Annotated in this window: 99 protein-coding genes, 2 rRNA genes, 1 pseudogene and 1 riboswitch (2 of these 103 only partly in view); of the genes and pseudogenes, 64 read left to right on the forward strand and 38 right to left on the reverse strand. The window is 65.1% G+C overall.

Annotation, left to right across the window (positions count from 1 at the left end; translation table 11 throughout):
* Nucleotides 1-1578 (forward strand): 23S ribosomal RNA (locus CLU87_RS01000) (it extends 1301 nt beyond the left edge of the window).
* Nucleotides 1579-1719: 141 nt separating this feature from the next.
* Nucleotides 1720-1832: ribosomal RNA gene (gene rrf, locus CLU87_RS01005) — 5S ribosomal RNA — on the forward strand.
* A 195-nt stretch (nt 1833-2027) separates the two neighbouring features.
* Here rrf and CLU87_RS01010 read toward each other — a convergent pair.
* Nucleotides 2028-3107, reverse strand: a complete 1080-nt coding sequence (locus CLU87_RS01010; RefSeq protein ID WP_099731975.1) for an MBL fold metallo-hydrolase — start codon at nt 3105-3107, stop codon at nt 2028-2030.
* 125 nt (nt 3108-3232) lie between these two features.
* Between CLU87_RS01010 and CLU87_RS01015 the strand changes: the two genes are divergently transcribed.
* The 9 genes from CLU87_RS01015 to CLU87_RS01055 all read left to right on the forward strand — a co-directional run bounded on the left by CLU87_RS01015 (nt 3233) and on the right by CLU87_RS01055 (nt 12249).
* The gene (locus CLU87_RS01015; protein ID WP_056057775.1) at nt 3233-3628 is read left to right on the forward strand and encodes a MerR family DNA-binding transcriptional regulator; all 396 of its coding nucleotides are present in this window, start codon (nt 3233-3235) and stop codon (nt 3626-3628) included.
* A gap of 42 nt (nt 3629-3670) precedes the next feature.
* Nucleotides 3671-4132, forward strand: a complete 462-nt coding sequence (locus tag CLU87_RS01020) for a PaaI family thioesterase (protein WP_099729196.1) — start codon at nt 3671-3673, stop codon at nt 4130-4132.
* A 41-nt stretch (nt 4133-4173) separates the two neighbouring features.
* Nucleotides 4174-5364, forward strand: coding sequence for an isovaleryl-CoA dehydrogenase (locus CLU87_RS01025; RefSeq protein WP_099729197.1), 1191 nt, complete (start codon nt 4174-4176; stop codon nt 5362-5364).
* Between the two features lie 43 nt (nt 5365-5407).
* Nucleotides 5408-6067, forward strand: a complete 660-nt coding sequence (gene can / locus CLU87_RS01030; protein ID WP_056057784.1) for a carbonate dehydratase — start codon at nt 5408-5410, stop codon at nt 6065-6067.
* 55 nt (nt 6068-6122) lie between these two features.
* Nucleotides 6123-7928: a bifunctional isocitrate dehydrogenase kinase/phosphatase gene (gene aceK / locus CLU87_RS01035; RefSeq protein WP_099731976.1), complete on the forward strand. Its 1806-nt coding sequence runs from the start codon at nt 6123-6125 to the stop codon at nt 7926-7928.
* A gap of 66 nt (nt 7929-7994) precedes the next feature.
* Entirely contained in the window at nt 7995-9182 is a 1188-nt protein-coding gene (locus CLU87_RS01040; RefSeq protein ID WP_099729198.1) for an acetyl-CoA C-acyltransferase, read from the forward strand.
* A gap of 49 nt (nt 9183-9231) precedes the next feature.
* Nucleotides 9232-10311: a DUF695 domain-containing protein gene (locus tag CLU87_RS01045; protein ID WP_099729199.1), complete on the forward strand. Its 1080-nt coding sequence runs from the start codon at nt 9232-9234 to the stop codon at nt 10309-10311.
* An 84-nt stretch (nt 10312-10395) separates the two neighbouring features.
* Nucleotides 10396-11064, forward strand: coding sequence for an SDR family oxidoreductase (locus CLU87_RS01050; RefSeq protein WP_099729200.1), 669 nt, complete (start codon nt 10396-10398; stop codon nt 11062-11064).
* A gap of 54 nt (nt 11065-11118) precedes the next feature.
* The gene (locus CLU87_RS01055) at nt 11119-12249 is read left to right on the forward strand and encodes an acyl-CoA dehydrogenase family protein (RefSeq protein ID WP_099729201.1); all 1131 of its coding nucleotides are present in this window, start codon (nt 11119-11121) and stop codon (nt 12247-12249) included.
* A 226-nt stretch (nt 12250-12475) separates the two neighbouring features.
* Here the strand turns inward: CLU87_RS01055 and CLU87_RS01060 are convergent, their stop codons facing one another.
* From CLU87_RS01060 to CLU87_RS01070, 3 genes are all read right to left on the reverse strand, one after another.
* On the reverse strand, nt 12476-13663 hold the full coding sequence (locus CLU87_RS01060) for a hypothetical protein (protein ID WP_099729202.1): 1188 nt from the start codon (nt 13661-13663) through the stop codon (nt 12476-12478).
* 254 nt (nt 13664-13917) lie between these two features.
* On the reverse strand, nt 13918-16473 hold the full coding sequence (locus CLU87_RS01065; RefSeq protein ID WP_099729203.1) for an ATP-binding protein: 2556 nt from the start codon (nt 16471-16473) through the stop codon (nt 13918-13920).
* Nucleotides 16473-17123 carry a response regulator transcription factor gene (locus CLU87_RS01070; RefSeq protein WP_099729204.1) on the reverse strand — a complete coding sequence of 217 codons (651 nt, stop codon included), beginning with the start codon at nt 17121-17123 and terminating at the stop codon, nt 16473-16475. Before CLU87_RS01070 ends, CLU87_RS01065 begins: the two co-directional genes overlap by 1 nt.
* Nucleotides 17124-17303: 180 nt before the next feature.
* Between CLU87_RS01070 and CLU87_RS01075 the strand changes: the two genes are divergently transcribed.
* Nucleotides 17304-18380, forward strand: coding sequence for a hypothetical protein (locus CLU87_RS01075; protein WP_099729205.1), 1077 nt, complete (start codon nt 17304-17306; stop codon nt 18378-18380).
* Nucleotides 18381-18541: 161 nt separating this feature from the next.
* Here the strand turns inward: CLU87_RS01075 and CLU87_RS01080 are convergent, their stop codons facing one another.
* The 3 genes from CLU87_RS01080 to CLU87_RS01090 all read right to left on the reverse strand — a co-directional run bounded on the left by CLU87_RS01080 (nt 18542) and on the right by CLU87_RS01090 (nt 20740).
* Entirely contained in the window at nt 18542-19678 is a 1137-nt protein-coding gene (locus CLU87_RS01080) for a peptidoglycan-binding domain-containing protein (RefSeq protein WP_233193676.1), read from the reverse strand.
* Nucleotides 19679-19827: 149 nt separating this feature from the next.
* Nucleotides 19828-20196, reverse strand: a complete 369-nt coding sequence (locus CLU87_RS01085) for a DUF2237 family protein (RefSeq protein WP_056057809.1) — start codon at nt 20194-20196, stop codon at nt 19828-19830.
* 64 nt (nt 20197-20260) lie between these two features.
* Nucleotides 20261-20740 carry a DUF421 domain-containing protein gene (locus tag CLU87_RS01090; RefSeq protein WP_099729206.1) on the reverse strand — a complete coding sequence of 160 codons (480 nt, stop codon included), beginning with the start codon at nt 20738-20740 and terminating at the stop codon, nt 20261-20263.
* A 174-nt stretch (nt 20741-20914) separates the two neighbouring features.
* Between CLU87_RS01090 and CLU87_RS01095 the strand changes: the two genes are divergently transcribed.
* Genes CLU87_RS01095 through CLU87_RS01110 form a run of 4 tightly spaced genes read left to right on the forward strand, consistent with a single transcriptional unit; the run spans nt 20915 to nt 24227 of the window.
* Complete coding sequence (locus tag CLU87_RS01095) at nt 20915-21613, forward strand: DUF4197 domain-containing protein (RefSeq protein WP_099729207.1); 699 nt, start codon at nt 20915-20917, stop codon at nt 21611-21613.
* Nucleotides 21614-21624: 11 nt separating this feature from the next.
* Nucleotides 21625-22074: a YchJ family protein gene (locus CLU87_RS01100; protein ID WP_099729208.1), complete on the forward strand. Its 450-nt coding sequence runs from the start codon at nt 21625-21627 to the stop codon at nt 22072-22074.
* A 50-nt stretch (nt 22075-22124) separates the two neighbouring features.
* The gene (locus CLU87_RS01105) at nt 22125-22778 is read left to right on the forward strand and encodes an HAD family phosphatase (protein ID WP_099729209.1); all 654 of its coding nucleotides are present in this window, start codon (nt 22125-22127) and stop codon (nt 22776-22778) included.
* A 24-nt stretch (nt 22779-22802) separates the two neighbouring features.
* The gene (locus tag CLU87_RS01110; RefSeq protein WP_233193677.1) at nt 22803-24227 is read left to right on the forward strand and encodes a patatin-like phospholipase family protein; all 1425 of its coding nucleotides are present in this window, start codon (nt 22803-22805) and stop codon (nt 24225-24227) included.
* Nucleotides 24228-24257: 30 nt separating this feature from the next.
* On the opposite strand, the gene CLU87_RS01115 is transcribed toward CLU87_RS01110, so the two are convergent.
* Together CLU87_RS01115 and CLU87_RS01120 are read right to left on the reverse strand one after the other, a co-directional pair.
* Nucleotides 24258-24932 (reverse strand): glutathione S-transferase family protein, encoded by a 675-nt coding sequence (locus tag CLU87_RS01115; protein ID WP_099729211.1) that lies wholly within the window; start codon nt 24930-24932, stop codon nt 24258-24260.
* An 883-nt stretch (nt 24933-25815) separates the two neighbouring features.
* Nucleotides 25816-26946, reverse strand: coding sequence for an AraC family transcriptional regulator (locus CLU87_RS01120; RefSeq protein ID WP_199170772.1), 1131 nt, complete (start codon nt 26944-26946; stop codon nt 25816-25818).
* Nucleotides 26947-27059: 113 nt separating this feature from the next.
* Between CLU87_RS01120 and CLU87_RS01125 the strand changes: the two genes are divergently transcribed.
* The 10 genes from CLU87_RS01125 (at nt 27060) to CLU87_RS01170 (ending at nt 37910) form a co-directional block, all read left to right on the forward strand.
* A complete protein-coding gene (locus CLU87_RS01125) occupies nt 27060-28787 on the forward strand; it encodes an AMP-binding protein (RefSeq protein WP_099729212.1) in 1728 nt (575 codons plus the stop codon).
* Nucleotides 28788-28801: 14 nt separating this feature from the next.
* Entirely contained in the window at nt 28802-30409 is a 1608-nt protein-coding gene (locus CLU87_RS01130) for a carboxyl transferase domain-containing protein (RefSeq protein ID WP_099729213.1), read from the forward strand.
* An 18-nt stretch (nt 30410-30427) separates the two neighbouring features.
* Nucleotides 30428-31300 (forward strand): alpha/beta hydrolase family protein, encoded by an 873-nt coding sequence (locus tag CLU87_RS01135; RefSeq protein ID WP_369804282.1) that lies wholly within the window; start codon nt 30428-30430, stop codon nt 31298-31300.
* Nucleotides 31301-31310: 10 nt separating this feature from the next.
* Nucleotides 31311-32249 carry a dienelactone hydrolase family protein gene (locus CLU87_RS01140; protein WP_158236053.1) on the forward strand — a complete coding sequence of 313 codons (939 nt, stop codon included), beginning with the start codon at nt 31311-31313 and terminating at the stop codon, nt 32247-32249.
* Complete coding sequence (locus tag CLU87_RS01145) at nt 32246-32755, forward strand: DinB family protein (RefSeq protein WP_099729216.1); 510 nt, start codon at nt 32246-32248, stop codon at nt 32753-32755. Before CLU87_RS01140 ends, CLU87_RS01145 begins: the two co-directional genes overlap by 4 nt.
* Nucleotides 32752-33537, forward strand: a complete 786-nt coding sequence (locus CLU87_RS01150; RefSeq protein WP_099729217.1) for an enoyl-CoA hydratase/isomerase family protein — start codon at nt 32752-32754, stop codon at nt 33535-33537. The genes CLU87_RS01145 and CLU87_RS01150 overlap by 4 nt, the downstream gene beginning before the upstream one ends.
* 16 nt (nt 33538-33553) lie before the next feature.
* Nucleotides 33554-34273 carry a DUF4126 domain-containing protein gene (locus CLU87_RS01155; RefSeq protein WP_099729218.1) on the forward strand — a complete coding sequence of 240 codons (720 nt, stop codon included), beginning with the start codon at nt 33554-33556 and terminating at the stop codon, nt 34271-34273.
* Between the two features lie 117 nt (nt 34274-34390).
* Entirely contained in the window at nt 34391-36418 is a 2028-nt protein-coding gene (locus CLU87_RS01160; RefSeq protein ID WP_099729219.1) for an acetyl/propionyl/methylcrotonyl-CoA carboxylase subunit alpha, read from the forward strand.
* Between the two features lie 70 nt (nt 36419-36488).
* Nucleotides 36489-37409 (forward strand): glyoxylate/hydroxypyruvate reductase A, encoded by a 921-nt coding sequence (locus tag CLU87_RS01165; protein WP_099729220.1) that lies wholly within the window; start codon nt 36489-36491, stop codon nt 37407-37409.
* Between the two features lie 42 nt (nt 37410-37451).
* The gene (locus CLU87_RS01170) at nt 37452-37910 is read left to right on the forward strand and encodes a DUF3592 domain-containing protein (protein WP_099729221.1); all 459 of its coding nucleotides are present in this window, start codon (nt 37452-37454) and stop codon (nt 37908-37910) included.
* A 33-nt stretch (nt 37911-37943) separates the two neighbouring features.
* Here the strand turns inward: CLU87_RS01170 and CLU87_RS01175 are convergent, their stop codons facing one another.
* The 3 genes from CLU87_RS01175 to CLU87_RS01185 all read right to left on the reverse strand — a co-directional run bounded on the left by CLU87_RS01175 (nt 37944) and on the right by CLU87_RS01185 (nt 40907).
* On the reverse strand, nt 37944-38972 hold the full coding sequence (locus CLU87_RS01175; RefSeq protein ID WP_099729222.1) for a tripartite tricarboxylate transporter substrate binding protein: 1029 nt from the start codon (nt 38970-38972) through the stop codon (nt 37944-37946).
* 82 nt (nt 38973-39054) lie between these two features.
* The gene (locus CLU87_RS01180) at nt 39055-39912 is read right to left on the reverse strand and encodes a 3-keto-5-aminohexanoate cleavage protein (RefSeq protein WP_099729223.1); all 858 of its coding nucleotides are present in this window, start codon (nt 39910-39912) and stop codon (nt 39055-39057) included.
* Nucleotides 39909-40907 carry a 3-hydroxyacyl-CoA dehydrogenase family protein gene (locus CLU87_RS01185; protein ID WP_099729224.1) on the reverse strand — a complete coding sequence of 333 codons (999 nt, stop codon included), beginning with the start codon at nt 40905-40907 and terminating at the stop codon, nt 39909-39911. The genes CLU87_RS01180 and CLU87_RS01185 overlap by 4 nt, the downstream gene beginning before the upstream one ends.
* A 110-nt stretch (nt 40908-41017) precedes the next feature.
* Between CLU87_RS01185 and CLU87_RS01190 the strand changes: the two genes are divergently transcribed.
* Complete coding sequence (locus CLU87_RS01190; RefSeq protein WP_099729225.1) at nt 41018-41935, forward strand: LysR family transcriptional regulator; 918 nt, start codon at nt 41018-41020, stop codon at nt 41933-41935.
* A gap of 98 nt (nt 41936-42033) precedes the next feature.
* Nucleotides 42034-42942 (forward strand): hydroxymethylglutaryl-CoA lyase, encoded by a 909-nt coding sequence (locus CLU87_RS01195; protein WP_099729226.1) that lies wholly within the window; start codon nt 42034-42036, stop codon nt 42940-42942.
* 28 nt (nt 42943-42970) lie between these two features.
* On the opposite strand, the gene CLU87_RS01200 is transcribed toward CLU87_RS01195, so the two are convergent.
* The 3 genes from CLU87_RS01200 to CLU87_RS01210 are packed head-to-tail and all read right to left on the reverse strand — an operon-like array spanning nt 42971 to nt 48960.
* The gene (locus CLU87_RS01200; RefSeq protein ID WP_099729227.1) at nt 42971-44434 is read right to left on the reverse strand and encodes an efflux transporter outer membrane subunit; all 1464 of its coding nucleotides are present in this window, start codon (nt 44432-44434) and stop codon (nt 42971-42973) included.
* A complete protein-coding gene (locus CLU87_RS01205; RefSeq protein ID WP_099729228.1) occupies nt 44431-47619 on the reverse strand; it encodes an efflux RND transporter permease subunit in 3189 nt (1062 codons plus the stop codon). The genes CLU87_RS01200 and CLU87_RS01205 overlap by 4 nt, the downstream gene beginning before the upstream one ends.
* 18 nt (nt 47620-47637) lie before the next feature.
* A complete protein-coding gene (locus tag CLU87_RS01210) occupies nt 47638-48960 on the reverse strand; it encodes an efflux RND transporter periplasmic adaptor subunit (protein ID WP_233193678.1) in 1323 nt (440 codons plus the stop codon).
* Between the two features lie 207 nt (nt 48961-49167).
* On the opposite strand from CLU87_RS01210, the gene CLU87_RS01215 reads away from it, so the two are divergent.
* The 5 genes from CLU87_RS01215 to CLU87_RS01235 all read left to right on the forward strand — a co-directional run bounded on the left by CLU87_RS01215 (nt 49168) and on the right by CLU87_RS01235 (nt 52964).
* Complete coding sequence (locus CLU87_RS01215) at nt 49168-49701, forward strand: YbaK/EbsC family protein (RefSeq protein ID WP_099729229.1); 534 nt, start codon at nt 49168-49170, stop codon at nt 49699-49701.
* Entirely contained in the window at nt 49698-49964 is a 267-nt protein-coding gene (locus CLU87_RS01220) for a DUF1289 domain-containing protein (RefSeq protein ID WP_099729230.1), read from the forward strand. Before CLU87_RS01215 ends, CLU87_RS01220 begins: the two co-directional genes overlap by 4 nt.
* A complete protein-coding gene (locus CLU87_RS01225; protein WP_099729231.1) occupies nt 49961-50614 on the forward strand; it encodes a 2-hydroxychromene-2-carboxylate isomerase in 654 nt (217 codons plus the stop codon). The genes CLU87_RS01220 and CLU87_RS01225 overlap by 4 nt, the downstream gene beginning before the upstream one ends.
* 173 nt (nt 50615-50787) lie before the next feature.
* Nucleotides 50788-52449 (forward strand): MFS transporter, encoded by a 1662-nt coding sequence (locus CLU87_RS01230; RefSeq protein WP_056057882.1) that lies wholly within the window; start codon nt 50788-50790, stop codon nt 52447-52449.
* Between the two features lie 305 nt (nt 52450-52754).
* Nucleotides 52755-52964 carry a hypothetical protein gene (locus tag CLU87_RS01235; RefSeq protein ID WP_056057887.1) on the forward strand — a complete coding sequence of 70 codons (210 nt, stop codon included), beginning with the start codon at nt 52755-52757 and terminating at the stop codon, nt 52962-52964.
* Between the two features lie 90 nt (nt 52965-53054).
* Here the strand turns inward: CLU87_RS01235 and CLU87_RS01240 are convergent, their stop codons facing one another.
* Both CLU87_RS01240 and CLU87_RS01245 read right to left on the reverse strand, forming a co-directional pair.
* A complete protein-coding gene (locus tag CLU87_RS01240; protein WP_099729232.1) occupies nt 53055-54173 on the reverse strand; it encodes an ABC transporter substrate-binding protein in 1119 nt (372 codons plus the stop codon).
* 81 nt (nt 54174-54254) lie between these two features.
* Nucleotides 54255-55373, reverse strand: a complete 1119-nt coding sequence (locus CLU87_RS01245; protein ID WP_199170773.1) for an ABC transporter substrate-binding protein — start codon at nt 55371-55373, stop codon at nt 54255-54257.
* Between the two features lie 209 nt (nt 55374-55582).
* On the opposite strand from CLU87_RS01245, the gene uvrA reads away from it, so the two are divergent.
* From uvrA to CLU87_RS01260, 3 genes are all read left to right on the forward strand, one after another.
* A complete protein-coding gene (gene uvrA / locus CLU87_RS01250) occupies nt 55583-61456 on the forward strand; it encodes an excinuclease ABC subunit UvrA (RefSeq protein ID WP_099729233.1) in 5874 nt (1957 codons plus the stop codon).
* Between the two features lie 182 nt (nt 61457-61638).
* Complete coding sequence (locus tag CLU87_RS01255) at nt 61639-62145, forward strand: hypothetical protein (RefSeq protein WP_056057896.1); 507 nt, start codon at nt 61639-61641, stop codon at nt 62143-62145.
* 275 nt (nt 62146-62420) lie between these two features.
* Nucleotides 62421-62780 (forward strand): hypothetical protein, encoded by a 360-nt coding sequence (locus tag CLU87_RS01260; RefSeq protein WP_056057899.1) that lies wholly within the window; start codon nt 62421-62423, stop codon nt 62778-62780.
* A 67-nt stretch (nt 62781-62847) separates the two neighbouring features.
* Here the strand turns inward: CLU87_RS01260 and ctlX are convergent, their stop codons facing one another.
* On the reverse strand, nt 62848-63786 hold the full coding sequence (gene ctlX, locus CLU87_RS01265; RefSeq protein WP_199170774.1) for a citrulline utilization hydrolase CtlX: 939 nt from the start codon (nt 63784-63786) through the stop codon (nt 62848-62850).
* 128 nt (nt 63787-63914) lie between these two features.
* Here ctlX and CLU87_RS01270 point away from each other — a divergent pair, with 128 nt between their 5' ends.
* The 3 genes from CLU87_RS01270 (at nt 63915) to CLU87_RS01280 (ending at nt 67040) form a co-directional block, all read left to right on the forward strand.
* The gene (locus CLU87_RS01270; RefSeq protein ID WP_056057905.1) at nt 63915-64346 is read left to right on the forward strand and encodes an Lrp/AsnC family transcriptional regulator; all 432 of its coding nucleotides are present in this window, start codon (nt 63915-63917) and stop codon (nt 64344-64346) included.
* A 141-nt stretch (nt 64347-64487) separates the two neighbouring features.
* Nucleotides 64488-65450: a tripartite tricarboxylate transporter substrate binding protein gene (locus CLU87_RS01275; protein WP_099729235.1), complete on the forward strand. Its 963-nt coding sequence runs from the start codon at nt 64488-64490 to the stop codon at nt 65448-65450.
* Between the two features lie 72 nt (nt 65451-65522).
* On the forward strand, nt 65523-67040 hold the full coding sequence (locus CLU87_RS01280; RefSeq protein ID WP_099729236.1) for an NYN domain-containing protein: 1518 nt from the start codon (nt 65523-65525) through the stop codon (nt 67038-67040).
* 3 nt (nt 67041-67043) lie between these two features.
* Here the strand turns inward: CLU87_RS01280 and CLU87_RS01285 are convergent, their stop codons facing one another.
* The gene (locus CLU87_RS01285) at nt 67044-68102 is read right to left on the reverse strand and encodes a PfkB family carbohydrate kinase (RefSeq protein ID WP_099729237.1); all 1059 of its coding nucleotides are present in this window, start codon (nt 68100-68102) and stop codon (nt 67044-67046) included.
* Nucleotides 68103-68238: 136 nt separating this feature from the next.
* Here CLU87_RS01285 and CLU87_RS01290 point away from each other — a divergent pair, with 136 nt between their 5' ends.
* The 5 genes from CLU87_RS01290 (at nt 68239) to CLU87_RS01310 (ending at nt 72897) form a co-directional block, all read left to right on the forward strand.
* On the forward strand, nt 68239-69252 hold the full coding sequence (locus CLU87_RS01290) for a sugar ABC transporter substrate-binding protein (protein ID WP_057270396.1): 1014 nt from the start codon (nt 68239-68241) through the stop codon (nt 69250-69252).
* Nucleotides 69253-69417: 165 nt separating this feature from the next.
* Entirely contained in the window at nt 69418-70377 is a 960-nt protein-coding gene (locus CLU87_RS01295; RefSeq protein WP_055393070.1) for an ABC transporter permease, read from the forward strand.
* Nucleotides 70378-70379: 2 nt separating this feature from the next.
* Nucleotides 70380-71186: an ATP-binding cassette domain-containing protein gene (locus CLU87_RS01300; protein ID WP_099729238.1), complete on the forward strand. Its 807-nt coding sequence runs from the start codon at nt 70380-70382 to the stop codon at nt 71184-71186.
* A 3-nt stretch (nt 71187-71189) separates the two neighbouring features.
* On the forward strand, nt 71190-71642 hold the full coding sequence (locus tag CLU87_RS01305; protein WP_099729239.1) for an RbsD/FucU family protein: 453 nt from the start codon (nt 71190-71192) through the stop codon (nt 71640-71642).
* Between the two features lie 13 nt (nt 71643-71655).
* A complete protein-coding gene (locus CLU87_RS01310; protein ID WP_099729240.1) occupies nt 71656-72897 on the forward strand; it encodes an ROK family transcriptional regulator in 1242 nt (413 codons plus the stop codon).
* A 191-nt stretch (nt 72898-73088) separates the two neighbouring features.
* On the opposite strand, the gene CLU87_RS01315 is transcribed toward CLU87_RS01310, so the two are convergent.
* The 6 genes from CLU87_RS01315 to CLU87_RS01340 all read right to left on the reverse strand — a co-directional run bounded on the left by CLU87_RS01315 (nt 73089) and on the right by CLU87_RS01340 (nt 80862).
* On the reverse strand, nt 73089-73898 hold the full coding sequence (locus tag CLU87_RS01315; protein WP_099729241.1) for an HAD family hydrolase: 810 nt from the start codon (nt 73896-73898) through the stop codon (nt 73089-73091).
* Nucleotides 73899-73962: 64 nt separating this feature from the next.
* The gene (locus tag CLU87_RS01320) at nt 73963-75801 is read right to left on the reverse strand and encodes a beta-galactosidase (protein WP_143227225.1); all 1839 of its coding nucleotides are present in this window, start codon (nt 75799-75801) and stop codon (nt 73963-73965) included.
* 69 nt (nt 75802-75870) lie between these two features.
* Entirely contained in the window at nt 75871-76851 is a 981-nt protein-coding gene (locus tag CLU87_RS01325; protein ID WP_099729242.1) for a glycosyltransferase family 2 protein, read from the reverse strand.
* Between the two features lie 11 nt (nt 76852-76862).
* A complete protein-coding gene (locus CLU87_RS01330) occupies nt 76863-77210 on the reverse strand; it encodes a hypothetical protein (protein ID WP_099729243.1) in 348 nt (115 codons plus the stop codon).
* A gap of 46 nt (nt 77211-77256) precedes the next feature.
* Nucleotides 77257-79206, reverse strand: a complete 1950-nt coding sequence (locus tag CLU87_RS01335; protein WP_143227226.1) for a hypothetical protein — start codon at nt 79204-79206, stop codon at nt 77257-77259.
* 30 nt (nt 79207-79236) lie between these two features.
* Complete coding sequence (locus tag CLU87_RS01340) at nt 79237-80862, reverse strand: peptide chain release factor 3 (protein WP_056743833.1); 1626 nt, start codon at nt 80860-80862, stop codon at nt 79237-79239.
* 176 nt (nt 80863-81038) lie between these two features.
* Nucleotides 81039-81118: riboswitch (S-adenosyl-L-homocysteine riboswitch) on the forward strand.
* Between the two features lie 73 nt (nt 81119-81191).
* Here CLU87_RS01340 and ahcY point away from each other — a divergent pair.
* The 4 genes from ahcY to CLU87_RS01360 all read left to right on the forward strand — a co-directional run bounded on the left by ahcY (nt 81192) and on the right by CLU87_RS01360 (nt 85173).
* Complete coding sequence (gene ahcY, locus CLU87_RS01345) at nt 81192-82625, forward strand: adenosylhomocysteinase (protein WP_056058155.1); 1434 nt, start codon at nt 81192-81194, stop codon at nt 82623-82625.
* Nucleotides 82626-82775: 150 nt separating this feature from the next.
* Nucleotides 82776-83762: a TlyA family RNA methyltransferase gene (locus tag CLU87_RS01350; RefSeq protein WP_099731982.1), complete on the forward strand. Its 987-nt coding sequence runs from the start codon at nt 82776-82778 to the stop codon at nt 83760-83762.
* Nucleotides 83759-84610 carry a methylenetetrahydrofolate reductase [NAD(P)H] gene (gene metF / locus CLU87_RS01355; RefSeq protein ID WP_099729245.1) on the forward strand — a complete coding sequence of 284 codons (852 nt, stop codon included), beginning with the start codon at nt 83759-83761 and terminating at the stop codon, nt 84608-84610. Before CLU87_RS01350 ends, metF begins: the two co-directional genes overlap by 4 nt.
* A 176-nt stretch (nt 84611-84786) precedes the next feature.
* Nucleotides 84787-85173, forward strand: coding sequence for a septal ring lytic transglycosylase RlpA family protein (locus tag CLU87_RS01360; RefSeq protein WP_369804283.1), 387 nt, complete (start codon nt 84787-84789; stop codon nt 85171-85173).
* Between the two features lie 33 nt (nt 85174-85206).
* On the opposite strand, the gene CLU87_RS01365 is transcribed toward CLU87_RS01360, so the two are convergent.
* Nucleotides 85207-86094: a 23S rRNA (adenine(2030)-N(6))-methyltransferase RlmJ gene (locus CLU87_RS01365; RefSeq protein WP_099729247.1), complete on the reverse strand. Its 888-nt coding sequence runs from the start codon at nt 86092-86094 to the stop codon at nt 85207-85209.
* 252 nt (nt 86095-86346) lie between these two features.
* On the opposite strand from CLU87_RS01365, the gene CLU87_RS01370 reads away from it, so the two are divergent.
* From CLU87_RS01370 to mdtD, 7 genes are all read left to right on the forward strand, one after another.
* Entirely contained in the window at nt 86347-88314 is a 1968-nt protein-coding gene (locus CLU87_RS01370; protein WP_099729248.1) for a serine/threonine-protein kinase, read from the forward strand.
* A gap of 191 nt (nt 88315-88505) precedes the next feature.
* Nucleotides 88506-88937: a 50S ribosomal protein L13 gene (gene rplM / locus CLU87_RS01375; protein ID WP_015015720.1), complete on the forward strand. Its 432-nt coding sequence runs from the start codon at nt 88506-88508 to the stop codon at nt 88935-88937.
* An 11-nt stretch (nt 88938-88948) separates the two neighbouring features.
* Entirely contained in the window at nt 88949-89341 is a 393-nt protein-coding gene (gene rpsI, locus CLU87_RS01380; protein ID WP_005798582.1) for a 30S ribosomal protein S9, read from the forward strand.
* A gap of 157 nt (nt 89342-89498) precedes the next feature.
* On the forward strand, nt 89499-90209 hold the full coding sequence (locus CLU87_RS01385; protein WP_099729249.1) for a DUF6776 family protein: 711 nt from the start codon (nt 89499-89501) through the stop codon (nt 90207-90209).
* Between the two features lie 155 nt (nt 90210-90364).
* Nucleotides 90365-90763 (forward strand): polymer-forming cytoskeletal protein, encoded by a 399-nt coding sequence (locus CLU87_RS01390; RefSeq protein ID WP_056057955.1) that lies wholly within the window; start codon nt 90365-90367, stop codon nt 90761-90763.
* Between the two features lie 60 nt (nt 90764-90823).
* Nucleotides 90824-91189 (forward strand): iron-sulfur cluster insertion protein ErpA, encoded by a 366-nt coding sequence (erpA, locus tag CLU87_RS01395; RefSeq protein ID WP_008907234.1) that lies wholly within the window; start codon nt 90824-90826, stop codon nt 91187-91189.
* Nucleotides 91190-91292: 103 nt separating this feature from the next.
* Nucleotides 91293-92714: a multidrug transporter subunit MdtD gene (gene mdtD / locus CLU87_RS01400; RefSeq protein WP_099729250.1), complete on the forward strand. Its 1422-nt coding sequence runs from the start codon at nt 91293-91295 to the stop codon at nt 92712-92714.
* Between the two features lie 33 nt (nt 92715-92747).
* Here mdtD and CLU87_RS01405 read toward each other — a convergent pair whose 3' ends face one another.
* Together CLU87_RS01405 and CLU87_RS01410 are read right to left on the reverse strand one after the other, a co-directional pair.
* Complete coding sequence (locus CLU87_RS01405) at nt 92748-93857, reverse strand: anhydro-N-acetylmuramic acid kinase (RefSeq protein ID WP_099729251.1); 1110 nt, start codon at nt 93855-93857, stop codon at nt 92748-92750.
* Nucleotides 93858-93892: 35 nt separating this feature from the next.
* Nucleotides 93893-95263, reverse strand: a complete 1371-nt coding sequence (locus CLU87_RS01410; RefSeq protein WP_099729252.1) for a M23 family metallopeptidase — start codon at nt 95261-95263, stop codon at nt 93893-93895.
* Nucleotides 95264-95467: 204 nt separating this feature from the next.
* On the opposite strand from CLU87_RS01410, the gene tyrS reads away from it, so the two are divergent.
* Nucleotides 95468-96700 (forward strand): tyrosine--tRNA ligase, encoded by a 1233-nt coding sequence (tyrS, locus tag CLU87_RS01415; protein WP_056743852.1) that lies wholly within the window; start codon nt 95468-95470, stop codon nt 96698-96700.
* Nucleotides 96701-96791: 91 nt separating this feature from the next.
* On the opposite strand, the gene CLU87_RS01420 is transcribed toward tyrS, so the two are convergent.
* The gene (locus CLU87_RS01420) at nt 96792-97793 is read right to left on the reverse strand and encodes a LysR substrate-binding domain-containing protein (protein WP_056057969.1); all 1002 of its coding nucleotides are present in this window, start codon (nt 97791-97793) and stop codon (nt 96792-96794) included.
* Between the two features lie 131 nt (nt 97794-97924).
* On the opposite strand from CLU87_RS01420, the gene CLU87_RS01425 reads away from it, so the two are divergent.
* Together CLU87_RS01425 and CLU87_RS01435 are read left to right on the forward strand one after the other, a co-directional pair.
* On the forward strand, nt 97925-98464 hold the full coding sequence (locus tag CLU87_RS01425) for a DUF2917 domain-containing protein (protein WP_099729253.1): 540 nt from the start codon (nt 97925-97927) through the stop codon (nt 98462-98464).
* A gap of 370 nt (nt 98465-98834) precedes the next feature.
* Complete coding sequence (locus CLU87_RS01435; protein WP_099729255.1) at nt 98835-99212, forward strand: DUF2917 domain-containing protein; 378 nt, start codon at nt 98835-98837, stop codon at nt 99210-99212.
* Between the two features lie 88 nt (nt 99213-99300).
* Here the strand turns inward: CLU87_RS01435 and CLU87_RS01440 are convergent, their stop codons facing one another.
* On the reverse strand, nt 99301-99924 hold the full coding sequence (locus CLU87_RS01440) for a TetR/AcrR family transcriptional regulator (RefSeq protein ID WP_099729256.1): 624 nt from the start codon (nt 99922-99924) through the stop codon (nt 99301-99303).
* 159 nt (nt 99925-100083) lie between these two features.
* On the opposite strand from CLU87_RS01440, the gene fabF reads away from it, so the two are divergent.
* Nucleotides 100084-101358: a beta-ketoacyl-ACP synthase II gene (gene fabF, locus CLU87_RS01445; protein WP_099729257.1), complete on the forward strand. Its 1275-nt coding sequence runs from the start codon at nt 100084-100086 to the stop codon at nt 101356-101358.
* A 32-nt stretch (nt 101359-101390) separates the two neighbouring features.
* Here the strand turns inward: fabF and CLU87_RS01450 are convergent, their stop codons facing one another.
* Nucleotides 101391-101789 (reverse strand): BLUF domain-containing protein, encoded by a 399-nt coding sequence (locus CLU87_RS01450; RefSeq protein ID WP_056057981.1) that lies wholly within the window; start codon nt 101787-101789, stop codon nt 101391-101393.
* Nucleotides 101790-101927: 138 nt separating this feature from the next.
* Here CLU87_RS01450 and CLU87_RS01455 point away from each other — a divergent pair, with 138 nt between their 5' ends.
* From CLU87_RS01455 to CLU87_RS01465, 3 genes are all read left to right on the forward strand, one after another.
* Nucleotides 101928-102683: a Crp/Fnr family transcriptional regulator gene (locus CLU87_RS01455; protein ID WP_056057983.1), complete on the forward strand. Its 756-nt coding sequence runs from the start codon at nt 101928-101930 to the stop codon at nt 102681-102683.
* A 164-nt stretch (nt 102684-102847) separates the two neighbouring features.
* A complete protein-coding gene (gene glmU / locus CLU87_RS01460) occupies nt 102848-104266 on the forward strand; it encodes a bifunctional UDP-N-acetylglucosamine diphosphorylase/glucosamine-1-phosphate N-acetyltransferase GlmU (RefSeq protein ID WP_099731983.1) in 1419 nt (472 codons plus the stop codon).
* A 187-nt stretch (nt 104267-104453) separates the two neighbouring features.
* Nucleotides 104454-105239 (forward strand): ATP-binding protein, encoded by a 786-nt coding sequence (locus tag CLU87_RS01465; RefSeq protein ID WP_199170775.1) that lies wholly within the window; start codon nt 104454-104456, stop codon nt 105237-105239.
* A 21-nt stretch (nt 105240-105260) separates the two neighbouring features.
* Here the strand turns inward: CLU87_RS01465 and CLU87_RS01470 are convergent, their stop codons facing one another.
* Nucleotides 105261-106313, reverse strand: a complete 1053-nt coding sequence (locus tag CLU87_RS01470; RefSeq protein WP_099729259.1) for a sensor domain-containing diguanylate cyclase — start codon at nt 106311-106313, stop codon at nt 105261-105263.
* Nucleotides 106314-106579: 266 nt separating this feature from the next.
* Nucleotides 106580-107068: an Lrp/AsnC family transcriptional regulator gene (locus CLU87_RS01475; RefSeq protein WP_056743869.1), complete on the reverse strand. Its 489-nt coding sequence runs from the start codon at nt 107066-107068 to the stop codon at nt 106580-106582.
* A 139-nt stretch (nt 107069-107207) separates the two neighbouring features.
* On the opposite strand from CLU87_RS01475, the gene glmS reads away from it, so the two are divergent.
* Nucleotides 107208-109142, forward strand: coding sequence for a glutamine--fructose-6-phosphate transaminase (isomerizing) (gene glmS, locus CLU87_RS01480; RefSeq protein WP_099729260.1), 1935 nt, complete (start codon nt 107208-107210; stop codon nt 109140-109142).
* A 371-nt stretch (nt 109143-109513) separates the two neighbouring features.
* On the opposite strand, the pseudogene fadH reads toward glmS, so the two are convergent.
* The 5 genes and pseudogenes from fadH to CLU87_RS23635 all read right to left on the reverse strand — a co-directional run.
* A pseudogene (gene fadH, locus CLU87_RS23405) lies at nt 109514-109876 on the reverse strand (NADPH-dependent 2,4-dienoyl-CoA reductase); the annotation flags it as partial.
* Between the two features lie 34 nt (nt 109877-109910).
* Nucleotides 109911-110636 carry a bifunctional 2-polyprenyl-6-hydroxyphenol methylase/3-demethylubiquinol 3-O-methyltransferase UbiG gene (locus CLU87_RS01490; protein WP_099729261.1) on the reverse strand — a complete coding sequence of 242 codons (726 nt, stop codon included), beginning with the start codon at nt 110634-110636 and terminating at the stop codon, nt 109911-109913.
* 108 nt (nt 110637-110744) lie between these two features.
* Complete coding sequence (locus CLU87_RS23080; RefSeq protein ID WP_143227227.1) at nt 110745-111836, reverse strand: hypothetical protein; 1092 nt, start codon at nt 111834-111836, stop codon at nt 110745-110747.
* A 26-nt stretch (nt 111837-111862) separates the two neighbouring features.
* Nucleotides 111863-113221: a glycosyltransferase gene (locus CLU87_RS01500; RefSeq protein ID WP_143227228.1), complete on the reverse strand. Its 1359-nt coding sequence runs from the start codon at nt 113219-113221 to the stop codon at nt 111863-111865.
* A gap of 123 nt (nt 113222-113344) precedes the next feature.
* The gene (locus CLU87_RS23635; protein ID WP_199170777.1) at nt 113345-113719 is read right to left on the reverse strand and encodes a cupin domain-containing protein; all 375 of its coding nucleotides are present in this window, start codon (nt 113717-113719) and stop codon (nt 113345-113347) included.
* A gap of 48 nt (nt 113720-113767) precedes the next feature.
* Between CLU87_RS23635 and CLU87_RS01510 the strand changes: the two genes are divergently transcribed.
* On the forward strand, nt 113768-114051 hold the 5' portion of the coding sequence (locus CLU87_RS01510) for a MarR family winged helix-turn-helix transcriptional regulator (RefSeq protein WP_099729263.1). Its footprint extends 178 nt past the window's final position; only the first 284 of its 462 coding nucleotides appear in the window; its start codon is at nt 113768-113770; its stop codon lies off the right edge, out of view.

A 114051-nucleotide genomic window follows, 5' to 3' on the forward strand; every position in this document is an offset into this window, starting at 1 on the left:
TTTCTACGCAACGTTCATCGGCGTAGAGTGAGTCGGCCCCTAAGGCGAGGCAGAGATGCGTAGCTGATGGGAAACAGGTCAATATTCCTGTACCGATCAATAGTGCGATGTGGGGACGGAGAAGGTTAGCTCAGCCAACTGTTGGATATGTTGGTTCAAGCCTGTAGTCGTGCTCGGTAGGCAAATCCGCCGGGTTTAGATGAGGGGTGATAACGAGTCTGCTTGCAGACGAAGTGAGTGATACCCTGCTTCCAGGAAAAGCCACTAAGCTTCAGCTATTGACGACCGTACCGCAAACCGACACTGGTGCGCGAGATGAGTATTCTAAGGCGCTTGAGAGAACTCAGGAGAAGGAACTCGGCAAATTGATACCGTAACTTCGGGAGAAGGTATGCCCCAAGTAGGTGAACTCGTACAGAGGGAGCCCAACGGGGTTGCAAAAAATCGGTGGCTGCGACTGTTTAATAAAAACACAGCACTCTGCAAACACGAAAGTGGACGTATAGGGTGTGACGCCTGCCCGGTGCTGGAAGATTAAATGATGGGGTGCAAGCTCTTGATTGAAGTCCCAGTAAACGGCGGCCGTAACTATAACGGTCCTAAGGTAGCGAAATTCCTTGTCGGGTAAGTTCCGACCTGCACGAATGGCGTAACGATGGCCACACTGTCTCCTCCTGAGACTCAGCGAAGTTGAAATGTTTGTGATGATGCAATCTCCCCGCGGAAAGACGGAAAGACCCCATGAACCTTTACTGTAGCTTTGTATTGGACTTTGAACAGATCTGTGTAGGATAGGTGGGAGGCTTTGAAGTGAGGACGCTAGTTCTCATGGAGCCAACGTTGAAATACCACCCTGGTGTGTTTGAGGTTCTAACCTAGGTCCATTATCTGGATCGGGGACAGTGCATGGTAGGCAGTTTGACTGGGGCGGTCTCCTCCCAAAGCGTAACGGAGGAGTTCGAAGGTACGCTAGTTACGGTCGGACATCGTGACGATAGTGCAATGGCATAAGCGTGCTTAACTGCGAGACTGACAAGTCGAGCAGATGCGAAAGCAGGACATAGTGATCCGGTGGTTCTGTATGGAAGGGCCATCGCTCAACGGATAAAAGGTACTCTGGGGATAACAGGCTGATACCGCCCAAGAGTTCATATCGACGGCGGTGTTTGGCACCTCGATGTCGGCTCATCTCATCCTGGGGCTGTAGCCGGTCCCAAGGGTATGGCTGTTCGCCATTTAAAGAGGTACGTGAGCTGGGTTTAAAACGTCGTGAGACAGTTTGGTCCCTATCTTCCGTGGGCGCTGCAGATTTGAGGAAGCCTGCTCCTAGTACGAGAGGACCGGAGTGGACACACCTCTGGTGTATCGGTTGTCACGCCAGTGGCATTGCCGAGTAGCTAAGTGTGGAAGAGATAACCGCTGAAAGCATCTAAGCGGGAAACTCGTTTCAAGATGAGATCTGCCGGGGCCTTGAGCCCCCTAAAGAGTCGTTCAAGACCAGGACGTTGATAGGTCAGGTGTGGAAGCGCAGTAATGCGTTAAGCTAACTGATACTAATTGCTCGTGCGGCTTGACCCTATAACTTTGATAGCCAACACGCTCACAGCGTGAAGCTCAAAGTCTGTTATGCCAAGTTAGACGCAGTCAAAACAAAAATCTGATTCCAGACTCTATGAATTTGCCAGGCAGTTCACAAAAACTGCCCAGCACCAAGTTATGCCTGATGACCATAGCAAGTTGGTCCCACTCCTTCCCATCCCGAACAGGACAGTGAAACGACTTTGCGCCGATGATAGTGCGGGTTCCCGTGTGAAAGTAGGTCATCGTCAGGCTCTTACAGCCCAGAAAACCCCAGTCAGATATGACTGGGGTTTTTTGCTTTGGGGGCGCGCAAAATTATTTAGATCACCTAGGCGCCTATATCGGCTCACACGCCTTACCGGCATTGATTACCATCTATCAGTGCGGCTGAGTGTGCTATTTGATTGCTGCTCAATAAGCGCTGGCTGGCCACGCATTGAGTGCGTTTATCCACCGTTCGGTGCGCGAAATCTCTGAACCCCGACTTGGTCGAGAAAGCGCTCCAGCTTGCCATCCATCCACAGATGATGAAGATGTGCCAGCGCCTCACCCATAGCAAAAGTCATCTGGTGGGTGTCCAACTGGCGTTGAAACAGAATTGGCAAAGTATCCGCAGCGCTTAGTGCGCGGCTGTGCGCGGCTTCCAAAATCTCAGTGAGCCGCTCGCGGTGATGGTCTTGTAGCTGTGCAACGCGCGTACCCAGGCCTGTAAACGGCTTGCCATGCGATGGAAGCACCAAGGTGTCTTTTGGTAGATCCAGATACCGCAAGAGCGAAGTCAAGAACAGCTGTAGCGGGTTGGCCTCTGGCTCGCTAGCGTGGACACTGACATTGGTAGAGATGCGCGGCAACACCATGTCCCCGCTGATCAAGGTGGTCAGCTCAGCGCAAAACAATGCCATGTGCTCGGGCGCGTGGCCGTAGCCGCTGATGCAGCGCCAAGCGCGGCCCCCGATGTTCAGCGTGTCTCCATCCATGATTCGTCGGAAACGGGGTGGGAGAGCAGGGACCAGGGTCGGAAAATACGAAGCGCGTCCTCGCACATGGTCCAAAAAAGACGGTTCTTGTGCACCGTGCAGCGCATAGAAATCGGCCCCCGCTTCCCCGCCAAACCCCTGCGGGTCATAGACGGCGACACGCGCTACGTTGTAGTCCGTGGCACTGATCCACAAGCGCACATTCCAACGCTCGCACAGCCAATGCGCAAGCCCGATATGGTCTGGGTGCATGTGGGTCACGATGACGCGAAGAATGGGCAAGCCCTCCAGGCAGTTCGCAAATATCTGCTCCCACTGTGCGCGGCTTCCAGCGCTGTCGATGCAGCAATCCACCACGGTCCACCCGTCCACCAGCACACCACCAGCATCCGGCTGGCGATCGCGCAGCAGCCACAGATTGATGTGATCCAGGGCAAAGGGCAGGCCCATACGGATCCAATGCACTCCAGGCGCGACCTCCAAGGTGGCGCCCTCGACGGGCAGCGCATCGCCGAGCGGGTAGTGGATCTGGTGTTCAAGTGGATTCATGGAGGCGGTGTGATGGGTTAGCATTGACGTTAACGTAAACGTCATGCATTCGATGCATTGTAGGGAGCTGCAGCCACCCGGCTGTCTCCTGTGCGAAACCGATACTGCTGTGTGCAGCACCCACCATGGCCAATACCTACACCATCAGCGACCTTGCCAAAGAGTTCGATCTCACCACCCGGGCGATCCGTTTTTATGAAGACATGGGCTTGCTGCAGCCTGAACGCACCGGCGCCGCCGGTCGCAACCGGGTGTACAGCGCACGCGACCGCACGCGGCTGCGCCTGACGTTGCGGGCCAAGCGCCTGGGACTGTCTCTCACGGAAGCCAAGGAGATCATCGACCTCTATGACAGCCCCCGCGATACCGGCGTACAGCTCCGCAAGTTTCTGGACGTGCTGGTAGTCCATCGCAAGCAACTCGAAGAGCAAATGGCCGATCTGCAGGCCAACCTGGAAGAGGTGCGCGAGCACGAAGAAGAGGCGCGCACGCTACTGGCCAAGGTAGAAAAGCAAAATTGATCCATAATTGACGTTTACGTAAACGTAAATTAGGAGACTGCAGTGAGCACGCCCCCCTTTGAGCCGCGTTGCATTGACTTTGCCGACCGCGTGCGTGACAGCTTTGCGCGGCAAGGGGCCATGAAGACGCTTGGCGCGTCGCTGGGATTGGTGGCGCCAGGTGCTGTAGACATTGAACTCCCCTGGGCTGCCGCCCTGACCCAGCAGCATGGATTTCTCCATGCGGGCATGGTGTCCACCGCGCTGGATTCAGCGTGCGGATATGCCGGTTTCACCCTCATGGCGGCCGATGCCGCCGTGCTCACCATCGAATTCAAGATCAACTTGCTGGCCCCTGCCAAAGGCGAGCGATTCCGCATGGAAGGACGGGTGCTGAAGCCCGGCCGCACCATCACCGTCTGCGAAGGCCGAGCCTTCGCTATCGACGGCAACCAAGAAAAGCTGGTCGCCACCATGGGGTGCACTCTCATGGCGGTCACCGGGCGCGACAGCATCCAGGGCTGAGCCCTGCCCATTTCCCTACCTTCTACGAGGAGACAAACCCCATGAGCATTCCCGCCAACCTTCCCGGCCTCAACTTCCAGCTGGGCGAAGATATCGATGCCCTGCGCGATGCCGTGCGCGACTTCGCGCAGGCAGAGATCGCTCCTCGCGCGGCCGAGATTGACCGCAACGACCAATTCCCCATGGACCTGTGGCGGAAGATGGGTGATCTGGGCGTACTCGGCATCACGGTGCCCGAGCAATATGGCGGTGCCGCCATGGGCTACCTCGCCCACATGGTGGCGATGGAAGAAATCTCCCGCGCAAGTGCCTCGGTGGGCTTGTCCTATGGCGCCCACAGCAACCTGTGTGTGAACCAGATCAACCGCAACGGCAACGAGGCACAAAAGGCCAAGTACCTGCCCAAGCTCATCAGCGGCGAGCACGTGGGCGCGCTGGCCATGAGTGAACCCGGCGCGGGCTCCGACGTGATCAGCATGAAGCTCAAGGCCGAGGACAAGGGCGGCTACTACCTGCTCAACGGCAGCAAGATGTGGATCACCAACGGCCCCGATGCGGACACCCTGGTGGTGTATGCCAAGACCGAGCCTGAAATGGGCGCACGCGGTGTCACGGCTTTCCTGATCGAGAAGGGCATGAAGGGCTTCTCGATTGCGCAAAAGCTCGACAAGCTGGGCATGCGCGGCAGCCACACGGGCGAGCTGGTGTTCCAGGACGTCGAGGTGCCTGCAGAAAACGTGCTGGGCGGCGTGAACAACGGTGCCAAGGTGTTGATGAGTGGCCTGGACTACGAACGCGCGGTGCTGACCGGCGGCCCGCTGGGCATCATGCAGTCCGTGATGGACAACGTGATCCCTTACATTCACGACCGCAAGCAGTTCGGCCAGAGCATTGGCGAGTTTCAGCTCATCCAGGGCAAGGTGGCCGACATGTACACCGTGCTGCAGGCGGGCCGCTCGTTTGCCTACACTGTGGCCAAGAACCTCGACATGCTGGGCACCGACCACGTGCGCCAGGTCCGCAAGGACTGCGCCAGCGTGATTCTGTGGTGCGCCGAAAAGGCCACCTGGATGGCCGGCGAAGGCGTGCAGATCTATGGTGGCAATGGCTATATCAACGAGTACCCGCTGGGCCGCCTCTGGCGCGATGCCAAGCTGTACGAGATTGGTGCCGGCACCAGCGAGATCCGCCGCATGCTGATTGGCCGCGAGCTGTTTGCCGAGACCTGCTGACCTGCGACAACTGATCGACCAACCCTCACACACCAAGGACCCCATGCCTTCCTCCATCGACGACCTGTTTGTTCACAACCGCGCCTGGGCGGCCCAGATGGAGCGCGAGCGGCCCGGCTTTTTCACCAGCCTGCTGGCGCAGCAGAAGCCCAAGTACATGTGGATCGGCTGCTCCGACAGCCGGGTGCCCGCCAACCAGATCACCGGGCTGGAGCCTGGTGAGGTCTTCGTTCACCGCAATGTGGCGAATGTGGTGGTGCCGACCGATCTCAACTGCCTGTCGACCATCCAGTACGCGGTGGACCAGCTGCGCATCGAGCACCTGATGGTGGTGGGCCACTACGGTTGCGGTGGTGTGCTGGCCGCGCTGGAGGGCACGCGCGTGGGCCTGGCCGACAACTGGATTCGCCATGTGCAGGACGTGCGTGACCGCCACCGCGACCTGATCGCCGCCACCGCGCCTGAGTGGCGCCACGACGTGCTGTGCGAGCTCAACGCCATCGAGCAGGTGGTGAACATTGCACAGACCACCGTGATGCTGGACGCTTGGGGCCGGGGCCAGAAGGTTACGCTGCATGGCTGGTGCTATGGCCTCAAGGACGGGCTGATCAACAACCTGCACATGTCCGTGGACAGCACAGAAGGTCTGGAATCGCTGTACAAAGCAGCGATTGCTGGCGTGGCTGCTACCCGTCGGCAGTAAGCCGGGCGCCCCGCCCACGCATGCGACGGTTGCGCTGACAAGGATGCCCGACACCATGTTCCCGCAACGCCTTGATGCGCCCCAGGCCTACGGCATTGCCAAGGCCATGATGGACGGCTTCAACCGGCATTACCGGTTGTTCCGCACCGAGTCCGCGCGCGCCAAACACCGTTTTGAAACCGCTGACTGGCACGGCCAGCAGCGGGCACAGCGCGAACGCATCGAGTTCTATGACCTGCGGGTGAAGGAATGCGTGCGCCGCCTGGAGAAAGAGTTCGAGGCCGGCGCGCAGCCGATGGATGTCTGGCACCAGGTCAAGCTGCACTACATCGGGCTGCTGGTGAACCACCACCAGCCCGAGCTGGCCGAAACCTTCTTCAACTCGGTCACCACCAAGATCCTGCACCGCACGCATTTCCACAACGACTTCATCTTTGTGCGGCCTGCGGTCAGCACCGAATACATCGAGAACGACGAGCCTGCCGCGCGGCCCACCTACCGCGCCTACTACCCCACGCGCGACACGCTGGGCGACACCTTCCAGGCCATCGTCGAGAACTTCCAGCTGCAGCGCGAATTTGCCGACTTGCCACGTGACACCGCTTGTGTGGTGGGCGCCATGCGCAGCCGGCTCGACAAGGTGAGGCTGCGCACCAACTTCCAGATCCAGGTGCTCACCAGCCTGTTCTTTCGCAACAAGGGTGCGTATGTGGTGGGCAAGATCATCAACGGCTTCAACGAGGTGCCGTTTGCGCTGCCCATCCTGCACGACGACAGCGGCAAGCTGACCATCGACGCCGTACTGTTCGGCGAAGACGACATGCAGATGCTGTTCAGCTTTGCCCGCGCCTACTTCATGGTGGACATGGAGATCCCCAGCGCCTACGTGCAGTTTTTGCGCAGCCTCATGCCGCGCAAGCCGCGCGCCGAGATCTACAACGCCCTGGGCCTGGCCAAGCAAGGCAAGACGCTGTTCTACCGCGACTTCCTGTACCACCTGAAGCATTCCAGCGACCAGTTCCGCATCGCCCCCGGCATCAAGGGCATGGTGATGCTGGTGTTCGACCTGCCGAGCTTCCCGTTCGTGTTCAAGCTCATCAAGGACTACTTCCCGCACCAGAAGGAAACCACGCGCGAGCAGATCAAGGCCAAGTACCTGCTGGTCAAGCAGCACGACCGCGTGGGCCGCATGGCCGACACGCTGGAGTACAGCGAGGTCGCCTTTCCTCGCGACCGCTTTGATGATGCCCTGATTGCCGAGATCGAGAAGTTCGCCCCCAGCCAGCTCGAAATCAGCGACCGCGACGGCGACGGCCAGACCGAGGTGATCATCAAGCACCTCTATATCGAGCGGCGCATGATCCCGCTCAACATCTACCTGCAAGAGGCCTTTGACACCGGCCTGTCTGACCCGCGCGCGCGCCAGCAGATGGAGCACAGCGTCATCGAATATGGCAACGCCATCAAGGACCTCGTGGCCGCCAACATCTTCCCCGGCGACATGCTGTGGAAGAACTTTGGCGTCACGCGCAACGGCAAGGTCGTGTTCTACGACTACGACGAGATCGAATACCTCACCGACTGCAACTTCCGCCGCGTGCCCACGCCGCGCAATGAGGAAGAAGAGATGAGCGGCGAGGTCTGGTACAGCGTGGGCCCGCGTGATGTGTTCCCCGAAACCTTTGGTCCCTTCCTACTGGGCAACGACGCGGTGCGCGAGGTGTTCATGCAGCACCACGCCGACCTGCTCGACGCCGCGTTCTGGCAGTCGCACAAGGAGCGCATCCAGGCGGGTCATATGTTTGATGTTTTCCCCTACGACACGGAGCGGCGCTTTGCGCAAGGCGCTGCGGCCCGCTGACCGCCCGCCAAAACCCCGTTTTTCGTCCCCACTTTTCCTCAGACCCTTACCCAGGAGACCTTCACCATGTCCATCCAAGACCCCATCGTCATCGTTGGCGCTGCACGCACCCCCATGGGCTCGTTGCAGGGCGACTTCTCCAGCCTGGCCGCGCACGACCTGGGTGGCGCCGCCATCAAGGCCGCCATCGAGCGTGCCGGTGTCTCGCCCGACGCCGTGGGCGAAGTGCTGTTTGGCAACTGCCTGATGGCAGGCCAAGGCCAGGCGCCTGCACGCCAGGCGGCGTTCAAAGGCGGCCTGCCCAAGGGCGCGGGCGCCGTCACGCTCAGCAAGATGTGCGGCTCCGGCATGAAGGCCGCGATGATGGCGCACGACATGCTGCTGGCCGGCACGCACGACGTGATGGTGGCGGGCGGCATGGAAAGCATGACCAACGCCCCCTACCTGCTGCAAAAGGGCCGAGGGGGCTACCGCCTGGGCCACGACCGCATCTTCGACCATATGATGCTCGACGGCCTGGAAGACGCCTACGAGGCTGGCCGCTCCATGGGCACCTTTGGCGAAGACTGCGCTGCCAAGTACCAGTTCACCCGCGAGCAGCAAGACGCCTTTGCCACCGCCAGCGTGCAGCGCGCCAAGGCGGCCACCGAGTCGGGCGCCTTCGCGGCCGAGATCGTGCCCGTCACCGTCAAGACCCGTGCGGGCGAGACCGTGGTGTCGGTGGACGAAGGCCCGGGCAAGGTCAAGCTCGAGAAGATCGCCACCTTGAAGCCCGCGTTCAAGAAGGACGGCACCATCACCGCCGCGTCCAGCTCCAGCATCAACGACGGTGCGGCCGCGCTGGTGATGATGCGCGAGTCCACGGCCAAGAAGCTGGGCGCCAAGCCCCTGGCCCGCATCGTGAGTCACGCCACGCACGCACAAGAGCCCGAGTGGTTTGCCACCGCCCCCCTGGGCGCCACCCAAAAGGCACTCGCCAAGGCCGGCTGGCAAGTGGGCGACGTGCAGCTGTGGGAGATCAACGAAGCCTTCGCCGTGGTGCCCATGGCGTTGATGAAGGAATTGGACCTGCCCCATGACAAGGTCAACGTGAACGGCGGCGCCTGCGCACTGGGCCACCCCATTGGTGCCAGCGGCGCACGCATCATGGTCACGCTGATCCATGCCCTCAAGGCACGCGGCCTGACCAAGGGCCTGGCTACGCTGTGCATCGGCGGTGGCGAGGCCACGGCCGTGGCGCTGGAACTCGTCTGAGGCCGCTGGCTGGAGATGGGATGATCCCCGACTTTGCACAAGGACCGCGATGACCACTCCCTCTCCCGCCATCGGCGCCTTCTGGCGCGCGTTTTCGGATGCCCAGGCATCGCTCCAGAACCTGCCGCTGCGCGAGCGCGTGGGGGCCGCCAATGCGCTGATCGATCAGCACCTGGAAGGCCTGGCGCTGGAGATGTCCGGCGACGATGCCGATGCCGTGGTGGACCTCATCGTCACGGCCCACGGCAGCATCGAAAGGTTTCCGTTGCTGGCGCAGGTGGTGGCGGCCGCACCCGCGCTGCCGCACTACCGCGTGCGCGCGTTTCGCGAGCGCACCACGCAGCCGGACTTTCCCATCGGAATGGAAGGCTTTGAGCTGGCCACGTCCGAAGTGCTGGTGGCGCTGGAGCAGGATGGCGGGCAGGCGGCGCTGGAGATCCGCTTTGGCCGCGAGATCCCCAGCGACTACCAGGACCATGCGCGCAACATGGCGTTCATCATGCTCGACCATGTGCTGGGCGAGTACGACTTTGCCGTGAAGGTGGGCGCGGTGGACTTTGTGGGCGAGCCCGGCGACACCCACACGCCTTGGGTGCCGCTGAGCCAGCTGCCCCCGGTGTTCGACCGCTACTGGACCGACACCCTGGGCCACACCGGCCACTTCCCCACGGGCGATGCCGAGTGGGACGGGCTGGAACTGCAGTTTGACTGCCCCATCGACGAGGACGGCAACGAACTGCCCGCTGACGACATCGACAGCGAAGACGCGCCCGAGACCGGCGTGGTCATGGTCAACACCAGTGCCAACGCTGTGGCCATGCGGGCCGACCTGGCCTATGCCCTCACCGTGGACCTGGCGGTGCCCGACAGCGACACACTGACCGCCGTGCAAGACCTGCACGAGCAAGCCGCCACGCTGCTCCAAGTGCCGCAGCTGGGCATTCTGGTGTTGACGCTGATGCGCGCGGGCCGCCGGCAGGCGCTGTACTACGTGAGCGACGAGCAACTGGCCAAGCAGACGCTGGCGCCCCTGCTGCTGCGCGACGAGGCGGCATCGCTGGAGCTGAAGGTGGCGTACGACCCCGCGTGGTCGGGCTATTTCGAGTACGCCGGCTACCTGTCTGCCTGAGTGGGTGTCGTTGTTTTGTTTACTCCTGAATTGATAGCTGTTGGCGCATGATTCACTAGCGCTTGCGGCATATTGGGCTTGAAAATGAACTCCATACTCGTGATGGGCGCGTCCCGGGGCATCGGCCTGGAGCTGGTGCGCCAGTACACCGACGCCGGGCGCCGCGTGATCGCCACCGTGCGCGACGACGCCGGCCGCGAGCGCGTGCTGGCGCTGGGCGCCGAGGTGCTCACCGTGGATGTGGCCAACCCCGCCAGCGTGAGCGGCCTGGCCTGGCAGCTTGACGGCGAAAAGCTGGACCTGGCGCTGTATGTGGCCGGTGTCATCCGCCGCCCCAACGCGCTCACCCCACCCACGCAGCAAGACTTTGATGCCGTCATGCACACCAACGTGCTGGGCGCGATGCAGGCCATTCCGCAGGTGGCGCCCCTGGTGGCGGAGGCGGGCGGCGTGTTTGCGTTTCTGTCCTCGTCCATGTCGCAGATCGGCAGCGTGCCGAACAGCGATTCGTGGTTGTACCGCACCAGCAAGGCCGCGCTGAACATGGCCGTGGCCGCTGCACAGCACAACTACCCCGGCGCCACGCTGGTCACCATTGACCCCGGCTGGGTGCAGACCGACATGGGCGGCGGCGGTGCACCGCTGACGGTGGAGGACAGCGTACGTGGCCTGCGCAGCACGCTCGCCAGCGTGACCGTTGCCGACAAGGGCCGCCTGCTGCATCACGACGGCCGCCGCGCTGACCACTGGTAGTCCGCAAGCCACTAAGCCCCCGAATTTTTGAACAACGACTCTGGAGACACCCTCATGCTGCTGACCCAAGACCAGGAAATGATCCGCGACGCGGTGCGCGACTTTGCGCAAACCGAGCTGTGGCCGAATGCCGCACGCTGGGACAAGGAACACCACTTCCCCAAGGAGGCCCACCAGGGCCTGGCCGCGCTGGGCGCGTATGGCATCTGCGTGCCCGAAGAGTTTGGCGGCGCCCACCTCGACTACCTCACGCTCGCGCTGGTGCTCGAAGAGATCGCCGCCGGTGATGGCGGCACCAGCACCGCCATCAGTGTGACCAACTGCCCGGTCAACGCCATCCTCATGCGCTACGGCAACGCGCAGCAAAAGCGCGACTGGCTCACGCCGCTGGCGCGTGGCGAAATGCTGGGCGCGTTTTGCCTGACCGAGCCACATGTGGGCTCCGACGCCTCTGCCCTGCGAACCACGGCGGTGAAGCAGGGCGATGAATACGTGATCAACGGAGTCAAGCAGTTCATCACCAGCGGCAAGAACGGTCATGTGGCCATCGTCATCGCCGTCACCGACAAGGGCGCGGGCAAGAAGGGCATGAGCGCCTTCCTCGTGCCCACCAACAACCCCGGCTACGTGGTGGCGCGGCTGGAGGACAAGCTGGGCCAGCATTCCAGCGACACGGCGCAGATCAACTTCGACAACTGTCGCGTCCCCGCCGAGAACCTGATCGGTGCCGAGGGCGAGGGCTACAAGATCGCCCTGGGCGCGCTCGAAGGCGGCCGCATCGGCATCGCCGCGCAAAGCGTGGGCATGGCGCGCAGCGCGTTCGACGCGGCGCTGGCGTATTCCAAAGAGCGCGAAAGCTTCGGCACCGCCATCTTCAACCACCAGGCCGTGGGTTTCCGCCTGGCCGACTGCGCCACGCAGATCGAGGCCGCGCGCCAGCTCATCTGGCACGCGGCCGCGCTGCGCGATGCCGGAAAGCCCTGCCTGAAGGAAGCCGCCATGGCCAAGCTGTTTGCCAGCGAGATGGCCGAACGCGTGTGCAGCGCCGCCATCCAGACGCTGGGCGGCTACGGCGTGGTGAACGACTTCCCGGTGGAGCGCATCTACCGCGACGTGCGCGTGTGCCAGATCTACGAAGGCACGAGCGACGTGCAGAAGATCATCATCCAGCGCGCGCTGGCCTGAGAGGCTGAGAGTCTTTGATCCATGTCCGCCTTGCACGCCAAAACGCCCCGGCTCTTCGTTGCAAATGCTCGCCATAGCCCAAGCTATGGCTGTGCTTTGCGCCTCGATCCGAGGCGTTGTGGCGCGCCTTTCGGGCTTGGCTCAAAAACTCTCAGCCTCTGAGCCTGCGCGCCACGGTGCCCGGCCTGCGGTGTGCAGGAGGCCTTTCGGGTGCGGTCCACAACGCTCAGCCCCTGAGGCGCAACTCGCGCTCCAGCAGCGCCAGCCGCTCGGGCTCGGCGTGGTGCCGGGCCACCGGCTGCACGCTGGCAAACACGGTACGCCCCATTTCGGCACGACCGCTCCAGGCCAGGGCCAGTGCGTAGTCGCAGGTGCATACGGCCAGTGAGGGCCAGGCGCCTGGGGCCTTGCGCACCAGCCCCAGAAACTGCTCACACGCCTTGCCCAGGTGGCCGGCGGCCTCTCCCGCCCGGGCCGGGTCGCGCAGCGCGATCATGCCCCGCACCCAGTCAATGAATGCTTGCCCGTGGGGTGGCAGCAGGGCGGGCTGCAGCGTGTTCACGAGGCGCTGCGCTTCGTCGGTGTGGCCCGCGCGGGCCTCACCCAGGGCCAGGTCCAACTGCAGAGTGGGCTCTCCCGGCCGCTGCGCCATCAGCTCGCGCAGGCGGGCGGTAAAGCCCGCATGGTCGCCCGTGGCCAGGGGCAAGGTATAGATGCGGGCCAAGAATTCGCCTTCGTCCGCCGGGCGCATGGGGTGGATGCGCAAGCGCAGGATGGCGGCGTCCACCCCTTCGGCGCGCGCCTCGAACCAGGCCATGCGCACGGCGGCGTCCCAGGCGGGCTGCCGCAAGAACGCATGCCGTTCGGCCGCGCGGGCCAGCCGCTGGGCCAGCACCTCGAGGCGGGGCAGGTCGCCCGTGGCGTGCGCGTGCAGCATCTGCTGGTACGTGCGCTGAAACTGGTGCATGTAGGCAAAGACCCCCAGCGGCGCCAGCATGGCCAGTACCAGAATCCCTTGCACCCATGGGCTCCACTGGCGCCACACGGCCAGCGCCACCAGGGCCGCGCACACCAGCAGCCAGGTACGGTTGTTGCGCAGCAGCTGGCGCAGCGTGGTCCACAGGCCGGGGTTCTGCTGCGCTTCGATCTGGTCGCGCGCCAGCTGGCGCAGTGCCTTCACGTCCAGGGTGCCCAGTGCGTCGTCCGCCATCTCGGTCATCGCACGGGCATACAGCCCCGAGGTGTGCAGCTGCACCTGGGTCAGCGGGGGCTGCTGCAGCGCCGCAATGGCCTGCATGGCTTCTTCGGCCGTCTGGGCATGCACGAAGCCCTCGGTGGGGCGGCCTTGCGCATCCTGCGCCTGGTACAGCCAGCGGGGCTGGCCGGGCGGTGGGGTGGTCCCGGTGGTGGTCATGGTGTGGCTCCCTCCTGGTGTGATTTGCCAGCGTGTCGGTGTCGCCGGTCGTTGGCTGCGGATGGTAGGGGGCTGCGTGATCGCCGGGTGCAGCGGGCAGACGGGCGGTGCGCCGCTGGCAGACGACCGGTGCCGTGATGCCTGTCTTTGCCAGAGCAGGCCGCAGGCAACAACCGCACGTTCTGCGGCGGCTGGGGCTTCGAAACACACCGGTAGGTGTACTGCCGCGCTATTGGAAAGGTAGCTGCCTGTGCTTATGGGAAAGGCACCGCGCTCTGGTCCTGCCGCCTGTTGCTGGGGGCCAGCCACTGCGCCAGCACAGCGTGCAGCTCGGCAGGGTTCACGGGCTTGCGCAGCACCAGGTAGCCCTCGTCTTCGGCGTCCCGCAAGGCGGGGGCGTCGAACTCGCCGCTGACCATCGCCCCTCGGGCGGCAGGGCAGCGGGCCAGCAGCGTGCGCAGGATGTCAAAGCCGCTCTCGCCCGAGCGCAGTCGCTGGTCGCAGAAGATGGCATCTGGCACCAGGCCTTCGTCGAGCCGGCCATGGGCTTCGGCCCCGGTGGTGGCATAGGCTGCCGTCACGCCCCAGGCTTCGAGCATGGCGCGCCAGGCCTTGAGCACCTGGGGGTCATCGTCCAGGACCAGGCACTGGCCCTGCAACGGACGGTCCACGATGGACTGGCGGTGTGCCGCCGCAGGGGCGGTGGTCGCGCCTGCATCGGGTGCCACATGGGCTGGCAGCCGCAGCCAGAAGCGCGACCCCTGTCCCGCCAGCGAACGTACGCCGTACGCCGCCCCTAACTGCTCGGCGCACCGTGCCACCACAGCCAAGCCCAGGCCGTGCCCCGCTTCGTCCATCTGGTCGGCCCGCGCTCCCCGGTAGTAGGGGCTGAACACCCGTGCCTGATCGGCGGGGGCGATGCCAATGCCCGTGTCCCGCACCTCCACCAGCCAGTCACCGCCGCGTGCGCGTGCGCTCACCAGCACCTTGCCCTGCGGTGTGTAGCGGATGGCGTTCTGCACCAGGTTCGCCAGCGCCTGGCGCAGCAGCACCGGCTCGGCCCACACGGTGGCGCCACGGCGCGGCAGCCGCAGCCGCAGGGTCAGGCCGCCGAGGCTGGCCTGCTCGCGGAACAGGCGCACAACGTCCGCCAGCAGGGCGCCAAGGTCCACGGCGGCTTTGTGGCCCAGCGGCTGCCCCGACTCCAGGCGCGACAGGTCCAGCAGCGCATTGAACAGCTGGCTCATGGCCTGCATGCTGGTGCGCAGGTCGGCCACCAGCGGGCGCAGGACCGGGTCGGTATTGCGCAGGTTGATCGCCTCCACCATCAAGGACATGGCGTGCACGGGTTGGCGCAGGTCGTGGCTGGCGGTGGCGAGGAACAGGTTTTTTTCGGTCAGGGCGCCTTCCGCCTGGCGCCGGGCTGCGGCCAGGGCCTCATTGGCAGTGCGCGTGCGGCGGTACAGCCAGAAGCTGGCGCCCGCCGCAAGCAGTGCCAGTGCCACCGCAGCCGCCAGTCCGATCTGCTGCATGCGCCGCACGCGCAGCTCGGCATCCTGCACCCGGTTGGCCTGCGCCAGCTGCTCGATCTGGCGCTGCCGTTCAGCGCTGTCAAAGCGCTCCTGCAAGGTCGTCACGGCCTGGTCGCGCTCGGTATGGAACAGCTCCTTGGCCAGCGCCTGCTGCTTGCGGGTGGTGGCCATGGCCTCGCGGTACAGGCCGGCTTGCTCGTACATGCGCGACAGCTCGCCCAGCAACTGCTCTTCCATGGGCAGGGAGCCCGCTTCGTGCGCAAACCGGATGCCCGCCTCCACCTCGTGCACGCCAGCCGCAATGCGGCCCTGGCCCATGAGTGCAAAGCCCAGATTGGCTTGCGCCATTGCGGCCCCGTTCAGCTCGTGTGCATTGCGGTACGCGGCCAGGGCCTCGCGCATCACGGGCTCGGCCGCGGCATACGCCTTGCGCTGCAGCAGGACGTCGCCCAGGTTGTTCAGCGCCGTGGCCTGGAGCCCGGTGAGCCCTCCAGCGCGGGCGATCTGAAGGGACTGCCGGTAGGCGGCCACGGCGGTGTCGAGGTTGCCCTGCACGTTTTCCACATTGCCACGGTGCAGGTGCAGCCAGCCCAGCGCCTGCCGGGCGTCCAGCTTTTCGGCCAGGGGCAGCGTCTCGCGGATGGTTTGCAGCGCCCGGTCCGGGTTCTTCATGTCGAAGTGCAGCAGCTCCAGGTGGGTGCGCGACCGCAGCTCAGACGTGGCCGCCTGGCGTGGCAGCGTGCGCGAGAGTTCCAGGCTGCGCAGCAGGTGGGTCATCGCCGTTTCGAACTGGCCGTTGCCGCTGTGCAGGGCGCCCAGCGTCAGGTGGTAGAGCCAGCGCACCCAGGGGTCGGGTGCGCGCTCTGCGGCGGCCGCTTCGCGCGCCAGTGCGGCCAGTCCGGCGCGTGTTTTTCCCGCCACGGCCAGTTGCCGGGCCTCGAAGCAGACAGCCAGCACCTGCGACGACGGATCTTTCTGCGCAGCGGCCAGCGCCTTCAGCTGCGCAATGCCCTCGGTCACCACCGTTGTCTGCCCGGTCTCAAAGGCCGCGTCTGTCAGCGCCGCCAAGTAAGTGCGCCGGGTCGCGGCATCGGCCGCGTTGGCAAAACGTGCCGCGGCGGCCTGCAGCGCCTGCACGGCCTCGGCGCTGTTGCGTTGCGACAGGTTTTGCAGCCGGTCCAGCTCGGCCAGGTCCGGGTTCAGTGCCTGCGCCCTTGCGGGCAATGCCGTCTGCAGGCACAAGGCCGCGACCAGCACCACAGCCCGGACGAGGCGCATCAGGGCAGCTCCAGCCGCCGCCCGCGCAGCAGGGTGATGGCCTCGACCCGTGTGCGCACCCGCAGCCGCTCCAGGATGCCCGTCACATGCTCCTTCACGGTGCTCTCTGCAATATCCAGTTGCGATGCAATGCGCTTGTTGGGCAGTCCCTGCAGCACCAGCGCAAGGATCTGGCCCTGCCGGACAGACAGCCCCAGCTCGGCCGGTGTCACCGGCAGGTCGCGGCTGCGCAGCGGCTGGCTGCCCGGATGGCCCGGCTCAAACCAGACCAGCCCGCTCAGCAAGGCCTCCACCGCCAGCCCGAAGGTTTCAGGCGCTGCTTGTTTGTGGATGAAGCCCTGCGCGCCAGCCTGCCGGGCCTGGTCCATCACGGCGGGGTCATCGTCGCCACTGATCACCGCGATGGGCATTCCGGGGCAGTGGTTGCGCACCTGGGCGATCAGACCCACGGCGGCGCCTTCTGCCAGCCAGAAGTCGATGAGCGCGATGGCCGGTGTGCCCCGCGTGTCCACCCAGCGCAGAAGGTCGTTTGCCCCAGCGGCCACCACCACGTCCATCTGCGGCAGTCGGGCGCGCAGGAATTCGGCCATGCCGTGTGCCACCAGCGGATGGTCGTCGAGGATGAGCGCGTAAGGAGAGGAAGGGGACATGCGGGGAGGGCGGGGAGGCAGCCCGGCGGGCGGCCAATACCGAAAGGTATGCCTGCGGGCAAATTCTGCCAAGTGTTCAGCAGGATGGACGGCGCGCAAACCCTACCAGCGTAGGGTTTCGCATGGGAGGGGGGGGCGCACAGAATCCGCGCTCCATTCACCATCACGAGGTTTCTGTTCATGACACGACAAGCCAGCGCAACGGGTGCCGGGCGCACCTGGCACTCTGCACGACCTATCTTCCGCTGGGCCCCCCTGGGCCTGGCTGCCGCCTTGCTGGTGGGCTGTGGCGGCGGTGATGACGACAACGGCACGCCTCCGCCCAGCGCTGGCGCATTCAGTATCGGCGGCGCGGTCAGCGGCCTGGGGGCTGGCAAAACGGTGACGCTGCAGAACGCCGGCAAGGACGACCTGACCGTGAATGCCAATGGCAACTTCGTGTTCGTCACGCGTCTGGACAACGGCATTGCCTATGCCGTCACCGTGAAGACCCAGCCCAGCGGGCAGCGCTGCACGGTGACTGAAGGCACTGGCACAGCCACTGCCAACGTGAGCAACGTGCAGGTGCGCTGCGAAAACCTGGCGGCTGCCACCTACACGGTGGGCGGCTCGGTCAGCGGCCTGGCGGGTGGCGCCGTGGTGCTGCAGAACAACGGGCGCGACGATCTGTCGGTGTCCAGCAACGGCGGCTTCACGTTCGGCACGGCACTGGCGGGTGGCACGGCCTACGCCATCACGGTGCGCACGCAGCCTTCGGGCCAGAGCTGCACGGTGCGCAACGGAACGGGCACGGTGGGGTCGGCCAATGTGAGTTCGGTGGACGTGAGCTGCGCGACGGCGGCGCTGGGGCTGCCGGAGGGCGACTGGAAGCAGGAGCTGTGCGTGGTGGTGCGGCCAGGAACCTGGGGACGCTCGCTGTGGCGCATCACCCGCCAGAGCGACACCCGCGTGACGGGGCAGATTGGCGTGGTGACCTATGCCGACGCCAACTGTTCCGGCACGGGCACTGTTGCCGGTCCGCTGACCGATGTGGGCAATGTGGCGTTCGACCGCAACGGCAGCACGGCCACGCTGACCGCGTTCTGGGGGCTGTGGACCCAGCCATCGGGCCTGACATCGCGCGCTGTCTGGGCACGCAAGGGTCCCCGCCTGTGCATCTTTGGCGATCAGATACCCACCGCGTTCCCGACGGCGGCCAGCGTGGAGAGCTACGTGGACACCGTTCTGCCCGCCAAGACCTGCTACACGCAAAACTGAGTGCTGGGGGCTGTACGGCCCCCAAACCAACCCAAAGCCCCCGCAGCAAACGAAGTTGCTGCGGGGGCTTTTCTTTGCTCGGCTGTGATCCGCTTTGTATTGGAGCGCGCCCATTGCTGCAGGGCCACCCGCCCCGGTGTCCCCGGGGCATCCCTCAGGCTTCAGCGGGCGAGTTCCGCCGCCGTGGCCGCATCCAGCCGCCCGGATGTGGGCAGCCCTTTGTCCTTCTGAAAGGCGCGCAGCGCTGCCGTAGTCTTGCCGCCCATGGCGCCATCGGGCGTGCCCGCGTTGTAGCCCAGCTCGTTCAGGCGGGCCTGCGCATCGCGCAGCGAAAGTCCTGCGGTGGCTCCATTGTTTTGCGCGGCAGCACGCGCGGCCGTTGTCTGCGAGGGCGGTGCGGCGCCGTCCACGCTCAACCGCCCGCCACCCCCCAGGCCCTGGCCCTTCACCGTCTGGGCGCGGTAGTTGCGCAGCGACTGCACCATCTGGTTGAACGCATCCATGAAAGCGGCCGCAATCACCTTGCCTTCGGCCGTGTTGGAGTAGCCGCCCATGCGCGCGCCGCCCGATCCGCCCAGCAGTTGCCCCATGGCGCCAAAGTCGGTCTTGGCGGCACTGCCTTCCGACGCCGCCACTTGCACACCGGATCGGTTGTCGATGAGCGTGAGCAGCGCGCTGGCCTCCTTGGTGTTCATGTTGCCGCCGATGGCTGCCAGCAGGCCCCCCGCACGGCCACCGACCAGGCCTCCCAGCGAGGCGGAGGCACCGCCAGCGTTGTTGTTCTGGAACACGATTTCGGGCGACAGGCCATAGTCCGAGGCCACCATCTGCCCCTGGCCAAACTGGCTGCCCTGCCGCATTTCGCCCGACTGCATCAGCGCGCGCTCGCGCGTCATCGCGTTCATGCCGGCGGCGCCGCGCTCCACCACCACAAAGCAGTTGGACTGCTGCACCAGCAGGCGCAGCAGGTTGGCGGTGGGTGGCAGGCGGTACTGGTCGCGCAGGATGGTGTACCAGCCAGCCTGCTGGTTTTCGATCAGCGAGACGGTGCCCAGCGGGCTTTCGCAACGCTCCAGCGAGTCGCTGGCACCGGTAGAGGCTCCGCCGGCAGCGCTGCCGGTGGCCACGGTCTTGGCATCGGCGCTGCCCATGCGCATGTTGGTGGTCTCGCAGCCGCTCAGCAGTGCAGCAGCGGCCACGGCCGCGCTGACTGCGCACAGGCGCAGCGGGGTGGTTGAACGGGGCGGGGTGGCAGCGGCACGTGCGCGCCGCAGCGGGGCAGGAAGGGTGATAGTCATGGTGACGGATGTGGCCGCATGTGCAGCGAAAGGGAGGAACACAAAGTCCTGATCTTTCGCCGTGCAGCCAATCACCGGCAACCCGACAGAGGTAGGGTGCAAGGGGCGGCACACCCGGCCCGAAGTGCGCCCCGCGCTTGTCAGAACGGTCAGCTGCTGGACAGCGCCGCGCTCTGCAACTGCGCCAGCGTCACGAACTCCAGGGCACGCGCATGGGTGCACTCCAGGATCACCGGCGGTGCCACACCCGCCTCGTAGGCTTCCTTCCAGCGCAGGGCGCACAGGCACCAGCGGTTGTTGGCCTTGAGTCCTGCAAACCGGTATTCGGGCCGGGGGGTGATGAGGTCATTGCCCCGCGACAGCGAGAAGTCCAGAAACGCCTGTGTCATGCGTGCGCAGATCACGTGGGTGCCGTGGTCGTGCTCGTCGGTGTTGCAGCAGCCATCGCGGTAGTAGCCGGTCAGCGGGTCGTAGGAGCAGGGCATCAGCATGGTGCCCAGAACGTTCAGTGCAGTCATATCGGGTCGCGTGTGTTGTGAGGGCCTATGAGGACGCAGATTGTTGGAGTGGGCGCGGGGCGGCTCAGCCCTCTCCGCCACGGCGGCGCAGCACCACGGTGATCTGCCCGTTGGTCTCGATGGTGGCGCGTTCCACTTCGTGCGCGTGCAGGCAGCCACCGGCGCGCAGTGCGGCCTCCACGTCGTCGCGGGTCAGCAGCTCCTTGCGCATCAGCGCCTGGTTCAGCTCGCCCTGGTGGATCAGCACCTGGGCCTTGCCGTCCACCCAGCGCCCGATGCGCGGGAAGTGGAACGCCAGCCGCGCCAGCGCCACATGCAGCAGCATCAGCGTGCTGGCAGAGATCAGCCCGCCCACCAGCGAGTTGTCGCCAGCGTTCATCGAGTTCTGCACCGCGTTCGACAGGATCAGCAGCAGGATCAGGTCAAACGGCTCGTACTGCCCTGTCTGCCGCTTGCCCGACAGGCGCATGAACACCAGCAAGAACAGATACACCACCACGCCGCGCAGCACAAACTCCCACCACGGCACACTCATTTGCCACATTGCAAGGTTCCTTGTTGGATGCTTGGGTGGGGCCAGTCTACGGCCTGCGGCTTGCCCCTCATTCGCTGAGCGAAAATCCCGGGCAATCCCCCGCACGGCTCCGGCACAGTGCGCCCTCATTGCAGTGGCGGCCGAGCGGGCCTCCTCTGCTGCCCCCATCGAAAGTACCGCCCCATGCAACGCCGCCAATTCCACCAAACCAGCCTCATGGGGGCGCTGCTGTGCGCCACTGCGCAGCACGCCTGGGCGCTGTCGCTGGGCGACCTCACCAATGCCGACGCCTCCAGCGGCCTCAAGGCCGCGCTGACCCAGGGGGCGCAGGCGGCGGTGTCGCTACTCGGCCGCAACGACGGGTTTCTGGGCAACCCCAAGGTGCGCATCGGCCTGCCGGGCTACCTGGACGACGCCGCCAAGGTGATGAAGTCGCTGGGCCAGGGCAAGCGCATCGATGAGCTGGTCGTGTCCATCAACCGCGCTGCCGAAGCGGCCGTGCCCATGGGCAAGGACCTGCTGGTGGGCGCGGTGCAGAACATGACGGTGACCGATGCCAAGAACATCCTCACCGGCGGCGACAACTCGGTGACCGCCTTTTTTGCCGACAAGACGCGCACGCCACTGGGCCAGCGCTTTCTGCCGGTGGTGAACCAGGCCACCGAGAAAGTCGGCCTCACGCAGAAATACAACGCCTTCGCGGGCAAGGCCGCGAGTTTTGGCCTGCTGAAGGCCGAAGACGCCAACCTGGCGCAGTACGTCACCGGCAAGACGCTGGACGGTCTGTACCTCATGATCGGTGAGGAAGAGCGCAAGATCCGCCAGGACCCGGCCGCCGCCGGCAGCGCCATCGCGCGCAAGGTGTTTGGTGCCTTGCGCTGAGAGACGTCACGATGTCTTTGCCACGGCCCAACGACCCCTGCCCCTGCGGGCGCCTGGCGCCTGCTGGCCCGGGTGGCAGCAAGGGCAAAAGCGCAGCCCCCTTGCCATTCGCCAGCTGTTGCGGCCGTTACCTGGCGGCACCTGGGCTGGATGCCATGGCCGCCCCCGATGCCGAAAGCCTCATGCGGTCGCGCTACACCGCCTTTGCGTGCGAGCGGGCCGACTACCTGCAGGTCACCTGGCATGCCAGCACGCGCCCGGCCACGCTCGACTTTGATGCGGGGGCCAAATGGCTCGTGCTGGACGTGCGCCGACACCTCGCCACCGATGCCGACCACGCCGTGGTCGAGTTTGTGGCCCGCTACCGTGTCGCTGGGCGCGCCGTGCGCCTGCACGAGACCAGCCGTTTTGTGCGCGAGGGTGGGCGCTGGTTCTATGTCGATGGAGACCTCCATGGCTGAAATTCAAGCCAAAACCACCCCAAGCGCTAGTGCAATATGCCTTGATAGCTATGAAATTTGAAGCAATCCTGTTTGACTGTGACGGCGTGCTGGTGGACAGCGAGCCCATCACCAACGGCGTGCTGCGCGACATGCTGGCCGAGGCTGGGTGGGTGCTGACGCCCGAAGAGTGCATGCGCCTCTTCATCGGCAAGATGGTGCGCAGCGAGGCCGCGCGCATTGAGCACCACACGGGCCGTCCTCTGACCGATGAATGGATGTCGGCCTTCTACGCACGCCGCAATGCTGCACTGGAGGCTCAGCTCACCGCCATCGAGCACATCCATGGCGCTGTCGAGCGTGTGCACGCCCACCACGGCGGGCGCATTGCCTGTGCCTCGGGGGCCGACCGTTTCAAGGTCGAGATGCAGCTGGCCAAGGTGGGCCTGGCACCGTACTTTGCGGGCCGCATTTTCAGCGGCCACGAGATGCCCGCCACCAAGCCCGCACCCGATGTGTACCTGGGCGCCGCTGCAGCGCTGCAGGCAGCGCCCACGCTCTGTGCGGTGGTCGAAGACACGGTGACCGGCGTCACCGCCGGTGTGGCTGCCGGGGCCACAGTGTTTGCCTACGCCCCGCTGGACGATGGGGCCGCACTGCGGGCTGCAGGGGCGCAGCACGTGTTTCGCAGCATGGCCGAGCTGCCCGGCTTGCTCGGCTGCTGACACGGGTGCACAGAAAAAAGGGACATGGCGATGAACACCTTTGCGCGGGCCATGAGGCACACGGTACTGGCCGCCGCCCTGGCGTTGCTGGCGGGCTGTTCGTCGGTCAAACCCTGGATCAACGAACCCCTGCCTACGGGCGATCAGAACATCCCTGTGCGCAAGTCCGAGCGCGACCCGACCATTCTCGTGGCCGTCACGCTGTCAGGCGGCGGGGCGCGGGCCGCCGCGTTTGGCTATGGCGTGCTGACCGAGCTGCAGCAGACGCGGTTTGTGTGGAACGGCAACCCCACCACCTTGCTGGAAGCCACTGATGTTGTCAGCGGTGTGTCGGGCGGCAGCATTGTGGCGGCCTACTTTGCGGCGCATGGCATCGAGGGGCTGCCACGCTTTGAACAGGACTTTCTGCGCCAGAACTTCCAGAACAGCCTCATCACCCAGGCGCTGCGCCCGGGCAATCTGATCGACCTGACCTCCCCCTGGCTGGGCCGCACGCACCTGCTGGCACGGCGGCTGGACGAGCTGTATGGCGGCCTCACCTTTGGCGACGTGGAGCGGCGCCCGCGCCACCCGCAGCTGTTCATCACCGCCACCGACATGTCGCTGGGCACCGGCTTTGAGTTCACCTGGGAGCAGTTTTCGCTGATCTGCTCAGACCTGCGCAAGGTGCCGCTGTCGTTCGCCGTGGCGGCCTCGTCAGCGGTGCCGCTGCTGCTGAGCCCGATGACGCTCAAGAACTACGCCGACCAGTGCCCCGATCGTCCCTCCCCATCGGTCGCCGCGGCGGCAGCGGGCGACTACCGCGTGCGGCTCAACCGCGCCCATGAACTGAGCTATGTGGATGCGCAGCGCAAGCCCTACATCCATCTGGTCGATGGCGGCCTGGCCGACAACCTGGGGGTGCAGCGCCTGCTGGACCGTGCCCTGGCCAATGGCGGCCTGCGCCAGACCTTCAGCGAGGTCGGCATACCGCCTGCCACCATCCGCAAGCTGGTGCTGATCACGGTAAACGCCGAGCGCGATCCGTCGGTCAACATCGACATGAGCGACAAGGTGCCCAACATGGCGCAGGTGGTGGACGCCCTGCTGTTCGGCACCGGCGCCCGCGCCACGCGCGAGACGCAAGAGTTCTTGCGCGACATCACACGCCAATGGCAGCGCTCGCTGGCGTCAGGCCCCACCGGTGCCAACGACGTGTTCGCGCCCGACGCAGAGATCCACGTCATCCCCGTCAACCTGCGCGACGCCCCCGATGACATCGCACGCCGCCGCCTGCTGCAGGTGCCCACGGCGTTCTCGATCACGTCGGAAGAAGTCACCGACCTGATTGAGGCGGGCGGCAGCGTGCTGCGCCACTCGCCCGAGTTCCGGGCGCTGGTGCAATCGCTGCTCAGCCCCGATCCCCATGCGCCACATGCACCGCCAGCGGGGCTGCAGGCCAAGGACTGAGGGCGCGCGCTCAGGGGCTCTTGACGGCGCTCAGGGACGCGTATCCGGCGCCGGGCTTGTGGGCACGCCCTGCTCCTCGGCAGCCCGCACCTGCGCCGCCATGGCACGCTGGTAGCCGGGCCGCTGCTGCAGCCGCTGCCAATAGGCCTGCGTGGCCAGGCCAAACTGCGCATCCAGCCCCAGGTGCTGCGCTAGCAGCAGCGCATACCCCACCGCCACATCCGCCGCCGTGAAGCGGCCCGCGCACAGGTGCTCGGTGCGGCTGTGGGTCAGGGCCGTCTCTACGGCGCGCAGCCGGGCCAGGAACCAGCGGCTGTAGTCCTCCACCACCTGCGGCTGCCGCCGCTCCGCAGGCTCAAAGCGGCCATAGCGCAGCACTAGCGTCTGCGGAAAGGTCAGCGTGGCATCGCTCATGTGCAGCCAGTTCAGGTAGGCGCCATACGCCGGGTGCGTGGGCGCCACGTCCAGCCCCGCATCCGGGTGTGTGGCCGCGAGGTACTGGCACATCGCGGCGGATTCGGTCATGCGCACATCGCCCTGTACCAGCAGCGGCACCGTGCCCAGCGGGTTCTCGTCCAGAAACCACCGCGCCTTGGCGCGGGGCGGGAAGGGGAGCATGTGGAGCTGGTAGGGCAGTTGCAGCTCTTCGAGCATCCACAGGGGGCGGAAGGAGCGGGCGCTGACGCAGTGGTGGAGGTGGAGCATGTAGTTGGTTCGCCTTGTCGTTCTTTTGGCACTCAACGCCGTTTGGGTGGTACTGGGCTTTGACCTGAATTGGCGGACTGTTGTAGTAGTGGATTCAAGCGCCATTCAAAGCTAAGTTGTCTGGCGGGTAGCGTTGCTACCTAACCGTGTATCCGTTTCGTTCGCGTGTCAGGTTTCCCGACTTTCTCTTGTGGGGATGGAACGAATGGCATAGCCGCTACCCCTGCCCACAATCGCATATGAAAGGGTTGCCCAAACCAGAATCCCGAGCCCAGCTAGGCCGAAGGACGAGTGTGTCTTCAGCGATAGATACACAACTAGAGCCGTACCAACGAGGGCGATTGCGCTTTGTAGCCCCCGTCGAGGTACAACGTACTCTGTTGCCAAGGCGGCAACGGGGTGCCCGTTTTCACGTAACACACATTCAAAAATCCCTCGACGCATGTTCCTAGTGGAAAGCTCCAGCGAATACTTGGATCCGTTCAAGGTGAGCTCGTGCACGGACGTCAGAGCAATCTTTCGCCTCACAGCTACCAGGGCGTCGTTTAAATAAAGTTCCTCCTTACCGGTGAGGGACGAAATCCAGAGAGCGAAACGATTGTCTGCGTGTTGAAACACGAACCAGAGCCCTCCAAAGGTGCTGGCAGACGAAGTTGAAGGAACGCGCTGCGCCATGTGAGTCCTAGCTTTAGTGTGTAGGCGGAGAGTTTCTGGGATTGCAATTTGGCCGCATTGCGAGGCGAATTGCTCTTTTGAGAAGGAGTATTTTGAGGATGCTGAGTAAACGTTCGGATGCAATCAAGGCCGCGATGATCCTGTCTCTCCCGTTGCCAAGTTTAAGTGTCTCGGGCGCCGACTTTGTCTGCATTCGCTAGGTTGTTCACTACACCCTCACCACCCGCCGAAACTCCGCAGGCGACTGCCCCGTCCACCCCCGGAACGCCCGGATAAAACTCTTCTCGTTCTCAAACCCCGCCGCCTCGGCCACCTGTTTGATGGGCCGCTGCGTGCGGTGCAGCAGTTCCACCGCGCGGGTGCGGCGCACCTCGTCTTTCAGGCCTTGCAGCGTGGCGCCTTCTTCCTTCAGCTGCCGGTGCAGTGTGCGCGGCGACACATGCAGCAGCGCGGCCAGCGAATCCGCGCTGTGCTGGGGCAGGGCGTGTGCGGGCTGGCCGGGCAGGGGGGCGGCCAGCAACTGGCGCACGCGCTGCACCAGCAGGCGGTCGCGGCGGTAGTGCAGCACCGTCAGGGGCAGGGCGTGCTGCAGCATCTGGCGCAGGGCCTGCTCGTCCCGGCGCAGGGGCAGGTGCAGATAGCGGGCGTCAAAGTGCAGGGCAGTGCGCGGCGCGTTGAACGTGACGGGGCCTCGGAACAGCACGGCATACGCATCGGCGTGCGGGGGCGCATCAAAGGCAAATTCCGCGGCAATGAGCGGAATGCGCGAGTCCACCATCCAGCAGGCCAGGCCGTGCGCGTTGCGCAATACGGAGACCAGGCAGAACTCGCGCAGCGCACCCAGGTCGCGGGCCTCGGTGATGGCCAGGGTGGCGGTGTCGCCCTGGGTTGTGAGGTGCAGCGCAATGTCGTCCGCCAGCAGACCGTGGTGGCGGCACCAGCGGGCCAGTGCCACCTGCAGCGTAGGCGAGCTGATGCTGGCGCGCGCCAGCATGCCGTAGCTACCCCAGGGCAGGCGGCGGCTGAACCAGCCCAGGGCTTCGTCGTCCAGCTCCTGCATGGCGGCGTCGGAGATCTGCTCCATCTGCCAGGCGGTGATGCGGGCAGTGTCGTCCTGCAGCAGTTGCGGCGCAATCTGTGCCTGGGCCAGGGCCTGGTCGGGGCTCTTGCCGCGCGCTTCGTAGGCCAGGACAATGGCCCGCACGAACGCTATAGGCGTGGCCGCAGGTGCGATGGGCGTGGAGGAGGGGGCTGTAGCGGGTGCGGGCAGGCGGGGAGCGGGTGGGGCGGGCGGTTTCACGCCACAGAGTGTGCCAGCCGTGGCACGATTTGCAACCATTGTGGCAACCCGGCCGGGGCGTGGGCTTCTATGCTTGCCCAAGCTTGCTAATTGCCCGCCCGCCGTGCGCGTTCTGCCTGCGCTGGCCGGATGACCGAGGAGACAAACCCGTGATGACTGCAGCCGCAACACAATCCGTACCGCTGGTGGAGAGCTACGCCCGTGGCGCCACCGATGTTCCCCTGATCGAGCAGACCATCGGCGCCTTCTTTGCCGACATGGTGGCCCGCCAGCCCGAGCGCGAGGCGCTGGTTAGCGTGCACCAGGGCCGCCGCTACACCTACGCTCAGTTGCAGGCTGAAGCCCACCGCTTGGCCAGCGCGCTGCTGGGTATGGGGCTCGCCCCCGGAGACCGGGTGGGCATCTGGTCGCACAACAATGCCGAATGGGTGCTGATGCAGCTGGCCACCGCCCAGGTGGGCCTGGTGCTGGTCAACATCAACCCGGCCTACCGCACGTCTGAGGTGGAATACGCGCTCAACAAGGTGGGCTGCAAGCTGCTGGTGACCATGGCCCGCTTCAAGACCAGCGACTACCTGGGCATGCTGCGCGAGCTGGCGCCCGAGTGGCACCACCAGCAGCCAGGCCAGCTGGGCTCCGTGAAGCTGCCCCACCTGAACACGGTGGTGTGGATCGATGAGGCGGGGCAGGGCGCCGACGAGCCCGGCCTGCTGCGTTTTACCGACCTGCTGGCAAGCGGCAACGCGGCCGACCCGCGCCTGGCGCACATCGCAGCCACGTTGAGTGCCACCGACCCCATCAACATCCAGTTCACCAGCGGCACCACGGGCTTCCCCAAGGGGGCCACGCTCACGCACCGCAATATCCTGAACAACGGCTTCTTCATTGGCGAATGCATGAAGCTCACGCCCGAAGACCGGCTGTGCATCCCCGTGCCGCTGTACCACTGCTTTGGCATGGTCCTGGGCAACCTGGCCTGCCTCACGCATGGCTCTGCCATCGTGTACCCCAATGACGGATTCGACCCGATCACCGTGCTGCAGACGGTGCAGGACGAGCGCTGCACCGGCCTGCACGGCGTGCCCACCATGTTCATTGCCGAGCTGGACCACCCGCGTTTTGCCGAGTTCAACCTGAGCACGCTGCGCACCGGCATCATGGCGGGCTCGCCCTGCCCCACCGAGGTGATGAAGCGTGTGGTGGAGCAGATGAACCTGCGCGAAATCACCATCGCCTACGGCATGACCGAGACCAGCCCCGTGAGCTGCCAAAGCAGCACCGACACGCCGCTGGACAAGCGCGTTTCGACCGTGGGCCAGGTGCAGCCGCACCTGGAGGTGAAGATCGTGGACCCTGACACGGGCGCCATCGTTCCCGTCGGCCAGCGCGGCGAGTTCTGCACCAAAGGCTATTCCGTCATGCACGGCTACTGGGGCGATGAGGCCAAGACCCGCGAGGCCATCGACGACGGCGGCTGGATGCACACCGGCGACCTGGCCACGATGGATGCCGAGGGCTATGTGAACATCGTCGGCCGCATCAAGGACATGGTGATCCGTGGCGGCGAAAACATTTACCCGCGCGAGATCGAAGAATTTTTGTACCGCCACCCGCAAGTGCAGGACGTGCAGGTGGTGGGTGTGCCCGACCAGAAGTACGGTGAGGAGCTGTGCGCCTGGATCGTCGCCAAGCCCGGCACCCAGCCCACCGAAGACGACATCCGCGCCTTCTGCAAGGGCCAGATTGCGCACTACAAGGTGCCGCGCTACATCCGCTTTGTCACCAGCTTTCCAATGACGGTGACGGGCAAGATCCAGAAGTTCAAGATCCGCGACGAGATGAAGGACCAGCTGGGCCTGGAAGAACAGAAAACCGCTTGAAAGAGCCACAACGTATGACCATTCTCGACACCCAACTCAATGCCCGCTCGGCGGACTTTCTGGCCAACGCCGCCGCCATGCGCACGCTGGTGGATGACCTGCGCGCGCAGCTCGACAAGGTCGCCCAGGGCGGCGGTGAGGCGGCCCGCGCCAAGCACACGGCGCGGGGCAAGCTGCTGCCGCGCGAGCGCGTGCAGATACTGCTGGACCCGGGAACGCCGTTCCTCGAACTGGCGCCGCTGGCCGCGCTCAACATGTACAACAACGACGCGCCCAGCGCGGGGCTCATCGCGGGCGTTGGCCGCGTGAGTGGCGTGGACTGCATGATCGTGTGCAACGACGCCACGGTGAAGGGCGGCACCTACTACCCGCTCACCGTCAAGAAGCACCTGCGCGCGCAGGAAGTGGCGCAGCAGAACCACCTGCCCTGCATCTACCTGGTGGACTCGGGCGGTGCCAACCTGCCCAACCAGGACGAAGTCTTTCCTGACCGCGACCACTTCGGCCGCATCTTCTTCAACCAGGCCAACATGAGCGCCATGGGCATCTCGCAGATCGCCGTGGTCATGGGATCATGCACGGCGGGTGGTGCCTACGTGCCGGCCATGAGTGACGAGTCCATCATCGTCAAGAACCAGGGCACCATCTTCTTGGGGGGGCCCCCGCTGGTGAAGGCCGCGACGGGCGAGGTCGTGACGGCCGAAGACCTGGGCGGCGGCGACGTGCACACGCGCCTTTCGGGTGTGGCCGACCACCTGGCGCAGAACGACATGCACGCGCTGCAACTGGCACGCAATGCAGTGCGCAATTTGAATAAAAACAAGCCGCAGGCGCCCGCAGATCATGCACCGGTAGCTCCTAAATTCGCAGCAGACGAGCTGTACGGCGTGATCCCCGTGGACACGCGCAAGCCGTTTGACGTGCGCGAGATCATTGCGCGCATCGTGGACGGCAGCGAGTTCGACGAGTTCAAGGCGCGCTACGGCACCACGCTGGTCACGGGCTTTGCACGCATCGAAGGGATGATGGTCGGCATCATCGCCAACAACGGCATTTTGTTCAGCGAGTCGGCCCTCAAGGGTGCGCACTTCATCGAGCTGTGCTGCCAGCGCAAGATCCCGCTGGTGTTCCTGCAGAACATCACCGGCTTCATGGTGGGCCGCAAGTACGAGAACGAAGGTATAGCCCGCAACGGCGCCAAGATGGTGACGGCCGTGGCCACGGCCAGCGTGCCCAAGTTCACCATCATCATCGGCGGCAGCTTTGGCGCAGGCAACTACGGCATGTGCGGCCGCGCGTACTCGCCCCGCTTCCTGTGGATGTGGCCCAATGCGCGCATCAGCGTGATGGGCGGCGAGCAGGCCGCAGGCGTGCTGGCCACGGTGAAGCGCGACGGCATCGAAGGCAAGGGCGGCCAGTGGAGCATGGAGGAGGAGGAAGCCTTCAAGGCCCCCATCCGCCGTCAGTACGAGGACCAGGGCCACCCCTACTACGCCACTGCGCGCTTGTGGGACGACGGCGTGATCGACCCGGCCGACACCCGCCGTGTGCTGGCGCTGGGGCTGGCCGCCACGCGCAATGCGCCCATTGAAGACACCAAGTTCGGCCTGTTCCGCATGTGAGGGGCTGCAGAGATGCGCGTGTCTTGTGGACTGTCTTGGGGTGTGGCGTTGGCGGTGCTGGCCAGTGCCGCGCATGCACGGGTGGTGGAGGAGCAGATCGATGTGCCCGTGCAGGTCAAAAACCCCTGGGGCAAGCAGATCGCCCAAGACATCCGCGTGACGGTCTGGTCCGACGACACCAACCCCCGGCCCGCGCCGATTGCACTCATCAACCACGGTCGCGCACCGGATGCGCAAGGCCGGGCCAGCCTGGGGCGGGCGCGTTATACCGATGCATCGCGCTACCTGCTGCGCCGTGGCTTTGTGGTGGCCGTGCCGACCCGCGTGGGCTATGGCGTGAGCGGTGGCGAAGACGTGGAGGACACGGGGGCCTGCAACAACCGCAACTACGCGCCAGGGTTCGACGCCGCAGCCGTGCAAATCCTGGCCGCCCTGAACGCCATGCGCCAGCGGCCGGACGTTGCACCCGACAGGGTGTTGGTGGTCGGGCAGTCGTTCGGTGGCGCCAGCACCGTGGCCCTGGCTGCGATGAATCCGCCCGGAGTGGTTGCGGCCGTCAACTTTGCAGGCGGCAGTGGCGGCGACCCCAAGGGCCGGCCCCAGAATCCCTGCTCGCAGCCTGCGCTGGAACGCACTTTTCAGGCCTACGGTGCGCAGGCCAAGGTGCCCATGCTGTGGATCTACACCGAAAATGACATGTACTTCGGCCCCCAGTTGCCGCGCCAGTGGCACGCTGCGTTCACCAAGGCGGGCGGCAAGGCGAGCTTTGTGCAGTTTCCGCCGCATGGCGAAGACGGGCATTCCCTCTTCACGCGTTTCCCGCAGGTGTGGCAGCCCGCCGTGTCCGAGTTTCTGGATGCGAACGGGTTCCCCGCCGCCATTGCGCGTTGACTTGTCTGCCATGACGTTCGCTATCTACCTCTCTCCTCGCAAGGCCTTCGCCGCGTTGGCTCTTGTTGTCGCCTGCGTTGGCGTCTGCACTGGCGCCGCACGGGCCCAGTCGCCCGCTGGAGAGCCTGCGGCGCTGCACCAGGTGGAGTTGCCTTTGCCTTCCGGTACCGTGCTGCGTGCCCATTGGTGGCCAGCGCCCCAGCCATCATCCGCGCAGGCCAGTGCGTCTGTACAGCCGGCCGTTCTGGCGCTGCATGGCTGTGGAGGCCTGTATGCCAAGGCGGGCGTGCTGTCTTCCCGCTACCGTGAAACGGCCGAAACGCTGCACGCCGCAGGCTATGCCGTGCTGATGCCGGATAGTTTCGGATCGCGCGGGCTGCGTGATGTGTGCCAGATCCGCTACAGCGACCGCAGCCTGAACGTGAACGACCGCGTGCAAGACGCGCGCGCGGCCCTGGTGTGGCTGGCCGCGCAGCCCGGCGTGGATGCGCGGCACATCGGCGTGATGGGCTGGTCCAACGGCGGCACCACCACGTTGAATTTGCTGGTGCAGCGGCTCACCCACCCGCGCGAGGGTGAGCCGACGCTGGCCGGTGCTGCGGTTTTCTACCCCGGCTGCGGGCCGTTGCTCAAACACCAGGCCGTGGCAGAAAGTGTTCCGCTGCTGATGCAGCTGGGTGCGCTGGACGACTGGACCCCACCCCAACCCTGCGTGGACTGGGCCGGCGCGCTGAAGGCCCGCGCTGGCAGCGACGTGACGGTGCACGTGTACGAAGGCAGCTACCACGGCTTTGATGGCACTGCGCCCATGCGCCTGCGCGGCGATGTGCCCAATGGCACGTCGGCCCACGGTGTGCACCAGGGCGGAAACCCCACAGCGCGCGTTCAGTCGCTGGCCGCGCTGCAATCCTTCTGGAAACGGGTGTTGGGCACCCCGACCGCGCCATGAACGCCACCGACCATTTCACCCAACTCGCACGCTACAACCAGTGGGCCACTGCTCGCCTGCTCGACGCAGTGGCGGAGGTACCAGGGGACGACTACCGGCGCGATGTGGGCCTGTTCTTCAAAAGCATCCACGGCACGCTCAACCACCTGCTGGTGGGCGAGCACCATCTGTGGTTCGTGCGCTTTGCCGAAGGCACCTCGCCCAAGGTGGCGCTGGATGCCGAGCTGGAACCCGACCGCGCGCAGCTGGATGCCCGGTTGCGCGAAGGCGCTGCCCGCTGGGCACCGTTGATTGCGTCGTTCTCGCCTGATCGCTGGAGCGGCACGCTCGACTACACCACCATGCGTGGCAAGGCGGCATCGCTGCCGTTTGCGGCCACGCTGGCGCATGTGTTCAACCACGGAACGCACCACCGGGGTCAGATCACTGCGGCATTGACCGCGCTGGGCCAGCCCTGTCCCGAGCTGGACTTCGTCTACTTTCTGCAAAACCCGTCCAAGCCATGAGCATCCAGAACCTTTCCATCACTCAGACCGGCGCCGTGGCGCGCATCACGCTCACGCAGCCTGAAATTCGCAACGCCTTCAGCGATGAGGTCATTGCCGAGATCACCGCCGCCTTCAAAGATGTGGGTGGACGTGCCGATGTGCGCGCCGTGGTGCTCGCCGCAGAAGGCCCTGCCTTTTGCGCCGGTGCCAACCTCAACTGGATGCGCCGCATGGCCGACTACACGCGCGACGAGAACATCGCCGACGCGGGCAAGCTGGCCGAGATGCTGCGCGTGATCTACGAATGCCCCAAGCCAACCATCGCCCGCGTGCAGGGCGATGTGTACGCCGGTGGCATGGGCTTGGTGGCCGCGTGCGACATGGCCGTGGCCGTGGACACGGCAGGCTTTTGCCTCAGCGAGGTGAAGCTGGGGCTCATCCCCGCCACCATCAGTCCCTATGTGATCCGTGCCATGGGCGCACGCGCTGCGCACCGCTACTTCCTCACGGCCGAGCGTTTTGGCGCGGACGAAGCCTTGCGCATTGGGTTTGTGCACGAGGTCGTGGTCGCTGACCAGCTCGACACCAAGGTGGACGAACTGCTCAAGGCCCTGACCAGCGCCAGCCCCAACGCCGTGCGCGTGTGCAAGAAGCTGGTGATGGATGTGGCTGAGCGCGAAATCAATGCCGGGCTGATTGCCGCCACGGTGCAGGGCATTGCCGAAATCCGCGCCAGCGATGAGGGCAAGGAAGGCGTGCAGTCCTTCCTCAACAAGCGCAAACCCGCCTGGTTGGGCTGATCAGTACAAGCAGGCCATGGACACCCTCTGGTTCAACGTCGTGCAGTGGCTCCACACGCTGGGGCTGCATGTGGATGGCGGCACCGCGCGCGCCGTGGGCGACGCGGCAGCCACAGCAACTGCGAAGCTCGACATGCCCAGCCTGCTGGCGCTGGCCGCCGCACTGGGCTGGGCCAGCGGGTTCCGGCTTTATGCCGTGGTGTTCCTGGTCGGCATGATGGGCGTGCTGGGCTGGATGCCCCTGCCGCCAGGCCTGGCGATGCTGCAGCACCCGCTGGTGCTGATGGTCAGCGGCTTCATGCTGATGGTGGAGTTTTTTGCCGACAAGGTGCCCTGGGTGGACAGCGCCTGGGATGCCATCCATGCCTTCATCCGCGTACCTGCGGGCGCTGCGTTGGCCTACGGCGTGTTCGGTGCCGACAACGCGACCATGGCCGTGGTGGCGGGACTGCTGGGCGGCTCGCTCTCTGCCACGGCCTTGGCCACCAAGATGACCACGCGCGCTGCGGTGAACACCTCGCCCGAGCCGTTTTCCAACTGGGGGCTGTCGTTCTTTGAAGACGGCCTGGTGGTGGCCGTGGTCTGGCTGGCCACGCAGCACCCGGTGGCCTTTGGCATCGCGCTGGTGGTGATGGTGGCGGTGTCGGTGCTGCTGATGGTGGTGCTGTTCAAGTTTCTGCGCGCCGTGGTGCGGCGCCTGTCCTCTTTCTTTTCTGGTTCTGCCAAGGTGGCTTAAACATGTTCAACAAGATCCTTATTGCAAACCGTGGTGAAAACGGTTGCTTAGCAACCGTTTCGACAAATCGCATGGCACGCGTAGCGTGCGCAGGCGATCTCGCCGCAGGAGGGCGCAATGTTTAAAAAAATCCTGATTGCCAATCGCGGCGAGATCGCCTGCCGCGTCGCCGCCACGGCCAAGCGCCTGGGCGTGAAAACCGTCGCCGTGTACTCCGACGCCGACGCCAACGCCAAACACGTGGCCGTGTGCGACGAGGCCGTGCACATCGGCGGCAGCGCGCCCAAGGACAGCTACCTGCGCTGGGAGCGCATCATCGAGGCCGCCAAGGCCACGGGCGCGCAGGCCATCCACCCTGGCTACGGTTTTCTGAGCGAGAACGAAGACTTCGCCAAGGCCTGTGCCGACGCGGGCCTGGTTTTCATTGGCCCCCCCGCCAGCGCCATCAATGCCATGGGGCTGAAGGCCGAGTCCAAGCGCCTCATGGAGCAGGCACAGGTGCCCCTGGTGCCCGGCTACCACGGTGCTGACCAGGACCCGGCGCTGCTGCAGCGCGAGGCCGACCGCATTGGCTACCCCGTGCTCATCAAGGCCAGCGCGGGCGGCGGCGGCAAGGGAATGCGTGCGGTGGACAAGAGCGAAGACTTTGCCGCCGCGCTCGAGTCGTGCAAGCGCGAGGCCATCAACAGCTTCGGCGACGACGCGGTGCTGGTCGAAAAATACGTGCAGCGCCCCCGCCATATCGAGATCCAGGTGTTCGGCGACACGCACGGCAACTGCGTGTACCTGTTTGAGCGCGACTGCTCGGTGCAGCGCCGCCACCAGAAGGTGCTGGAAGAAGCGCCCGCCCCCGGCATGACGCAGGAGCTGCGCGCCCGCATGGGCGAGGCCGCCGTGGCCGCAGCACGGGCGGTGAACTACGTGGGCGCGGGCACGGTGGAATTCATCGTCGAGCAGCCCGGCGGCTACGACGCTCCCGAGCAGATGAAGTTCTACTTCATGGAGATGAACACCCGCCTGCAGGTGGAGCACCCCGTGACCGAGGCGATCACCGGCCTCGACCTCGTGGAGTGGCAACTGCGCGTGGCCTCAGGCGAGCCCTTGCCGCTCAAACAGGAAGACCTGCGTATCCAAGGTCACGCCATCGAGGCGCGCATTTGCGCTGAGAACCCCGACAACAACTTCCTGCCCGCCACCGGGGCGCTCAACGTGTACGCGCTGCCCGAGTGTGTGACCTTCGAACGGGGCGCGGTGCGCGTGGATTCCGGCGTGCGCCAGGGCGATGCGATCAGCCCGTTCTACGACTCCATGGTGGCCAAGCTCATCGTGCACGGCGACACGCGTGCGCAAGCCCTGGCCCGGCTGGATGAGGCGCTGGCCCAGACCCACATCGTGGGCCTGGCAACCAACGTGCAGTTTTTGCGCCGCGTGGCCCGCACCGAGGCATTTGCCAGCGCCAAGCTGGACACCGCGCTGATCCCGCGCGAGCAGGCGGTGCTGTTCCACCAGGAGCCCGTGGGCTTGCCCCTGGCGGCTGCTGCCGCCGTGGCTCAGACCCTGCTGCGCGAGCGCGCCAGCGAGGGCGTGGACCCCTTCAGCCGCCGCGATGGTTTTCACACCCATGGCGTGGTGCAGCGCCGGTTTGAGTTCGAGTTTGGTGGTGAGCACGCCAAGGCGCTGCTGACCTACGAGCGTGGTGGCAGCCTGCATCTGGCCGTCGGCGAAGGCGATGCCGCAGTGGCCGGGCCGTTGGTGTTCAGCGCTGTGGGGCAGGGCATCGAATTGCAGTTTGCAGGTCAGCGCACGCGTGCGGCTGTGTATGCCCAGGGCGAGGTGGACCACGTATTCACCCCGCTGGGCGCCACGCAGATCACTGCCATCGACCTGCTGGCCCACGCGGGCGAGGCTGCGGCCGAAGGCGGGCGCCTCACAGCACCGATGCCTGGCAAGGTGGTGTCGTTTGCCGTGAAGGCGGGCGACGCCGTGACCAAGGGTCAACCGCTGGCAGTGATGGAAGCCATGAAGATGGAACACACCATTGCTGCCCCTGCGGACGGTGTGGTGCAGGAACTGCTGTATGCGCCGGGCGACCAGGTGACCGAGGGGGCAGAACTGCTCAAGCTGGTAGCCGTCGACAAGGCCTGAGCCCCCGCAGTGTCCCGAGTCGTCTGCAGGTGACAGCGCAGGGGGCCCAATGCGGCTACGCTTGGGCCCCATGAAAATCACCTTTTGTTGTACCGACACCAAGGCCGAACCCTGGCTGCAGGGCCTGGCCGCCGCGCTGCCCGGCGCTGAGATTTCCGTGTGGCAACCCGGCGCCCCGCAGGCCGACTATGCCGTGGTCTGGGCACCACCCCAGCGGTTCATGGACGAACAGCCAGCGCTCAAAGCCCTGTTCAACATTGGCGCGGGGGTGGATGCCCTGCTCAAACTGCGCCTGCCTCCCGAGGCCCTGGTGGTGCGCCTGGACGACGCAGGCATGGCCGTGCAGATGGCCGAGTACGTGTGCCACGCGGTCATCCGCCACTTCCGCGAGTTTGACGGCTATGAGGCCGACACCCAGGCGGGCCGCTGGGGCTACCGCAAGCCGCGCCTGCGCAGCGATTACCCCATCGGCGTGATGGGCCTGGGCGTGCTGGGCGAGCGGGTTGTCAAGGCGCTGGCGCAGTTTGAATTTCCCATCAACGGCTGGAGCCGCAGCCCCAAGGCCATCGACGGCGTGCGCGCGTTTGCGGGTGCGGACCAGTTCCAAGATTTTCTGGCCGCGAGCCGCGTGCTGGTCAACCTGCTGCCGCTCACGCCCGATACGGCCAACGTGATCAACAAGGACACGCTCGCTCGCCTGCAGCCGGGTGCCTACGTGATCAATGTGGCGCGCGGCGCTCACCTGGTGGACGAAGACCTGCTGGCCGCCATTGACAGCGGCCATGTGGCAGGCGCCACGCTCGATGTGTTCCGCACCGAGCCGTTGCCCGCAGGCCATGCGTTCTGGACGCACCCGCGCATCACCGTCACGCCCCACACCTCGGCGCGCACGCTGCGCGACGAGAGCATTGCCCAGATCGCACGCAAGATGGTGGCGCTGGAGCACGGCGAGACGGTGGCGGGCATCGTGAACCCCGCGCGAGGCTACTGAGGCCGCCGGTCCACGCGCTCGCCAGCGTGGAGAATGGCAGGCATGAGCACCTCCACCTTCCGCCGCTTCTTTGGCCTTTTGGGCTGGATCCTGCTGGTGCCCAGCGCCTTGACCGCGCTGGGTGCGGCGTGGTTATTGGCCTCTGGCATGAACATGCTGGGCGACACGCACACCGCCAAGGGCCGGGTGGTGGCGCATGAAGAAATCATGACAGGCCCATCCCACCGCCGGGGGCTTGCCAAGAAAAGCATTGTGGAGTTTGTGGCGGGCGATGGGCGGAGATTCCGGTTCACAGACTCGGTCGCACGCCAGCAGCAGGCCATCCACGAGGTGGGTGAGACCGTCTCGGTGCGCTACTCCGCCCAAGACCCGTCGCAGGCCGAAATCAGCAGCTCCACCGCCGTGAAGATCGTGACCGGTACGGTGATGCTGCTGTCCAGTGCCATTGGCATGGCGCTGGGCTGGCTGTTGCTGCGCTTGCGACCCAGGTCTGTCGCATAGCCCTCTGTGCGCGGGCACAGAGGGTGTGCCTTTTCAATCCACCGTCACGCCGGCATCGCGCACCAGCTTGCCCAGGCGCTGCGCGTCGGCCTTGATGAGCGCCCCGAAATCTGCCGCCGTGCCCCCCACCGCAGGCGTGCCAATGGCTTCCCATTTGGCGCGGAAGGCGGGTTCCTTGAAGATCGCATTCACCGTGGCGTTGAGCTTGTCGACGATGGCTTGCGGGGTGCCAGCGCGCACCGCAATGCCATGCCAGCCGGTGATCTGGTAGCCCGTAATGCCAGCCTCCGCCATGGTGGGCACATTGGGCAGCACCTTGGCACGTTCGCTGGAGGTGACGGCCAGCGGGATGAGCTTGCCCGCCTGGATGTGGGGCAGGGAGCTACCGACGATGTCGAACATCACGTTCACCTGTCCGCCGATCAGGTCGTTGAGCGCGGGGCCAGCGCCCCGGTAGGGGATGTGCCCCATCTTCACGCCCGCTGTGGTGTTGAACAGCTCACCCGCCAGGTGCTGCGGGGTGCCGTTGCCGGCCGAGGCGTAGCTCAGCACCGGCTTGCCGGCCTTGGCCATGGCCAGGAACTCGGCAAACGTCTTGACGCCCAGCGAGGGATGCACTTCCAGCACCAGCGGGAATGCCGACAGCTGGATCACCGGAGCCAGATCGGTCAGCGGGTTGAACGGCATGCTGGCGTACAGCGAGGGGTTGACCGCCATCGGGCCGCTGGCGGCCAGCAGCAGCGTGTGGCCGTCCGCTGGCGCCTGTTTGGCCACCTCGGCGCTGCCGGTGTTGCCACCGGCGCCGCCCTTGTTGTCCACCACCACAGGTACACCCAGGCGGCTTTGCAGCTCGGGCTGCAGCATGCGGGCCATCAGGTCGGTGGGTCCACCGGGCGGGTAGGGCACCACAAAGCGGATGGTCTTGCTGGGGAAGGCGGTGGCGGCCGTCTGCGCCGCAGCGTGACCTGCGATGCCCAGGGCCAGGGGCACGGCAAGGGCTGCGTGCAGCACGGCGCGCCGGGCGCCGCGATGCGTGGATAAGGAAAGGTGGCGGTGGTGCATGTCTGTCTCCTGTGGGGATGGATAAAGCCCGTCTGCTGCGGGTTGATGTCAATGGATGGGGAGCACGATGAAGTGGTGCCGCTCAGCCTGCGCCAAAGCGCTGCCGGATGTCGGCGGCGGTGGCCAGCGGGCGGCCCAGTGCGGCGGCGGCTTCGACGGCCTGGCGCACCAGCGCGGTGTTGTCGGGGGCCACGCTGCCGTCCTTGCACAGCAGGTTGTTTTCAAACCCCACGCGGGCGTGGCCGCCAAACACGGCGGCTGCGGCCACGCAGGCGTTCTCTGCCGCCCCGAAGGCGCACACGGCCCAGGGCTCGTTGCCGTCATGGGCGTTCAGAAACGGCAGCAGGTCGCGCGGGCTGGAGGTCTGGCCCGCGCTGTAGCGGCCCAGCACAAACAGCAGGAACCAAGGCGCATCCGGCACCACGCCACTGGCGCGCAGTGCCTGCCAGCGGCGCAGGTCGGCCACGTCATACAGGATGACCTGCACCATGGTGCGGCGCTGGGCGACGCCAGTGAAGAAGCGCTGCAGTCCGGCTTCGCCGATCTCGGGCTTGTCTACTTCGCGCAGTCCGATGGACACGGCCTCGGGTTGCAGGGCCTCCACCATGGCGATCTGCGTGGGGGCCTGGTACACGCCTGCGGCTTCACTGGTGATCTGTATGACCATCGCGTCGCCCACGGCCTGGCGCACCACGCGCTGCGCCTCGCGGTAGCCCTCCACGTCGAGGCTGTGGCGGCCTTGTGCATCGCGGATGTGCATGTGCAGCATGGCCGCGCCGGCATGAAGGCAGGCCTTGGCCGTGGTGGCCAGCGTGGCCGGTGTGATGGGCACGGCGGAGTGGTCGGCGGGCTGCTTGTAGGCGCCGTTGGGCGCCACGGTCACGATCAGTGGGTCAACCCACTGGCTGGCAATGGTGGGTGATGCGGGCGATGCACTCATGCGCGGGCTCCCGTGGTCGTTGGGGTGCCCGTCTGTGACGTATTGGTGGGGGGCTCAATGGTGGGCAACTCGCTGGCAAGCAAAGCCAGGCCCTGGCGCAGCAGCGTGTCGTAGCGCGCGCGTTCTGCCCGCTTGCGGTCTTCGGGCCAGTCAAAAAAGCCCTTGCCCGTCTTCATGCCGAGCTGACCCTGCGCCACCTTGTCGCGCAGGGCCTGGGCGGGCACGTCGGTGTTCGACAGCGTGGGGTACATGGTGGCGGCTGCGGCGGTGTGCACCTCAATGCCTGCGTGGTCGCGCTGCAGCACCGGCCCGGCCGCCAGAAAGCGGAAGCCAAAACCAAAGCGCACGGCGGCGTCCACGTCCTCCGGCGAGGCAATGCCTTCGTCGATGAGCGCAAAGGCCTCGCGCGAGAGCGCATGCTGCATGCGGTTGGCCAGAAAACCCGGCTTATCCTTCTTGACCAGCACCGGTACGCTGCCGCAGCCGCGCATGAAGGCGTGCAGCCAGGTGCCCAGGGCCGGGTTGCTGCGCTCGCCCAGCACCACCTCCACCAGCGGCACCAGGTGGGCGGGCATGAAGAAGTGCAGGCCCAGCATGCGCTGCGCCGTGGTCAGCCCCTGGGCGATGGCACTGATAGGAAACCCCGAGCTGTTGCTGGCCAGCACGGCGTTGGGGGGCGCCACGGTTTCCAGATCGGCAAACAGCTTTTGTTTGGCGGCCAGTTGCTCGGTGATGCATTCCACCACCAGCACCACGCCGGTCCAGTCCACATCCTGCAGGCTGGCGCACACCTGCACCGGGCCGGCGTGGGTGGCCTGGCCTGCGGCGGCCAGCTCCTGGGCGATGTGGGGCAGCAGGTGGTCGCGGCGGGCGGCGTGGGGGTCCACCACCGTGACCTGCGCGCCGCCACGGGCCAGGACCACGGCCACATCGGCCCCCATGGTGCCTCCGCCTACCACCACGGTGCGCGCGCTGCGCGGCGAACTGTTCTCCATCGTGTCTCCTTGTTGCTCTTAACCTGCTCAAGCGGTGTGCTTGCGTTGAATTCAGTCTAGGGGGCTCGCATTGCGCGGTCCAGACGTCTTTTTCGATAGACTGATCAGCTATGAAGATCAATTGGTCCGCCCGCGAGGTGGATGTGTTCCTGTCGTTGGCCGAGACGCTGAGTTTTCGGCGCACGGCCTTGCAGATGCACCTGTCGCAGTCGGCGGTGTCGGGCACGGTGGCGCGGCTGGAGGAGATGCTGGACGTGCGCCTGTTCGAGCGCACCACGCGCACCGTGCAACTCACGCTGGCGGGCGAGGTGTTTGCCGAGCAGGCGCGGTTTCTGCGCCACCAGATGGAGGAGACCGTGCGCCGCGTGCAGGAGGTGGCGCAGCTGCAGGTGGGTCGCATTGCGCTGGCGGCGCTGCCGTCGCTGGCAGCCGGGGCAGTGCCCCGCGCGTTTGCCCGGTTCGCCACACAGCACCCGGGCGTGCAAATGGAGCTGATCGACAGCCTGGCGGGCCCGGCGTTTGACATGGTGCGTGCCGGGCGCGTGGACTTTGCCCTCACCGCCGCCAACCCCGCCTATGCGGACCTGGACTACACCCCGCTGGTGTCCGATCGGTTTGTGCTGCTGATGCAGCGCACGCACACCCTGGCCCGTGGGCGGGGTGCCATCGCCTGGGCCGAGGTGGCCGAGCTGCACCACATCTCCATGCCTGCGGGCACCAGCGTGCGGCAGTACGCGCAAGAGGCCTTGCTGACGCATCGCATCCGCTTTGAACCCCGCTACGAGGTGGAGCACCTGGCCACCATTGCGGCCATGGTGGCGGCGGGGCTGGGTGTGAGCGCGCTGCCCGAGCTGGCCGCCCAGGTGGTGCGCCGGCCCGAGGTGGTTACACGCCCGCTCAAGGCGCCCGTGCTGCACCGGCCCATCGGGCTGATCACGCTGCGCGGGCGGCCGCTGTCGCTGGCGGCGCAGGCCATGGTGGCCTTGCTGCGGCAGGAGGTCGAGGGTGATCACACCCGGGCTGGCTGATGGCGCGTCCGGCGAATGGTCTGGCACGATATGGGGTGGCCCTGTGGAGGCGGTGGCGAGACAATGGCGGCATTCCTTGATCCACCCTTGGTAGCCCCATGAGCATTCCCTCCCGCGTTCGCCTCATCGACGTTGGCCCCCGTGACGGCCTGCAGAACGAAAAGACCCCGGTGCCCGCCGCCGTCAAGATCGAGCTGGTGCACCGCCTGCAGCAGGCGGGCCTGAAAGAGATCGAAGTCACCAGTTACGTCAGCCCCAAGTGGGTGCCGCAGATGGCCGACAACCACGAGGTGATGGCGGGCATCACCCGCCAGCCAGGCGTGGCGTATTCGGTGCTCACGCCCAACCTCAAGGGCTTTGAGGCGGCCGTGCTGGACAAGCCCGACGAGATCGTCGTCTTCGGCTCCGCCAGCGAGGCCTTCAGCCAGCGCAACATCAACTGCAGCATTGCCGAGAGCATCGAGCGTTTTGCCCCTGTGGTAGAGGCTGCTTTGGCCGCCGGCATCCGTGTGCGCGGCGCCATGAGCTGCACCGTGGGCTGCCCGTACGAAGGCGACATTGCCCCTGAGCGCGTGGCCTACCTGGCTGGCCTGCTCCAGGGCATTGGCGTGCAGCGCGTGGATGTGGCCGACACCATTGGGGTGGGCACTCCGCGCAAGGTGCAGAAGGCGCTGGAGGCCACGCTGCAGCACTTTGGCATCGACGCGGTGTCAGGCCACTTCCACGATACCTACGGACAGGCACTGTCCAATACGCTCGCCGCGCTGGAACTGGGCGTGTGGAACTTCCAGTCGTCCGTGGCGGGTCTGGGCGGCTGCCCTTATGCCAAGGGCGCCACCGGCAACGTGGCCACCGAAGACGTGGTGTACATGCTGCAGGGCATGGGCATTGAGACTGGCATCGACCTGGATCTCCTCATCGATGCCGGGGCCTACATCAGCGGTTTCCTGGATCGCAAGCCCAACTCACGCGCGGCCAACGCTCTGCTGACCAAGCGCGCGGGCTGACTATTGATCCATCTGCACCCGGCCGCCGTCAACCGGCGTCCGGGGTGCCGCCCAGCACTTTCCAGAGCGTCACGCGATTGACCTGCTCGGCCTGGCGCAGGCCGATGAGGGTCTGCTGCGCCGCATACAGACTGCGCTGCGCATCCAGCACCGTGAGGTAGTTGTCCACCCCGGCCTTGAAACGCGCCTCCGACAGGTCGAACGCTTTCTGGGTGGCGGCCACCAGCCGCGTCTGCGCTGCAATGCGCTCGTCCCACTGCGCGCGGTCGGCCAGCACATCGGCGGTCTCGCGGAACGCGGTCTGCACGGCCTTTTCGTACTGGGCCACCGCGATGCGCTGGTTGGCCTCGGCCACCTGTACGTTGGCGCGGTTGCGGCCGGCGTCGAAGATGGGCAGGCGGACCAACGGCACAAAGCTCCAGGTGCCGCTGCCCGCGCCAAACAGGCCGTCCAGCTCGCGGCTGCCGGTGCCTACATTGGCCGTGAGGCTGATGGTGGGGAACAGGGCCGCCCTCGCAGCGCCGATGTTCGCTTCGCTGGCGCGCAGGGCATTTTCGGCGGCCTGCACATCGGTGCGGGCGAGCAGCACGCTGGAGGCCAGCGGCACCGGCACGGGCTGCAAGGCCGCCGGGGCCTGCGCGTCAGCGCGCAGCGTGCTGGCGGTGGGCCAGAGCGCGGCAGGCACCGGGCCGCCCACCAGCAATTGCAGTGCGTTGCGGTCGCGCTCCACCTGCGCCAGGTAGGTCGCCACATCACCGCGTGCCGCGTCCACTGTGGTCTGCGCCTGGGCCAGCACCAGTCCCGATGTGGAGCCGATGGCGTGGATGCGTTCGGTCAGCGCATAGGCCTTTTCGCGGCTGGCCAGGGTGTCGCGCGCCAGTTGCAGCCGGGCTTCGTCGGCGGCCAGGGTGAGCCAGGCGTTTGCCACATCCGCAATCAGGCCCGTCTGGATGTTGCGCTGGTTCTGCTGGCTCTGCAGAAACTGCTGCAGCGCTGCCTCGTTGAGGTTGCGCACGCGGCCCCAGAAGTCGATCTCATAGCTGGCAAAGCCCAGTTGCGCCGTGTACTGCGTAGACACCTGTGCGGGCGCGGTGGCGCTGCTCATGCCAGCGGCGGTGCGTGCGCGGCTGGCTTGCGCCTGTGCGGTGACGCTGGGCAACAGGTCGGCCCGGGTGATGCCGTACTGGGCGCGGGCCCGTTCGATGGTCTCGACGGCCACGCGCAGGTCGCGGTTGTTCGACAGCGCGAGGGCAATGACATCGCGCAGCGGCTGGGCCTGCACCCAGCCCAGCGCCGCTGCCGCCTGCAGACTGGCGTCGCTGGCCACGGCCGGCTGTCCGCTGGTGGTGCCCACGGTGTCAGGCACCGGCAGGGCGGGGGTCTGGTGCATGGGGGCCAGGTTGCAGCCCGCGATCAGTGCGGTGGTGGCCAGGGCTGCAGCGATGGCGGCAGGCCGGCGCTGGCGGCGTGGCGAAAAGGGTGGGCGCGTCATGCTGCGCTCTCCTGAGTGGGGTGCGCTAGGGTGGTGGCAGGCGGTGGCGGTGCGTTGTCCTCGCTGCGTGACCGGCTCTTGAACCAGCGGCGGATCAGCAGGAAGAACACCGGCACCAGGAAGATGCCCAGCACTGTGGAAGCCAGCATGCCGCCCAGCACGGCGGTACCGATGGCCACCCGCCCGCCTGCCCCCGCGCCGGTGCCGATGGCCAGCGGGATCACCCCGAAGCCGAACGCCAGCGAGGTCATCAGGATGGGCCGCAGGCGCAGGCGCACGGCCGCGACGATGGCGTCAAACAGGTTCTTGCCCTGCTCCTGCAGCTGCACCGCAAACTCCACGATCAGGATCGCGTTTTTGGACGCCAGCCCCACCGTGGTCAGCAGCCCCACCTGAAAGTACACGTCGTTGGTCAGGCCCCGGGTGTAGGTGGCGGCGAGCGCGCCCACCACGCCCAGCGGCACGGCGAGGATCACCGACAGCGGCACGGTCCAGCTCTCATACAGGGCCGCCAGGCACAGGAACACGAACAGGATCGAGATCGCGTACAGCATGGGGGCCTGGGCGCCCGACTGGCGTTCCTGCAGCGAGGCGCCCGTCCACTCGTAGCCAATGCCGGGAGGCAGTGTGCGCAGGATGTCTTCCACGATCTTCATGGCGGCGCCCGAGCTCACGCCTGGTGCCGCGCGGCCTTCCAGCTCGTACGCCGGGTTGCCGTTGTAGCGCAGCAGCTGCGGCGAGCCGTAGGCCCAGTAGCTGGTGGAGAACGCGCCAAACGGCACCATCTCGCCCTTGCTGTTGCGCACGCTCCAGCGGGCCACGTCCTGCGGCAGCATGCGCGCCGGGGCGTCGCCCTGGATGTACACGCGCTTGACCCGTTCGTTGTTCAGGAAGTCGTTCACGTAGGTGCCGCCAATGGCGCTGGAGAGCACGCTGTTGATGTCGTTGTACGACAGCCCAAGCGCGGCGGCCTTGCGGTCGTCGATCTCCAGGCGCAGCTCGCTGGCATCTTCCAGGTTGGTCATGCGCAGGTTGGTCAGCTCGGGCCGCTTGCGCGCTTCGGTCAGAAATGTGTTGGTGGCTGCCAGCAACGCCTGGTGGCCCAGGCCGTTCATGTCCTTGATCACGAAGTTGAAGCCCGAGCTGGAGCCCAGGCCCCGCACGGCCGGCGGCATGACGACCAGCACCCGCGCGTCACGAATGGAGGCCAGGTCGCGCGTGGCCTTGTAGGCAATCTGCGCGGCGGCCTGGTTGGGCAGCGTGCGGTCTTCCCAAGGCTTGAGGCGCACAAAGCCACGTGCCGAGGCCTGGTCTCCGTTGATGCCCGAGACCTGGTAGAAGCTCAGCACATCGGGCTGCTGCGCAAAGTAGCCGCGCACCTGGTCCAGCACGCTCTGCAGCCGCGCATCGGCGGCGCCCGAGGGCAGGTTCACGTTCACGTACAGGAAGCCCTGGTCTTCGTCGGGCAGGAAGGATGTGGGCAGGCGCGCCATGAGCAGCCACACCACGCCACACACCGCCAGAAAGATCAGCACCATGCGCTTGGTGCGGCGCAGTGTGTAGGCCACTGTGCCCTGGTAGCGTGCCGAAGTGGCGTCGAAATGGTGATTGAACCAGCGGAAGAACCGGTCGTTCAGGCCCAGCAGGCCGCGCCGGATGGGCCGGTCATGCCCGGCAGACGCGGCTGCGGGCTTGAGCAGCGTGGCGCACAGCGCCGGGGTGAGGGTGAGCGCCACAAACACCGACAGCGCCATGGCCGCCACGATGGTGATGGAGAACTGCCGGTAGATCACGCCGGTGGAGCCGCCAAAGAACGCCATGGGCACGAACACCGCCGACAGCGTGACCCCGATGCCCACCAGGGCGGGCGTGATTTCGCGCATGGACTGGCGGGTGGCCTCCTTGGCCGACTGGCCGGTCTCGTGCATCACCCGCTCGACGTTTTCGACCACCACGATCGCATCGTCCACCAGCAGGCCGATGGCCAGCACCATGGCAAACATGGTCAGCGTGTTGATCGAATACCCCGCCAGCGACAGCACCCCGAAGGTGCCCAGCAGCACCACCGGCACGGCAATGGCGGGGATCAGCGTGGCGCGGAAGTTCTGCAAAAACACGAACATCACGATCACCACCAGGATCATGGCTTCGCCCAGTGCGCTGACCACTTCCTTGATGGATGCGCGCACGAAGGGCGTGGAGTCCGAACTCACAAAGTAGTCGATCTGGTTGGGAAAGTAGGGCTTGAGTTCAGCCAGCTTGGCGGCAATGGCATCGGCCACCTGCATGGCGTTGGCGCCGTCGGCCAGCACGATGCCCATGCCCGCGCCGGGCATGCCATTGAGCTTGGCCTTCACAGTCAGGTTCTCGGCACCCAGCTCCACGCGGGCCACGTCCTTGACGGTGACCACTGAGCCATCGAGCGCCGACTTGAGCACGATGGCCTCGAACTGCTCCACCGTCTTGAGCTTGGTGCGGGCGGTGATGGTGGCGTTGAGCTGCTGGTCGGACACCGCGGGCAGGGCGCCCAGCTGGCCGGCAGATACCTGCGCGTTCTGGGCGTTGAGCGCATTGACCAGGTCCGACGGCATCAGCGCGTACTTCTCCATCTTGGCCGGGTCCATCCAGATGCGCATGGCGTAGTTGGTGCCGAACACCGTCACGTCACCGACACCGTCGATGCGGCCGATCACGTCCACCAGGCTGCTGGTCAGGAAGTCGCCGATGTCCACGGCGCTCATGGAGGGGTCTTTGGAGAAGAAGCTGTAGGTGACCAGGAAGTCCTGCCCGCCCTTGTTCACGAAAACGCCCCGGCTCTTGACGGCATCGGGCAGGCGGTTGGTGGCGGCCTGCAGCTTGTTTTGCACCTGCACCTGCGCCACGTCGATGTTGGTGCCGGGCGCGAAGGTGAGCGTGGTGCGCGAGCGGCCCGAGGCATCCGAGGTCGAGCTCATGTAGAGCATGTTGTCGATGCCCTTGAGCTGCTGCTCGATGATCTGCGTCACCGAGTTCTCGACCGTCTCGGCCGAGGCGCCGGTGTATTGCGAGCCAATGGTCACGCGTGGCGGAGCGATGTCGGGGTACTGCTCCAGCGGCAGCGTGACGATGGACAGGGCACCGCCCAGCATGATGATGATGGCGATGACCCACGCAAAGATGGGCCGGTTGATGAAGAACTGAGCCATGTGCTGCGTCCTTCGTGCTCAGCGGGAGGCCGCTGGGGCAGGGGCCGAGGCGGGCGCGGCACCTGCAGCGGGCGGTGCGTCGGCGCCTGGGGCTCCCTTGCGGCCCTTGGCGGGTGCTTTGGGGTCCACCTCCACCGCGCGCACCTTGTCGCCCGGTTTGACGCGCTGGAACCCTTCGGTCACTACGCGCTCGCCGGCAGCCAGCCCGCCTTGCAGCAGCCACTGGTTGCCCACCGCCCGGTCGATGCTGATCGGGCGTTTTTCCACCACATCGCCGTCCTTGACCACCAGCACGCTGGGCTTGCCGGTGAGGTCGCGGGTCACGGCCTGCTGGGGCACCAGCAGCGCTTCGGGCGCGAGCCCGGTGGGCAGCAGCGCCTGTACGTACATGCCGGGCATCAGCGTGCCCTTGGGGTTGGGCACCACGGCGCGCAGCGTGACGGTGCCGGTGGTGGCGTTCACGATCACGCCGGCAAACTGCAGCTGGCCGCGTTGCGCGTACTCGGTGCCGTCATCCAGGCGGATGCGCACGGGGATCTTGTCGCCCTCGACCTTCTGGAAGCGGCCAGCGTCCCAGTCCCGCTGCAACTGCATCAGCTCGGTGGTGGACTGGGTGAAGTCCACGTACATCGGGTCAAGCTGGACGATGGAGGTCAGCGCATCGGCCTGGTTGGCCGTGACCAGTGCCCCCGGCGTCACGTTGGACAGGCTGATGCGTCCACTGATCGGTGCCTCGATGCGGCTGTACTTGAGGTTGATGCGGGCGGTGGCCAGGTTGGCCTGGGCCACGGCCACGTCGGAGCGCGACTGGGCTGCAGCGGCCTGGCTTTCTTCAAAGGCCTGCTGGCTGATGGCGTCGATCTTCACCAGCTCCGCGTTGCGCTTGGCCGTGGCCTCCTGGGTGCGCGCTGTGGCCTCGGCCTTGGCCAGGGCTGCCTGCGCGCTGGCTTCGGTGGCCCGCAGCGAGGCGTCATCGATCTGGTACAGCGGCTGGCCTTGGCGCACCAGCATCCCTTCGGTGAACAGGCGCTTTTGCAGAATGCCCGATACCTGGGGCCTCACCTCGGCCGTGAGCGAGGCGCGGGTGCGGCCGGGTAGGGCGGCTTCGAGCTGCTGGCTTTGCTGCTTGAGCGTGACTACGCCCACTTCAGGGGCGGCCTTGGCCGGTGCGGGGGCCTCGTTGGGTTTGCTGCAGCCGGACAAGATGCCCGCGATCAGCAGCAGCCCCAGCAACGCTCCCCGGCATGGCAATGCCCCGAGGGCGGGGCGGCCCGGCACAGTGTTGGCAGGGGAGGTCGCGGGCAGGCTCGGGCACAGCGGGGACAACGCAGCATCGTTCATGGGCGTGGGAGCGGTTGGGTTGGGAAGGTTCGGCGCATTGTGGGGCGCACACATTTCCTGTTTGTAAAGTGGCCGGATTTGGCCCGGGTGCCGGAGCGCCGCGCAGGGACATGCGGGCCGGGGTGCGAGGGAGGCCATGGCGCGCGGCAAAATGGAGGGAGACCCGACCGAATCACGCCCCCTGTGGACCTGCTGGAGACAACGCGAATGTGTGGAGCCGAACTGAAGAACCTGCCCGAGGGCGTACAGCGTGTGGCTGCAGAACTGCAGCGGCGCGGCCACCCGCACCTGCCGCAGATGCTGGACGATGCCGCACGCACCGCGCAGCAGGCCGCCGATGCGCTGGGCATCCTGGTGGGGCAGGTGGCCAAGAGCATCATCTTCCGGCGCAAGAGCGACGATGCTGCGGTGCTGGTGGTCACCTCGGGCGACCGACGCGTGGACGAGAAAAAGGTGGAAGCCCATGTGGGCGGCAAGATCGGCCGGGCCGATGCCGAGTTTGTGAAATCGCGCACCGGCTTCTCGATTGGCGGCGTGTCGCCCGTGGCGCATGCCACGCCGCCCGTCACGCTCATCGACCAGGACCTGCTGCGCTTTGACGTGGTGTGGGCCGCAGCAGGCCACCCCCATGGCGTGTTCCCCTTGCACCCCACCGACCTGCAGCGTCTGACGGGCGCACCCGTGGTGGACGTGGTGCAAGCACCGGTGGCGGACGCGTCTGCGCCCCAGGCGGCCGCATGAATGCTATCGATTTGCTAGCTGCCAAGGCAAAAGAGACTAGCGCTACCGGCCAATTTGACCCCAAAAATGCCGAGCCAGTGCCTTCGCCCTGCATTTCGGTGTGCCGCATGACGCCCGACCGCAGCCACTGCGAAGGCTGCTTTCGCACGCTGGATGAAATCCGCGCCTGGTCGCGTGCCGACGCTCCGCAGCGGCGCGCCATCTGGGCGCAGTTGTTGCAACGCGCCGGCATTGCCTGGCCCGTGCCGGAGACCGAGGCATGAAGCGCATCACGTTCTACCTGGACTTCATTTCTCCCTATGCCTGGCTGGCGTTTGAGCGCTTGCCCGAGGTGCTGGAAGGGCTGACCTACAGCGTGACCTACCAGCCCGTGCTGCTGGGTGCCCTGCTGCAGCAGCACGGCAACCCCGGCCCTGCGGGCATTGCCCCCAAGCGCGACTGGACTTACCGCCATGTGACCTGGCTGGGCCATGCGCAAGGCACGCCACTGCAGATGCCTGCGCGCCACCCGTTCAACCCGCTGCCCCTGCTGCGCCAGGCCCTGGCCTGCAGCGACGACGGCAGCATCAACCGCTACGTGGCGGGCACGGTGTTGCGGCACGTGTGGCAAGGCGGCGCCGACGCGCTGGACCCTGCGCGCCTGGCCACGCTGGCCGAGGCGCTGGCGGAGCAGGTGCGCCCCGGGCAGGACGTGAACAGCGACGGCACCAAGGCCTTGCTGCGCGCCAACACCGAAGCCGCGCAAGCAGCCGGTGTGTTTGGCGTGCCCGCGTTTGGGGTGGACGGCAAGCTGTTCTGGGGGCTGGACGGCCTGCCCATGCTGCGTGCCTACCTCGACGGCGACGCCTGGTTCGACGGCCCCGCCTGGGACGCCGTCAGCCAGCTCCCCTCGGGTTTACCCGGCAAGCCCTGAGCAATTTCCGGATGCTGAAAGGGGTGCTGCGGGTTTCACCCTAAGTTGTCAGAGAGCGGTCAGTTTGATGAAAGCTCTTGTTGGTTTCGCGTCAGAGGGTGGTCAGTGCCATCTCCAAGAATGCGTGCAGCCCGCCGCAGTGCGGTCTGTAACACCAATAGGAGACACACACCATGGCAACTGTTCATCCCGCACCGCGGCCGATGTCGCCCGAAGAGAGGAAGGTCATCTTCGCCTCGTCGCTCGGCACCGTTTTCGAGTGGTACGACTTTTACCTGTACGGCTCGCTCGCAGCCATCATCGCCAAGCAGTTCTTCAGCGGTCTGGATGCTGGTTCGGCGTTCATCTTCGCGCTGCTGGCGTTTGCGGCGGGCTTCATTGTTCGTCCCTTCGGCGCCATCTTCTTCGGCCGCCTGGGCGACATGATCGGCCGCAAGTACACGTTCCTGGTCACCATCCTGATCATGGGCCTGTCCACCTTCATCGTGGGCATCTTGCCGACCTACGCGTCCATCGGTGTGGCCGCTCCCGTCATCCTGATTGCCCTGCGCCTGCTGCAAGGCCTGGCACTGGGCGGTGAATACGGCGGTGCTGCCACGTATGTGGCCGAGCACGCACCGCACGGCAAGCGCGGCGCCTACACCGCCTGGATCCAGACCACCGCCACGCTGGGCCTGTTCCTGTCGCTGATGGTGATCCTGGGCACCCGCACCGTGCTGGGCGAAGAAGCCTTTGGTGATTGGGGCTGGCGTGTTCCGTTCATCGTGTCGATCCTGCTGCTGGCCATTTCGGTCTGGATCCGCCTGTCGATGAACGAATCGCCTGCCTTCCAGAAGATGAAGGCCGAGGGCAAGACCTCCAAGGCACCGTTGACCGAATCCTTCGGCCAGTGGAAGAACCTGAAGATCGTGATCCTGGCACTGGTGGGCCTGACCGCCGGCCAGGCCGTGGTGTGGTATTCGGGCCAGTTCTATGCGCTGTTCTTCCTGACGCAAGCGCTGAAGGTCGATGGCGCCACCGCCAATATCTTCGTGGCCGTGTCGCTGCTGATTGGTACGCCGTTCTTCATCGTGTTCGGTTCGCTGTCGGACAAGATTGGCCGCAAGCCCATCATCCTGGCAGGCTGCCTGCTGGCCGCGCTGACGTACTTCCCTGTGTTCGGTGCACTGACCAAGGCGGCCAATCCTGCCCTGGCTGAAGCCCAGGCCAAGAACAAGGTGGTGATCACCGCTGACCCTGCCGAGTGCTCGTTCCAGTTCAACCCCACCGGCACCACCAAGTTCACCAGCTCGTGCGACATCGCCAAGCAGGTGCTGGCTGGCGCTTCGGTGAGCTATGAAAACGCTGTGGCTCCCGCCGGTACGGTGGCGAGCATCAAGATTGGCGAAACCGCAATCCCCTCGTACACCAGCAAGGGCCTGAGCGCTGATGAAGCCAAGAAGAAGGACGCCGAGTTCAAGAAGCTCGTGGCCGACGACCTGAAGGCCGCTGGCTACCCCACCAAGGCAGACCCTGCGCGCATCGACAAGGTGATGGTCACCATCATCCTGACCTACCTGGTGCTGCTGGTGACCATGGTGTACGGCCCCATCGCCGCCATGCTGGTGGAAATGTTCCCCACCCGCATCCGCTACACGTCCATGTCCCTGCCGTACCACATCGGTAACGGCTGGTTCGGCGGCCTGCTGCCCACCACGGCGTTTGCCATCGTGGCCCAGACCGGCAACATGTACAACGGCCTGTGGTACCCCATCATCATCGCCGGCGCCACGGTGGTGATCGGTGGCCTGTTCATCAAGGAAACCAAGGACGTGGACATCTACGCCAACGACTGATCGTTACTGACCGGTTTACAGGGCCCGCCCCGCAAGGGTCGGGCCCTGTGTTCCATCAAGGGGCTTGTCCGCGCACCAGTACAACCCATAACCCTGGGGATGCTGTGCATGATTCGAGCGGTAAGTGTGCGCTGCGGATCGGGATGGGCTGCAAGGCGCAAAACGCAGCAATAGCCGCAGCTATTGCGAGGTTTTGCAACGCGGCAGACCGCCCGAGCCCGCAGATGCATACGGCGCGACGAATCGTGCACAGCATCCCTAGCCAGGCCCCTTGATTGAACAAACCCATCCCAGGAGATATTGATATGTGGAAGATTGTTGTTGGCTTCGTCTTGTTTGCCGCCTTGTCGATGTACGTGATCATCACGGCGGGCGACAAGGCCGACATGGGCGGAGAAAAGCACGGTGCCGATGCGGTGCACGCCCCCGAGGCACCCGCCAGCGCAGCTGCACCCGCAGCCGCCGCCGCGCCGGCACCCGCTGCAGCCCCTGCATCGGCTGCCAGCGCGCAATAAGCGCATTGCCCGGCATGACAAAGGCCCTGCCAGCAATCGCTGGCAGGGCCTTTTTTTGTCGTGTCGTCACGCGCGGGCGCTTGCGCCGCGTCAGCGCTTGAAGCGGCCGTCCGTGCCGATGATGGACAGGTCGGAGAAGTCCAGTCCGCTGTGGTCGGTGGGGCTGTAGCTCAGCTCCAGCCCACCCACGTCCCACTTGTGGATGCTCTCCAGCCCCGCATGCAGCTTGGCGCGGTCGGGCTTGGCACCCGCGCGCTTGAGGCCTTCCACCAGCACCTTGGCGCTCACAAAGCCCTCCAGCATGGCGGGCGTCAGGTCGCCGATGTTCTTGGCCTTCGCCAGGTCGATGGCCTCCTTGATCACCGGGTAGTTGAGCGAGCGCTCGGACGGGAACACCTGCGTCACCACCACGCCCCGGGCCTGGTCGCCCAGGGCCTTCACAAACCCGCCCGACGCGTTGTTGGACAGGGTGACGATCTGTCCGGCAACGCCCGCGGCGCGCAAGGCCTTGATGCCATCGACCACCGCAGCGCCGGTGCCGATGAAGATCACGGCCTGGGGCTGCTTGCCGGCCACGCGCGGGGCGATGGCGCTGTAGTCGGGCTTGGCACGGTCAAATTTTTCGATGAACAGCGCCTCGATGTTGTTGGCCTTGAACCCGGCCTGTGCACCGGCCAGCCCGTCGGCGCCAAACGTGTCGTCCACATGCACCACGCCAATGCGCTGGATGCCCAGCGTGTGCAGGTGCGAAATGGCCTTGGTCACCTCGCGCTGGTAGGGCGCCCGCACGTTGAACACGTATTTGCTCACCGGCTGGTGCAGCGCAATCGCCCCGGTGGACGGGCCCACCAGCGGCACGCCGTGCTGCTCCAGCACCGGGATGATGCCCTGGGTGTGGGGCGTTCCACGGGTCATGAACAGGCCGATCACGCCCTTCTGTTCGATCAGTATGCGGGTGTTGTCCAGGGTCAGCTTGGGGTCGAACTTGTCGTCCAGCGACAGCACCTCCACCTTCTGCCCGCCCACGCCGCCCTTGGCGTTGACATGGTCGATGTAGAGGGCTGCGCCCTGCATGGATTCGGCCACCGTGGCGGCGGCCGAGCCGGTGATGCCCACCGTCTGGCCAATGAGGATCTGTGCATGGGCCGAACCGAGGCCCAGGGCAGCAGCCAGGGCGCAGAGCGCGCCGGCCAGGCCAGTTTTCTTCATGGGGTTGTCTCCTGCGTGTGGAGCGCCCGAGTGTAGGGACGCCCCCGCGCGGGACAACTGTAAAAACGCGTAGGCGGGCGCTCAGCGGCGGAAGCGCCCGTCCGTGCCGATGATGGCCAGGTCGGCAAAGTCCAGCCCGGTGTGGTCCTCGGGGCTGAAGTTCACTTCCAGACCACCCAGGTCCAGCTTCTTGATGCTCTCCAGCGCGACCTGGATCTTCTCGCGGGTGGGCTTGGGGCCCGCGCGCTTGAGGCCTTCCACCAGCACCTTGGCGGCGGCAAAGCCTTCCAGCATGGCGGGGCTGATTTCGGTGAGCCCCTTGGTCTTGGCCAGTTCCTGGGCTTCCTTCACCATCGGGTAGGTCACAGCCCGTTCGTTGGGGAACACCTGGGTCACGATCACGCCCCGCGCGTTGGCCCCCAGGCTTTTGATGAAGCCGCTGGAGGCATTGTTGGACAACGTCACGATCTGCGCGGCCGAGCCCGCCGTGCGCAGTGCGGTGGTGGCATCCACCACCGCAGAACCCGAGGCCACCATCAGCACCGCCTGCGCGTCGGCCTTGGCCACCTTGGCGGCAATGGGGGCGAAGTCGGGCTTGGCGCGGTCGAATTTTTCAGACACCACAGCCGTCAGTTTGGCGGCCGCGAGGCCCTTCTGTGCGCCCTGGATGCCATCGGCGCCAAAGCTGTCGTCCGCATACACCAGCGCCACGCGGGTGATGCCCATGGAGGCCAGGTGGGTGATTGCCTTTTCGGCCTCGCGCTGGTAAGTGGCACGCACATTGAAGATGTATTTGCGCACCGGCTGGTGCAGGACCATGGCACCGGTGGACGGTGCCACCAGCACCACGCCGTGTTTATCCAGCAGTGGCAGGATGGCTTCGGTGTGGGGTGTGCCCCGGTTGAGGAACAGGGCCGACACGTTCTTGTCCTCAATCAGCGTGCGGGCGTTTTCCGCCGCCAGCTTGGGGTCGAACTTGTCGTCCAGGGAGATCAGCTCGATCTTCTGGCCATTGACACCGCCCTTGGCGTTGATGGCGTCGATGAACAGCAGCGCGCCATCGGTGGTCTCTTTCACGCCCGCTGCCACCTGGCCGCTGAAACCTGCGGTCTGGCCGATCAGGATCTGAGCATGGCTGGCTGCACTGGCCGCAAGCGCCAGGACCAGGCCGGCTGCTCGCTGTTGCCATTGTTTTGTCATGGCGGTCTCCTCTTGTTTTGTGTGGAGGCCGCAGTCTAAACCGATGTTTCGGGCCAGAACACCCGCTTTTCGCCAACCGTTGCTCCATTGCTTGTGCTTTGTCCACGGTCAAAGCACCGCAGCGCGCCTCGGGGGTAATCGGCGCGCGCAGGCGCAAACGCCGGGTGCGTCCCTAGAATGTCCCGCCTCACACCCGAAAGACCGCTTCCATGACCCAGGGACTGATCCGTATCCGCGGCGCACGCCAGCACAACCTCAAGAACCTGGATCTGGACATCCGTACCGGAGAACTCACGGTGGTCACAGGCCCCAGTGGCTCGGGCAAGTCAAGCCTGGTGTTCGACACGCTCTATGCCGAGGGCCAGCGCCGGTATGTGGAGACCTTCAGCGCCTATGCGCGCCAGTTCCTCGACCGCATGGACAAGCCCGCCGTGGACAAGGTCGAGGGTGTGCCCCCAGCCATTGCCATCGACCAGACCAACCCGGTCCGCTCCAGCCGATCCACCGTGGGCACGATGACGGAGCTGAACGACCACCTGAAGCTGTTGTTCGCGCGTGCTGGCCAGTTGTTCGACAAGCAGACGGCGCAGCCGGTGCGTCACGACACGCCCGAGACCATTTATGCGGAGCTACAGCAGCGCAGCGCCGCAGCGGGCGACCCCCGCATCGTTCTGACCTTCCCCGTCGAGCTGCCTGCCAACACCAGCGCAGAGCAGGTCGAACAATGGCTGTCTGCCAGTGGCTTCACCAAGGTGCAGGCCGAGCGCGAAGTGGCCACGCCCACCGGCCCGCGCAAGGTGCTGGATGTGGTGGCCGACCGCTTCCGCCTGGGCAACGCCGAGAAGGCGCGCGTGATCGAAGCCATCGAGGTCGCGCTCAAGCGCGGCACGGGGCGGCTGAATGTCTATCGTCTCGTTGACGAAGGTGACGCCGAACTCTGGCGCTTCTCCACCGGCCTGCACTGCCCTGACAGCGACCTGCGCTACAGCGACCCCATCCCCTCGGCCTTCTCGTTCAACTCCGCCGTGGGCGCGTGCGACAGCTGCCGGGGCTTTGGCCGCGTGATCGGCGTGGACTACGGCCTGGTAATCCCCAACGACAAGCTCACCCTGCGCGCCGGTGCCATCAAGACCATCCAGACGCCGGCATGGAAGGAAGCGCAGGACGACCTCATGCGCCACGCAGAGGCGGCAGGCATCCCGCGCGACACGCCCTGGAACAAGCTCACCGACGACCAGAAGAAATGGGTCATCGGCGGCGCGCCCGGCTACAAGGACGGCCAGTGGAGCAAGCAGTGGTATGGCATCAAGCGCTTCTTCGAGTACCTGGAAAGCAAGGCCTACAAGATGCACATCCGCGTGCTCTTGTCCAAGTACCGCAGCTACACGCCATGCCCCACCTGCGCCGGTGCACGCCTCAAGACCGAAAGCCTGCTCTGGCGCATCGGCCGCAAGGAAGATGCCGATGCGGTGCTGGATCCGGGCAAACGCTTCATGCCCGAGGGGGTGCAATGGTCGCGCGAGCAACTCGAAGCGCTGCCCGGCCTGTGCCTGCACGACCTGATGCTGCTGCCCATCGACCGCCTGCGCGCTTTCTTTGCGCGCATGCAGTTGCCGGTGGGTGACGATGCCAAGGGCGGCGATGCCCAGGCGCTGAAGCTGCTGCACGAAGAAATCACCACGCGCCTCAAGTACCTGTGCGATGTGGGCATTGGCTACCTCACGCTCGACCGGCAAAGCCGCACGCTCAGCGGCGGCGAGGTGCAGCGCATCAACCTCACCACGGCCCTGGGCACCAGCCTGGTCAACACGCTGTTTGTGCTGGACGAACCCAGTATCGGCCTGCACCCGCGGGACATGCACCGCATCACCGAGGCCATGCTGCGCTTGCGCGACGCGGGCAACACCCTGGTGGTGGTGGAGCACGACCCCGCCGTGATGCTCGCGGCCGACCGCATGATCGACATGGGCCCTGGCCCCGGCCGCCTGGGCGGTCAGATCGTGTTCGACGGCACCACCGCCGACCTGCGCAAGGCCGACACGCTCACGGGCGCTTACCTGGGCGGGCGCAAGCATGTGGGCTTTGGCTTCAAGCGCATGGTGACGGAATCGACCCCACGCCTCATCCTGGAAGGCGCGCGCGAGCACAACCTGCAGGATGTGACGGTCGAATTCCCGCTGCAGCGCCTGGTCACCGTGACGGGCGTGAGCGGCTCGGGCAAGTCCAGCCTGATTCAGGACGTGCTGGCCCCCGCGCTGTTGCGCCACTTCGGCAAGGCCACGGATGCACCGGGTGCGCACGACCGCATGCTGGGCGCCGACCACCTGTCGGACGTGGTGTTCGTGGACCAGTCGCCCATCGGCAAGACCGCACGTTCCAACCCCGTGAGCTACGTGGGCGCGTGGGACAGCATCCGCGAACTCTTCGCCGTGGCGCCGCTGTCCAAGCAGCGCAGTTACACCGCCGCCAAGTTCAGCTTCAACAGCGGCGACGGGCGTTGCCCCACCTGCGGCGGCTCGGGCTTTGAGCATGTGGAGATGCAGTTTCTGAGCGACGTGTACCTGCGCTGCCCTGACTGCGACGGCAAGCGCTACCGGCCCGAGATTCTGGAGATCACCATTGAGCGCGGCGGCAAATCGCTGAATGTGGCGGATGTACTGGCGCTGACCGTGGCCGAAGCTGCGGCCGTCTTTGCGAACGACCGCGACGTGATCCGCGCGCTGCAGCCCATTGTGGACGTGGGGCTCGAATACGTGGCGCTGGGCCAGCCCGTGCCCACCCTGTCGGGCGGTGAGGCGCAGCGCCTCAAGCTCGCAGGCTTTCTGGCCGAGGCTGCACGCGTACAAAGCAAATCGCGCCAGACGGTGGCACGCAAGGGCACCCTGTTCCTGTTCGACGAACCCACCACCGGCCTGCACTTTGACGACATCGCCAAGCTGATGCGCGCACTGCGCAAGCTCATCGACGCGGGGCACTCGCTCATCGTCATCGAGCACAACCTGGACGTGATCCGCGCGAGCGACTGGCTGATCGACCTCGGGCCGGAAGGCGGCTATGCAGGTGGTCTCATCGTGGCCGAGGGCACGCCCGAAGATGTGCGGGCCCACGCCACATCCCACACCGGGCAGGCGCTGCGCGACTACGAACTGGCCCTGGGCGTGGGCGGCCACTCGGTGCACGAAAAGGCTGCGGCGCTACGAAAATCAGAGCGCCTTGCGCATATGGATCTAGCGCCTGCGGCCAAAAACGCCATAGAAATCGTCAATGCGAAGGAACACAACCTCAAGAACCTGAGCGTGGACATCCCGCGTGGCAAGTTCAATGTGGTGACGGGCGTGAGCGGCTCGGGCAAGTCCACGCTGGCGTTCGACATCCTGTTCAACGAAGGCCAGCGCCGCTACCTCGAATCCCTCAATGCCTATGCGCGCAGCATCGTGCAGCCTGCAGGCCGGCCCGAGGTGGATGCGGTGTACGGCATTCCGCCTACCGTCGCCATCGAGCAGCGCCTGTCGCGCGGCGGGCGCAAGTCCACCGTGGGCACCACCACCGAGGTGTGGCACTTCCTGCGTCTGCTGTACGTCAAGCTCGGCACGCAGCACTGCGTGAAGGACGGCGCCGCCGTGCAGCCGCAGACGCCCGAGAGCATCGCCGCGCAGCTGCTCACGCAGTTCCGCGGCCAGCACATCGGCCTGCTCGCGCCGCTGGTGATGAACCGCAAAGGCGTGTACACCGAACTGGCCGACTGGGCTCGCCCGCGCGGCTACACCCACCTGCGCGTGGACGGCAACTTCTTGCCCACCACGAACTTCCCGCGCATCGACCGCTTCAAGGAACACACCATCGAGCTGCCCGTGGCCAGCCTCGATGTGTCGCCCGAGAACGAAGCGGCTTTGCGCACCGCGCTGGCCGATGCGCTCACGCACGGCAAGGGCGTGGTGCATGTGCTCAGTGGCATCACCGGCCTGCGCGAAGCCATGGAGGGCGGCCAGCCCACGGCCGGTATTGGCACGCTGCAGGCGTTCTCCACCAAGCGCGCCTGCCCCGTGTGTGCCACCAGTTATGCCGAGCTGGACCCGCGCCTGTTCAGCTACAACAGCAAGCACGGCTGGTGCCCCGACTGCGTCGGCACCGGCGTCAAGCTCACCAAGGACCAGCGCAAGGTGTTTGACGACTCGGTGCAGGACGACAAGGAAAAAGGCCGCGAGCAGACCTTTGCCGAGCCCGAGGTGGAAGACCTGGCCGACACGGCCTGCCCGAGCTGCAGCGGCACACGCCTGAACGCCACCGCGCGTGCTGTGCAGTTTGCCGGTGTGGGCATTACCGACATTGCCGCGCTGTCCGTGACCGATGTGCGCCGCTGGGTCGAGACCCTGCGCATTGAAGGTGGCATGACGGCGCGCGAGGCCGACATTGCCCGTGACCTGGTGCCCGAGATCCAGAGCCGCCTCGAATTTCTGGAAGAAGTGGGCCTGGGTTACCTCACGCTGGACCGGGGTGCGCCCACGCTCAGCGGTGGCGAGGCCCAGCGCATCCGCCTGGCCGCGCAGCTGGGCAGCAACCTGCAGGGCGTGTGCTACGTGCTCGACGAGCCCACCATCGGCCTGCATGCGCGCGACAACCAGATTTTGCTCAACGCCCTGCACAAGCTGGGCGACAAGGGCAACACGCTGGTGGTGGTGGAGCACGACGAAGACACCATCCGCCGCGCCGACCACATCATCGACATCGGCCCCAGCGCGGGCAAACGCGGCGGGCGCCTGGTGGCGCAGGGCAGCGTGGCCGACATCACGGGCGCCGAAGATTCCCAAACCGGCCGCTACCTGCTGCATGCCATGAAGCACCCGCTGCAACTGCGCCGCAGCATGGCGCCCGGCGAGGTCAGCGCCGAGGCCACGGCGGCCTTTGCCCAGGCCGAGGCGGCCGCGCCCACCGGCCGCCAAAGCGCTGCCGTCAAGAAGCGTGCGGCGCAGGCTGCATCGCTGGCTGCAGACGCGCTGACCGAGGCCAAGGAACGCGCCGCCATGCGCTGGCTCACGGTGCACGGCGCGCAGCTGCACAACCTGCAGAACGTGACGGCCACCGTGCCGCTGCACCGCCTGGTGGCAGTGACGGGCGTGAGCGGTTCGGGCAAGTCCACCCTGGCGCGCGATGTGCTGCTGGCCAACGTGCAGGCCTGGGTGCAGCAGCGCAGTACCAAGGCCGGGCGCGATGCCATGGATGCAGGCAAGGCACCGCCGCTGGTGGGTTGCATAGGCCTGTCGGGCTTTGAGAGCATCGACCGCGTGCTCGAAGTGGACCAGACGCCCATCGGCAAGACGCCGCGTTCATGCCCCGCCACCTACATCGGCTTTTGGGACACCATCCGCAAGCTGTTTGCCGAAACGCTGGAGGCCAAGGCACGCGGCTATGCGGCCGGGCGCTTCAGCTTCAACACCGGCGAAGGCCGCTGCCCCAGCTGCGAAGGCGCGGGCGTGCGCACCATCGAGATGAGCTTCTTGCCCGATGTGAAGGTGCCCTGCGAGACCTGCCACGGTGCGCGCTTCAACCCCGAAACGCTGGCCGTCACCTGGCGCGGCAAGAGCATTGGCGATGTGCTGCAGATGGAGGTGGACGAGGCGGTGGGCTTCTTTGCCAGCATGCCCAGCATTGCGCACCCGCTGCAGCTCTTGCAGGACGTGGGCCTGGGCTACCTCACGCTGGGCCAGCCGTCACCCACGCTGAGTGGTGGCGAGGCCCAGCGCATCAAGCTGGTGACCGAACTCACCAAGGTGCGCGACGAGGTCGGCCGCCGGGGCCAGAAGGCGCCGCATACGCTGTATGTGCTGGACGAGCCCACGGTGGGGCTGCACATGGCCGACGTGGACAAGCTCATCCGCGTGCTGCACCGCCTGGTGGACGGCGGCCACAGCGTGATCGTGATCGAGCACGACCTCGACGTGATCGCTGAGGCCGACTGGATTCTGGACCTGGGGCCCGAGGGCGGTGGCGCAGGCGGCCGCATCGTGGCGGCGGCCACGCCCGAAGACGTGGTGGCGGCGGGGACCCACACCGGCAAGGCCCTCGCGCCCGTGCTGGCCCGCTGAGGCGTGCAGGGCTGACGGCAGGAGGCTGGGCCAGCCTGGTGGTTGGCGCACAGCCCTGTCGGCCTCTGTCCTACGCACTGCGCAGAACATGGCGCACGCGCTGCATGGGATGGGCTTCCTACGATGGATTGCAGGGGATCGGCTCCCCACCTTCCATCCACATTTCAAGGACGCCCATCACCATGAACGCATTCAAATTCCTCAAGACCTGTACCGCTCTGGCGGCCACCTCCGTGTTGCTGGTGGCCTGCGGCGGTGGCAATAACGACGACCCATCTCCCAGCAACGAGCCCGGTGTGCTGACAGTCAGCAACGCCACCATCGACGGCCTGAATGGCGTGTATGGCAATGGCGCTCTCAACCTCACCGATGTCGACAAGAAGAACCCTGTCGGTTCGGTGCCGGAGCTGTGCACCTTCCGGTTTGATGGCGCCAACAAGGTGGGCTCATCGGCCACGGCCTTTGGCGATATCCGTTACCGCCCCGACGCCACCAGCCTGCACCAGGTGTTCCTGACGTTCGATGGCAAGGAATACGGCAGCGGCGAACCCACCGACACTGCCGTGGTCCGCGAAAGCGACCAGGTGCGCTTCAGCGGCAAGACGCTGACGGCGTCGGACGGATCTGGCGCCACGCTGCGCGTCAGCGGCATCGTGCCCATGCGCCCCAACCGTCCTTCGGGCTGTTGAGTCCGCGTTTTGCGCCTCTGAGACTCGGTTCAAGATCTGATTGCTTGTCTCCCTCCCCGGTCCCTTCGGCCGGTTCAGCCCCAGCTGCGATAGCGGCAGGGGCTTTTTTTTGGGGGCGTGCGCGGGGCGGGTGCACACCGCTCTCCCTCGGGTTGCGGCGCAGGGCTGGGCGAACCTGTGCACCTGCGATCCCGGTGCGCGCAGCGGTTTGCTGGCGGCACAATGCATCGGTGTGCTTGCGGCGCTGTGGCCGCGCTGCACGCTACCCATCGTCCATGCCCGTACCACCCCCTCACCCAACCACCGTGGTGTGGCTGCACCCCGAAGCACCTGCCAAGCCGGCCGAGGGAGCGCCCTGCAATGGCTGTGGTCTGTGTTGCCTGGCGGAACCATGTCCGCTGGGTGTACTGGTCTCGCGCCGCCGCCGTGGCGCCTGCGTAGCCCTGCGCTGGAGCGATGTGGACCAGCGCTACTGGTGCGGCATGGTGGCCGATCCGGCCGGGGTGACGGGGCTCACCCACCCCTGGGCAGTGCGCGCCATGTCGGCGCTGGCGCGGCGCTGGATCGCATCGGGCGTGGGTTGTGATGCGCGGCTGGACGTGCAGGGTCCGCCACCAGACAACCAGCTGAAGTAGCCCGCTATAAATTCAATAGCTATTCGGGAATGTTCGACTAGCGCAAGCAGTGAATTGGACTGAAATTTCAGCCCCCCGCACTGCGCCGAGCCAGGTGCACGCCCGCCAGCATGCAGCGCACCGATCCACCCGCCAGTTCGATGGTTGGCACGTCCAACGGCAGCAAGCGGGCGCTTTGCTCGATGGTGGCACGCTGCGCCGGTGTGAGGCTGGCAGCGGCGCGCGCCGACAGCGCCAGCACCCGGCCCTGGGCGCCCGAGAGCTCCAGCGCGTTGCCGGCAAATTCCCTGATCTGGTGGGGGCTCAGGGCGATGACCTCGCGGCCCGTCTCGCGCAGGCGCTCGCACACGGCTGCACGGCGCGCAGGATCGGTGATCATGTGAAAGCCACCCAGCGCAAACGCGGTGCCAATGCAGAGCATCACGTTGGTGTGGTAGCAGGGCTGGCCCTCCTCGTCTGCAGTGGCAAAGACCACGGGCTCGTAGTTGAAGTGTGTGCAAAAGCGCTCCAGAGCCACGGGGTCGGCGCGGTTCGATTGCGCGGTGTAGGCAATGCGGCCGATGTGGTCCAGGACCATCGCACCGGTGCCCTCCAGAAATATGCCGTCGGCCTCCAGTCCCGAGTAGTCGATCACGTCCTGCACGCGGTACTCGGCCTTGAGCAACTCGATGACATCGCTGCGCCGCTCGCGTCGCCGGCTCCTGGCGTACATGGGGTAGATCGCCACATGGCCGCCCGCGTGGGTGGAGAACCAGTTGTTGGGGAACACTGCGTCGGGCGTGTCGTGCTCGCCAGGGTCGTCGAACAGGTGCACGCGCACCCCCGCGCCCTCCAGGCGCTCTGCCGCAGCAGTGACCTCGGCAAACGCGCGGCGCGAGGTGTCTGGGGCCGCCAGCTGCGCGGTGCGCACCTGAAAGGCGTTGTCGGCGGCGGTTTCGGGGTTGGGGTGAAAGCGATGCGGGCGCACCATCACAACGGCGCTGGGGGCTTGGACTGAGGCGTGCATGGCGGGGCGGGGTGTGAAAGAAGAGCGAAGAAGCCCCAGAATTTTCTTGGCAGCCCCCGCTATCCCCTAGCCTCAGAATTGATCAAAATGGCTGATAAATTGCCGTTCTGCCAGTTTTGAAGCCCACTATGACCAAGCTCGACGACACCGACCGCGAAATCATCAGCATCTTGCGTGCCGACGCGCGCACCCCTGTGGCCACGTTGGCGCAAAAGCTGCGCGTGTCGCGCGGCACCGTGCAGAACCGCCTGCACAAGATGGAGGAGAGCGGCGTCATCACCGGCTACACCGTGCGCCTGCGCCCTGATTCCGAGCCGCAGCGCATCCGTGCGTGGATGAGCATTGCGGTCGAAGGCAATGCCGCCCCCGCCGTCATCCGGGCGCTGCGCGGCGAGCCCACGGTGGGCACGTTGCACACCACCAACGGCCGCTGGGACATCGTGGCCGAGGTGCGTGCCGAGAGCCTGGAAGCATTTGACGCAGCCCTGGGCCGCATTCGCCTCACGCCCGGCATTGGCAACACCGAAACCAGCATCTTGTTGTCCACCTACAAGGCGTGATGCGGCCCTGGCGGTGCACCAGCGCAAGGGCTGCGCGCTGGCGCCTGGGCGACAGCGGCTAGGGGGTTTCCGCATGCCCTTGCAGCGCGGCCTGCAGTCCAATGGCGAAGTCTTTGTTTTTGCATTTTCAGGAGCCTCGCCATGCAACGTCGCCAGATCATCCAATGGGGAGCCGCCAGCCTCGCTGTCCCCGCATTCCTGGCGCAGGCCCAGAGCTTTCCCAGCAAGCCCATCAAGCTCGTGATCGCCTTTCCGGCCGGTGGCCCCACCGACATCACCATGCGGTCGCTGGCCGACAACGCCAGCAAGATCCTGGGCCAGCCCGTGATCGTGGAGAACAAGCCCGGTGCCGGCGGCACCTTGCCCGCGCAGCAGCTGCAAACTTCTCCGGCCGATGGCTACACGGTGGCGCAGATTCCGCTGGGCGTGTTCCGCCTGCCCTACACCACCAAGATCAACTGGGACCCGGTCAAGGACATCAGCTACGTGCTCAACGTCACCGGCTACGCGTTTGGCCTGGTGGTGCCTGCCGACTCCCCGCTCAAGACCTGGACGCACTTCGTGGCCTGGGCCAAGGCCAACCCCGGCAAGCTGAGCTACGGCTCCACCGGCACCATGACCAGCCCGCACCTGACGATGGAACTCATCGCCCAGCAGCTGGGCCTGGAGCTGCTGCACGTGCCCTACAAGGGCAGTGCCGACCTGATGCAGTCCATCCTGGGCGGGCAGATCATGGCGGCGGCCGACTCCACGGGCTTTGCGCCGCAGGTCGAGGCCGGCAAGCTGCGCGTGCTCAACACCTGGGGCGCCGAGCGCCTGGCCAAGTTCCCCGACGCACCCACGCTCAAGGAGCTGGGCCTGAACCTGGTGCAGAACTCGCCCTTTGGCATCGGCGCCCCCAAGGGCACGCCCGATGCGGTGGTCAAGCGCCTGCATGATGCCTTCAAGCAGGCCATGGAGCAGGAGAGCTACAAGACCGCGCTGGCGCGCTACGACATGGTGCCGATGTACATGAGCACGTCGGCCTACAAGAAGTTTGCGCAGGACACGTTCACGCGCGAGAAGGCGCTGGTGGAGAAACTGGGCTTGGCCAAACCCACCTGAGGCCACTCCCTTCGGAGGGGGCAATGCGTTCCGTGTGATGATCCGCAGCATTGAACGGAACTCACACACGATATGGCATCCCCCTCCGACAGCATCAGCATGGCCCTGTTTTGCGACTTTGAAAACGTCGCCCTGGGCGTGCGCGATGCGCAGTACGAAAAGTTCGACATCAAGCCCATCCTGGAGCGCCTGCTGCTCAAGGGCTCCATCGTGGTCAAGAAGGCCTATTGCGACTGGGAGCGCTACAAGGGCTTCAAGGCCACCATGCACGAGGCGAATTTCGAGCTGATCGAGATCCCCCATGTGCGCCAGTCGGGCAAAAACTCGGCCGACATCCGCCTGGTGGTGGATGCGCTGGACCTCTGCTACACCAAGTCGCACGTCAACACCTTCGTCATCATCAGCGGCGACTCGGACTTCTCGCCGCTGGTGTCTAAGCTGCGCGAGAACAACAAGCAGGTGATCGGCGTGGGCGTGAAGCAGTCCACGTCCGATCTGCTGATTGCCAACTGCGACGAATTCATCTTCTACGACGACCTGGTGCGCGAAAACCAGCGCGCCCAGGCCCGCCGCCAGAGCCCGGGCAGCAATCCGGCACCCGCGCCCCGTCGCAGCCCCGAGGAGGAGCGCAACCGCAAGGAAAGCCAGGACGCACGCCGCACCCAGGGCGTGGAGCTGGCGGCCGAAACGTTTGAAGCCCTGCTGTCCGAGCGCGGCGACACCGGCAAGATCTGGGCCTCGGTGCTCAAGGAGGCCATCAAGCGTCGCAAGCCCGATTTCAGCGAAGGCCGGTATGGCTTCCGCACCTTTGGCAACCTGCTCGAAGAAGCGCAGGCGCGCGGCCTGCTGGAGTTTGGGCGCGATGAAAAATCGGGAGCCTATGTGTTCCGCAGCCACGGTGGGCCGACGGCCGCCGCCGCGTCCGCGCGGCCTGAAGGCGCCGGTGAGCGAGCCAGCCAGGGCGGCGCCACGCGGCACGACTTTCATGCGGTGGCGACGGCACCCGATTTGCGTTCTGACAGTGGCGAAGGGCAGGGCGCGCCGGGCCGCAGCCGGGGGCGTCGCGGTGAGGGCGCAGACCGCCCAGACACACGCTCCACGCAGCGCAGCGAGCCGCGCCATGACTCGAACCAGGAGCCATTGGCGTCCGAGCAGGCGGATGTGCCGGCAGAGCGCCCGACCAGCCGCTATTTCAGCCAGCCAGTGGCCCACGAGGCCGAGCCATTGGAGCGGGTGATCGACAGCAGCCCTGAGCAGGATGCGCGCGCCGAAGCGTTGGATGGCTCCGAGGCCCCGGCAGAGCAGATACCTGCTGAGAACGATGGTGCCGAGCCTGCAGCCCCTCGCCGCAGCCGCGCCCGCAGTGGAGGAGGTGCCAAGCCAGTTGCCAGCGCCCCCAAGGCTGCTGCCACGCCCCGAGCGCGTGGCGCGCGTGCCCTGGCGGATGCGGGCGGTGCTACAGGTGCCGAGGCATCGGCTTCTGCGGCCGAGGCACCAGCCGCTGAGGCACAAGACGCGGCTCCCACCAAGGCGGCCGCTCCCCGTCCACGCAGCCGGGCCCGCAAGCCGGCCGCTAAACCCGCCGAGTAAGTGTTACTGGCCCGCTGCGGTCGCTGAGCGCCGCAACGCCAGCCGCTCTTGCACTTCTTCGTAGCGGGGCGGCGTGCAGCCCGCCCGCTCCACACAGTGGCTGGCGCTGGCCAGCGCATGGTGCAGCACGGCGCGCAGTCGGGCCTCCGAAACGGGCGCCGTCAGGTCACCCGGGCGCAAGGTCAGGGCTTCTTCGCCCCGCTCAGGCCCTGCCAGCCAGGCGGTGATCAAACCCGCCAGAAAACAGTCGCCTGCGCCCACGGTGTCCACCACCGTGATCGGCGCTTCTTCGCGCGCATGCACGGCCAGGCCGTCGCGCTGCAGCAGCCAGGCACCTTCCGGCCCCAGCGTGAGCGCGAGCCATTGGGCCTGTGTTTGCTGCTGCAGATAGCGGGCGCGCTCCAATGCGTTGGCGCCCGGAACAGCCAGCGCTTCCAGGTCATCGTCGCTCACCTTGATGAGGTGGGCGTGCTGCAGCGCGGCCATCACATTGGCGCGGTAGGCACCGGCATCGTCCACGGCCGACAGGCGCAGGTTGGCATCCACCACCACCATGCTGCCCGCTGCGCGCTGCGCCGCCAGCCAGGGTTGGTAGATGGCGGCATCTTGTGCCACCAGCGCCAGGCAGCCCGTGGCCACCACCTGCAGCTCAGGCAATGCGGCGCAAGCAGCCGTCAGCGCGGCGGCCGTCACCTGGCGGTCGGCCACGCCGTCGCGGTAGAAGCTGTAGCTGGCCTTGCCCTCGGCATCCAGTGCGGCCAGTGCCAGCGCGCTGGGCGCACGCACCGGCGTGGGCGCTGCCAGGGCCACGCCAGCATCGTGCAGGCCGCGCGCCAGTTGTCGCCCCAGCATGTCGCCCGACAGCGGGTTGAGGTACAGCGTGCCCACGCCCTGCAGGCCCAGCGCACGCGTGAGGTTGTAGACCGCGCCGCCCGCGCAGGGCTTGAGGCGGCCATCGGGCTCTTCGATCAGGTCAAACAAGGCCTCGCCCGCCGTGGCCACCCGCAGCGGCGGTGCGGTGTGGGCGGGGCTGGAGTCGGCGGACTGGATAGGGAAAACCATAAGTAAATCCACTTGATTTATTAACTCGTCGGCCACTATAGTTCGATCCCATCCACCCGACAAGAGTGGTTCACCTGCCAGCCGCGCAGCACGGGGCCGACAGGAATCTGCCATCCCAACACCCGGAGACAACACCATGCAACGCACCCCCGCCTTCGCGCTTTCTGCCCTTGCCCTCACCGGCGCCCTGGCCTGTGGCCTGGCCCAGGCGCAGACATCCGAGCCCGTCATCGGCCTCATCACCAAGACCGAGACCAACCCCTTCTTCGTGAAGATGAAAGAGGGCGCCACGGCCGAGGCCAAGAAGCTGGGTGCCAAGCTGGTGTCGGCCGCCGGCAAGACCGATGGCGACAACGCGGGCCAGGTCACGGCCATGGAGAACCTGATCGCCGCCGGTGCCAAGACCATCCTCATCACCCCCAGCGACGCCAAGGCCATCGTGCCCGCGATCAAGAAGGCGCAGGCGCGCGGCGTGATGGTGATTGCGCTCGACAGTCCCACCGAGCCCATGGATGCGACGGACGCGCTGTTTGCCACCGACAACTACAAGGCCGGCGAGCTGATCGGCCAGTACGCCAAGGCCGCCGCTGCGGGCAAGAAGCCCGTGATTGCCACGCTGGACCTGTTCCCCGGCCACCCGGTGGGCGCGCAGCGGCACAACGGTTTCCTGAAGGGCTTTGGTCTGCAGGCCAACGATGCCAAGAGCAACGAGCTGTCGCGCCCCGCCGAAGTGGTCTGCATGGCCGACAGTTTTGGCGACCGCGCCAAGGGCCAGACCGGCATGGAAAACTGCCTGCAGAAGAACCCCGACATCAACATCGTCTACACCATCAACGAGCCCGCCGCAGCCGGTGCCTACAACGCGCTCAAGGCCGCAGGCAAGGAGAAGAACGTCCTCGTCGTCTCGGTGGACGGCGGCTGTGCAGGCATTGCCGACGTGGGCAAGGGTGTGATCGCCGCCACCAGCCAGCAGTACCCGCTGCGCATGGCCGCCATGGGCGTGGCGGCAGGCGTGGAATACGCCAAGACCGGCAAGAAGGTCAGCGGCTACACCGACACCGGCGTGACGCTGATCGCTGCCAAGCCCATGGCGGGCGTGGACAGCAAGGATGTGAAGACCGGCACCGACCTGTGCTGGGGCGCCAAGTAAGAGCCGTTCTCAAAACTCTTCTGGCGTCGTTGCTGCGTCTTGTCGTACTACCGTACTGCCTGCGACGCAGCGCCTAGCCAGAACCGCTTCGCTGAGTTTTGCGATCGGCTCCCAACCGTCAACTGCTTTCTGAGCGCCCCCTTTGTCCACCCGCACGGAGCCGCCATGTCCTCGACCGCTTCCAAACTACCGCCCCTGGCCACGCTGGGGCCGTTCATCGCGCTGATCCTGGCGTGCGCCTTTTTTGCCACGCAGAGCGAGCGTTTCCTGTCGGCGCAGAACTTCGCGCTCATCCTGCAGCAGGTCATGGTGGTGGCGGTGATCGCCATTGGCCAGACGCTGGTCATCCTCACCGCGGGCATCGATTTGTCGTGTGGCATGGTGATGGCGCTGGGCGGCATCGTGATGACCAAGATGGCGGCGGACTATGGCCTTTCGGCACCTGTTGCGATTGCCTGCGGCATGGCCGTGACCATGCTGTTCGGCCTAATCAACGGCCTCCTGGTCACCAAGATCAAGCTGCCGCCCTTCATCGTGACGCTGGGCACGCTCAACATCGCGTTTGCCGCCACGCAGTTGTACTCGGGCGCGCAGACCATCACCGACATCCCCGCTGGCATGACCGCGCTGGGCAACACCTTCCAGCTGGGGCAGACCGCCATCGTCTGGGGCGCGGTGCTCATGCTGGTGCTGTACCTCGTCACCTGGTTTGCGCTGCGCGAGACCGCGCCGGGCCGCCATGTCTACGCCGTGGGCAACAGCCCCGAGGCCACGCGCCTCACCGGCATTGCCACCGACAAGGTGCTGCTGGGCGTGTATGTGCTGGCCGGCCTGTTCTACGGCATCGCGTCGGTGCTGTCGGTGGCCCGCACCGGCGCGGGCGACCCGAACGCGGGCCAGACCGAGAACCTCGACGCCATCAGCGCCGTGGTGCTGGGCGGCACCAGCCTGTTTGGCGGGCGCGGCATGATTTTGGGCACGCTGGTGGGGGCGCTGATTGTGGGCGTGTTCCGCAACGGGCTCACGCTGATGGGCGTGTCGTCGGTCTACCAAATTCTGGTCACCGGCATCCTCGTGATCCTGGCCGTGGCCACCGACCAACTCTCGCGCAAAGGAGTGCGTTGATCATGAGCACCTCCCCACACACAACGAACGCGCCGCTGGTCATGCAGGCCAAGGGCCTGGTCAAGCGCTACGGGCAGGTCACCGCGTTGGATGGCGCCGACTTTGAACTGCGCGCCGGTGAAATCCTGGCCGTGATCGGCGACAACGGCGCGGGCAAGTCGAGTCTCATCAAGGCGCTGTCGGGCGCCACCGTGCCCGACGAAGGCGAGATCCTGCTCGACGGCCAGCGCATCCAGTTCAAAAGCCCCATCGACGCGCGCCGCGCGGGCATAGAAACCGTGTACCAGGACCTGGCCGTGGCCCCGGCCATGACGATTGCCGAAAACCTGTTCCTCGGCCGTGAACTGCGCCGCCCCGGACTGCTGGGCAGCGCGCTGCGCATGCTCGACAAGAAGAAGATGCTGGAAGAAAGCGTGGCCCGCATGGCCGAGCTGAAGGTCGGCATCCGCTCCATGACGCAGGCGGTGGAGACACTCTCGGGCGGCCAGCGCCAGTGCGTGGCCGTGGCGCGCGCGGCAGCGTTTGCGCGCCATGTCGTCATCATGGACGAGCCCACTGCCGCCCTCGGCGTGAAGGAGGGCAACATGGTGCTGGAGCTGATCCGCCGCGTGCGTGACAAGGGCCTGCCTGTGATTCTCATCAGCCACAACATGCCCCATGTGTTCGAGATTGCCGACCGCATCCACATCGCCCGCCTGGGCAAGCGCGCTGCCGTCGTCAACCCCAAGAAGATCAGCATGAGCGACACCGTAGCCGTGATGACCGGTGCCATGGCGGCCTCCGACCTGCCCGCTGAATGCCTTGCCTGAAACATGCTGAAAAATATCGACCCCCTGCTGACCCCCGACCTGCTCAAGGTGCTGGCCGAGATGGGCCATGACGACGCCATCGTGCTGGCCGATGCCAACTTCACCGCCATGAGCCTGGGCGCGGGCAAGCCCGTGCTGCGCCTGCCCGGCATTGGCATGGCGCGTGCCGTGCAAGCGGTGGCCAGCGTGCTGCCATTGGCGCAGGACGTGCCGCACCCCGTGGCCTACATGCAGGTGGGCGGCACCGAGGTGCCGTACCGATCGGCCCTGCAGCGCGAAACCATGGACGTGCTGGCACGCGAGGGCGTGGCCAGCGAGCAGGCCGAAGGCGTGGAGCGTTTTGCGTTCTACGAGCGCGTCAAAAAGGCCTATGCCATCGTGGTGACGGGCGAGCTGCAGCCCTGGGGCAACTTCCTGCTGCGCAAGGGCGTCATCGGCGACACTCTGACCGCTTGATCGTTTCATCACCATGCTGGACACCGACGCATCCCTACCCGCCGTTGACAACACTGCCGCCAGCCCCGCGCTGCTGCGCCAGCGCGGCTCCAACCATGTGGGGCTGCGCCAGTTCAACGAGCGTGTGGTGCTGCAGGCGCTGCGCACCCATGGCAGTCTGGCCAAGGCCGAGATGGCGCGGGTCACGGGCCTCACGGCGCAGACCATCGGCCTCATCACCGCCCGGCTGGACGAAGACCAGTTGCTGCGCCGCGAAGCGCCCGTGCGCGGCCGCGTGGGCCAGCCTTCGGTGCCCATTGGTCTCAACCCCGACGGCGCCTTTGCCATCGGCATCAAGATCGGCCGCCGCAGCGCCGACTGGCTGCTGGTGGACTTCACCGGCCATGTGCGCGAGCGCATCGTGCTCGACTACGCCTTCCCTGACATCGATGTGCTGTTGCCCGCCATCCGTACGCACCTGAACCAGCTGCTCGACGGCCTGGGCCCGCTGCGCTCGCGCGTGGTGGGCGTGGGTGTGGCCGCGCCGTTCCAGCTGGGCGGCTGGCACCGCATGCTGGGGCTCACCGAGGCGCAGTCCGAAGCCTGGAACAACATCGACCTGGCCGAGCAGGTGCAGCAGATGACCGAGCTGCCCGTGAGCTTTGCCAAAGACACCTCCGCCGCGTGCGTGGCCGAGTTGCTGCAGGGGCGCGGGCGCGACATCCCGAGTTTTCTGTACCTGTTCATGGACACCTTTGTGGGCGGCGGGCTGGTCATCAACTCGCACTTGCACCGGGGTCTTCACGGCAACGCGGGCGCCGTGGCCTCGCTGCCGCTGTCACCCGCCCAGCCGGGCCAGGCACCCGCACAGCTCATCAGCCAGGCATCTTTGTGGGAGCTGGAGCAGCGCTTTCGCGAACACGGCCTCGACCCCATGGCCGCCTACGACAAGCGCGTGCTGCAGGCCCCGTGGCTGGAACACAGCCGGGGCTGGATCGCGCGCGCTGCGGCGGGCTTGGCGCACTGCATCGTCTCGGCCACGGCGTTTTTGGACCTGGATGCCGTGGTGGTCGATGGCGCCGCAGCCCCCGAGCTGCTGCAGGCCCTGTGTGAAGGCGCCCGCCACGCGCTGGCCGACTACAACTGGGAAGGCCTGCACCAGCCCCCCCGCCTGGAGCTGGGCACCATGGGCTCGGACGCCCGCGCGCTGGGCGGAGCGCTGCTGCCGCTGCATGCGTGTTTTGCGCCGGATACCGATATCTTCCTCAAGGCTTGATGGTCGTGCTATTGAAATAATAGCTATCACGGCATATTCCACTAGCGCAAGCTGGCGTTTTCAGTCAAAACTGCTTCCTGGAGGTCTTGCGTGCACTGTGCCGTCTCGGGGGGCGCCAGCCCCGCCGCGTCGATCATCCAGGGGCTGTAGCGACCGCCCTCTGCTGCCTGCTGCGCTTGCTTCGCTGACAGTCAGCGCCCCGCCAGGATCGCCCGCGCCACTTCGGCAAACCCCGCGCCCCGTTCGCCCTGCGTCACATAGCGTGGCAGGTGCTTGAGCTGCGGCACAAACCGCGCGATGTTGGCCACGCCCACGCTGTGGGTGAAGTGCTGGAACATCGCCTGGTCATTGCCCGAGTCGCCCACAAACACCCAGCGGTCCAGCTCCTGCGCAAGGTCGCGGCCCAGCAGCTCGCGCACGATCCAGTTGGCACCCTGCCATTTGTTGAAATCCCCAAAGCAGCCATGGATGTGGATGCTGCTCACCGTGGTCTGCATGCCTTCGCGCTGCAGTAAGTCCAGCACCTGCTGCACGGTCTCGGGCGGGTGCCGGTCGAACTCGGCGTAGTCAAATGCCAGGTCCGTCTCACGCCCGGCGCTGTCGCGGCTGAGGGCGACGCCTGGCACTTCCGCAGCCACCTGGGCGGCGATCTCACGCATGCGCGCCTGGTTGGCATTGCGCGTGGCGGCGTCTTGCTGGTAGCGCTTGACCAGCGTTGGTTGAGCGCCAGAGCTGCGGGTAAATGCCACGGCACCGTTCTCTGCCACCATGGCATCGACAGGCCAGATCGAACCGGCAGGCCCCGCCATGAAAGGCTCGCACCAGCCGATCGGCCGCCCGGTGATGGGAATGACCACCAGGCCCGCCGCCTTCAGGTCAGCCAGCGCCTGCAGTGCGTCGGGCGTGATGGCGCCCTCGGTGGTCAGGGTGTCGTCGATGTCAGTGAAAACACCTTGGAGCGATGCCCGCGCCAAGGCGGTCCATTGCGTGAGCGGCTGCATGAAAGAGAGCGGAGGTGGGGACGCGAGGGCGGGGAGATCCAATGCAATTGGTATGGGACCAGTGTCATTGCCTAGCGTATTCGACAATGGCTTGGTACAAACGGTCGGAACCATCCTTTGGGTTGTCGGGCCTCAGCTCCATGCGGTTGACTCCATGTTCGGCGCCCCCCTTGAAGCGATCAGGTATCACGGAGAAGTAATAGGGGCTGATGAAGCGTGCACCTGCGTCGTAGTGGGACTGCATGGCGGCCAAGTGAACTCCGTTGCGTTTCCATTGCTGCGGGTTGAACTCCGGCACACCGTAGTCGGTGATCTTGTTACGTGCCATGAAATCCCGCAGCCAGGCACTGTTTGTGGCGCCTCCGTACATGTTCAAGCCCTGTTTCCACGGCGCGCTACCTTTGAGTGTCTGCCCGGCGGCAAACAGCTGCGGGTTCCACGAAGCGTTGACATTGGGCACGATCTGGTGGGAATAGAGCTTGTCTGCGGGCAGTCCGGCTTTGCGCGCCCATTGGTGGAAATTCCTAAGGAATTCGTACACCTGCGATTCGCGGTAGTAGTTCCAATCACGCGCCAGCGGGTTGTAGTAGACATCCTGTAGGGGCCTGGGCATGTCGAGCCACGAACGCAGGCCAGGAAGGGCCTTCGCATTCTTGAGCGATGGAACCTCGGCCCTCGGGGCTGATACCACCTGCCTCTGGTCGCGAGGGGCCACCACAAATTCAACCTCGGCGAGTTGGTAACGGCTGGCGCCGGACGTGGCGACTACCTGGGCTAAGTGTCTGCCAGGACGCAGTCCGCTGTAGTCGAGGTCATGGCGAAACCCAGTATTTGGGCTGGTTACGGAGGCTTCAGCGCGGTATACATCCAGCCGGTTCAGTCCGTAGGCAACGGGGCCCACATGTCGCCCGTCGACATATAGGTCCAGCTTTTGTATGGCATTGCTGGGATCCCAAAGCCAACCGGCGATGGGCAGTGTGCCGTCTGCAAATGCGTCGTAATGCTCGCCGTAGGAGGTGAGCTTTTCCTTGCGGATATTCTTTGACGGCGCCGGGATGACATCAAAGGATGCGTATGACAGCCCCATCTGGGTGTTGAACTGCTCGATGGTTTGGTATCTAGCGCGCAGCCATTGGCGAAAGCCCGCCACCGAAGCAGGACTGTAATCCGTAACCTGGATTTCCTGGTATGCGCCCATTCCATTCTCGAAATCGGGGAACATGTGGTGCAGTTCGCCCGCCAAGGTGTAGGCCACGATGCGACTCTGCACTGCCTGAGGCAGTTTTCTGATGCGCTGCGCCACGTAGTTCAGTGCATCACGCCGGTATTTATTGACGGGGATGGTCGCATCCGTCGACAAGGTGTAGGGCATGATCCGGTAACCGAAATAGTCCAGCTCCAGCGGTTTGCCATCGCGCAACTGCATGAGGTTGCGCGGATCGCGCCGCAGCTCCTCGGTGATGGGTCCGATGGAGTCGAAGTGGTCGGCCGAGAAGTAAATGACTACTGGTCGTTGCACTTTGCTGATGACACTCAGAAATTCATCCACGCGTGCTGGATCAATGGCCCATCCCTTAGGGGTGGAACGGTACAGTCCCAGCAATTGGAGTGTGGCGGTGTAACCCACCTGCACCGCACCTTGAGGCCCGCCAGGCTCTAGCTTGTCCAGCAGCCGGGACACGGCGGGAGCACCGTCGAGCTTGTGTTGCCGGCAATAGGCGTAGGCCTCGTCGGCGGAGCGCACCTGAGGCTGTGCGACGGCTTCGTCGCAGAGGAAAATGCCCTCGACGGTTGGTGCAATGACGAAGGGCGGACGCGAGCCTTGCGCGCTCGCGTTGAGGACCATGGCGGCCAACAGCGCCAGACTGGTGTATTTCACGTTCTTGACCAGGAAAGGATGCATGAATTCCGCGTGGAGCAGGGATGATGGGATTGGTTTGTAGCAATCGTCGTCGCACCATCAGCGCCGGTACTACAGTGCGTCAACGGAGGTAGTGGGGAAGTCTTGCAGCGACGAGCTCAACGGCTCGGTTGGCAAGTTGCTCACGTCGTAGTGCAAAAAAGCAATCAGGCACTGTATGCCGACGAAGACGGGTAGTGCGGCAAGCATAACGGTGCCGCTGGTTGCCGGGTGGCTAGTACTGGCGCTTGCAATCCAATGCCATGTGCCGAAGGCAGAACCGCCCAACACAAGCAGCGTTCCAAAGATGCTGTAAAGCGAGCCGACGTTGAAGTCCCGCACTAGGTAGTTATAGACATATCGTCGCCATAGCCGTGACGAGTGTTTGTGCAAGAACTCGGGGAGAACCTTTCCAATTTGAAGATGGGACTGCTCGTCGGCGTACACCGCGTCCATTGGCACATCCTTGACCACAGCACGTACCGTGTTCAGGCGAAACAGCATGTCGGTTTCGAAAAAGTAGCGCTGCTCCAGCTTGTCCAGCGGCAGTTCCGACAACACACAGGTGCGCGCTGCGGTGTATCCGTTGGTTGGGTCCATGATATTCCAGTACCCGCAACTGAGCTTGGTCAGAAAGGAGAGCACCGCATTGCCGAACAGCCGCACCGGCGGCATGCCTTGTACCGATTCGGGCCGGAAGAATCGATTACCTTTGGTGTAGTCGGCCTCTCCTCGCAGCAGCGGGCCCACGAAATGCGGCAGAAGCGAAGGGTTCATCTGGCCATCGCCGTCGATCTTCACCACGATGTCCATGCCATCGGCAATGGCTGCCTTGTAGGCGGTGACGATGGCACCACCTACGCCACGGTTTTGCGTGTTGTAGAGCACACGTACCCGTGGATCGGGGTTGTGCTCTTCGATGAAGTGGCCGCTGCCATCGGGGCAGGCGTCGTCCACCGCGTAGATGGCTTCCACCTCCTGGCCGATGGCGTTGATCACACCCAGTACGTGCTGGGTTACCTTGTAGCAGGGGATGGCGACGGCGATGCGCATAGGTGAAGCTCTCAACTGGATGCTGCCAGCGCCACGCCGGCCATGATGAGTGCGCCACCTGCCAAGCTCCGCCAATGCAATGGTTCACCAAGGAAAATCCAGGCCAGAGTGGGAACGATCAAGAATGCCAAGCCCATGTATGGATAGGCTAGATGTAACGGAGCATGGCGCAGAATCCAAATCCAGCCGAGTGTGGTTAAGCCATACAGAGCCAAGGAGGTGACGAGCCAACCGTTGGTGAACAGCGCCATGAGGGAAATCGCTTCAGGCAAGGCCGCAGCTGCTTTCTTGAAAAGTAGTTGACCAATTGAAATGCAGGTCACGCATAGCAGTGTGAGAAGGCTTAAGCCAAGGCTCATGGGTGTTAGTCCTAGAAGTGTTGCACGACCAAGCTGGGCATTCGGGTCAATTTTTCTGCCAAATATCGTCAGCGCGATACGGGTTGATGGGTTCGCCATCAGTGACTAGCGCACGAGCAGCTTCTGGCATGCTTGATCGCAGCAATTGCGCGCCATGCCATTGCACGACAGTACCTTCGGGACACCGAAACAGGAGGTTTAGACTGCCAGAATTCGAGGGTCGCAGAGCTCCGTTGCCCCGGATAGCATATAGATGCGATTTGCCATCCAGCTTCACGCGAAGAATCGGGCGGGGCACATACCAATGGGTTTCTGCTGAAGGTTGATCAAGCGAAACTGTCACATCCATGCATTGACGGCTGGGGTGGGGTACTGCGATTGCCAGCTTGAATCGCCAGATTCCATCCATAAAATTCAGCGGTTGATCCAGGGTGAGAGGAATGGAAAGGGTGGCGGGGGCGGAAAGTTCCCAGGCACCTGGGGATATCAGCCGGGCATTAGACAAGGTTGGTGTACCCAGTGCGTCGGAGCCCAGCACCAATTCTGTAGGACCTGGGCGTCTTGGGTCCATGGACCATGATGCGTTCCGGGCGTTTGATCGGCTCAATGCTCCCGTCAGGGCCATTAACAGGCTCACAAGAACTATTCCACAACAGAACTGGAGTGCACTGTGCAAACCATAATGCGAAGCATTGGCACAGAGCTGCTTGGCCATGATGGCGACGCCGACGCCAGCAAGAGGCATTAGGAGCAAGTCCAAGAGGAATACGTTGTAGCGGACGTTGTACAGCACCGGCAGTAACTGTCCGGCCATACCTATTGCAAGTAGCAGGATGAAGGTGCACAGACCCAAGCGCCGCAGAGTGACGCCATCTTGGATGGGCAAATTTTTTCTCAGAAGAGCCCTTTTTCTGGCGCGCCACTGTCGATAGGCTAGGCATCCAGTGGCGCCACCTATGCTCAGCCATTCGAACAAGCGGAACTGACGCAGTTTGGGACGCATTGCAGTGTCTTCGGGGCTGTAAAGCATCCAGGCCTTGAACTTGAACCAAAAGAACGCGACATTGTCTCTCCAGCGCGTGGACTGGATGATGCTGAGTGCTGCGCGCGACTGGATTTGATCGGCTTCAACGTGTAGCGGGTGGCCTTGGGTAGCTGGGGCGGCCATGCGGGCAGTGATGCCAGCGTCGTACCCAAAGCCTCCGTAGACTGGCTCTACTCCCATCTTGAACGGGCTCACTCCATAGAAGAGCCCTGAACCGGCGCCCGTGCTAATTCCCCAGTAGCCGAAATACGTACCGTTCTTCACCACAGTCAATATGGGTAGCGACAATGCAAGCGCCAAGGCGATCACGGTGCTCTCATTGACAACTCGTTCCAAGCTGGGAATCCGATCGGTGCTGGTACGGCGCACCATGAATAGGCAAAGCAGGGTAACAAGCGCTAGAACAGAAAACAACTGGAGTACGGGGCGCGTGAGGAGCGTCACTGCGAGCCCTGTGGCTGCCACAGTCAGCCAGAAAAGGCGCCGTTGCTCCGCGAGTACATAGTCAACCAACCCTGTCAGAAACAGCAGCAGCCCAAACATGTAGAGGGGCTCTGTCAGTACCTGAGGGATGTAGCTTGCGAGTTCGGGAAACCGAACAAGAAGCGCGGTGGCTACCATGCCTGCACCCACCCCACCAAGGCGAGTCGCCAGTCGCCACATCAAGAGAACAGATAGCAGATAGAGTCCACCGTTAGCAACCTGTATGACGGCAGGATTGGCATTCCAGATGGCTGGCCATATGTAGCTTAGTGGGGCCACGTAGAAGCTTGACGGCTCCCTGGTAAGGAACGACCAGGGGTCCGCTAAAAAAAAGCGAGCGTTTGGGAGATAGGTCCAGTAAGCGTCACCGTTTATTTCTGCATCCGGAGCCGGGAAGAAGCGGATGACCTGCCGCATGGCAATTATCAGCATCCATGCTAGCCATGCAGATGAAAAGACGAGTCGCAATTGCTCCTTCCTGCTTGCAGCCATTTATGTTCAGGCCCCTTGCAGCGCCAGCCCCGCATGCTCACGCAGTGGGTGGAAATGGATCTTTGGAAACCGCTCCTGCGCCAGCCGCACGTCGTAGGGCGAGGTGCAAAGGTACGCCAGTGTGTCGGCCGCATCGTGCGCCAGCCGCAGCGGGTAGGCGTCGGTGAACGCGCGCAGGTCGGCGGCGTTGTCCGCTGTGATCCAGCGCGCGCCCGTGTACTGGCAGCCTTCGAGGCGCACGTCGGCGTCGTACTCGGCCTTCAGGCGGTGCTGTACCACTTCAAACTGCAACTGGCCCACGGCGCCCAGCAGCATGTTGCCGCCTGCGTCGGGTTTGAAGACCTGGATCGCGCCTTCCTCGCCCAGCTGGGCCAGGCCCTGCTGGAGCTGCTTGGTGCGCAGCGGGTTCTTGAGCACGACGGTCATGAACATCTCGGGTGCGAAGAACGGCAGGCCGGTGAACTGCAGGTTGGCGCCGTCGGTGATGGTGTCGCCCAGCTGCACGCCGCCGTGCGTGGTGAAGCCGATGATGTCGCCTGCATAAGCTTCTTCGACGGCCTCGCGGCGCTGGGACATGAAGGTCACGACCGAGGTGGGACGCAGTTCCTTGGCGGTGCGCTGCACCTTGAGCTTCATGCCCGGCGTGTACTTGCCGCTCGCCACGCGCACGAAGGCGATGCGGTCGCGGTGGTTGGCGTCCATGTTGGCTTGCACCTTGAACACCACGCCAGCAAAGCCTTCGTCTTCGGGCTGGATGGTCTTGACCACGGGCTGTTTGTTGACTTCGAGCGTGCTCACGCGCGGGCCGGGTGGCGGTGCCATGTCTACCAGTGCGTCCAGCACCTCCATCACCCCGAAGTTGTTCACGCCGGAGCCAAAGAACACGGGGGTCAGCTTGCCGGCCAGGAAGGCCTCGTGGTCCCAGGCGGGGGATGCGCCCACGGCCAGCTCCATGCTCTCCAGCGCGGCGTCAAACTCGGCGCCGAAGCGCGCGCGCAGTGTGGTTTCATCCGACAGAGGTATGGATTCAAAGTCCTGCGGGCGGCGTTCGCTGCCGGACTCGAACACCGTCATGGTCTTGGTACGCAGGTTGATGATGCCGCCGAAGGCCTTGCCCTGGCCTACGGGCCAGGTCATGGGGCAGCAGGGCATGCCCAGCTCGCGCTCCACTTCGTCCATGATGTCCAGCGGGTCGCGCACTTCGCGGTCCATCTTGTTGACGAAGGTGATGATGGGCGTGTCGCGCTGGCGGCAGACTTCGATCAGGCGGCGGGTTTGTGCTTCCACACCGTTGGCGGCGTCGATCACCATCAGCGCCGAATCGACGGCGGTGAGCACGCGGTAGGTATCTTCCGAGAAGTCCTTGTGGCCGGGTGTGTCGAGCAGGTTGATGACATGCTCGCGGTAGAGCATCTGCATGACCGACGAGGCCACCGAGATGCCGCGCTGCTTTTCAATTTCCATCCAGTCTGACGTGGCGTGGCGGCTGGCCTTGCGGCCCTTCACGGCGCCGGCGATCTGGATCGCGCCCGAGAACAGCAGCAGCTTTTCGGTCAGCGTGGTCTTACCCGCATCGGGGTGGGAAATGATGGCAAAGGTGCGGCGGCGCCGGGTTTCTGGGGCGTAGGACACAGGGGTTCCTGAGTGGGATGGAGCGGGGCAGCGTGCCCTGCACAAGAATCTGGGGGCGGGGCCTGCGGGGAGGCCACGAGGTCTGCGGTCGCGGGATTTTACTGTTCCGTGCAAGGCTCGGGGATGGATTGCCCCGCCGGCGTAGCGCCGGGCGAGCACTTGCTTTTATAATCCGCCGATCCGAGGAGCGTTGCAGCGTCCCCAGCACAGGCGGGGCGTGAGGCTCGGAGTCATCTAGCAACGACGCTCATCCACTTCGCGTGCGGTGAGTCGTATCGACCATCCCCTTCGCGCAGTGGCTTTTCAAACATGCTTTGGAGCACACCATCATGAACGCACGCGTCAACGCCCCGGTCAACACCGACTGCATCATTGCCGACATCGGCCTGGCCGAATGGGGCCGCAAAGAGATCCGCATCGCCGAAACGGAAATGCCCGGCCTCATGGCCATCCGCGAAGAATTCGCCGCCAAGCAGCCGCTCAAGGGCGCGCGCATCACCGGCTCGTTGCACATGACGATCCAGACCGCCGTGCTGATCGAAACCCTGCAGGCGCTGGGTGCACAAGTGCGCTGGGCATCGTGCAACATCTTCTCCACACAAGACCACGCCGCGGCCGCGATTGCTGCCGCTGGCACGCCCGTGTTCGCCATCAAGGGCGAAACCCTGGCGGAATACTGGGACTACACCCACCGCATCTTTGACTTCGGCGCTGCCGGCACTGAGGGCGAAGGCCCCAACATGATCCTGGACGACGGCGGGGATGCCACGCTGCTGATGCACCTGGGCAAGCGCGCCGAAAAGGATGCATCACTGATCGCCAACCCGACCAGCGAAGAAGAAACCTGCCTGTTCAACGCCATCAAGGCCAAGCTGGCCGTGGACCCGACCTGGTACAGCCGCAAGAGCGCCCACATCATCGGCGTGACCGAAGAAACCACCACGGGCGTATTGCGCCTGAACGAAATGGCCGCCAAGGGCAGCCTGATGTTCCGTGCCATCAACGTGAACGATTCGGTGACCAAGAGCAAGTTCGACAACCTGTACGGTTGCCGCGAATCGCTGGTGGACTCCATCAAGCGCGCCACCGATGTGATGATCGCCGGCAAGGTCGCCTGCGTGGCGGGCTACGGTGACGTGGGCAAGGGCTCTGCCCAGGCTCTGCGTGCCCTGAGCGCCCAGGTGTGGGTCACCGAGATCGACCCCATCAATGCCCTGCAAGCCGCAATGGAAGGCTACAAGGTCGTGACGATGGAATACGCTGCCGACAAGTGCGACATCTTCGTGTCGGCCACCGGCAACAAGAACGTGATCCGCTACGAGCACATGGCCGCCATGAAGGACGAAGCCATCGTGTGCAACATCGGTCACTTCGACAACGAGATCGATGTGGCTTCGCTGGAGAAGCTGCAGTGGGACGAGATCAAGCCCCAGGTGGACCATGTCATCTTCCCTGACGGCAAGAAGATCACGCTGCTGGCCAAGGGCCGCTTGGTGAACCTGGGTTGCGCCACTGGCCACCCCAGCTTCGTGATGAGTTCCAGTTTCGCCAACCAGACCATCGCGCAGATCGAGCTGTTCACCAAGCAGGACGAGTACCAGGCTGGCAAGGTCTATGTGCTGCCGAAGCACCTCGACGAGAAAGTGGCGCGCCTGCACCTCAAGAAGGTGGGCGCCATGTTGACCGAACTCACTGACGAGCAGGCCGCCTACATCGGCGTGTCCAAGCAAGGCCCCTACAAGGCCAACACCTACCGCTACTGATCCCTGTGCAGCGCGCCCCGGCGACGGGGCGCGCGCACGGTGGTCTGGCGCCGTTGCGCGGAGCAATGTCTGATTGCTCTCTAATTGATAGCTGCTGGCGCATGATTCACTGGCGCTACCAGCCGATTTGACTCTAAAAGGATGGGCGCGATGCGCGCAGATGTATTTTTGGTGGAGCGTGGCCACGCTGCCACGCGCTCGCAGGCGCAGCGCCTGATTGCCTCGGGCGTGCAGTGGCGCCTGTCACCGCTGGCGCCCTGGCAGAAGGTGGTGAAGAACGGCGACGACATTCCGTCAGTGGCCGAGGTGCAGCTGCTGGACGATGCAGAAGCCAAGTACATATCGCGCGGTGGGCTCAAGCTGGAAGGCGCGCTCAAGGCGCTGGGCCTGTCGGTGGCTGGCCTGCGGTGCCTGGATGTCGGGCAGAGCACAGGCGGCTTTACCGACTGCCTGCTGCAGCAAGGTGCTGCCCAGGTGATTGGGGTGGACGTGGGCCACGCCCAGTTGCACGACCGGCTGCGCAGCGATCTGCGTGTGGTGTGTGTGGAGGGCGTCAATGCCCGCTCGCTCACGCCCGATGCGTTGGTGCAGGCTTGTGAGATGGCCTTGTCCGAAGTCATCTTGCCCGAAGAAGACAACGAAACCCAACCCGAGGCCCCCTACAGCTGGATGCGCAATGGCGGCTTGGTGGACGAGGCGTATGACGACAGCGACGACGCCAAGGACCAGGACATCGAGGCCTTCAAGTCCGAGCGCGCGCAGCGCGCCCAGGGAACGCTGCCGGTGGAGCGCCGCCGCCGGCCCGAGTGCGCCGATGTGGACATCACACCCAGTTTTGCGCTGGTGACGGGTGACCTGTCTTTCATCTCGCTCACCCTGGTGTTGCCTGCGTTGGTGCCGTTGCTGGCGCCCCAGAGCGACCTGGTCATGCTGGTCAAGCCGCAGTTCGAGCTGCAACCCGGGCAGGTGGGCAAGGGCGGTATCGTGCGCGACGAGTCCTTGTATGCGGTGGTGGAGCAGCGCATTCGCGATTGCTGCGCCACGTTGGGCCTGGAGGTGTTGGCGTGGATCGATAGTCCCATCCAGGGCGGCGATGGCAACCGAGAATTTTTTGTACACGCAAGGAGAGCCGCATGAATGCAGCCCACGCGCAAGGCACCGGGTTTCCGGTGAGTTTCGAGTTTTTTCCGCCCAAGACGCCTGAAGGTGCTGACAAACTGCGCGTGGCACGCCAGCAGCTGTATGCCCTGCACCCCGACTTCTGCTCGGTGACCTATGGCGCAGGGGGTTCCACGCAAGAAGGCACCTTCGGCACGGTGCGTGAGATCCTGTCCGAAGGCGTGGGTGCCGCCTCGCACTTTTCGTGCATCGGGGCCACGCGCCAGTCGGTGCGCGAGCAGCTGGCCACACTCAAGGCCATGGGTGTCAAGCGCCTGGTGGCACTGCGCGGCGACCTGCCCAGCGGCTATGGCGCGGGCGGCGAGTTCCAGTACGCCAGCGATCTGGTGGCCTTCATCCGCGCCGAAACGGGCCGCGACTTCCACATCGAAGTGGCAGCCTACCCCGAGGTGCATCCCCAGGCCAGGTCGCCCGAGGCAGACCTGCAGGCCTATGTGACCAAGGTGCAGGCGGGCGCGGACTCCGCGATCACCCAGTACTTCTACAACAGCGACGCGTATTTCCGCTTCGTCGAAGACGCTCACCAGCTGGGTGCCGACGTACCGGTGGTTCCGGGCATCATGCCGATTTCCAGCTCCACGCAGCTGATGCGGTTTTCGGATGCCTGCGGTGCCGAGATTCCGCGCTGGATCCGCCTGCGGCTGCAGGCGTTTGGGGACGACACCGCCAGCATCAAGGCGTTTGGCCTGGATGTGGTGACTGACCTGTGCGACCAGCTGCGCAGTGCCGGCGTGCCCGCGCTGCACTTCTACACCATGAACCAAAGCGCCGCGACGCTGGAGATCTGTCGCCGGCTGGGGATCTGATGGCGGGGGGCACACAGCCTCCCGGGGCCCATCGCGGCGCTGCCCTGCGGGGGCTGCTGCGGCGAGCGGTGGGTCTGTGGCTGCTGTGCAGCGCTTGCACCGCTGTTCAAGCCCAGGGGTTGCAGGCAGAGCCGGATGCGCTGGCCCCTAATCTCTTGTCCGTGCCGGGTGAGGCCATGCTGATCGATCCCCCGGCCAAACCGGAACCCAGCACTCCTGCCGGGTCGCCGCTCAGCCTGGAGGCGGATGAGGTGGGCCTTGCTTCATGGTACGGGGCGCAGTTCCACCGGCGGCGTACTGCCAGCGGGGAGCTGTTTGACATGCGAGCGCTCACGGCCGCGCATCCCACGTTGCCCTTTGGCTCACGCGTGTGTGTACGCAGCCAGGCCACAGGGCGCACGGTGATCGTGCGCATTAACGACCGTGGCCCGCACACCCGTAACCGGGTGATTGACCTGAGCCGGGGCGCCGCCGAGGCGCTGGGCATGGTGGGCCTGGGGCTCAAGCCGGTGGAGCTGTTCGCCCTGCAGGACGACGACAAGGACTGCCCGGCGGCGCCTTGACGCCAGGCTTTGAACAGGTTCTTGTGAGGCCGGTCAGCCGCCCGATTCGAGCGTGTGGGTGGCGTGTTTGTCCTGCGCCAGCAGCTCGGCCATCTGGGGCAAGGCGTCTTTGAGCGCGGCCTTCAGTGTGTAGGGCGGGTTGATCAGGAACATGCCGCTGGCGGGCAGGCCTGGGCGCTTGGTGTCGCCCGTGACCGTTTCTGTGATCTTGCTCGATTTGACGGTGAGCGTGGCGTGCAGCCAGCTTTTGCCCGCCTTGGTGGCCAGCGTTTTCAGGCGGCGGGGCAGGTCGTGGGCTTCGGGGCGCGGAATGATGGGGTACCAGAATGCATAGGTGCCCGTGGCAAAACGCTTGAGCGAGTCGGCCGCCATGTCGAGCACCTTGGCGTAGTCGCTCTTGATTTCATAGCTGGGATCGCACAGTACCAGGGCGCGCCGGGCCGGTGGGGGCAGGAACTTTTTGATGCCCTCAAAGCCGTCCTCGTGCAGCACGGCCACCTGGCGGCCCGCCTCCAGCTGGGCCACGTTGCCGGCCAGCGCGCGCAGGTCGGTGGGGTGCAGCTCAAACAGCTTGAGCTTGTCGTGGTCGCGCAGCAGGCGCTGGGTGATGAAGGGCGATCCGGGGTACACGCGCAGCGCCTTGCCCTGGTTGAAGGCGCCCACCATGTCCACATAGGCCTGCAGGGCGGGGGTGAGGGCGGGGGTGGTTGGCGCAAACAGCCGGGCCACGCCATCGGCGGCTTCGCCACTGGTGCTGGCATAGTCCCCGTCCAGCCGGTACAGGCCCGCGCCCGCATGGGTGTCCAGCACGGTCAGCGCCGCGTCTTTTTCGGTGAGATGTTGCAAGGCGGCAATCAGGACGGTGTGCTTGAGCACATCGGCATGGTTGCCTGCGTGGAAGGCGTGGCGATAACTGAACATGGCCCAATGGTAACGAGTGTGTTGCGCCAAGGGGACTCCCATGTCCGGGCGCGGCACAATCGGGGGGGGCCGTGTGGTGGCGGGGGACGTGATGTTTTTGGCAGACAGGCCGCACTTTGTTAGCCATTTGTTGCCAAATCCGGCTCGGCCATGCTTCATGATCGCGCCTGCGGCGGGGTCAGCGTTTCGCCGTCGCCGTAGTTGCCTCATTGATTTGCATTTGAAATTGCCAGCCCGCTCCGTCCTCTGACCATGACCGCAAGCTCCAGCACAGCCCCCGCCAGTGGTGTCAGCCATATCGATGCGCTGCCCCCCGGCACCCGCCTGGCGGAGTTCGAGATCCTGGGGTTGCTGGGGGTGGGCGGGTTTGGCATGGTCTACAAGGCGTTTGACCATTCCCTGCACCGGGCGGTGGCCATCAAGGAGTACATGCCCTCGGCGCTGGCCGGGCGCTCGCAGGGGCAGTCGCTCTGGGTGCGGTCCTCGTCCGACCAGCAGACCTTCCAGGCCGGGCTGGTCTCTTTTGTGGGCGAGGCCCGTCTGCTGGCGCAGTTTGACCATCCGTCTCTGGTCAAGGTGTTCCGCTTCTGGGAGGCCAACAACACGGCCTACATGGTCATGCCGCTGTACTCGGGCATGACGTTCAAGCAAGCCCGTGCCCAGATGCGCACCCCCCCACCCGAGGCCTGGCTGCGCAAGCTGCTGTGGTCGGTGCTGGATGCGCTGCGCGTGCTGCACGATGGCAACACGCTGCACCGCGACATTTCGCCCGACAACATTTTCCTGCAGGACAACGGCCCGCCGGTGCTGCTGGACCTGGGCGCCGCCCGGCACGCCATCAACGACCAGGACCGCAAGCACACGGCGGTGCTGAAGGTGAACTACGCCCCCATCGAGCAGTATTCCGACGGCGACGAGGAACTGCGCCAAGGCCCGTGGAGCGACTTGTACTCGCTGGCGGCGGTCATGCACGGGTGTCTGGCCAATGACACGCCCCTGCCCGCCACGCTGCGCTCCATCCGTGACCGCATGGTGTCGTTCTCCCGCATCGCCAAAACCGTCAAGCGGCAGTTTGGGGTGGAGTATTCAGCGCCTTTTGTCGCGGCGATTGCCCAATCGCTGGCCCTTCGGCCCGAGGACCGCCCACAGAGCATTGATGCCTTTCTCCAGACCATGGAGATGACGTCGGCGCCGGACGATGTGCAGCACTTCGACTTCCGGGCGGAGTTGGGCGACATCTGGGTGGAGCCCGCCGACCAGCCTGGCCCGGGTCTGGCCACCCCTACCGTGGACGTAACCTCCGCCCCCAAGATCGTGGCCGAGATGCAGGCACAGGCCCAGCGTGAGGAATTGGTGGCGGCGGCTCCCGCATCGGATGCCAGCCGCCCTGGCGATGATTTTGGTGGGGATACGGTCATGCTGGCTGGTCCTGACACTGTGGCGGCCGATGCTGGCGACACGGTGTTCATCGATGCCGGCGATACCGTGGTGGCCGACGACGATTCGCGCTTTGAGGACCTGCCACACCACCGTTCACCGGGCGCAGGCGGGTCGCGTGCAGCCGATCGGCGTTCTGCGCCTTTGGAGCGGGATGTAGTGCGCAGCAATGGCAAGCCGACCCCATCCCCACGGCGTTCCCCTTTGGTGGCGGGCATCGTGGTGGCGGCGTTGGTGGCTGTGGTGGCCGGTGCCGGTTGGCGCTGGAGCCAGGGCAGCAAGCCGCCCCGGGACGAGATCATTACGGAGATGGCCGAGCGGCCTGCCGCAGCGGCGGCTTCAGACGCTGCCCTGGTGGAGGTCAGCGCTCCGGCTGCTGCCGGGGGCGACGCGCAAGGTCTGAGCTCGGATGGCGCAGTGGCGTCAGCCAGCGCCGCCTCTGCGGCCGCACCTGCTCCTGCCTTTGTGGTCGCGTCTGCACCCAAGCCGAGCCCCCGGGTGGCCAAGCGTGCAGGCGCAGAGCCCGCACCCACACCCATCGTGGTGCATGAAGAGCCTGTGCCGGCGCCGCCTCCGGTGGTGGCCGAGCCCAAGCCCCGCCCCGCGCCGCCGCCCCGTCTGCCCTCGCCGCAAGAGGTGTGCGCCGACGCCAACTTCCTGGCCCGCCCGATGTGTATTCACCAGGAATGCCAGAAACCGTCCCAGGCCAATCAAACTGTCTGCGTGGAAAACCGTCGCCGTTACGAGGCCGACGAGCAGCGCCGCCGCCAGACGCCGAACTGACCGGAGCAGGTGCCCTGAGGGCCGTGGCTGGGGTGCTCTTGCGCTAACGCATGGCTCTTTCGTATAATGGAAGGCTTCGCAGCGCTTTTGTGGTCCCGCGGCGAAGACTTTTTGCCACCTAAGAGGCTTCCTTCAGAGAAGCACCGACCGTGGAAAAGGACCCGCCAAACCCTCTTTTGAAGAGAAAACTCATGACAACTACTTTCAGCGCAAAGCCCGCTGAGGTCGTGCACGAGTGGTTTGTGATTGACGCGACCAACAAGGTCCTCGGACGAGTAGCCAGCGAAGTTGCTCTCCGTTTGCGCGGCAAACACAAGGCCATTTACACGCCTCACGTCGATACCGGTGACTTCATCGTCGTTATCAACGCAGCCCAACTCAAGGTCACCGGCACCAAGTCCCTGGACAAGGTGTACTACCGTCACTCGGGTTATCCCGGCGGTATCACGGCCACGAACTTCCGCGACATGCAAGCCAAGCACCCCGGCCGCGCGCTGGAAAAGGCTGTCAAGGGCATGCTGCCCAAGGGCCCCCTTGGCTACGCGATGATCAAGAAACTCAAGGTGTACGGTGGTGCTGAGCATCCCCACACCGCCCAGCAGCCCAAAGTGCTGGAAATCTAAGGAGCCTTGAGATGATTGGTGAATGGAACAATGGCACCGGCCGTCGCAAGTCCAGCGTCGCCCGCGTGTTTCTGAAAAAAGGCTCCGGCAAGATCACGGTGAACGGCAAGGACATCCAGTCCTACTTCGGCCGCGAAACCTCGATCATGATTGCCAAGCAACCCCTGGCGTTGACCAACCATGTCGAAACCTTCGACATCCAGATCAACGTGCACGGTGGTGGTGAATCCGGCCAGGCTGGCGCTGCCCGCCACGGTATCACCCGCGCCCTGATCGATTACGACGCATCCCTCAAGCCCGTCCTGAGCCAAGCCGGCTTCGTGACCCGCGATGCCCGTGAAGTCGAACGTAAGAAGGTCGGTCTGCACTCCGCACGCCGCGCCAAGCAGTTCTCCAAGCGTTAAGCTGTGGCCCTGCCGGATGTTGCCTTGTGCAGCATCCACTGCAAGGCACTCCTCGCGGGTGCTTTACAGAGAAAAACCGCCTTCGGGCGGTTTTTTCGTTTATGGTGCGCTCTTTTCGTTTTTTGGGGAGGCCTTCCATGGTCCGCCTGTTGAGCCTATGCGCTTTCGCCTGCTTCGCCGTCGGTTGACCATCAGCGCCCCCCGGGTGGCCATCCGCAGCGCCTTGCCCTGGCCCTTTCGATGGCTGGCTCTGGCCGTGGTGATGGGTTTCTGCGCCGCCGTGGCGTTGTGGGCCTTTGAATTCGGCAAATCCATTGCCGGGATCGATACCGTTTCGCGTGACGAAGTGATCCAGATGAAGGCGGAGATCAGCCGCCTGCGCGAAGAGGGCCAGGAGCGCCAGACGGTGGCATTGACCGCCGAGAGCCTGCTGGCCACCGAGCGCGCTGCCAAGGAGAGCCTGATGGCCCAGGTGCGCCAGCTTGAAGCCGACAATCGCACGCTGCGCGAGGATCTGGGCTTCTTTGAAAAGCTGATCCCTGCGGCCAAGACCGATGGGCTGGCCATTCGCGCGCTGCAGGCCGAGGTGCTCGGCGGGATGCAGTTGCGTTGGCAGGTGCTGGTGATCCAGGCCGCCCGCAATGCGCCGGAGTTCAACGGGCGGCTGGAGTTGGTGCTGGCGGGCACTCTGGATGGCAAACCGTGGGCACAGACCCAGCCACCCCAAGGCCAGTCGCTGCAGGTCAAACAATACCGCCGCATCGAGGGCGTGCTCGATCTGCCGCCCCAGGCCGTGGTAAAAACCGTGACCGCGCGCGTGCTGGAGGGCGCCACCGTACGCACCAGCCAGACCATGGCCATCGAATAGTGCAAGGTGGACGGTGGATGCGCTGATCAGGTCTTGGCGCTCTCGCCCCGGCAATCCAGCCCCAGCTGCCACCCACAACCTGCCGCCTTGCTGGCACGAATTCCATCCCCAAGCGGGTCTTTGCAACCGCCTGGCACTTCAGGAGTCTTCCGACCATGTTCTCGCGTAAAAAGCAGCCACCCATCAAAAGCCTGGTGGCACAGGGCACCAAGATCGAAGGCAATGTGCATTTTGCCGAGGGCATGCGCATTGACGGTGAAGTGGTCGGCGATATCCGGGCGGCGGCGGACCAGCCCAGCATCCTCGTGATTTCCGAGACGGCGCGGGTCGAGGGGGCGGTGCATGCCGACCATGTGATCATCAACGGCCAGGTGCTGGGCCCTGTGCATGCGGGAGAGCTGCTGGAGCTGCAGCCCAAGGCGCAGATCACGGGCAATGTGCATTACAAGGCCCTGGAGATGCACCAGGGCGCCGTGATCGCGGGGCAATTGATTCCAATGGCCGTGCTGGTGGAGGAAAAGCCCCCACTGAAGTTAGCGTCAAACAGCCAGTGACCTGAATTCCCGAGAGGTTTGCAGTAGTATTCCCTGCAAACCCTGAACCCGGAGTACCCCATGAGCGCAGTTGCCGAAAACATCCAGACCGAAATGCCCGCCCCCATCCTGTTCACCGACAGCGCGGCGGCCAAGGTGGCGGACCTGATTGCCGAAGAAGGCAACCCCGACCTGAAGTTGCGGGTGTTCGTGCAAGGCGGCGGCTGCTCCGGCTTCCAATACGGCTTCACGTTCGATGAAATTACCAACGAAGACGACACCACCATGACCAAGAACGGTGTGTCGCTGCTCATCGACGCCATGAGCTACCAGTATCTGGTGGGTGCCGAGATCGACTACAAGGAAGACCTGCAAGGCGCGCAGTTCGTGATCAAGAACCCGAACGCCACCACCACCTGCGGCTGCGGCTCCAGCTTCTCGGCCTGAGGGGCGCGTTGACAGGCGCAGCCCTGCTCCCCTGACTGAATCAACCGCCTTCGGGCGGTTTTTTCATGGGGTGCGTTCGTTTCGTTTGAAAACCCTGCAAACCATGCACCAGGAACCCTCCCAGAAAGTACTGCTGTGGCTGGTGGCCGTCGGCTTCTTTATGCAGACGCTGGACGCCACCATCGTCAACACCGCGCTGCCCGCCATGGCACAGAGCCTGGGCGAGAGTCCGCTGCGCATGCAGTCGGTGGTTGTTGCGTACTCGCTGGCCATGGCGATGCTGATCCCAGCATCGGGTTGGGTGGCCGACCGGTTTGGTGCGCGCCGGGTGTACTTTCTGGCCATCGTCTTTTTTGTGGCGGGCTCGGTGTTCTGTGCGCTGTCGCACAGCCTGACCCAACTGGTGGCCGCCCGGGTGCTCCAGGGGCTGGGGGGCGCGCTGCTGCTGCCCGTGGGACGGCTGGTGGTGTTGCGCACCTTCCCGCGCGAGAAGTTCTTGCAGGCCATGAGTTTTGTGGCCATTCCCGGGCTGATCGGCCCGCTGATCGGTCCCACGCTGGGCGGCTGGCTGGTCGAGGTGGCCTCCTGGCACTGGATCTTCCTGATCAACGTGCCGGTGGGTCTGCTAGGCTGTGTCGCCACCATGCGCTACATGCCCGGGGTACCCGCGCCGACGGTGGCACGGTTTGATCTGGCGGGCTACCTGATGCTCGCCTTTGGCATGGTGGCGCTGTCGCTGGCGCTGGATGGCCTGGCCAGCCTGGGGCTGCGGCAGGCGAGCGTGCTGGTGCTCATGATCTTCGGGCTGGCGAGCCTGGTGGCCTACTGGCTGCACGCGGCGCGGCGGCCCGACCCTTTGTTTTCGCCCCGACTGTTTTCGGTCGACACCTTGCGCATCGGGCTGCTGGGCAATCTGTTTGCCCGGCTGGGCAGCTCGTGCATGCCGTTCCTCATTCCGTTGCTGCTGCAGGTCACCATGGGCTATTCGCCGCTGCAGGCGGGCATGATGATGTTGCCCGTGGCGGTGGCGGGCATGTCCATGAAGCGGTTCACCACCACGCTGATCACCCGCTTTGGTTACCGCCAGGTGCTGGTGGGCAACACGCTGCTGGTGGGGGTGACCATGGCCAGCTTCGGGCTGGCGGCACCCTCGCAGCCGCTGTGGGTGCATGTGGTGCAGCTGGCGGTGTTTGGTGCGGTGAACTCGCTGCAGTTCACGGCCATGAACACCGTGACCCTCAAGGACCTGGGGCACGACATGGCCAGCAGCGGCAACAGCCTGCTGTCCATGGTGCAAATGGTGGCCATGGGGATGGGGGTGGCTGCGGCGGGGGCGGTGCTGGCGGCGTTCACCGATTTCTTCCAGCCCACCGGCACGACACAGACCCTGCAAGCCTTTCAGGCCACGTTTGCCTGTATGGGGCTGATCACGGTGGCTTCAGCCGGTATCTTCTGGCAACTGTCGCCGCAAGACCGTTCCGGCACCCAGGCAGGCGCCTCGGTTGATGCCGGGGACCACGGCTGATCGCCCTGTCCAGGGCTGTGTAGACCGGACGGCTCAGGCTGGGTACACCGCGCCCAGCACGCGGGTACCGGCCGCACCGGTCACGCTGGGCAGGTTGCCTGGCGCCCCCTGCAGCGCCTGGCGCGCCAGCCAGGCAAACGCGGCGGCCTCCACCTGCAGGGCGGGCAGGCCCAGCGCATCGCTGGCCACCACCTGCAAGGACGGGCAGGCAGCCTGCAGCCGCTGCATGAGCTGGCCATTGAGCGCACCACCGCCGCATACGGCCAGGGTTTTGCTATTGTTTAGATAGCTGTTAGCGCATATGGCACTAGCGCTTGCGGTGAATTCGGTCAATGTGGCCTGTATATCGGCCGCTGCGGCCTGCGCAAAGGGCTGCAGGTGCGCTGCCAGCCAGGCGGGGTTGAACAGGTCGCGGCCCGTGCTTTTGGGGGGGGCCTTGTGCAGATACGGCTCCTGCAGCAACGCAGCCAGCAGGTCCGGCAGCACTTGGCCCGTGGCGGCCCAGGCACCATCCTTGTCAAACGGCTGGCCGGTGTGCTGCTGGCACCAGTGGTCCATGAGGGCGTTGCCCGGGCCGCAGTCGAAGCCCAGCACGCTGCCATCTGCCCCCAGCACGCTGAGGTTGGAGATGCCGCCAATGTTCAGCACCAGCACCGTCTCTTCCGGCCGGCCGAACACGCCCTGGTGGAAGGCGGGCACCAGCGGCGCACCTTGGCCGCCCGCGGCCACGTCGCGGCTGCGCAGGTCGGCCACCACGGTGATGCCCGTCAGCTCGGCCAGCAGGGCGGGGTTGCCCAGTTGCAGCGTGTAGCCAGTGCCGTCAAATTCCTGGGGGCGGTGCCGCACCGTCTGCCCGTGGGCACCTATTGCACAGATGGCGCTCGCGGGGTGGCCGCTGCGTTGCAGCAGGGTGTGCACCACCCCAGCGTAGGCACGCGACAGGGCGTTGCCTGCGAGGGCCGCACGGTGCAGCTCGTTGTCACCGGGGGTGTTGAGGGCCAGCAGCTCGGCGCGCAGTGCGGGGGCAAAGGCGGCGCTGGCGTGGTGCGTGACCTGCAGGCGCGGGCCCGAGAAATCAGCCAGCACCCCGTCGATCCCGTCGAGCGAGGTGCCCGACATCAGGCCGATGTACAGATCGGACATGGCCTGACGGGTGGTATCTGGAGGTGCGGGAGCGATCAGTCTGCGCTGGCCTGCTCGATGAGCGCAGCGGCGTTCAGCTGAACACGCATGTTGGCCGCGAGGCGGTCAAACGCAGGGCGTGCGGCTGCAGACACCGGTGCTGCGGCTTCGCTCTGGGCCACGATGGTCATCGGGTCCTGGTGCACGCCGTTGACGCGGAACTCGAAGTGCAGGTGCGGGCCGGTGGCCCAGCCCGTGGCGCCCACGGCGCCCAGCGTCTGGCCTTGTTCGACCGACTGGCCCTGGCGCACGTCAATGCGGCTCAGGTGGGCGTACACCGTGACGTGCTGGTTGCGGTGCTTGATGAACACCACGTTGCCGTAGCCGTTCTGCACGCCTGCAAACTCCACCACGCCATCGCCCACGGTGCGCACGGCGGTGCCTGTGGGGGCTGCAAAGTCGGTGCCCAGGTGGGCGCGCCAAGTTTGCAGGATGGGGTGCAGGCGCATCTTGAAGCCGCTGGTCACGCGCGAGAACTCGACGGGCGAGGTCAGGTAGGCGCGGCGCATGCTTTCGCCGTCCAGCGTGTAGTACGCGCCCTTGGTGGCGTTGGGTTCCTGGAACCAGACGGCCTGGTGGGTCTTGCCGTTGTTGACGAACTCGGCGCTCAGCACGCGGCCGCTGGACAGGGGCTCGCCATCGGCTTCCAGGGTTTCGTAGACCACCGAGAAGCGGTCGCCCTTGCGCAGCGAGCGGCGGAAGTCGATATTGCCCGAGAACAGTTCGGCCACTTGCACGGCCACGGCGTCGGGGATGTTCGACGCGTCGGTGGCGGCAAACAGTGAGCTATTGATGATGCCGCCCGCCAGACGGCTGTTGGTCGTCATCTTGGCGGTTTCGATGCGGGTCGCAAACTTGTTGTCACCCGTGCGCTCGACGATCAGGCGGCGGAAGTTGCCGCTGTCGTCCGGCACCCAGCGCACCGTCAGGCGGATGAGGCGGTGGTCGTCGGTGGTCTCTGCCGACACGATGCGGCCGGTGCGGCCCAGCACGTTCTGGCGCACCGGCGTGTCACTGCGCATGAAGGCGGCGGCGGCCGGGTCGGCCACGCCCATGCGCTGCAGCAGCGACTCGGGGGTGTCGCTGCTGCGCACCTGCTCGGAGCGGAACAGCGAAAAACTGGGCGCATCCAGCTGGCCCAGCACCATGTTCTCGGCCAGTGATTCGACCGGGTAGTTCACCATGCGCACCGGCAGCTCGGCCGGGTCGGGTGCGAAGGAGGCCACGGCAAATGCGCCGCCGCCGCCCGTCAGCAGGATGGCTGCGACGGCGGCGGTGATGCGTTTGGGATGTTGTTGGATCGTGCGGGACAGCCGGTCAAGCAAAGCGATGCTGGCGGTGCGGACCGTAGTGAGGCCGTGAATCAAAGGTCTATCCCCAGGGTGATTGCGGATCCGTGGCACACCCCCGGTGTGAATGCGGGGCGGGGCCAGGAGCACAGACTGTCAGGCTGCAGCCATTCGACAGGTTGATGAAAAACAGGTCGAAACGGCGGGCCCACTAGAATCCGCCTCTGCAATGTGGGCTGAAGTATAGCGGTGCATGCTGTCTAGACATCCCAAAAAACCCTTATGAATCAATCTGCTGTTACAACAACCCCGGTCTCTGATGGTGTAAGACAAGCCCTCGAAATCTCGCTGCGCGGCGTGCAAGAGCTGCTGCCACAGGACGAATGGGTCAAGAAGCTGGCGCGTTCGGAGGCCACGGGCCAGCCGCTGCGCATCAAGCTGGGTCTGGACCCCACTGCCCCCGACATCCACATCGGCCACACGGTGGTGCTGAACAAGATGCGGCAACTGCAAGATCTGGGCCACCAGGTCATCTTCTTGATCGGCGACTTCACCAGCCTGATCGGCGACCCCTCGGGCCGCAACAGCACCCGCCCGCCGCTCACGCCCGAGCAGATCAAGGTGAATGCCGAGACCTACTACAAGCAGGCCAGCCTGGTGCTGGACCCGGCCCGCACCGAGATCCGCTACAACAGCGAATGGAGCGAACCCTTGGGCGCCACCGGGATGATCCAGCTGGCCGCCAAGTACACCGTGGCGCGCATGATGGAGCGCGACGACTTCCACAAACGCTTCACCACCGGCCAGTCCATTTCGGTGCATGAGTTCTTGTACCCGCTGATGCAGGGCTACGACTCGGTAGCCTTGAAGAGCGACCTGGAGCTGGGTGGCACCGACCAGAAGTTCAACCTGCTCATGGGCCGTCACCTGCAGCAGGAATATGGCCAGGAGCCGCAGTGTGTGCTCACCATGCCGCTGCTGGTGGGCCTGGACGGCGTGGACAAGATGTCCAAGTCCAAGAACAACTACATCGGCATAGCCGAGGACGCCAACACCATGTTTGCCAAGGTGCTGTCGATCAGCGACACCCTGATGTGGGACTGGTACACGCTGCTGTCGTTCAAGAGCCTGGCCGACATCGCCGCGCTCAAGGCGGAGATCGCTGGCGGGCGCAACCCCAAGGACGCCAAGGTGATGCTGGCCAAGGAGATCACCACGCGCTTCCACAGCGCAGCTGCCGCCGATGCGGCCGAGCAGGACTTCATCAACCGCAGCAAGGGCGGCGTGCCGGACGAGATCCCCGAGGTGAGCGTGTCTGGCGCGCCGCTGGGCATCGGTGCGCTGCTCAAGCAGGCCAACCTGGCCCCCTCGACCAGCGAGGCCAACCGCCTGATCGACGGCGGCGGCGTGCGCGTGGAAGGCAGCGTGGTCAGTGACAAGGGCCTGAAGCTGGACGCCGGCACCTACGTGGTGCAGGTGGGCAAGCGCAAGTTTGCACGGGTGACTTTGGCCTGATTTTTGGTTAAATCAGCCGCAAGCGCTAGAAGAATAAGCGCTGATAGCTATCAAAATGAAAGCGCTGAGGCCGCAAGGCCCAGCGCTTTTTTCATGACCCGTCCAGGTTGTCGTTCAGGTCCGGGTCGGGCACATCGCCAATCGCCTGGCGGGTGGCCTCGGCCTGCACCTGCAACCAGGCGCAGAAGGCCTTGATCTCTGGCCGTTGCGCGCTGCGCGGCCCCACCATGAGCCAGTAGGCCAGGGGCGAGTCGATGCGGTGGCCGGGCAGCACCTCCACCAGGTCGCCCGAGGCCAGGGCATCGGCAATCAGTGGCATGCGCGCCAGGGCCAGGCCCTGGCCGGCCAGCGCGGCCTGCACGATCTGGTGGGCGTAGTTGAAGTACAGCCAGCGCTGGGGCTGGAGCTTGGTCAGGTCGCGGGTGTCGAACCAGCGGCGCCAGCTCAGATATTCCAGGTAGTGCGTGCGGTGGGCGTCGCCCGCCTCGATCAGGGTGAACTGCGCCACATCGGCGGGGGTGCGCAGAGGCTTGCCGCTCTTGAGCAGCCAGGGGCTGGCCACCACGGCCAGTTGCTCGCCAAACAGGCGGATGCCGCCCTGCGTGGCCCCGGCCGGCATGGCATAGCGCAGGGCCAGGTCCACGTCCGAGGTTTCCAGGTCCACCTGCACGTCGCTCGCATCAATGCGGATGTCGATGCCCGGGTTGTCGCGCTGGAACTCCTCCATGCGCGGGATCAGCCACATCGATGCAAAGCTGGCCCAGGTGGTGATGGCCACGCTGCGGCGCCCCGCCGTCTGGCGCACCAGGCGCACGGCGGCGTCCATGCGCTCCAGTGCCGGGCCCACGGCGCGCTGCAACTGTGCGCCCGCGCTGGTCAGCTCCACGGCACGCGTGTGGCGCAGGAACAGAGGCACGCCCACTTCTTCTTCCAGCGCCTGGATCTGGCGGCTCACGGCCGACTGGGTGAGGGCCAGCTCGTCGGCGGCCGCGCGAAAGTTCAGGTGTTTGGCCACGGTCAGAAAGGCGCGCCAGTGCCCTGTGGCCACGGGCCGGGTGCGCAAGACGGCGGGAGAGTATTCGGCAGAGGCCATGGCAGTGATCCTGAGTGCGATTCATGCGTTGACGGAATGAATAGCGTACCTTGTTTTCATTGGACTGTGTACGGTGTAAAGCGCACTATCCAGTCTCCTCAACACGTTTTACTGAAGCCAAGGAGCCTGTCATGTCCCCCCGCAACGTTCTGGAATCGCAACAATCCGTCCACGCCGCCACGGCTGGCCGTCGCGCGGCCGGTTGCTGGAAACTGGCCACAGGCCAGGCCTTGTCATTGCACCCAGACACGCATGGCGTGCTGCAGATCGCCCAGGGGCAGGCGTGGGTCACCTTGCGTGGCGTTCTGGCGGACATGCCGGGCGCCGCTGTGGACTACGTGCTGCGGCCCGGCCAACAGCTGACGGTTGCGCCGGGGCAGCATGTGGTGATGGAAGCCTGGAGCGGTTCCGGCTGCGCGGAGCCGGTGGCTTTCCGCTGGGACGTCGTGGCAGCCCCCGCTCTGGCGCAGCCCGCCAGCACGGCCGCCAGGGATTGGGAATGTGGCGTCGTGCAGCCGCTGCGCGATCTGGGGCAGGCGCTAGGGCAGGGCGGACGTGCGCTGGGCACGGCGCTGGCGGGTGTGGCGGGCGCGGGCGGCCGGTTTGCCGTCGGCTTCGCCCGGTTTGCTCTGCTTCGAATAGCAGCGCCGCTACAGCGCAGGCCGGCCTAAGAGCCTGTTCAATGTCTTTTTGGAGATCGCATTGGAGTGCAATCGGGATGAGTGGATGCTTCGGATGCGCCGCATGGGCTCGTGCCCGTGCACGCAGCCGGGGCGTCCAATCGCCCGATTTCACTCCAACCCTTCGGGCAAGTGCCTTGCCGGGCGGTCTGCGGCGTTGCAGCGCTTGTGGATAGCCGGGCTATCCACTGCGCACCGCGCCTTGCATCCCATCCCGGCAAGGGACTTGTGCGACTCCAAAAAGACGTTGAACAGGCTCTCCCATGCAGGAAAAGCATCAATCGGTGCCGTGCTTTTCATTGGACGTTGTTCTGCAACCGGCGCACCATACGGTCATATTAGGGTTAACCCGGAGAAAGCCATGACAACCTCTCACGCTTTGCATCAGTTTGCATCTTCCCGCGCCACGGGCGCTGCCGCCGGTGAGGCGGGGCAAGTGGCCGCAGGCGCCGCCGTCACCCTGGCCCCCAAGGCCGCGATGACCCTGCGCATTGCCGAAGGCCAGGCCTGGGTCACGCTGGGCCAGGGCCTGGGCAATGGCAGCGACGTGTTTCTGTGCGCCGGTCAGTCGCTGCCTGTGGCGGCAGGCCAGGCGGTGGTGGTCGAACCCCTGAACGGTCGCCGCCTGCAATACCGCTGGGTGCGTGGCGATGCCGCCGATGCGCGCCCTGCCACGTGGTGGCGCCGTGCGTCGGTGGGCAATGGGGCTCCCGCCTGGGGCGACGCCTGCTGCGCCTGACGTGATCCCAGGGGTGTCTTGCCCCGGGTGATGTGACTTGTTAATAAGAACGGCCAGTGCTTGTGACGCAAGCGCTGGCTGTTCTTTTTTACTTCGAGGGGCTGGTGGATGTGTTGTCCAGCCAGTCCGTCAGCTGCGTCTGCAGCGTCACCATCAGCTCATTCGACAACGCGGGTTGCGCCGCTGCCGTGGCGCGGGCCAGCACCATCCCCCCCACCATGGTGGCCAGCACATGGATCGCGCGGACGCGGTCTTGTGGCGATGGGGTGGCGCCGCCGCCGGCATCGGCAGCGCTGTCAGCCAGCAGCTGGGCAAACCGCTGGATGTTGCGCTCGATGCCCTGGGCAAACACTTCGGACAACCCGCCGCCCGCCCGCGCGGCGTCCACCGCCAATGCGGCCACGGGGCAGCCTGAGCCCGGCGCGTCGCGGTGTTCAGGTGAGAGGTAGCGCTGGATGCGGTCGCCCACCGTGGCGTGGGGCCGCTCGCCGTCCAGCACGGGGATGGACCAGTCGAACGCCTTGGTGCACGCCTCCTGCACCAGCACATCCTTGGACGCGAAATGCCGGTACAGCCCGCCATGCGTAAGCCCGGCATCGCGCGTGATGTCGGCCACCCCTACGCCGGTCAGCCCCCGCTCGCGGTACAGGCGGGCCGCCGCGTCCAGGATGCCCTGCCGGTTTTCTGCGGCCTGTGCTTTGGAAACCTTCATGGAAGCCTCTTATTGATTGCGGTCGTACGCAAAAATGGGTTTGCAGTTTATGATGACGATTGCAATCATAAAGGTGCAGAACCTCTGTGCCCCAACTGTCTGACGAGGTGAATCCATGAAAAAAGTGAGTGGTATGTGCAGCAACGAGGGGGTGGCCTGATGCGCCGCGTGGTGGTCACGGGCATGGGCCTGGTGTCGCCGCTGGGCTGCGGTGTAGAACTGGCGTGGCAGCGCTTGCTGGCTGGGCGCTCCGGCCTCTCGCGCTTGCCGGACGCGGTGACAGAAGGCATTGCCGCCAAGGTTGCCGGGCAGGTTCCCGGCATAGCGCAAGACCCCGAGGGCGGCTGGGATGTGGACGCCATCGTCTCGTCCAAAGACCAGCGCAAGATGGACCGTTTCATCCCCTTTGCACTGGGCGCCGCGCAGCAGGCGCTGGCCCAGGCGGGCTGGCCACCGGCCGACGAGCGGGCGCGTGAGCGCACGGCCACGGTGATCGCCTCGGGCATCGGCGGCTTTGGTGCGATTGCCGAGGCCGTGCGCACCACCGACACGCGCGGGCCGCAGCGGCTGTCGCCGTTCACGGTGCCGTCATTCCTGGTCAATCTGGCGGCGGGGCAGGTGTCGATCCGCCACGGGCTCAAGGGACCGCTGGGAGCTCCGGTCACCGCGTGCGCCGCCAGCGTGCAGGCGATTGGCGATGCCGCACGCCTGATCCGCAGCGGCGAGGCCGATGTGGCCGTGTGCGGCGGCAGCGAGGCGGCCGTTGACCGCGTGAGCCTGGGCGGCTTTGCAGCGGCCAAGGCGCTGGGCACCGCGTTCAACGACACGCCCGAGCAGGCCTCACGCCCGTTCGATGCGCAGCGCGACGGCTTTGTGATGGGCGAGGGCGCAGGCATGCTGGTGATCGAGGCGCTGGACCATGCCCTGGCGCGCGGCGCACAGCCGTTGGCCGAGCTGGTGGGCTACGGCACGTCGGCCGACGCGTACCACATCACCTCCGGCCCCGAAGACGGTGACGGGGCCGCGCGCAGCATGTGGGCCGCGCTGGCGCAGGCAGGGCTCACGGCCCAGGACGTGCAGCATCTGAACGCACACGCCACGTCCACCGGTGTGGGTGACCGGGGCGAGCTGGCCGCCATTCGCAGGGTGTTCGGCGCGGGTGCGCAGGTGGCCATCAGTTCGACCAAGTCGGCCACCGGGCACCTGCTGGGGGCGGCGGGCGCCGTGGCCGCCATCTTCACCACCCTGGCGCTGCGCGACCAGGTGGTGCCTGGCACGCTGAACCTGCACATGCCCGATGCGCTGGCCGAGGGGCTGGACCTGGTGGCCCTGCAGCCCCGGCCCATGGCGCTCACGCATGCCATGCTCAACGGGTTTGGTTTTGGCGGCGTGAATGCCACACTGATCCTGCGGCGCTGGACCGAGGCCGCGTGAAGGTTTGAATGAAAGAAGCGCGAGGAGGCCGGTCAGATCACCAGCTCGCCCCGCACGATCTCAAATGCGGCGATGGCCGCATCCCCATCCAGCAGCTCCATGCGAGCCAGTGCATCCACATCTTCTACGGTGCTGAACGCCAGGCTGAAGTGCTGAAAGCGCCGCCCCGCCAGCGGGCCGTGGTGCAACACCTCGACGTTGATGTGGCGGGGGTCGTTGCGGATGCGTTCAATGAGCTTGAGCACGGCCTTTTGCGGGCCTTCCAGCTGCTGACAAAAGCGCTGTCCGTCAAAGATCAGCAGGCCTGTGATGTCCAGCTCGGCATTCACAAAGCGCGCGCGCCCTGCAATCTCGGCCACCACGCTCAGCGGTTGATCGGGGGCGATGGTGCTCACGTAGAGCACCTCGTACAGGGCAGGGGATAGGTTCATAGGTGCAGCCCAATGTAGGTGGCGCATGGTGCCTGCGCAATGTCAAAAGACATAGAGGAGACAGCCGTTGCACATTGCGCGCAGCTTTGTTGCAACGAGCTGTTTCTGCGTGATTTCCATCCCTAGAATCGCTTCCTCATGAACGTCACCTTGCCCCCCAATGTCTGCCCTCCGGCCTGCCGCGATTGCCGATTGCGCAAGACTGGGGCCTTCACACCCGTGAAGCCGGAGGTGCTGGATTTCATCGAAGGCTTTCGCACCGACAGCCTTGCCGTGGAAGCGGGTGGCGCGCTGGTGCGCGAGAACCAGACCAACGCCAAGCTGTTCACGCTGTATTCGGGCTGGGCGTTTCGCTACAAGACGCTGAGCGACGGGCGCCGACAGATCCTCAACTTCCTGCTGCCCGGCGACCTGGTAGGCCTGCAGCAGGAGTTTGGCGATGTGTCGGCCCACGGCATCGAGGCGCTGACCGACTGCTCGCTGTGCGTGTTCCAGAACGACAGCCTGTGGGCGCTGTTTCGCGAGCACCCGCGCCTGGGCTACGACATCACCTGGCTGTCGGCGCACGAAGAGGGCCATGTGGACGACAACCTGCTCACCGCCGGCCGCCGCAACGCCACCGAGCGTGTGGCCATGCTGCTGATGCACTTGTACCGCCGGCTCGACCGTATCGGGCTGGTGGAAGATGGCTCGGTGGCGTTCCCGCTCAACCAGCAGCACATTGCCGACGCACTCGGGCTGTCGCTGGTGCACACCAACAAGACGCTGCGGCGCCTGTCCATGCTGGGCCTGCACGAGCTGAAAAACGGGCGGCTGCGCCTGCTCAACACCCGCGCGCTGGCACGCATTGCCGAGTACTACGACACCCCGCCACGCTTGATGCCGCTGCTGTAGCGCCGTCGTTGCGGCAGGTTTGGGGTTCAACAGGCCGCAAGCGCTAGTCAATCTATGCAGTTAGCTATGGATTGGATAGCGTGTTGTGCCCCGTGGGCTGCAGCCGATAATCCACGCAACGCCCGCGCGCCGGGCTTGTGCTGCGCAACCCCCATTCCATTTTCATGATCCCACTCGACATCCTCATCATGGCGGCCGGCAAAGGCACGCGCATGAAAAGCCGCATCCCCAAAGTGCTGCAGCGCCTGGCCGGGCGCCCGCTGCTGCACCACGTGCTGGACCAGGCCGCGCACCTGCAGGCCCGCAGCGCCATTGTCATCACAGGCCATGGTGCTACAGAAGTAGAAGCAGCTACCGCAAGCAAGACTAGCGCTACCGGCACTTTTGACCTGAAGTTTGTGCGCCAGGAGCCCCAGCTGGGCACCGGCCACGCCGTGCAGCAGGCCGTGCCGCACCTGCGCGACGACGGCACGGTGGTGGTGCTATCGGGCGATGTGCCGCTGACGCAAGCCGACACCCTGCGCGCCCTGGTGGCCGCGAGCGAAGGCGACAAGCTGGCCCTGCTGACGGTGACCCTGCCCGACCCCACCGGCTACGGCCGCCTCGTGCGCAACGCCGACGGCGCCGTGCAAGGCATCGTCGAGCACAAGGACGCCACCGACACCCAGCGCGCCATCACCGAGGTCTACAGCGGCATCATGGCTGTGCCCGCGCGGCGGCTCACGCCCTGGCTGGCGCGGCTCACCAACAACAACGCCCAGGGCGAGTACTACCTCACCGACATCGTTGCCATGGCCGTGGCCGACGGTGTGCCCGTGGTGGCCCACCGCATCACTGACGCGCTGCAGGTGGCAGGCGTCAACAGCCCGCTGCAACTGGCCGAGCTGGAGCGTGCCCAGCAGCTGCGCCAGGCGCGGGCGCTGATGGAGCAGGGCGTGCGCCTGGCCGACCCGGCCCGCTTTGATGTGCGCGACGATGCCCGCACGGGTGTGCGCGGCGAGCTGGTCTGCGGGCAGGACGTGGAGATCGACGTGAACTGCGTCTTCACCGGCCGTGTGGAGCTGGGCGAGGGCGTGAGCATTGGCGCGAACTGCTGCATTGCCAATGCGCGCATCGCAGCAGGCGCGGTGATCCACCCATACACCCACATCGACGGCGAAAAGGCTGGAGCCACCGTGGGCGAGGGCGCGCTGATCGGCCCCTTTGCCCGCCTGCGCCCCGGCGCCCAACTGGGCCGCGAAGTGCACATCGGCAATTTTGTGGAAGTGAAGAACAGCACGCTGGCCGACGGCGCCAAGGCCAACCACCTGGCCTACCTGGGCGACGCCACGGTGGGCGAGCGCGTGAACTACGGCGCAGGCAGCATCACCGCCAACTACGACGGCGCCAACAAGCACCGCACGGTGATCGAGGCCGACGTGCATGTGGGCAGTAACTGCGTGCTGGTGGCGCCTGTGACCATTGGCGCTGGCGGCACGGTGGGCGGCGGCAGCACCATCACCAAGAGCACGGCGCCTGGCGCGTTGAGCGTGGCGCGGGGCAAGCAAGTCAGCATTGCCAATTGGTCCCGCCCGAAAAAATGAAGCACCCCCTGAGTCGCTTCGCGCCTTCCCCCTCCAGGGGGACGACAGCCTTTGCTGCGGGGCGGCCCTTGCTGGCTGTCCTCGCCTGCGCCTGCGCCTTCGTCTTCGTGCGTAGCGCGTTGGCGCCTCGTTGTGCCGTGCACACTTCTGTGGTCTGCGGCGGGAGATGAAAGTGGCTGGTGCAGACATGACCCCCGAACAGCTGCGCGCCGAACTGGCCCGCAGCCAGCAGCAGGTGGCCGATATGGCGGCTGCGCAAGAGGAGTTCTTGCGCGCCGTCTCGCACGACCTGCGCGCGCCGCTGCGGCACGTGATGTCTTACGGAACGCTGGTGCGCGATGTGTTGGGCGACCTGCCGCCCGAGGTGGTGCAGGGTGCTGAGGTGCAAGAGGCCCTGGGCTTCCTCGCCACCATGGACCACTCGGCTCGGCGCATGGGGCTCATGATCGACGGCCTGCACGCCCTGGTGCGTGCCAGCCGTGCGCCGCTGCGCCTGCAGCCCGTGCCGCTGACCGATGCCATGGCCCAGGCGCGCGCCACACTGGCCCCGGCCGAGGCCGGACGCGCGGTGGAATGGCGGGTGGGTGCCGATTTGCCCACGCTGTGGGCCGACCCGACGCTGCTGCAGGATCTGCTGGTGCAACTGCTGGGCAACGCCCTCAAGTTCACCCGCTCCGTGGCGCACCCGTGCATCACGGTGTCGGCGGACGCGGCACCCGCAGGCCAGGGCGCCTTCACCGTGCAGGACAACGGCGTGGGCTTTGACCCGGCGCGCGCGGGCAGCTTGTTTGGCGTGTTCCAGCGCATGCACCGCGAGACCGAGTTCGAGGGCGTGGGCACAGGGCTCGCGCTGTGCCGTGCCATTGCGCAGCGCCACGGCGCACAAATCAGTGCGACGGCGGTGCTGAGGGGCGGTTGCACGGTGCAGGTGCAGTGGCCTGTGAATCCTGCAGTCGCCACCGACGAGTCCTGAACCTGCACGCAGTGCTGGTGGCTACACCGCCGGCACCAGCGCCGGTTCCATGCACCCCGCCACCTGATTGCGTCCGCCGTTCTTGGCGACGTACAGCGCCGCATCCGCCGCGTCGATCCACGCACGCAGGCTGCTGTGGCGGTGGTCGGCCGGGGCCACGCCGATGCTGCTGGTGATGCGCAATTCGGGCAGGCTGCGCAGGCGCACGCCTTCGGTCTGCTCGCGGATGCGCTGGGCAATGGCCAGGGCGTCCCGGGCCTGCATGCCGGGCAGCACGATGGCGAACTCGTCCCCGCCGTAGCGCCCCGCGCAGTCGCCTGCGCGCACGTTGCCCCGCACCACATGGGCCAGCGCGCGGATCACCTCGTCGCCCACGGTGTGGCCGTAGGCGTCGTTGATCTCCTTGAAATGGTCGATGTCCAGCATCAGCATGCAGGCGGGCTCGTCGGTGGTGTGGTGGCGGCGCAGTGCGGCCTCTGCCTGCTCTTGCCAGTGGCCGCGCCCGAACAGGCCGGTCAGCGCGTCCACACGGCGCAGCTCGTCCAGCATCTGGTTCTGGCGCGCAGACTGCCGGATGAGCTGGTAGCTGACCACGCTGACCGACAGCGTGTGCAGCGACATCACCGGCAGGCAGGCCACCATCACGCTCATGGAGGTCTCGGGCGCCCAGTGCAGGCCCATGACCACTGTGCTGGCGGCGCCGGCCGCCAGCATCACCCACAGGGCGCGCGCCCACAGCCCCCGGATGCCGGTCGTGATCTTGTCCACCATGGTGAGGGTGAGCAACATCACGCTGGGCAGCAGGTTGAAGTGCATCAGCGGCACCAGCGCAGCGACCAGCGCCGAGTCGATGAGCAGGTTGCGCACCTCGGCGGCATAGGGGTCGGTGGCGCGGCGGGTGAGCAGGTAGGCCACATGCGGCCACACCAGCGTGGCCAGCAACAGCGCCGTCCAGGCCAGGGGGGATGCCTGGCGCTCCCACAGCACCGTCGCCACCACCATGCCGCCCAGCCCCATGCCCAGGATGCGCAAGGGGTAGATGCGGCGTGGCATCTGGCGGCGGGGCGTCGGCATGGGGTATGCGGGGGAAAGGGCGGCGCTGCCACGCGGGCATTCACCGGCCAGGTAGGTAGAAAGTGCGGGGGAGCTTACAACGCCCGGTCAGGCGATACCAGCAAGAAATGACCGTGGACCATGCCCCATCCGTCGCCTGGATGACGTTGATGGTGGTGGGGCCTTGTTGCCGGGACTGTCGGGGTGGTTTGTGGGGCTCAGTGGTGAGAGGGCGTCGGCGAGGATTTGGAGTGATTTGCTAATAAATTGATAGCAAATAAGGCATATCACACTAGCGCTACTGGCACTTTTGTTTCAAATTTGGCACGACGGGTCGCAAAGAACGCCTTCACATTGCGCACATTGGCGTCGCCGGTGAACAGCCGCTGCGACAGCGCCAGGTAGCCCGGCATGTCCCGCGTGTGCACCACCAGCACAAAGTCGGGCCCCGGCGACACGCGCCAGCACTGCTGCACCGCGGCCTCCTGCACGGCGCGGGCTTCGAACGCGTCGAGTTGTTCTGCGCCCTGGCGGTCCAGCGACACCTCCACGATGCACCCCAGCCCATGGCCCTGCAGCGTTGCCAGTCGGTCGGGCTGCAGGATGGCCACCTGCCGCTCGATCAGCCCCACATCATGCAGCCGCTTGACCCGGCGCAGGCAGGTGGGCGGGGACACGTGCACCTGTTCGGCCAGGGCCTGGTTGCTTTGTGCGGCATCGGTTTGCAGCAGGTTGAGCAGCTGGAGATCGATCGCATCGAGAGATATGGATTCCATTAATTGATAAAAAATGAATGAAAATTTCACCGGTATGAATTTGTGAAATTTAAGTTCATTTTTGTGCAAATATCAATGAATAATTTTTCTCTTTGCTGCCTACGATCGCCCCATCGAATCCAACCCAAGGGCAACCATCATGTGCGGCATCGTCGGCGCAGTCTCCACGCGCAACATCGTTCCCATCCTCGTGCAGGGCCTGCAGCGGCTTGAATACCGAGGCTATGACTCCTGCGGCGTGGCCGTGCATGCGTCCAGTCTCGACGCCACGCGCCCTGCCGGCCTGCAGCGCGCCCGCAGCACCGCCCGCGTGGCCGAGCTGCTGGAGCAAGTGAGCACCGAGCACATCGACGGCGCCACTGGCATCGCCCACACCCGCTGGGCCACGCACGGCGCGCCCGCCGTGCACAACGCCCATCCGCATTTCAGCCACGGCACGGGCGCAGACGCGCAGGTTCAAGGCGCAGGTCGCGTGGCGCTGGTGCACAACGGCATCATTGAAAACCACGAAGAACTGCGCAAGGCACTGCAGGCACGCGGCTATGTGTTTGCGAGCCAGACCGACACGGAGGTCATCGCCCATCTGGTGGACAGCCATTACAGCGGCGACCTGTTCGAAGCCGTGCAGGCCACCGTGGCCGAACTGCACGGCGCCTACGCCATCGCCGTCATGCACAAGGACGAACCCCATCGCGTGGTGGGGGCACGCGCCGGGTCCCCATTGATCCTGGGGGTGGGCAAAGACGCCACCGCTGGCGCATCTGCGTCGCGCGAGCACTTTCTGGCCAGCGACGCCATGGCCCTGGCGGGCGTGACCGACCAGATCATCTACCTGGAAGAAGGCGACCTGGTGGACCTGCAGCTGGGCCGCTACTGGATCGTCGGTAAGGACGGCAACGCGCTGACCACCGGGCAGCGCCCCGTGCGCACCGTGCTCGCCCACAGTGGCGCGGCCGAGCTGGGGCCTTACCGCCACTACATGCAAAAGGAAATCTTCGAGCAGCCACGCGCGATTGCCGACACGCTGGAAGGCCTGGCCGGCATCGTGCCCGAGTTGTTCGACGGCGCAGGCCAGCATGGCGAGCCCGGCGCGGCAGCCTGGCGTGTGTTCAAGGAGATCGACAACGTGTTGATCCTGGCCTGCGGTACGAGCTACTACAGCGGCTGCACCGCCAAATACTGGCTGGAAGACATTGCTGGCATCCCCACGCAAGTGGAAGTGGCCAGTGAATACCGCTACCGCACCAGCGTGCCCAACCCGCGCACCCTCGTTGTCACCATCAGCCAAAGCGGCGAAACCGCCGACACGCTGGCCGCCCTGCGCCACGCGCAGTCGTTGGGCATGCAGCACACGCTCACCATCTGCAACGTCGCCACCAGCGCCATGGTGCGCGAATGCAAGCTGGCCTACATCACGCGCGCCGGGGTCGAGATCGGCGTGGCCAGCACCAAGGCCTTCACCACCCAGCTGGCAGGCCTGTTCTTGCTGACGCTGGCGCTGGCCCAATCCAAGGGGCGTTTGAATGACGAGCAGGAAGCTGCGCACCTCAAAGCCATGCGCCACCTGCCTGTGGCCTTGCAGGCCGTGCTGGCGTTGGAGCCACAAATCATCAGCTGGGCAGAAGACTTTGCGCGCATGGAAAACGCGCTCTTTTTGGGCCGGGGGCTGCATTACCCCATCGCCCTCGAAGGTGCCCTGAAGCTCAAGGAAATTAGCTACATCCACGCCGAGGCCTACCCGGCCGGCGAACTCAAGCACGGCCCCCTGGCCCTGGTGACCAGCGCCATGCCCGTGGTCACCGTAGCACCCAACGACACCCTGCTCGAAAAGCTCAAGAGCAACATGCAGGAAGTCCGTGCGCGCGCAGGTATGCTGTACGTGCTGGCTGACGCCGACACCCGCATCGAGAGCAGCGAGGGTATCCACGTCATCCGCATGCCCGAGCACTACGGCCCCTTGAGCCCGCTACTGCATGTGGTGCCGCTACAGCTGCTGGCGTACCACACGGCCTGTGCGCGGGGGACGGATGTGGATAAGCCCAGAAATTTGGCCAAGAGCGTCACGGTGGAGTGACTTGTCGAACGGACCGCTTTTAATTAATCCGGGTAATTAAAGTCGTAAACTCGCAAATAGAGTCGTAAACAGGCCTCTAGCATTCATGCGGGTTTGCGGAGCGGTCATTTATAACTGTAAAGTCGTAAACTCGAATTCAACGGGTAAAGAGGACCTATACATGTGAACGTGGACTAGGCCTGTATTGGATTTGTTGCTATACAAAAAAGAGCACTCAAGATGAGCGCTCCTTTTTTTGTGTTTTGCGAGAAGTCTTGCAATCTAAGCAGGCACTAGATGTCCAAAGACTGCAAGAGGCTGGTAGCCGTCATTCACACGTCCGTCCACGAACGACCGCATCACTCTACAGCGGGCGCTAGAGGCGATGAGTGCATGCCCGCGTGCCCCATCACCTGTTTGGTCTCCCAGGCATAGGCCACGAGCGGCACCTTGGTGGCACTGGTGGGAAAGCGGGCCTCATGCCAAACGATGCCTGTATTGAGGATGCTGGCTCCCGCCGCCTCGATGGCCTGGGCGAGCTGTAGCACTTCTGCCGGCGTGGAGCGGCCCTCCACGAGCTAGAGCATTGACAGTCGCTAGATGATGAGGTTCGGTCCAACGCGCTTGTGAGCTCGGCATAGGATCTTTACGGAAATGCGCATGTGCTTGGCATAGCTGCCGCCCTAGACGTCGCCGCACTGATTGCTACGTGCGGCGATGAACTCGTTGATCAGGTATCCGATCGACCTCATCAGCGCGTCATTTGGGAATTGATGATTCCAAGTAGATTCAGCGCCTGATAGCGATAAGTCGCACCATGCCTCGAAGTCCCACCTCTCTTGCTACAACAAACCCACTTGTCTCCAGCTGTGTGATCAGATGGCCGATGGATAAACGCAGCTTCCGGTAGTGACTGACCCGCGTTGTCCACCCATGAGCAGTTCGCTCTTGGACAATGTCATGCACCAGTACGCTTGTTGCCTCATATTCCAAGAAGCATGTGAGCAGTCGCTCGTTGTCGCTTCGCACAGGGATAAATCGATGGCTGCCAAAGAGAGGTGTGGAGTAATCACGTAGTGAGATCACAAAGGTGCCACCGCAGGCCAAAGTCGTTGCGGCATTTTCGATGAGTGACAAAACAGCACCCGTATTGGGTAGGTGGGTGATGGTGTCACCCATGCAGAGAATCAGGTCAGGACGTTCCGTCAGGTGTTTAGGAAATGTGAGAAGGTCTTCGCAAACCTTACGGATAGGTACTCCTTCGCTGAGTTCTTCGAGCGTTCGCAACAAAAGCGCAGACGCATCGATTGCCAAGACGGATGCACCCGTACGCGCGATCGGAATAGCATGCATCCCGAATCCAGCGCCCAGGTCAACCACCTTGGAGCCCAGTCCTATCGGTAGACCCAAGGTCTGAATTTCGGAGGCTCCTCTTTGCAATGCGGCTTGGGCTCCGCCCTCCATCCACAGGTAGACGGGCGCCAGGTGTTGCTCGTAGTGATCGTTAGTCGTCATGCGAGAGTGAAATGGAATTTGTGGGATGTAGGCGGGATGCGATCAGCGCCGCTTCTTTGGGCTTGAGAGTTATCCCGGTTCGCTGCATTTGTCCCTGATCGATACATCTCATCTAGCGACGACCAGCGCATCGATAGCGTCAAGGTCCAGGCCTTCCATGACACGTTGCATGGGTTGCTCGAAACGATCTCCGCCTCGGACTTCGAGTTTGATCATCTGTGCTCTTGCTGGATTTGCTCGGTCCCAGGGGAAGGAGGGATCCGGTTTCGCAAGTAGGGGAAAGCGGTCCGGCGGTACGTCCGCGGGATGCAGTCCGTTGAAACCCAGACGTGCCTGCGCTTTCAGTTGATCACCCGTTAGGCCAGCTCGCCATGTACGTACTCGACGCAACATCGTTTCTACGGGTGAATTGTCAATACCAAGCTGGTTCCTCCGGCGCGCCTCGGACGCTGCGACGCCTGCATTGGCACGTGCGTGCTGCACACGAATCTCTGCGATGAGTCGATCGGCGTTTGCGGGATCTGTGCGGCGCAGTCCCTCGGCGATGCGATCCAACATCCGATCTTGCTCACCAGATGGTGCCGATTCCTCATCCTTGCGTACATCCTCCAACTTGCGCTGCAGATCGCGCTCAGTAAAGTCAAGGTACTCCGCCGTAGTGACCGGAACCCACGGCAACTTTCCATTGCTCGTGAAGACAAGCATATGCCCACCGAATATGGGACGCCCGCGCAGTGTGCCAGTGACCGGCAACGCGCGCCATGCTACGAGCCTGTCGTCCTTCAGCTCCGGTACTTCTGACTCAAAAAATGCGTGAGGCGCGTTGACGCTGGCCACTACTGACAACAAGGGGCCAATTCGATCCGCACCTGCAACGACATCGCAGCGGCCCTTCACCCACACAGACTCTCGGTGATCCCGCAAGAGAAAGTACGCAGGTCTTGCTGGAGCCGTCCATTGGCCGCCGATCTGCCAGCTGCTGCGAAGCCTTGTGCGAGGCAGCGCATGAAGTTCAGGGCGGGCGTGAAGGAGTTTGTTCAACTCTCGCAGTGTTTGCCGCAGCGGCGCGACCGAGGGGTCGTTCACCATCTTCAGATCTGCAGTCTTGGGATGCTCAGCATCGATCCAGCAATCGATCTGCGCGTGCGCACTGTGGCTGGCGAGCAGTAAAGCCAGAGAAGCGGCGGTGAGGAGCTTCACACGAGCGATTAAGGGTGGCGTGAAAATCATGCTGCGTTCTCGACCTGAGCTTGGATCGGGTGGATTGCAAAGCCAGTCTTGTAGTCCTTCAGTCCTGACCTGGCAGCTTGGCTAGTTACCGACCCAACAATTGAACCTAAAGCACCAAGACCTCCGCTGCACGCCATTCGCTCAGCCATGGCTGCGGCGGCCCGGCGGTAGCGGTCGTCTTGCAGAATCTCACGAACGGCATCTCGAACTTCGGAAGGACGAGGCGATACCCGACGCAGACGGCGCCCTACCCCGGACCATGCAATGCGCGCGCCCACCTCGGGCTTGTCCTCCAGGCCTCCGCTGGCGACGATGGGGACGCCGTAGCGCAACGCGTACTGCACGCCACCATATCCAGCATTTGTCACAAAGACGTCGGTCTTAGGCAGTAGTTCGTCATAGTTCAAGAACTCAGCCGCGCGCGCATTGCAGGGAAGCGGAGGAAGACTGGTCAACGGTCGTCCTCCTGTAGCCACAACGACGATGACGTCTTCATTGGCCAAGGCCTGGAGGGTTGGACCAATCAGCTGGTTGAAATCCTTGTTGGCAATCGTCCCTTGCGTCACATGAACTACCGGCCGTGTGCCATCCAGATCACGCCACCAAGCAGGCCGGGGTGCTGACGAGCCCGAGGCCGAGATCGGCCCCACAAAGTGAAGCGTTGACGGCGCATCCGAGCGCGGGTACTCGAATTCGGGCACTGTAAATTGAGTGATGCCTTCAGCCCGACGCGCCCAATCGAGAATGGGCCCCGGCATCGGCATGCCAAAAACCTGCCGGTGCATGTCGTCGGCGTGGCGTTGTGCTGGGGCCAGAACTCTTGCGGCGAGCGCTGAAAGTAGCTTGTTTCGCAGCCTCCCGATCGAGCCAGGCATCGGCGGCACGCCCATGCCAAATGGGGCTGTATCGCAGCTGGCAAGGGAGAGGGGCAGCACCCCGCACATCACCACGGCCGGACGCGCGTCTCGGGATTTACCCAGCACCAAAGAAGCGCCAGCAAAAGCAGGGTCCGCCAGCATGGCATCTATCGGCTCGGATGCATGTGCAGATACGACAGCGTTGTATTGCGCCATAGCCGGGCGTGTGAACAACTCCAGTACATCAAAAGCGATGGCGTCGACACCTGAAAGAGCTGCTCTTCCTGGAAAACGGTCGTTGAGATCGATGCGGTCATCGAAATCAGCCGAACCAGGTAGTGGAATGTGCCTAGCGCCGGTCTCACGGACTGTTGTAGCAAAGCGACTTCCGGTGAGGAACCGCACGCTGTGACCTTGTTCGACAAAGTAGCGCGCAACCGCAAGTAGCGGCGTTACGTGGCCGTGGATCGGGACCGTACAAATGAGTATGGAGGACATGGTGAAGACGACGAAGACAGGGCATTCCCCGCGAACAGGAACAAGTGGTGCCGAACACAGGTGACGGAAGCAGCCGCTGCCACCGGCCAGTCGGCGTGCAGTTTCCGCACTGAGGCTGTGTGATTAAGCGGCCCATGGCGGTGTGAATGGAGGCTTGTGCTCAACAACAGCCTGTCCTCCCACAGGAAGAATGGCTAATGCGCGAAACGCTTGTGTCCCCGAGTTAGACAGGGAGAGCGTTTGTCCCGCTTCAACAACGAGAGCGTTTCCAGCGACCAGTTCGCAACGTAGACCGTCAAGTTCAATGACCGCCGCGCCTTGCAGCGCCACAAAAGTCTCCTCACGGGTTACTCGATGGGGTGAGCCGGTGACCCCTGGCGCGACAGTCACCTCCCAGACGGAGTTCTCCCGTGCGCCACGGCTCGGTGATGACAAAGTCGTAAAGCAGATTCCTGGGAGATCGAAGGTCGGGGATTCAGCACGGAGTAGCAATGGCATGAGGGTTCCTTTGTATAATTAACCTTAGTTTATTAACCATGGTTAAACATGTCAAGTACTGAACACCTCGACTTCGGGGTACTTCTAAACGTGGCCTTCGGCGCATTCAAGGACGCCTTGGATGCCGATCTCGCTGCAGCCGGTTTTGACGACATCGGCTCCTCATTTGGCTACGTCTTCCGTCTCCTGGCGGAGGCACCGTGCAACCTGAGCGAGCTGGCTTCGCAGCTGGGCATGAGTTCTCCCGGGGCGCTGAAGGTTGTGGACGACATGGTGGCCAAGGGCTATGTCTTCCGAAGCGCAGTCGAGGGCGACAAACGCATCAAGCGCTT

This window comes from Acidovorax sp. 59 (assembly GCF_002754175.1).
GTDB classification, from domain to species: domain Bacteria; phylum Pseudomonadota; class Gammaproteobacteria; order Burkholderiales; family Burkholderiaceae_C; genus Acidovorax; species Acidovorax delafieldii.

Bases quoted from the DNA above. Each gene is read 5' to 3' on its own strand.
- CLU87_RS01275 (WP_099729235.1), top strand. From the start codon at position 64,488: ATGCAACGTCGCCAGATCATCCAATGGGGAGCCGCCAGCCTCGCTGTC.
- CLU87_RS01405 (WP_099729251.1), bottom strand. From the start codon at position 93,857: ATGTCCGATCTGTACATCGGCCTGATGTCGGGCACCTCGCTCGACGGG.
- CLU87_RS01475 (WP_056743869.1), bottom strand. From the start codon at position 107,068: ATGGAATCCATATCTCTCGATGCGATCGATCTCCAGCTGCTCAACCTG.
- CLU87_RS01170 (WP_099729221.1), top strand. From the start codon at position 37,452: ATGAGCACCTCCACCTTCCGCCGCTTCTTTGGCCTTTTGGGCTGGATC.
- ctlX (WP_199170774.1), bottom strand. From the start codon at position 63,786: ATGCACGCCTCAGTCCAAGCCCCCAGCGCCGTTGTGATGGTGCGCCCG.
- CLU87_RS01080 (WP_233193676.1), bottom strand. From the start codon at position 19,678: ATGACTATCACCCTTCCTGCCCCGCTGCGGCGCGCACGTGCCGCTGCC.
- CLU87_RS01210 (WP_233193678.1), bottom strand. From the start codon at position 48,960: ATGAACGATGCTGCGTTGTCCCCGCTGTGCCCGAGCCTGCCCGCGACC.
- CLU87_RS01070 (WP_099729204.1), bottom strand. From the start codon at position 17,123: ATGTCCCCTTCCTCTCCTTACGCGCTCATCCTCGACGACCATCCGCTG.
- CLU87_RS01450 (WP_056057981.1), bottom strand. From the start codon at position 101,789: ATGAACCTATCCCCTGCCCTGTACGAGGTGCTCTACGTGAGCACCATC.
- CLU87_RS01090 (WP_099729206.1), bottom strand. From the start codon at position 20,740: ATGTGGCAAATGAGTGTGCCGTGGTGGGAGTTTGTGCTGCGCGGCGTG.
- CLU87_RS01255 (WP_056057896.1), top strand. From the start codon at position 61,639: ATGAACGCATTCAAATTCCTCAAGACCTGTACCGCTCTGGCGGCCACC.
- CLU87_RS01360 (WP_369804283.1), top strand. From the start codon at position 84,787: ATGCTGATCGATCCCCCGGCCAAACCGGAACCCAGCACTCCTGCCGGG.
- CLU87_RS01120 (WP_199170772.1), bottom strand. From the start codon at position 26,946: ATGGTTGCAAATCGTGCCACGGCTGGCACACTCTGTGGCGTGAAACCG.
- CLU87_RS01330 (WP_099729243.1), bottom strand. From the start codon at position 77,210: ATGAGCCTTGGCTTAAGCCTTCTCACACTGCTATGCGTGACCTGCATT.
- CLU87_RS01115 (WP_099729211.1), bottom strand. From the start codon at position 24,932: ATGCTCCACCTCCACCACTGCGTCAGCGCCCGCTCCTTCCGCCCCCTG.
- CLU87_RS01490 (WP_099729261.1), bottom strand. From the start codon at position 110,636: ATGACGACTAACGATCACTACGAGCAACACCTGGCGCCCGTCTACCTG.
- CLU87_RS01075 (WP_099729205.1), top strand. From the start codon at position 17,304: ATGACACGACAAGCCAGCGCAACGGGTGCCGGGCGCACCTGGCACTCT.
- CLU87_RS01310 (WP_099729240.1), top strand. From the start codon at position 71,656: ATGCTGGACACCGACGCATCCCTACCCGCCGTTGACAACACTGCCGCC.
- CLU87_RS01055 (WP_099729201.1), top strand. From the start codon at position 11,119: ATGCTGCTGACCCAAGACCAGGAAATGATCCGCGACGCGGTGCGCGAC.
- CLU87_RS01440 (WP_099729256.1), bottom strand. From the start codon at position 99,924: ATGAAGGTTTCCAAAGCACAGGCCGCAGAAAACCGGCAGGGCATCCTG.
- CLU87_RS01010 (WP_099731975.1), bottom strand. From the start codon at position 3,107: ATGAATCCACTTGAACACCAGATCCACTACCCGCTCGGCGATGCGCTG.
- CLU87_RS01325 (WP_099729242.1), bottom strand. From the start codon at position 76,851: ATGCGCATCGCCGTCGCCATCCCCTGCTACAAGGTAACCCAGCACGTA.
- glmU (WP_099731983.1), top strand. From the start codon at position 102,848: ATGATCCCACTCGACATCCTCATCATGGCGGCCGGCAAAGGCACGCGC.
- CLU87_RS01050 (WP_099729200.1), top strand. From the start codon at position 10,396: ATGAACTCCATACTCGTGATGGGCGCGTCCCGGGGCATCGGCCTGGAG.
- CLU87_RS01220 (WP_099729230.1), top strand. From the start codon at position 49,698: ATGAATGCTATCGATTTGCTAGCTGCCAAGGCAAAAGAGACTAGCGCT.
- CLU87_RS01085 (WP_056057809.1), bottom strand. From the start codon at position 20,196: ATGACTGCACTGAACGTTCTGGGCACCATGCTGATGCCCTGCTCCTAC.
- CLU87_RS01110 (WP_233193677.1), top strand. From the start codon at position 22,803: ATGGCGATGAACACCTTTGCGCGGGCCATGAGGCACACGGTACTGGCC.
- CLU87_RS01150 (WP_099729217.1), top strand. From the start codon at position 32,752: ATGAGCATCCAGAACCTTTCCATCACTCAGACCGGCGCCGTGGCGCGC.
- CLU87_RS01365 (WP_099729247.1), bottom strand. From the start codon at position 86,094: ATGTTCAGTTATCGCCACGCCTTCCACGCAGGCAACCATGCCGATGTG.
- CLU87_RS01285 (WP_099729237.1), bottom strand. From the start codon at position 68,102: ATGGTTTTCCCTATCCAGTCCGCCGACTCCAGCCCCGCCCACACCGCA.
- CLU87_RS01145 (WP_099729216.1), top strand. From the start codon at position 32,246: ATGAACGCCACCGACCATTTCACCCAACTCGCACGCTACAACCAGTGG.
- CLU87_RS01455 (WP_056057983.1), top strand. From the start codon at position 101,928: ATGAACGTCACCTTGCCCCCCAATGTCTGCCCTCCGGCCTGCCGCGAT.
- CLU87_RS01105 (WP_099729209.1), top strand. From the start codon at position 22,125: ATGAAATTTGAAGCAATCCTGTTTGACTGTGACGGCGTGCTGGTGGAC.
- CLU87_RS01180 (WP_099729223.1), bottom strand. From the start codon at position 39,912: ATGAGTGCATCGCCCGCATCACCCACCATTGCCAGCCAGTGGGTTGAC.
- CLU87_RS01175 (WP_099729222.1), bottom strand. From the start codon at position 38,972: ATGCACCACCGCCACCTTTCCTTATCCACGCATCGCGGCGCCCGGCGC.
- CLU87_RS01420 (WP_056057969.1), bottom strand. From the start codon at position 97,793: ATGGCCTCTGCCGAATACTCTCCCGCCGTCTTGCGCACCCGGCCCGTG.
- CLU87_RS01235 (WP_056057887.1), top strand. From the start codon at position 52,755: ATGTGGAAGATTGTTGTTGGCTTCGTCTTGTTTGCCGCCTTGTCGATG.
- CLU87_RS01190 (WP_099729225.1), top strand. From the start codon at position 41,018: ATGAAGATCAATTGGTCCGCCCGCGAGGTGGATGTGTTCCTGTCGTTG.
- CLU87_RS01060 (WP_099729202.1), bottom strand. From the start codon at position 13,663: ATGACCACCACCGGGACCACCCCACCGCCCGGCCAGCCCCGCTGGCTG.
- CLU87_RS01140 (WP_158236053.1), top strand. From the start codon at position 31,311: ATGACGTTCGCTATCTACCTCTCTCCTCGCAAGGCCTTCGCCGCGTTG.
- CLU87_RS01465 (WP_199170775.1), top strand. From the start codon at position 104,454: ATGACCCCCGAACAGCTGCGCGCCGAACTGGCCCGCAGCCAGCAGCAG.
- CLU87_RS01185 (WP_099729224.1), bottom strand. From the start codon at position 40,907: ATGGAGAACAGTTCGCCGCGCAGCGCGCGCACCGTGGTGGTAGGCGGA.
- CLU87_RS01320 (WP_143227225.1), bottom strand. From the start codon at position 75,801: ATGCATCCTTTCCTGGTCAAGAACGTGAAATACACCAGTCTGGCGCTG.
- CLU87_RS01305 (WP_099729239.1), top strand. From the start codon at position 71,190: ATGCTGAAAAATATCGACCCCCTGCTGACCCCCGACCTGCTCAAGGTG.
- rpsI (WP_005798582.1), top strand. From the start codon at position 88,949: ATGATTGGTGAATGGAACAATGGCACCGGCCGTCGCAAGTCCAGCGTC.
- CLU87_RS01100 (WP_099729208.1), top strand. From the start codon at position 21,625: ATGTCTTTGCCACGGCCCAACGACCCCTGCCCCTGCGGGCGCCTGGCG.
- CLU87_RS01125 (WP_099729212.1), top strand. From the start codon at position 27,060: ATGACTGCAGCCGCAACACAATCCGTACCGCTGGTGGAGAGCTACGCC.
- uvrA (WP_099729233.1), top strand. From the start codon at position 55,583: ATGACCCAGGGACTGATCCGTATCCGCGGCGCACGCCAGCACAACCTC.
- CLU87_RS01065 (WP_099729203.1), bottom strand. From the start codon at position 16,473: ATGCGCCTCGTCCGGGCTGTGGTGCTGGTCGCGGCCTTGTGCCTGCAG.
- CLU87_RS01200 (WP_099729227.1), bottom strand. From the start codon at position 44,434: ATGACGCGCCCACCCTTTTCGCCACGCCGCCAGCGCCGGCCTGCCGCC.
- CLU87_RS01425 (WP_099729253.1), top strand. From the start codon at position 97,925: ATGTCCCCCCGCAACGTTCTGGAATCGCAACAATCCGTCCACGCCGCC.
- ahcY (WP_056058155.1), top strand. From the start codon at position 81,192: ATGAACGCACGCGTCAACGCCCCGGTCAACACCGACTGCATCATTGCC.
- erpA (WP_008907234.1), top strand. From the start codon at position 90,824: ATGAGCGCAGTTGCCGAAAACATCCAGACCGAAATGCCCGCCCCCATC.
- can (WP_056057784.1), top strand. From the start codon at position 5,408: ATGCCTTCCTCCATCGACGACCTGTTTGTTCACAACCGCGCCTGGGCG.
- fabF (WP_099729257.1), top strand. From the start codon at position 100,084: ATGCGCCGCGTGGTGGTCACGGGCATGGGCCTGGTGTCGCCGCTGGGC.
- CLU87_RS01290 (WP_057270396.1), top strand. From the start codon at position 68,239: ATGCAACGCACCCCCGCCTTCGCGCTTTCTGCCCTTGCCCTCACCGGC.
- CLU87_RS01245 (WP_199170773.1), bottom strand. From the start codon at position 55,373: ATGACAAAACAATGGCAACAGCGAGCAGCCGGCCTGGTCCTGGCGCTT.
- tyrS (WP_056743852.1), top strand. From the start codon at position 95,468: ATGAATCAATCTGCTGTTACAACAACCCCGGTCTCTGATGGTGTAAGA.
- CLU87_RS01025 (WP_099729197.1), top strand. From the start codon at position 4,174: ATGAGCATTCCCGCCAACCTTCCCGGCCTCAACTTCCAGCTGGGCGAA.
- CLU87_RS01165 (WP_099729220.1), top strand. From the start codon at position 36,489: ATGAAAATCACCTTTTGTTGTACCGACACCAAGGCCGAACCCTGGCTG.
- CLU87_RS01350 (WP_099731982.1), top strand. From the start codon at position 82,776: ATGCGCGCAGATGTATTTTTGGTGGAGCGTGGCCACGCTGCCACGCGC.
- CLU87_RS01435 (WP_099729255.1), top strand. From the start codon at position 98,835: ATGACAACCTCTCACGCTTTGCATCAGTTTGCATCTTCCCGCGCCACG.
- CLU87_RS01155 (WP_099729218.1), top strand. From the start codon at position 33,554: ATGGACACCCTCTGGTTCAACGTCGTGCAGTGGCTCCACACGCTGGGG.
- CLU87_RS01195 (WP_099729226.1), top strand. From the start codon at position 42,034: ATGAGCATTCCCTCCCGCGTTCGCCTCATCGACGTTGGCCCCCGTGAC.
- CLU87_RS01500 (WP_143227228.1), bottom strand. From the start codon at position 113,221: ATGTCCTCCATACTCATTTGTACGGTCCCGATCCACGGCCACGTAACG.
- CLU87_RS01270 (WP_056057905.1), top strand. From the start codon at position 63,915: ATGACCAAGCTCGACGACACCGACCGCGAAATCATCAGCATCTTGCGT.
- CLU87_RS01205 (WP_099729228.1), bottom strand. From the start codon at position 47,619: ATGGCTCAGTTCTTCATCAACCGGCCCATCTTTGCGTGGGTCATCGCC.
- CLU87_RS01230 (WP_056057882.1), top strand. From the start codon at position 50,788: ATGGCAACTGTTCATCCCGCACCGCGGCCGATGTCGCCCGAAGAGAGG.
- CLU87_RS01240 (WP_099729232.1), bottom strand. From the start codon at position 54,173: ATGAAGAAAACTGGCCTGGCCGGCGCGCTCTGCGCCCTGGCTGCTGCC.
- aceK (WP_099731976.1), top strand. From the start codon at position 6,123: ATGTTCCCGCAACGCCTTGATGCGCCCCAGGCCTACGGCATTGCCAAG.
- CLU87_RS23635 (WP_199170777.1), bottom strand. From the start codon at position 113,719: ATGCCATTGCTACTCCGTGCTGAATCCCCGACCTTCGATCTCCCAGGA.
- CLU87_RS01385 (WP_099729249.1), top strand. From the start codon at position 89,499: ATGCGCTTTCGCCTGCTTCGCCGTCGGTTGACCATCAGCGCCCCCCGG.
- mdtD (WP_099729250.1), top strand. From the start codon at position 91,293: ATGCACCAGGAACCCTCCCAGAAAGTACTGCTGTGGCTGGTGGCCGTC.
- CLU87_RS01040 (WP_099729198.1), top strand. From the start codon at position 7,995: ATGTCCATCCAAGACCCCATCGTCATCGTTGGCGCTGCACGCACCCCC.
- CLU87_RS01280 (WP_099729236.1), top strand. From the start codon at position 65,523: ATGGCATCCCCCTCCGACAGCATCAGCATGGCCCTGTTTTGCGACTTT.
- CLU87_RS01215 (WP_099729229.1), top strand. From the start codon at position 49,168: ATGTGTGGAGCCGAACTGAAGAACCTGCCCGAGGGCGTACAGCGTGTG.
- CLU87_RS01315 (WP_099729241.1), bottom strand. From the start codon at position 73,898: ATGCAGCCGCTCACGCAATGGACCGCCTTGGCGCGGGCATCGCTCCAA.
- CLU87_RS01260 (WP_056057899.1), top strand. From the start codon at position 62,421: ATGCCCGTACCACCCCCTCACCCAACCACCGTGGTGTGGCTGCACCCC.
- CLU87_RS01295 (WP_055393070.1), top strand. From the start codon at position 69,418: ATGTCCTCGACCGCTTCCAAACTACCGCCCCTGGCCACGCTGGGGCCG.
- CLU87_RS01300 (WP_099729238.1), top strand. From the start codon at position 70,380: ATGAGCACCTCCCCACACACAACGAACGCGCCGCTGGTCATGCAGGCC.
- metF (WP_099729245.1), top strand. From the start codon at position 83,759: ATGAATGCAGCCCACGCGCAAGGCACCGGGTTTCCGGTGAGTTTCGAG.
- CLU87_RS01160 (WP_099729219.1), top strand. From the start codon at position 34,391: ATGTTTAAAAAAATCCTGATTGCCAATCGCGGCGAGATCGCCTGCCGC.
- CLU87_RS01370 (WP_099729248.1), top strand. From the start codon at position 86,347: ATGACCGCAAGCTCCAGCACAGCCCCCGCCAGTGGTGTCAGCCATATC.
- CLU87_RS01225 (WP_099729231.1), top strand. From the start codon at position 49,961: ATGAAGCGCATCACGTTCTACCTGGACTTCATTTCTCCCTATGCCTGG.
- CLU87_RS01045 (WP_099729199.1), top strand. From the start codon at position 9,232: ATGACCACTCCCTCTCCCGCCATCGGCGCCTTCTGGCGCGCGTTTTCG.
- CLU87_RS01470 (WP_099729259.1), bottom strand. From the start codon at position 106,313: ATGCCGACGCCCCGCCGCCAGATGCCACGCCGCATCTACCCCTTGCGC.
- CLU87_RS01390 (WP_056057955.1), top strand. From the start codon at position 90,365: ATGTTCTCGCGTAAAAAGCAGCCACCCATCAAAAGCCTGGTGGCACAG.
- glmS (WP_099729260.1), top strand. From the start codon at position 107,208: ATGTGCGGCATCGTCGGCGCAGTCTCCACGCGCAACATCGTTCCCATC.
- CLU87_RS01095 (WP_099729207.1), top strand. From the start codon at position 20,915: ATGCAACGCCGCCAATTCCACCAAACCAGCCTCATGGGGGCGCTGCTG.
- CLU87_RS01015 (WP_056057775.1), top strand. From the start codon at position 3,233: ATGGCCAATACCTACACCATCAGCGACCTTGCCAAAGAGTTCGATCTC.
- CLU87_RS01130 (WP_099729213.1), top strand. From the start codon at position 28,802: ATGACCATTCTCGACACCCAACTCAATGCCCGCTCGGCGGACTTTCTG.
- rplM (WP_015015720.1), top strand. From the start codon at position 88,506: ATGACAACTACTTTCAGCGCAAAGCCCGCTGAGGTCGTGCACGAGTGG.